The sequence below is a fragment of the Alistipes sp. AF48-12 genome (genome assembly GCF_003477565.1).
In the GTDB taxonomy this organism is placed as follows: Bacteria; Bacteroidota; Bacteroidia; order Bacteroidales; family Rikenellaceae; genus Alistipes_A; species Alistipes_A hominis.
On record NZ_QUDJ01000008.1, the window covers coordinates 57,672 to 147,299 of the forward strand.

59 protein-coding genes, 1 tRNA gene and 10 pseudogenes (1 of these 70 cut by a window edge) are annotated in these 89,628 nt (G+C 55.2%); 35 read left to right on the forward strand and 35 right to left on the reverse strand.

The annotated features are described in order from the left end of the window. The 9 genes from DW082_RS06570 to DW082_RS06605 form a co-directional block, all read left to right on the forward strand. Window positions 1-566 carry the final stretch of a hypothetical protein gene (locus DW082_RS06570; RefSeq protein ID WP_118457904.1) on the forward strand. The gene continues 1,168 nt to the left of window position 1, outside the view, so the window shows 566 of its 1,734 coding nt (coding positions 1,169-1,734); its start codon lies beyond the left edge, outside the window; the stop codon is at window positions 564-566. 60 nt (window positions 567-626) lie between these two features. After that, the gene (locus DW082_RS06575; protein ID WP_147386981.1) at window positions 627-1,307 is read left to right on the forward strand and encodes a hypothetical protein; all 681 of its coding nucleotides are present in this window, start codon (window positions 627-629) and stop codon (window positions 1,305-1,307) included. Further along, on the forward strand, window positions 1,229-2,215 hold the full coding sequence (locus DW082_RS06580; protein WP_147386982.1) for an arabinan endo-1,5-alpha-L-arabinosidase: 987 nt from the start codon (window positions 1,229-1,231) through the stop codon (window positions 2,213-2,215). The genes DW082_RS06575 and DW082_RS06580 overlap by 79 nt, the downstream gene beginning before the upstream one ends. 108 nt (window positions 2,216-2,323) lie before the next feature. Next, the gene (locus tag DW082_RS06585; RefSeq protein ID WP_118457907.1) at window positions 2,324-4,228 is read left to right on the forward strand and encodes a BACON domain-containing protein; all 1,905 of its coding nucleotides are present in this window, start codon (window positions 2,324-2,326) and stop codon (window positions 4,226-4,228) included. Between the two features lie 192 nt (window positions 4,229-4,420). Next, window positions 4,421-6,436 carry a BACON domain-containing protein gene (locus tag DW082_RS06590; RefSeq protein ID WP_118457908.1) on the forward strand — a complete coding sequence of 672 codons (2,016 nt, stop codon included), beginning with the start codon at window positions 4,421-4,423 and terminating at the stop codon, window positions 6,434-6,436. Window positions 6,437-6,561: 125 nt separating this feature from the next. Further along, window positions 6,562-6,633, forward strand: a tRNA-Glu gene (locus DW082_RS06595). Between the two features lie 280 nt (window positions 6,634-6,913). Further along, entirely contained in the window at window positions 6,914-8,086 is a 1,173-nt protein-coding gene (locus DW082_RS06600) for a 6-bladed beta-propeller (RefSeq protein ID WP_118457909.1), read from the forward strand. Window positions 8,087-8,133: 47 nt separating this feature from the next. Then, window positions 8,134-8,448 carry an NVEALA domain-containing protein gene (locus DW082_RS14295; protein WP_147386983.1) on the forward strand — a complete coding sequence of 105 codons (315 nt, stop codon included), beginning with the start codon at window positions 8,134-8,136 and terminating at the stop codon, window positions 8,446-8,448. A 29-nt stretch (window positions 8,449-8,477) separates the two neighbouring features. After that, window positions 8,478-9,149: a hypothetical protein gene (locus DW082_RS06605; protein WP_147386984.1), complete on the forward strand. Its 672-nt coding sequence runs from the start codon at window positions 8,478-8,480 to the stop codon at window positions 9,147-9,149. Window positions 9,150-9,195: 46 nt separating this feature from the next. Here DW082_RS06605 and DW082_RS06610 read toward each other — a convergent pair whose 3' ends face one another. Together DW082_RS06610 and DW082_RS06615 are read right to left on the reverse strand one after the other, a co-directional pair. Continuing rightward, window positions 9,196-9,774, reverse strand: coding sequence for an RNA polymerase sigma factor (locus tag DW082_RS06610; RefSeq protein WP_055203143.1), 579 nt, complete (start codon window positions 9,772-9,774; stop codon window positions 9,196-9,198). Next, window positions 9,765-10,943, reverse strand: a complete 1,179-nt coding sequence (locus DW082_RS06615; RefSeq protein ID WP_118457912.1) for a glycosyltransferase — start codon at window positions 10,941-10,943, stop codon at window positions 9,765-9,767. The genes DW082_RS06610 and DW082_RS06615 overlap by 10 nt, the downstream gene beginning before the upstream one ends. 26 nt (window positions 10,944-10,969) lie before the next feature. On the opposite strand from DW082_RS06615, the gene DW082_RS14500 reads away from it, so the two are divergent. From DW082_RS14500 to DW082_RS06625, 3 genes and pseudogenes are all read left to right on the forward strand, one after another. Further along, the gene (locus DW082_RS14500; RefSeq protein WP_182424112.1) at window positions 10,970-11,134 is read left to right on the forward strand and encodes a hypothetical protein; all 165 of its coding nucleotides are present in this window, start codon (window positions 10,970-10,972) and stop codon (window positions 11,132-11,134) included. Further along, window positions 11,124-12,253: pseudogene (gene tgt, locus DW082_RS06620) on the forward strand (tRNA guanosine(34) transglycosylase Tgt). Before DW082_RS14500 ends, tgt begins: the two are co-directional and overlap by 11 nt. 90 nt (window positions 12,254-12,343) lie before the next feature. Next, complete coding sequence (locus tag DW082_RS06625) at window positions 12,344-13,438, forward strand: LptF/LptG family permease (protein WP_055203148.1); 1,095 nt, start codon at window positions 12,344-12,346, stop codon at window positions 13,436-13,438. Window positions 13,439-13,527: 89 nt separating this feature from the next. Here the strand turns inward: DW082_RS06625 and aroB are convergent, their stop codons facing one another. Continuing rightward, window positions 13,528-14,571: a 3-dehydroquinate synthase gene (aroB, locus tag DW082_RS06630; protein ID WP_055203149.1), complete on the reverse strand. Its 1,044-nt coding sequence runs from the start codon at window positions 14,569-14,571 to the stop codon at window positions 13,528-13,530. 115 nt (window positions 14,572-14,686) lie between these two features. Between aroB and typA the strand changes: the two genes are divergently transcribed. Next, window positions 14,687-16,486: a translational GTPase TypA gene (gene typA / locus DW082_RS06635; protein ID WP_101573542.1), complete on the forward strand. Its 1,800-nt coding sequence runs from the start codon at window positions 14,687-14,689 to the stop codon at window positions 16,484-16,486. A 66-nt stretch (window positions 16,487-16,552) separates the two neighbouring features. On the opposite strand, the gene DW082_RS06640 is transcribed toward typA, so the two are convergent. Then, window positions 16,553-17,461: an EamA family transporter gene (locus tag DW082_RS06640; protein WP_118457914.1), complete on the reverse strand. Its 909-nt coding sequence runs from the start codon at window positions 17,459-17,461 to the stop codon at window positions 16,553-16,555. Window positions 17,462-17,795: 334 nt separating this feature from the next. Here DW082_RS06640 and DW082_RS06645 point away from each other — a divergent pair. Then, window positions 17,796-18,781 (forward strand): annotated as a pseudogene (locus DW082_RS06645) (aldose epimerase family protein). Window positions 18,782-18,932: 151 nt separating this feature from the next. Here DW082_RS06645 and DW082_RS06650 read toward each other — a convergent pair. The 4 genes from DW082_RS06650 to DW082_RS06665 all read right to left on the reverse strand — a co-directional run bounded on the left by DW082_RS06650 (window position 18,933) and on the right by DW082_RS06665 (window position 21,544). Further along, entirely contained in the window at window positions 18,933-19,202 is a 270-nt protein-coding gene (locus DW082_RS06650; RefSeq protein ID WP_055203156.1) for a type B 50S ribosomal protein L31, read from the reverse strand. A 178-nt stretch (window positions 19,203-19,380) separates the two neighbouring features. Further along, window positions 19,381-19,944, reverse strand: a complete 564-nt coding sequence (locus tag DW082_RS06655) for a hypothetical protein (protein WP_259335541.1) — start codon at window positions 19,942-19,944, stop codon at window positions 19,381-19,383. Between the two features lie 367 nt (window positions 19,945-20,311). Further along, window positions 20,312-20,758 carry a hypothetical protein gene (locus DW082_RS06660; protein ID WP_055203593.1) on the reverse strand — a complete coding sequence of 149 codons (447 nt, stop codon included), beginning with the start codon at window positions 20,756-20,758 and terminating at the stop codon, window positions 20,312-20,314. A gap of 189 nt (window positions 20,759-20,947) precedes the next feature. Continuing rightward, entirely contained in the window at window positions 20,948-21,544 is a 597-nt protein-coding gene (locus tag DW082_RS06665) for a DNA-3-methyladenine glycosylase I (protein ID WP_101573548.1), read from the reverse strand. Window positions 21,545-22,272: 728 nt separating this feature from the next. On the opposite strand from DW082_RS06665, the gene DW082_RS06670 reads away from it, so the two are divergent. Both DW082_RS06670 and DW082_RS06675 read left to right on the forward strand, forming a co-directional pair. Next, window positions 22,273-23,505, forward strand: coding sequence for a YeiH family protein (locus DW082_RS06670; RefSeq protein ID WP_118457916.1), 1,233 nt, complete (start codon window positions 22,273-22,275; stop codon window positions 23,503-23,505). A 239-nt stretch (window positions 23,506-23,744) separates the two neighbouring features. Beyond that, on the forward strand, window positions 23,745-26,180 hold the full coding sequence (locus tag DW082_RS06675; protein WP_118457918.1) for a sugar-binding domain-containing protein: 2,436 nt from the start codon (window positions 23,745-23,747) through the stop codon (window positions 26,178-26,180). A 401-nt stretch (window positions 26,181-26,581) separates the two neighbouring features. On the opposite strand, the gene DW082_RS06680 is transcribed toward DW082_RS06675, so the two are convergent. The 9 genes and pseudogenes from DW082_RS06680 to DW082_RS06720 form a co-directional block, all read right to left on the reverse strand. Next, the gene (locus tag DW082_RS06680; RefSeq protein WP_228385731.1) at window positions 26,582-28,168 is read right to left on the reverse strand and encodes a tetratricopeptide repeat protein; all 1,587 of its coding nucleotides are present in this window, start codon (window positions 28,166-28,168) and stop codon (window positions 26,582-26,584) included. A gap of 264 nt (window positions 28,169-28,432) precedes the next feature. Continuing rightward, window positions 28,433-30,560: pseudogene (gene pnp / locus DW082_RS06685) on the reverse strand (polyribonucleotide nucleotidyltransferase). Between the two features lie 132 nt (window positions 30,561-30,692). After that, the gene (gene rpsO, locus DW082_RS06690) at window positions 30,693-30,965 is read right to left on the reverse strand and encodes a 30S ribosomal protein S15 (protein ID WP_055203075.1); all 273 of its coding nucleotides are present in this window, start codon (window positions 30,963-30,965) and stop codon (window positions 30,693-30,695) included. 174 nt (window positions 30,966-31,139) lie between these two features. After that, window positions 31,140-32,573: a nodulation protein NfeD gene (locus DW082_RS06695; protein WP_259335543.1), complete on the reverse strand. Its 1,434-nt coding sequence runs from the start codon at window positions 32,571-32,573 to the stop codon at window positions 31,140-31,142. Window positions 32,574-32,610: 37 nt separating this feature from the next. Then, on the reverse strand, window positions 32,611-33,561 hold the full coding sequence (locus tag DW082_RS06700; RefSeq protein WP_055203071.1) for a CorA family divalent cation transporter: 951 nt from the start codon (window positions 33,559-33,561) through the stop codon (window positions 32,611-32,613). 69 nt (window positions 33,562-33,630) lie between these two features. After that, window positions 33,631-34,401, reverse strand: coding sequence for a menaquinone biosynthetic enzyme MqnA/MqnD family protein (locus tag DW082_RS06705; RefSeq protein WP_118457920.1), 771 nt, complete (start codon window positions 34,399-34,401; stop codon window positions 33,631-33,633). A 206-nt stretch (window positions 34,402-34,607) separates the two neighbouring features. Beyond that, entirely contained in the window at window positions 34,608-35,609 is a 1,002-nt protein-coding gene (locus DW082_RS06710) for a class II fructose-bisphosphate aldolase (protein WP_055203068.1), read from the reverse strand. 218 nt (window positions 35,610-35,827) lie between these two features. Next, window positions 35,828-37,171, reverse strand: a complete 1,344-nt coding sequence (locus tag DW082_RS06715) for a glucose-6-phosphate isomerase (protein ID WP_101573560.1) — start codon at window positions 37,169-37,171, stop codon at window positions 35,828-35,830. Between the two features lie 32 nt (window positions 37,172-37,203). After that, the gene (locus DW082_RS06720; RefSeq protein ID WP_055203583.1) at window positions 37,204-38,211 is read right to left on the reverse strand and encodes an NAD(P)H-dependent glycerol-3-phosphate dehydrogenase; all 1,008 of its coding nucleotides are present in this window, start codon (window positions 38,209-38,211) and stop codon (window positions 37,204-37,206) included. Between the two features lie 277 nt (window positions 38,212-38,488). Between DW082_RS06720 and purH the strand changes: the two are divergent. The 7 genes and pseudogenes from purH to DW082_RS06755 all read left to right on the forward strand — a co-directional run bounded on the left by purH (window position 38,489) and on the right by DW082_RS06755 (window position 48,330). Further along, window positions 38,489-40,008 (forward strand): annotated as a pseudogene (gene purH, locus DW082_RS06725) (bifunctional phosphoribosylaminoimidazolecarboxamide formyltransferase/IMP cyclohydrolase). A gap of 31 nt (window positions 40,009-40,039) precedes the next feature. Next, window positions 40,040-41,059, forward strand: coding sequence for a rod shape-determining protein (locus DW082_RS06730; RefSeq protein WP_055203064.1), 1,020 nt, complete (start codon window positions 40,040-40,042; stop codon window positions 41,057-41,059). Window positions 41,060-41,086: 27 nt separating this feature from the next. Then, window positions 41,087-41,949, forward strand: a pseudogene (gene mreC / locus DW082_RS06735) (rod shape-determining protein MreC). Window positions 41,950-41,983: 34 nt separating this feature from the next. Beyond that, a complete protein-coding gene (locus tag DW082_RS06740; RefSeq protein ID WP_055203060.1) occupies window positions 41,984-42,499 on the forward strand; it encodes a hypothetical protein in 516 nt (171 codons plus the stop codon). 4 nt (window positions 42,500-42,503) lie between these two features. Further along, window positions 42,504-44,327, forward strand: a complete 1,824-nt coding sequence (mrdA, locus tag DW082_RS06745) for a penicillin-binding protein 2 (protein ID WP_055203058.1) — start codon at window positions 42,504-42,506, stop codon at window positions 44,325-44,327. Beyond that, window positions 44,305-45,738 (forward strand): rod shape-determining protein RodA, encoded by a 1,434-nt coding sequence (rodA, locus tag DW082_RS06750; protein WP_118457921.1) that lies wholly within the window; start codon window positions 44,305-44,307, stop codon window positions 45,736-45,738. Before mrdA ends, rodA begins: the two co-directional genes overlap by 23 nt. A 19-nt stretch (window positions 45,739-45,757) precedes the next feature. Continuing rightward, window positions 45,758-48,330, forward strand: a pseudogene (locus DW082_RS06755) (calcium-translocating P-type ATPase, PMCA-type). Between the two features lie 21 nt (window positions 48,331-48,351). Here the strand turns inward: DW082_RS06755 and DW082_RS14505 are convergent. Further along, entirely contained in the window at window positions 48,352-48,531 is a 180-nt protein-coding gene (locus DW082_RS14505; protein ID WP_220452647.1) for a hypothetical protein, read from the reverse strand. Window positions 48,532-48,742: 211 nt separating this feature from the next. On the opposite strand from DW082_RS14505, the gene DW082_RS06765 reads away from it, so the two are divergent. The 4 genes and pseudogenes from DW082_RS06765 (at window position 48,743) to DW082_RS15010 (ending at window position 55,508) form a co-directional block, all read left to right on the forward strand. Further along, window positions 48,743-49,990, forward strand: a complete 1,248-nt coding sequence (locus tag DW082_RS06765) for a BT_3928 family protein (RefSeq protein WP_118457925.1) — start codon at window positions 48,743-48,745, stop codon at window positions 49,988-49,990. A gap of 126 nt (window positions 49,991-50,116) precedes the next feature. After that, complete coding sequence (locus DW082_RS06770; RefSeq protein ID WP_259335544.1) at window positions 50,117-51,157, forward strand: efflux RND transporter periplasmic adaptor subunit; 1,041 nt, start codon at window positions 50,117-50,119, stop codon at window positions 51,155-51,157. Between the two features lie 7 nt (window positions 51,158-51,164). Further along, a pseudogene (locus tag DW082_RS06775) lies at window positions 51,165-54,200 on the forward strand (efflux RND transporter permease subunit); the annotation flags it as partial. 30 nt (window positions 54,201-54,230) lie between these two features. Beyond that, window positions 54,231-55,508 (forward strand): TolC family protein, encoded by a 1,278-nt coding sequence (locus tag DW082_RS15010; RefSeq protein WP_101573575.1) that lies wholly within the window; start codon window positions 54,231-54,233, stop codon window positions 55,506-55,508. An 81-nt stretch (window positions 55,509-55,589) separates the two neighbouring features. On the opposite strand, the gene DW082_RS15455 is transcribed toward DW082_RS15010, so the two are convergent. From DW082_RS15455 to DW082_RS06790, 4 genes and pseudogenes are all read right to left on the reverse strand, one after another. Beyond that, complete coding sequence (locus DW082_RS15455) at window positions 55,590-55,901, reverse strand: ABC transporter C-terminal domain-containing protein (protein WP_373419261.1); 312 nt, start codon at window positions 55,899-55,901, stop codon at window positions 55,590-55,592. Further along, window positions 55,895-57,476 (reverse strand): annotated as a pseudogene (locus DW082_RS06780) (ABC-F family ATP-binding cassette domain-containing protein); the annotation flags it as partial. The pseudogene DW082_RS06780 and the gene DW082_RS15455, both read right to left, overlap by 7 nt. Before the next feature lie 163 nt (window positions 57,477-57,639). Then, window positions 57,640-58,341 (reverse strand): OmpA family protein, encoded by a 702-nt coding sequence (locus DW082_RS06785; RefSeq protein WP_101573577.1) that lies wholly within the window; start codon window positions 58,339-58,341, stop codon window positions 57,640-57,642. A gap of 24 nt (window positions 58,342-58,365) precedes the next feature. Continuing rightward, complete coding sequence (locus DW082_RS06790) at window positions 58,366-59,631, reverse strand: adenylosuccinate synthase (RefSeq protein ID WP_055203044.1); 1,266 nt, start codon at window positions 59,629-59,631, stop codon at window positions 58,366-58,368. Window positions 59,632-59,946: 315 nt separating this feature from the next. On the opposite strand from DW082_RS06790, the gene DW082_RS06795 reads away from it, so the two are divergent. The 3 genes from DW082_RS06795 (at window position 59,947) to DW082_RS06805 (ending at window position 64,346) form a co-directional block, all read left to right on the forward strand. Continuing rightward, window positions 59,947-61,947 carry a tetratricopeptide repeat protein gene (locus DW082_RS06795; RefSeq protein ID WP_101573672.1) on the forward strand — a complete coding sequence of 667 codons (2,001 nt, stop codon included), beginning with the start codon at window positions 59,947-59,949 and terminating at the stop codon, window positions 61,945-61,947. A 75-nt stretch (window positions 61,948-62,022) separates the two neighbouring features. Next, on the forward strand, window positions 62,023-63,453 hold the full coding sequence (locus tag DW082_RS06800; protein WP_118457929.1) for a nitrate/nitrite transporter: 1,431 nt from the start codon (window positions 62,023-62,025) through the stop codon (window positions 63,451-63,453). Further along, the gene (locus tag DW082_RS06805) at window positions 63,450-64,346 is read left to right on the forward strand and encodes a ComEC/Rec2 family competence protein (protein WP_118457931.1); all 897 of its coding nucleotides are present in this window, start codon (window positions 63,450-63,452) and stop codon (window positions 64,344-64,346) included. The genes DW082_RS06800 and DW082_RS06805 overlap by 4 nt, the downstream gene beginning before the upstream one ends. Before the next feature lie 160 nt (window positions 64,347-64,506). On the opposite strand, the gene DW082_RS06810 is transcribed toward DW082_RS06805, so the two are convergent. After that, entirely contained in the window at window positions 64,507-66,861 is a 2,355-nt protein-coding gene (locus tag DW082_RS06810; RefSeq protein WP_257937112.1) for an SLBB domain-containing protein, read from the reverse strand. A gap of 73 nt (window positions 66,862-66,934) precedes the next feature. Further along, complete coding sequence (locus DW082_RS06815; RefSeq protein WP_101573582.1) at window positions 66,935-68,038, reverse strand: MraY family glycosyltransferase; 1,104 nt, start codon at window positions 68,036-68,038, stop codon at window positions 66,935-66,937. A 208-nt stretch (window positions 68,039-68,246) separates the two neighbouring features. On the opposite strand from DW082_RS06815, the gene DW082_RS06820 reads away from it, so the two are divergent. Then, entirely contained in the window at window positions 68,247-69,560 is a 1,314-nt protein-coding gene (locus tag DW082_RS06820; protein ID WP_118457933.1) for a UDP-glucose/GDP-mannose dehydrogenase family protein, read from the forward strand. A gap of 92 nt (window positions 69,561-69,652) precedes the next feature. On the opposite strand, the gene DW082_RS06825 is transcribed toward DW082_RS06820, so the two are convergent. Both DW082_RS06825 and DW082_RS06830 read right to left on the reverse strand, forming a co-directional pair. Next, complete coding sequence (locus DW082_RS06825) at window positions 69,653-70,285, reverse strand: outer membrane beta-barrel protein (RefSeq protein WP_101573587.1); 633 nt, start codon at window positions 70,283-70,285, stop codon at window positions 69,653-69,655. 43 nt (window positions 70,286-70,328) lie between these two features. Beyond that, window positions 70,329-70,976: a DUF4136 domain-containing protein gene (locus DW082_RS06830; protein WP_101573589.1), complete on the reverse strand. Its 648-nt coding sequence runs from the start codon at window positions 70,974-70,976 to the stop codon at window positions 70,329-70,331. 306 nt (window positions 70,977-71,282) lie between these two features. On the opposite strand from DW082_RS06830, the gene DW082_RS06835 reads away from it, so the two are divergent. After that, window positions 71,283-72,782, forward strand: a complete 1,500-nt coding sequence (locus tag DW082_RS06835; protein WP_118457935.1) for a potassium/proton antiporter — start codon at window positions 71,283-71,285, stop codon at window positions 72,780-72,782. Between the two features lie 11 nt (window positions 72,783-72,793). Here DW082_RS06835 and DW082_RS06840 read toward each other — a convergent pair whose 3' ends face one another. The 9 genes and pseudogenes from DW082_RS06840 to hemW all read right to left on the reverse strand — a co-directional run bounded on the left by DW082_RS06840 (window position 72,794) and on the right by hemW (window position 86,454). Next, window positions 72,794-73,276 carry a dihydrofolate reductase gene (locus DW082_RS06840; RefSeq protein WP_055203025.1) on the reverse strand — a complete coding sequence of 161 codons (483 nt, stop codon included), beginning with the start codon at window positions 73,274-73,276 and terminating at the stop codon, window positions 72,794-72,796. After that, entirely contained in the window at window positions 73,273-74,067 is a 795-nt protein-coding gene (locus tag DW082_RS06845; RefSeq protein WP_055203022.1) for a thymidylate synthase, read from the reverse strand. The genes DW082_RS06840 and DW082_RS06845 overlap by 4 nt, the downstream gene beginning before the upstream one ends. Before the next feature lie 4 nt (window positions 74,068-74,071). Further along, a complete protein-coding gene (locus DW082_RS06850; protein ID WP_101573593.1) occupies window positions 74,072-74,818 on the reverse strand; it encodes a UDP-2,3-diacylglucosamine diphosphatase in 747 nt (248 codons plus the stop codon). Next, window positions 74,818-75,975: a TlpA disulfide reductase family protein gene (locus DW082_RS06855; protein ID WP_118457937.1), complete on the reverse strand. Its 1,158-nt coding sequence runs from the start codon at window positions 75,973-75,975 to the stop codon at window positions 74,818-74,820. Before DW082_RS06855 ends, DW082_RS06850 begins: the two co-directional genes overlap by 1 nt. 194 nt (window positions 75,976-76,169) lie before the next feature. Further along, entirely contained in the window at window positions 76,170-77,387 is a 1,218-nt protein-coding gene (locus DW082_RS06860; RefSeq protein ID WP_055203018.1) for a glycoside hydrolase family 57 protein, read from the reverse strand. Between the two features lie 25 nt (window positions 77,388-77,412). Then, a pseudogene (locus DW082_RS06865) lies at window positions 77,413-78,701 on the reverse strand (glycosyltransferase family 4 protein). A gap of 190 nt (window positions 78,702-78,891) precedes the next feature. Beyond that, window positions 78,892-80,825: pseudogene (locus DW082_RS06870) on the reverse strand (amylo-alpha-1,6-glucosidase). Window positions 80,826-80,984: 159 nt separating this feature from the next. Then, the gene (gene glgP / locus DW082_RS06875) at window positions 80,985-85,247 is read right to left on the reverse strand and encodes an alpha-glucan family phosphorylase (RefSeq protein ID WP_118457949.1); all 4,263 of its coding nucleotides are present in this window, start codon (window positions 85,245-85,247) and stop codon (window positions 80,985-80,987) included. A 79-nt stretch (window positions 85,248-85,326) separates the two neighbouring features. Continuing rightward, a complete protein-coding gene (gene hemW / locus DW082_RS06880) occupies window positions 85,327-86,454 on the reverse strand; it encodes a radical SAM family heme chaperone HemW (protein WP_118457951.1) in 1,128 nt (375 codons plus the stop codon). An 87-nt stretch (window positions 86,455-86,541) separates the two neighbouring features. Between hemW and DW082_RS06885 the strand changes: the two genes are divergently transcribed. The 3 genes from DW082_RS06885 to DW082_RS06895 all read left to right on the forward strand — a co-directional run bounded on the left by DW082_RS06885 (window position 86,542) and on the right by DW082_RS06895 (window position 89,574). After that, window positions 86,542-86,958: a VanZ family protein gene (locus tag DW082_RS06885; RefSeq protein ID WP_182424113.1), complete on the forward strand. Its 417-nt coding sequence runs from the start codon at window positions 86,542-86,544 to the stop codon at window positions 86,956-86,958. 159 nt (window positions 86,959-87,117) lie between these two features. Then, window positions 87,118-88,725, forward strand: coding sequence for a phosphoenolpyruvate carboxykinase (ATP) (gene pckA, locus DW082_RS06890; RefSeq protein ID WP_101573597.1), 1,608 nt, complete (start codon window positions 87,118-87,120; stop codon window positions 88,723-88,725). Window positions 88,726-88,866: 141 nt separating this feature from the next. After that, the gene (locus DW082_RS06895; RefSeq protein WP_118457939.1) at window positions 88,867-89,574 is read left to right on the forward strand and encodes a hypothetical protein; all 708 of its coding nucleotides are present in this window, start codon (window positions 88,867-88,869) and stop codon (window positions 89,572-89,574) included. Window positions 89,575-89,628: the final 54 nt, after the last annotated feature.

Here is an 89,628-nt window from a genome sequence, read left to right on the forward strand (position 1 = left end):
CATGGCGTTTCCGGTTGTTGACCGAGAATCCGGCCGGGATCGAAGTGTACCATCGCTGGGACATCGCCCATATCGAAGGGGCCGTAGCTCCTTCTCCGAGTTGGAAATCGACGCGCCGGAGTTTGTTTATGACCACCGAGAGCGAATCGCTCGACCCGTGGTTCTTCGAAGATATCGAACTGCGCTGTGCGACGAGTTCCGAAAAATTGCTGGCGGCGGCCGATCTTTACCGGAAAGCGCAACAGCAGGTGAACGACGAACCTTACGCCGCTTATTTGGCGGAAAATGTAAAGGATATCGAAGTGCTCGAACAGATGATTACTGCTATCCGGTGCTACTGCCGCGAAGCGAATCTGGCTCACCTGATGCGCAAGCATGTCGTCGAAGGGAATCCTATTCCGCAGGCTTTGATTGATCGTTTCGAGGCGATTATGCAGGTGGATATCGCCAATCAGGCGAAAGGGTTCGCCGAAAACCGGTCGGGCAATACGCCGGCCGCGGAAATGCTCGAACTTTTCCGGAAAGACCCGGCCGGATGGGTTACGGCTAACTTACATTACCGATAACGAAAACGAAAACGAATACTAAAAATTACAAATTTAAATGTTCATTAATCAGTTTTAATTATGAAAAAGTTAACTTACATTGCACAGTTGTCGGCGGTTGCGCTGCTGCTGGTACAGATGAGTAGCTGTGATAGTATGCCCGATCCGAGTCCGATCTCGGATAAGTATGCCCGTCCGGAAGAGGTGGTCGAAACGGGGATACCTGTCGTTACCGATGGCGGGGCGGTAATCTACTCTCCTACGAACGACAATTTCCGTTATGCGGCTTCGATGATCGCAAATTCGGACGGTACGATGAGCGCATGGTATTCCACTCCAGGGGGACTGAACGGAAGCATGCCGGCGCGTACGAAACTGAATGGCAGCGGCGACGGCGGCGGCGCTAAAGGTTGGCATGGCGAAGGGGGCAACGGAGCGATTTACTATATGTTCGATCAGTCGTTTTACGGTTGGGCGGTACACTGCCCGAACTGGGACAATCCGAATTCGTCGATGCGTTTCTCTCTTTACAACTGGGATACGAATTACCAGACGACCCTGGCCGGTACGCCGATCGCAACCTACGAATTCGTGCATTACGACCAGGCCGGCGAAGCCGGTTGCTGGAACTCAACGCCGATAACGGAGGTTATACCGAAGCGACCGGAAATCTTAAATTCCCGATGGGAGCTTATCTGCTGTATATGGAGAGAACCGAAGGTACTCCGGGCGCCTGGGGCGGAGCCACGGCTAATGGCATGATCTGCTGGGTGAACGGAAGCGAAACGTCCGGTGTTCAGGGGCATGAAAACTCTGTTCAGTATACGGCTCCCGGCGACGTCGGATATTCGTCTCAGATTCGTTATTACAGCGCACCTACCGCTTCGATCAATGCCGTATGGTCTGAAGACGAAGTGATTGCGGTAGCTCCGACCAAGGATAAAGCGGATAAATACTATGCCAAGGATCCGTCGGTCGTGAAAGTCGGGAATTACTATTACATGGCCTATACCGGATCGACTACGTTGGACGAAGGTCTGGATAACAACGTGTTTGTTGCCCGGAGTGCGACGATCAACGGAAAAAACTGGGAAAAATGGAACGGTTCGTCATGGGGAGGAGATCCTGCGCCTGCGGTCGATGCCGAGCTTTCGGCAACCGAAACGTTCTTCGGAGCCGGAGAACCGAGCCTGGTCGTGAAGGGAGATCAGATCTATCTGTACTACACGTACAGCGACAATGAACAGGGAATTTACAACGTTCGGCTGATGACGGCTGCCGCCAGCGATCCGAACTGGCCGGCATCCATGACCGATCAGGGCGAAGTGATCGACCGCACGGCTTTCAAAGGTCTGAACGTTGATGGTTGCAGCGTAAGATATATCGAAGATCAGGATTGTTTTCAAGCCGTACACGGCGTGAATATCGCGGATGTGAACAGTTATTCGGTCGTATGGGTTTCGAAAGACGGCGTCTCCGGATGGGAACAGAAAGGCCTGCTTTCGAACAACATTCGCGTACGCGCCAAATATGCCCGTTTCATCTGCAACGAGCAGAGCCATATTACGTCGACGACTCCCCGCCTGATGATTTATCAGAACGGCGGACAGTATTCCAAGACGGCATGGCCGACCAGATGGTGCCTTATTCTTTCGTGGAATAAAACCTGACGGTATTATAGCGGGGGGCAATTAATGGAGTGCACCGGTTGCTCCCCGTTTTTCAAAGGAAATTTGAATTTTTAACAAATAACTGTTTTATTATAATACCTAAAAACTATGAGAAAATTGTTCTATTTGATAGCTTGTCTATCACTTACCGGTCTCTTGGGTGCATGCAACGATGACAAGGAGAATGGTGACGGCGGCGAGCTTTCTTTCAAGTTTCCTCTGACTGAGTACGAATCAGCGAAAATCGGAGGGAAGAAAGTAATCGGTTTTTCGACCGTGGGAGATTGGACTGCTGAAGTGAAATACAAAGTGGCTCCTGCAACCGAGGACGACGAATGGCTGGAGATTTCTCCGAAAAGCGGGAATGCGGGCCATTGGTTCCTGACGCTCAACCTTAACGAGAATCCGGATTACGACGACCGCGAAGCCGAGGTAGTTATCACTTCGGGAGGAGAAACCAAAACGTTGAAAGTTACCCAGCTTTCTACGTCGGCGATGTTCTTGCCGCAAACCACTTATAATGTGGGCGAAAGCGGCGGACCGGTGGCTCTTACCGTACAGACGAACCGCCCGTTCAGCGTTGAGGCGGACGACGCTTGCAAGGATTGGATCATTGTGCCGGATTCCAAAGCGGTGATGAAAGATTCGGTCTTTACCGTAACGGTTCTGTCCAATCCTGCGTTGGATGCCCGTACGGGGTATGTGTATGTGACGGAAATCGTTGCCGATGAGAAGGAAGAGACCTTAACTCGCCGGATCGAAATCGTACAGAGAGGCGATTTCGGTTATTTCATCATGCGTGGATCGAGCTCGGATCTGACGGCTCCGAGTGTCGTGCAGACGGGCGAAAATGCATTCAATGCATTCTACCTGTTTAAGCAATACAGCGCTAACAGGGAAGAAATGCATGTGTGGAACGGAGATGCTCAAGGCCCTATTGATTTGTCTGCAAATGGAGAATTCGGGGTACGTTTCGTAGCTGCCGGACCATTTACCGACATGCAGGTGTCTTGTTGTACTTGGTCGCAACAGCATGGAGACGGAGTAATGACCGCTTCTTTGTATGTTTGGGATACGGATTATGCTACTACTGTTAAACGCAACCCCGTGAATCAGAAAAAAGATCTTTCATACGGGGATAATAGTTGGCCTAGTTTGTTGAATGCGGATCAAGGTAATACTTATCCTGCAGGAGAATATCTGGTTGTAATGCAATCGACGAAGCAAAGTTCGGGAGTTTGGTCTGCTTCCGCAGGAGCTAAAGACGGTTTCCAGGGATTCTTGGCAGGCCAAGCCGTATCGTCCAATTGCCCGAAGGTACGCATCTATTATGTCAGCGGCAGTAAGACAGGTGCGGCTTACCGTGAAACTAAGGATGGCGGTGTTACCTGGAGAGATCAGAGTTATGTGTTCTCTTTGAATGAAAGTTGGCTCGAAAAATGTTCTCCGACGGATTTGCGTGTGGTAAAATGTGACGGTTACTATTATGCGGCTTTTGCGGATGGTGGCAACGTTAAGTTAGCACGTACTGCGAATATTAAAGACTCTTGGGCTAAATGGGACGGCTCTGCTTGGGGAGATGGAGATTACGCTTCCGTGGTTGCGAGCGAGGTTCCTGTATCTGTGGTTGAGAATAACGGTCAGATTTATTTGTATACCATGAAGGGGAATAAGTTGGTCGTTCGTACGGCTGCCTCCGGAGACAACTGGCCCGCTGCGTTGAGCGCAAGCGCCGATGCCTGGACATTCGACAGCAATACGGATGTGGACGTGAAGTTTGTCAATGGGCAGTTCACGGCAACCTATGTCAAGAGCAATCAAACCTGTGTACTGCTGTCGGACGACGGTACGACCTTTACCGATGGCGGAGTAGCTTATGCAAGAATGTTCGACGGTAGTAAATCCGCACGCTACGCATCGGGTGTTACCGGCGAGACGCAGTACATGTCTTATGTATGTACTCAGGATGGTACTTTAAGATTATCAGCAATGATTAATCGAAAAGTCATTTAGGTTAGTAGTTTTTTGGCGAAGCCGGATCAAATGATCCGGCTTCGCTTTTTTATTACGGTATTTTACGGTCGGTTCCGGATTTTTCGAAAGGAGCGTCAGGGATGGATCGGAATCGTTTCATCCTGTCGGATTCGGATAATCGAGGTAAAACTCCGAAAATATTTGTTATTTTTGTAATATAAATTTAATAAAATGAAAAAAAATTTAATTGCTTTTTTGATCGTGTTCGTTTCCGTCGCCTGTTGGCAATGCGGCGACAAAGGAGAAGACGATCCTGCGCCGGATCCGAAAATCGAAATTACCGGTTCCCCGGAGGTGAATTTACCGGCGGCCGGAGGGAACGGGGTTATCTCTTTTACCACCAATGTGGCATGGAGCGCGAAAGTAAACGACACGAAAGCTTCCTCCTGGTGCAGTATATCGCCCGAGTCGGGGAAAGCAGGCGATGTGAAAATAACCGTTACGGCAAAAAAAGATTATGAATTGTACGACGACTTTTCAGCGGAAGTCGTCATTACGGCGGGAACCGCGAGCGAGACCGTTACGGTGACGCGCGGACAGAAAGATGCGCTGATTCTGACGCAGGATTTTTATACGGTTCCGTCTGCCGGCGAAACGATCGACGTGGAACTTCAACAGAACGTCGATTACGAAGTGCAGATCCCCGATACCGTTCAATGGATCACCCGGGTCGGATCGAAAGGCCTGTCGACCGACGTGCTGCATCTGAAAGTCGATCCTTTCGACAAGACCGACGCCATTCGGTACGCTTTCGTCCTCGTCAAAGACAAAAACAGCGATCTGAGCGCGAAAATTACCGTAAAGCAAGGAGCGAAATATATTCCCACCATTTCCGACGGATGGGATATTTATAAGGCCGGCACTTACCGTTACGGGCCGTCGATCATGATTCATGACGACGGTTCGATCGATGCGTGGTTTGCCGCATCCGGCGGTCAGTACGGCGATTGGAATTACCTGTTCAATCAGAGCGGAACGCATGAGGCGCAAGGTATTACCGGCAATAATACGGTCGGACAGAAGTTTACCGCAAAGACTCCGTTCTGGAGTATCAGCGTAACCAGCCCGAATTGGAACGGGCAGCCCTGCGGCTTTACTTTTAATTTGTACAAGTGGAACGATGCGAGCATGAGTTACAGCCAGGTCGTTCAACAGACGCCGGTAGCGACTGCGACGTTCAAGGATTACGCGGACGGGGAAAAGATCGGGGTGACCAACGACGATAAGTTTCCGGCCGGGACTTATTTGTGGGAGCTGTCCAAAGGGCTGACCGAGCAATCGGGCGTTTGGCTGGCTACCGGAAGCGTTTCGGGCGTTACCAGTTACAAAAACGGGCAGGTCGTGAGCGGCCGGAACTGGCAGGCGCAGTACAGCGTGGACAAAACGAGCGGTTATAATTTTTGGGATCAGGCTTCTTACCAGCATTCGGACGACGGAGGCAAGACATGGACGAAGGAAGAGATGGTACTGTTGCCGACCGAATTTTCGTCCGATCATTTTTCCGTATGCGATCCGGGAGTTGCACGGTGGGGCGGTTATTACTATATCGGATATACCTCCACCGAAAATGAAGCGATGGTCGAAAACCATGTTTACGTAGCCCGCTCCAAATTCCCGAACGGGCCGTGGGAGAAATGGAACGGTTCCGGCTGGACAACCGGAACGGACGTACAACCGGTAATCCGTTACGACGGCAATCCCGTGAATTTCGGAGCCGGAGAACCGTCGATAGTCGTTCTCGACAATACGGTTTATTTCTATTATTCGTGGGACGACCAGAGCGTTACCACGCGTGTAGCGACTGCGTCGGCCGACGATCCGAACTGGCCCGGTCACCTCGTGTTCCATGGAACGGCGATGGATAAAGGCGCTATCGGCGGGGCGGATCACAGCGATGTAAAATACCGGGAGGATATCGGGAAATTCCAGGCCGTGCATACGGCGGCCCGAATGTCTGCCAATAGTTACATCGTGCTGTGGCAGTCCGACGACGGGATCAAGTTTGAGAAGATCGCCGAAATCAGGGAAGGATTGCAGCCGGGCGCGCATAACTGCGGTTGGAGCGGAGACGAGCAGGGGCACATAAAACTCGGTGTTCAGCAATATATCAGTTATGCCTATACGCTCGATTTTGGTCCGGAGTCATGGGGTAAATGGAATACCCGCTGGGCGAAACTGAACTGGTAAGCCGTAGGAAAGAATCGTATCCGTTTGTCCGGAGACTTCGTTTGGGAGTCTCCGGACTTTTTATGTAAAAATGCATTTCGTTTTTTGCAAAAATATTTTTTTTAGTTATCTTTGCATCGAATAATGCTGTATTCGTCTAACGGTTAGGACGGTAGATTCTCAGTCTACAAATAAGGGTTCGATTCCCTTATACAGTACGAAATTTCTTTCGCCATTCGTTGAAAATAGTCGTTAGGACAATTCCTTTTTATAGTATTTTAGTCTAAAATACTTATTTTTCGTTTATATTATTATATTTGTAAAGCTTGTAGTCGTATAGCTCTGGTTTTTTCGTACTAAGTCGAAGAAAGGTTTGGTACTGATTGTGACTCTGGTAGTTCTACCTGTACTCCGAGTTGGCCTTGCTAATTTGATTATCAGTGGATTAAATGTGATAAACGGAGAAGCGTCTAGTCGCTTCTGTCTTGTATTGTGATTATGAAGAAACTGATCGTAATTGTCTTTTGCTGCTTTTTTCTTTGTTGCCGGGATTCGGCAGACAAGGAAAACGGTACGGCGGAAAATTTGACAACGGTAACGATTGTACCGCAGGAACCTTTTCCGGTCGCCAAATTCATCGAGGATATCCGCGTTTTGCCGTTGGAGTCGGATGGAAAACATCTGATCGGGGCGGTGGATAACTTATTGTTTACGCGGGAGCGGATTGTCGTGTCGGATCAGAGGCTTTCGAAATGCGTTTATATATTCGATTATGACGGAAAAATCAAGGCGGTTATCGACAGGCAGGGCCGTGGGCCGGGAGAGTATATTTCACCGTCTTACACGACCTTGACTCCGGATTCGAGCCGGATAGCCATCTATGATAATTTTGGGAGTAAAGTATTGTTTTTCGATCTGGAAGGCAGATTCCTGGAACATAAAGAGGTAAGTTTCTGGTTTAACAAGTTTGAATATATAGATAAGGATCATGTCGTTTGTACTACTTACGGAGCGGATGATCCGGGGCTTAAAAAAGCGGATATGCAGGGGAATCTTATGATTTTTACCGACGGCGATTTCCGGATCGAGACGGGAGGCCTGCGAAATATGTATGGGGAGCGTCCGAATTTTCCGTTTCTTCCTGAATTGAAGAAGATAAACGGAGACGTTTTTTTAACGCCGGCTTTCAGCGATACGGTTTACAAAGTCGGTACCGGTTCGCTTGAACCGTATTATCACGTGGATATATCGGCCATAGGCGGAGTTACCCATATGGATGCGGGAATAAGTCGGGATGAGTATGAGGATCTGATAGATCATAATAATTTTTTTTCCGGAAGATTTCTGGAGAACGACTCGTTCGCTTTGTTTATATTCACGGAGAACCGGGAGATCAAGGAGCGTATTTTCGACAAACGGACACAAAAAGTATATTCTTTGACGCGGGACGGCAAAGTCAATAATCCGTTTAGGATCAGTTGGTTCGATGTGGATCTGTTGCAGAGTAAAAGTATTTGCGATAACCGGTTTGTCGCTGTCGTACCGGCGTATTATCTGTTAATGGGATATTCGAATTGTGCGGATGACTATCCTCAGTTGGCAGGTTTGAAGGAAGAAAGTAATCCAGTATTGGTGTTTTACAAACTTAAGGATCCGGATAAGACGGACTAATGGTTTTGATTATGTTATATATGATTAAATTTTAAATGATTAAAATTATGAAAAAAAATTATCTTTTATTAGCTGTTACTGCGATTATGATGTCTGTCGGGGCGTATTCGTTGGTCGATACGAAAGAAGCATCTGTTCTTATGTCTTTGAAAGAAGTCGAAGCTTTGGCAGATCAAGAATCGGACGGCGGGGAAGGTCGTTATAGTCCGTATTATATCTCTGTGGATTGTTGTACGAAATGGGAATTCGATTATACGGATTCGCAAGGAGCTAGTCATTATCGTTGTGTCAGCTGGATTCAAAAGACTTCGGTTGTGTGCGTAGCCGGAAATGAGTCTTGTACTGCATATTCTCCTTGTTAGATTGAGCTAAGGTTAAGACAATTCTTTCTTTGGGTACGAAACCGAACATTCGTCAATTTTTTGTTTTGAAAAAAATATATCTTATAGCGGCCGGTTTAGCCGTCGTTTTTCTTATTGTAACGAACCTCATTCTTGTTAAACGCGTTTCGGATGCGGAAACAGCGGTCGAATTGAGGGATTCGATTATTCGGGAGGCAGGTTCACGATCTTCTTCTCTGGAAGTGAAATACCTTAAAAGTTGTTTCAGTGGCTTGCTTTTGAATGAAGACATAAAAGCGTTTAATGCAGAATTGGTAGCGGCGGATCAGAGAAAGTATACGTTGGATCAGGCGCTGGGAAAAGGGCCTGTGCTTATATTGAGATACAGTGAACTGAACTGCGCGGATTGTGTGGTTTTTGCATTACGGAAAATTGCGGAAATTGCGGAAAGATATAAAGTGACTCCTGTCATTATTTCGGAATATTCTGATATGCATTCATTTAAAGATGCAGTTGCCAATTTTGGCAGAGATCGTTTTCTTTTCTACAATGTTGAAAAATTTTCCGATGTCGACCGGAAGGGGGTTCCTTATTATTGCTTATTGATGCCGGATCGTACGGTACATGCTGTCTTCATTCCCGATAAGTTACATCCGCAAATCACGGACTTTTATTTCGAGAACGTTGTGAAACGTTTTTTTAGTAATACGGATAATGATTGAGAGGCCGCGTTAATCAAAATCATGGGGCTTATTGAATCTCCGAAAGTTATTCTTTGTTTTCGGTGATGAATCGGCACAACTGTTCGCGGGCCCGGTGTATCTGGGTTTTGACCGTTCCCATCGGGAGCGAGAGTTTTGCGGCGATCTCTTCGTAAGAGAATTCACGGAAGAAACGGAGTTCGATCAATTCGCGGTAGCGCGGCGACATTTTCGCCAGCAATCCTTCCAACTGAACCTGGCTCTGGTGCGTGATCAGGTGCTCCTCGGGGGTCGGGCCTCCGAGGGAGCCGGATACGCCGATCCCTTCGCCGACATAGTCGATCGACACCGTATCGTCGCGCCGGCGCCGCGTGTAGTCGATGAACGTATTCCGTGCGATCGTATAGACCCATTGGCCGAACGTGAAACGGCTGCTGTAACGCTGCAGATTCAGGTATACTTTGACGAACGTCTCCTGCAGTAGGTCGTTGGTGTCGTCCACGTTACCCCCGGTGCGCTGCATGTAGAGTTGGTAGATCGAGTCGCGGTAACGGTTGAACAGGTGTTCGAAAGCGGTCGAATCCCCGTCCTGCACCCGCCCGATCAGTTCCTGATCGGTGGCAATTATGTAATCTTCTATCGCCATATCGCTTTGTTAGGCCGTATCCGGCGGCTCAACGTCATCAAAAAGCCGCCCAGCGGGGCCCAGAAATCATACAGGATGTAAGTTCCCCCAAATTTTTTTTCGCCGAGCCGCCGTCCGATCCGGCGCATTTTCAGTTCGACGATCAGCAGCCTCAGCAGAGCGGGCAGCAATGGAACCGCGATCCATCGGACAGGCAGCAACGCCGCCGCTGCCGCCGTTGTCGCGAAAAACAGGAACCGACTGGAGAGTTCGTTGCGGACTGCCCTTCGGGCCTTTGCCGGATAGTAACGAAAAGCGTGCCCGAAATATTTGCTGACGCCGTACCACCAGCCGAGGCCTCCGTACTGGATCTGGCGTACGGTCGCATTCGGATTCATCACGACGCTGACGTTGTCCGTGCGGACGATTTTCTGGATAAACAGGTCGTCGACGCCGATATTCATATTCAAGTGGTTGAACCCCCTGCTGTCGAAATAGAGGCTTTTCGTGTAACCGATGTTGTGCTCGGTGCCGCGGAAGGTTTTCCCCCGCGTCGCGGCGGACAGGTAGCGCACCGAGGTCATCAGGCGACTGCAACGCATCCACCGGTTGGCCATGCCCTTTTTGGGTTCGATGCCGCAGTAACCGATGACCACGTCCCCGCAAATAAATCCTTTGGCCATCAGCGACAGCCATTTCTCGGAAACGGGGTAACTGTCCTGCGTCGTGAATACCAGGTGCTCGTAACGCGCCGCTTTGATCCCGACCGTCAGGGCCAGCTTGATGCTGTGCTCGTGATGGCTCTGCTGCCGGATGCAGGTTACGTGCAGGTTCGGCACGACAAGGCTTTTTTCCCGCAGGATCTCCCCGATCTCGTCGTCGTAGCTGCAATCGACCAGGACGACTTCGAATTCGTCGTATTGCTGTCCCAGCAACAATGGCAAGGTATGCTCGATGAAGTAGAAGGAGTTGCCGCGTACCACGACCACGACCGAAACCGGCGGCGAGGGAATGTCCTGACGGATGCCCCGGTTGTTGCGGAACCGCGGCAGCCGGCCGTAGCGCCCCAGGTAGTAATGCAGTTGGATGAAGAAAAAAACGAGCGCGGCCCCTATCAGTCCCACGACCCAGTAAGGATGGACGATACCCTTTGCCGTCAGGTCGTTATACAGGAGATCCAAGTATTCCACGATGCGATCGGTTTAAACGTATTTCGTTGATTTTGTTCTGGTTGCCAGAACGTCGTTTGTCGGACGGTTTTCACTCGGCGGTCGTCGCCGGCCCGGAAAACGGTTTACAAATGTACGGGATTTTGGGGGAATACCCAAACGGTTTCCCGATCCGCGAAAAAATATTTACCTTTGCCCTTCATGAATTTTGAACTCGTACATACCGATCCGCACAGTGCGGCGCGCGCGGGGTGATCACGACCGGTCACGGGACGATCGAAACGCCGATTTTTATGCCCGTAGGAACGGTCGGAAGCGTCAAGGGCGTTTTCCACCGCGACTTGCAGCAGGAGGTGGGCGCGCAGATCATTTTGGGGAATACCTATCACCTGTACCTGCGGCCGGGCACCGAAATCCTCGAACGGGCCGGCGGCCTGCACCGTTTCTGCGGGTGGGAACGGCCGATACTGACCGATAGCGGCGGTTTTCAGGTTTTTTCGCTGGCCGAGTGCCGCAAAATCACCGAGGAAGGGTGCCGTTTCAGTTCGCACATCGACGGGTCGAAACACCTGTTTACGCCGGAGAGCGTGATGGACGTGCAACGGAGTATCGGGGCCGATATCATGATGGCGTTCGATGAATGTCCTCCCGGGGACGCTCCGTACGATTATGCGGCCAAATCGCTGAATCTGACCTGCCGGTGGCTCGAACGTTGTTTCGAGCGGTATGCCGCGACGCGGCCGAAGTACGGTTACCGCCAGTCGCTTTTTCCGATCGTGCAGGGATGTACCTATCCGGATCTGCGGACGCGTTCCGCCGAATTCGTGCAGCAGTTCGACGCCGACGGGTATGCGATCGGGGGACTGGCCGTCGGCGAGCCTGCGCCGGTAATGTACGAAATGATCGAACTGGTGAACGGAATCCTGCCGATCGACCGGCCGCGTTACCTGATGGGAGTCGGAACGCCGGTAAACCTGCTCGAAGCGATCGAGCGCGGCGTGGATATGTTCGATTGCGTGATGCCGACGCGCAACGGACGCAACGGGATGCTGTTTACCAGCGAGGGGATCATCAATATCCGCAACCAGAAGTGGCGCGACGATTTTTCGCCGATCGATCCGGCGGGCAACTGCTTCGCCGATACGGCGTACACGAAGGCTTACCTGCGCCACCTGACCGTCGCCGGCGAAATGCTGGCCGCGCAGATCGCGAGCCTGCACAACCTCGCCTTCTACCTGTGGCTGGTGAACGAAGCGCGCCGGCGCATCCTCGACGGAACTTTTTCGGCGTGGAAACCCGGAATGGTCGTTAAACTGTCGCAGCGATTGTAAATTTAGGCGGGAACCGGCCCCGAAATACCGGATTTTCGTTAACTTTGACCGCAGTTTGAAACGCATAGCAACAGCGCACGAATCACGAATATGAAATTCCCCGGAATCAAAATCATAGACCGTTACATCATCCGCAAGTTCCTGGGGACCTATTTTTTCGCCATTGCGCTGATCATCGTCGTGGTCGTGATCTTCGACGCGGCCGAAAAGATCGACGACTTCATCGAACTGAAGGCCCCGCTGTCGAAAATCGTCCTTCAGTATTATCTGAATTTCATACCGTTCTTTATCAATCAGTTCAGTGGGCTGTTCACGTTTATCGCGGTTATTTTCTTCACGTCGAAATTGGCTTATCAGACCGAGATCATCGCGATCTTGTCGGCCGGGATCAGTTTCCGGCGGCTGATGTGGCCTTATATCCTCAGCGCCGGGGCGATCACGCTGCTGAGCCTGGTGCTGAACCTGGTGGTGATTCCCGCGGCGAACGGCGAGCGACTGAAGTTCGAATTGAACTACATCAAGAATATCAAGGGGGCGAAGTACGATCCGCATATTTACCGGCAGATCGAGCCGGGCACGTTCGCTTATATCCGAGACTATACCGAGCAGACCCGGACTGCGGCGTTCTTCGTGCTCGAAACTTACGAGAACGGGACGATCGTATCTTCGCTCGAGGCTGCGAATGCGAAGTTCGATCCCGAAACGGGACGTTGGAGCGCTCCGAAAAGCGTCTACCGGAAATTTGAGGACGACAAGGAGATTTTTAATAACACGCAGGCGCTCGATACGCTTATAAACCTGAATACAAGCGAACTGGGGCGTGTGGAAGAACTGGTCAAGACAATGGATATCGTAACGCTCGGCCATTTTATCCAGCAGCAAAGGGCCAAGGGGTCGGATATGATCGCCCGCTTCGAGGTGGAACGGCACAACCGGTTCGCCTTTCCGGCCTCGACATTTATCCTGACGATCATCGGCGTGTCGCTGTCGTCGCGCAAAGTGCGCGGAGGAACCGGGCTTCACATCGGCATCGGCATCGTGCTGGCGTTCTCGTTCATCTTGTTCAGCAAGTTCGGCGAAGAGTTTGCTAAGGGCGGATTGCTGCCGCCCGGAATCGCCGTCTGGATCCCGAACATCATCTATTCGTTCATCGCATTCTACCTTTACAAGAAGGCTCCGAAATAGCGGACTATCCCGAACGGGGGTATTGAGAAACGAAAGCCTCCGGCACGTATCTGTGCCGGAGGCTTTCGTTTCGGGACTTTTCGTCGATATTATTCGGCCGCCGGATCCGGCAGCCGGTCGATCTCGTCGAACGTGAACCGGCGGATTTCGCAGTCGCCGATGCCGCGCAGTAAAACGAAGCTGACCGAGTCGGCCTCTTTTTTCTTGTCGTGCTTCAACGCTTTGACGAGCCGTTTGAAGTCGATCTCCGTACGAATCGGCAGGCCCATCCGTTCGAATACCCGCCGCACGCGGTCGGCTTCGTCCTGCGTCGCGGTTCCCAAGTGGGCCGACAAGCGGGCGATCATGACCGTGCCGATCGCGACCGCTTCGCCGTGCAGGAATTCGTTGCCGCACTTTTCGATGGCGTGGGCAAACGTATGTCCGAGGTTCAGCTTGCGTCGTTCACCGCTTTCGCGTTCGTCGCGTTCGACGACGTCGGCTTTGACGCGGATGGCCCGCGTGATGGCTTCGTTCAGCAGCGATTGGTCGTTGCGGAATGCGTCGATCGGATGGTTTTCGAACAGTTCGAACAGGCCCCGGTCGGCGATCAGGCCCGCTTTGATGATCTCGGCCAGCCCGGCCCGGAACTCGCGGTCGGGCAGCGTTTGCAGCATCGACAGGTCGCACAGTACGAAATCGGGCTGATTGAACGTGCCGACCATATTTTTGTATCCTTCGTAGTTGACTCCGTTTTTGCCCCCGACGCTGGCGTCCACCTGGGCCAGCAGCGTCGTAGCGACGAATCCGAACCGTAGTCCGCGCATGTAGGTCGACGCGACGAACCCGGTGATATCGGTAACGATGCCGCCGCCGATGCCGACGATGAACGTCGTCCGGTCGGCTCCCCGTTCGAGCAATTCGGCGTAGAGTTTGTTGACCGTCGTCATGGTCTTAATCGTTTCCCCCAGGCCGATCAGACAATAGTCGTACCGGTTGATGATCTCCTTGTAACGGCGGTGTACATTCCCGTCGGTGATGATAATAACCCGTTTGCCTTCGGGCAGGTAATTGTCGAGCGAGTTGATCACGTCGCCTACGACCACCTGCGAAGGCTTCCCTTCCCTGCGTTTAACCTCGATCACTTGTTTCATGTTCTGTGGATTTGTCCTGCGCCGCCCCGGCGTTTTCCGCCTGCGGCATATCTCGGAATTATAATACAAAGATAAATTTTATTTCGTACCTTTGCTCCCGACAAAAATCCATTCTATGCAAAATTTACGCAATATTGCGATTATTGCCCACGTCGACCACGGCAAAACCACGCTCGTCGATAAAATGATCCTGCAGGGCAACCTTTTCCGTGACAATGAAAAAACCGGCGAACTGATCCTCGATAATAACGACCTCGAACGCGAGCGGGGGATTACGATCCTGTCGAAGAACGTGTCGGTGAATTATAAGGGAATAAAAATCAACATTATCGATACCCCGGGCCACTCGGATTTCGGCGGCGAGGTGGAGCGGGTGCTGAACATGGCCGACGGCGTGCTGCTGCTGGTGGACGCTTTCGAAGGGACGATGCCGCAGACGCGCTTCGTGTTGCAGAAGGCGCTGTCGCTCGGTAAAAAGCCGATCGTCGTGGTTAATAAGGTGGACAAGCCGAACTGCCGTCCCGAAGAGGTGTACGAGCAGGTGTTCGACCTGATGTTCACGCTGAACGCGACCGAAGATCAGCTCGATTTCGTGACGATCTACGGTAGTGCGAAACAGGGTTGGATGTCGCACGTATGGAAAGAACGCACCGGGGACATCACCCCGTTGCTCGATGCGATTATCGACAACATTCCGGCGCCGCAGCAAAAGGAGGGTACGCCGCAGTTACTGATCACGTCGCTGGAGTATTCGCCTTACGTCGGCCGGATCGCCGTCGGCAAGTTGACGCGCGGGACGCTGAAGTCGGGGATGCCGATCACGCTGGCCAAACGCGACGGTAAAACGATGGTCAAGACCCGAATCAAGGATCTGATGGTATTCGACGGATTGAGCAAAACCAAAGTCGAGCGGGTCGAATGCGGCGAGATTTGCGCGCTGGTCGGCATCGAAGGGTTCGAGATCGGCGATACGATCTGCGATTTCGAAAATCCGGAGCCGCTGGAACCGATCGCAATCGACGAACCGACGATGAGCATGTTGTTTACGATCAACGACTCGCCGTTCTTCGGCAAGGAGGGAAAATACGTGACGTCGCGCCACATCAAGGAGCGTCTCGACCGCGAACTCGAAAAGAACCTGGCGTTGCGCGTGGTGCCGGGCGCTTCGTCCGATAGTTTTATCGTGTACGGGCGCGGCGTGCTGCACCTGTCGGTGCTGATCGAAACGATGCGCCGCGAAGGATACGAATTGCAGGTCGGTCAGCCGAAAGTGATTATCAAGGAGATCGACGGGAAAAAGTGCGAACCGGTCGAAGAACTGACGATCGACATTCCGGAAGCGTATTCGGGCAAGGCGATCGAGCTGGTAACCAAACGCAAAGGGACGCTGCTCGACATGACTTCGATTTACGACCGCCAGCGGATCGTATTCGAAATTCCGTCGCGCGGAATCATCGGGCTGCGCAGCAACCTGCTGACCGCTACGGCCGGCGAAGCCGTCATGTCGCATCGGCTGAAAGGGTTCGAACCGTATAAAGGGGATATGGAGATGCGCCAAAACGGTTCGCTGATCGCGATGGAGACCGGTACGGCTTATGCCTATGCGATCAACAAGCTACAGGATCGCGGCACGTTTTTCGTATCGCCGCAGGACGAGATTTACGCCGGACAGGTAGTGGGCGAAAGCACGCGTCAGGAAGATATCGTAATCAACCTGACCAAGTCGAAAAAACTGACCAATATGCGCGCCAGCGGTTCGGACGACAAGGTGTCGATCGCGCCGCCGGTGATCTTCTCGCTGGAGGAAGCGCTCGAATACATCAAAGAAGACGAATATGTCGAAGTGACGCCGAAGTCGATCCGGCTGCGCAAGATTGTCCTGAACGAGACCGAACGCAAACGTCAGGCGAAATAAACGGTCGAAAACAAGATAACGAAAAGGCGGATCGACGATCCGCCTTTTCGTATTTTCGGGAAAGGTTTATCCGAAATAGAGCAGCATGGTGCCAGCCAGTACGACGGCGAGAATCGCCGCTTTCACCTTGATCTGCCGTTCGTGGAACAGGATCGCTCCGACGACGAACGTGAATACGACGCCCGACCGGCGGATCGGCGAGAGTACCGACAGCAGCGCCTCGGGATCGCTCAACGCATAGAAGTACAAAAAATCCGATACGGTCAGCAGGAATCCGGTCAGAAAGATCGTCCACCGCCACTGCAACGGCGTGGTTTGTTTTCGTTTCGGATACCACATCAGCAGCACGATCACGATCATCATCAGCGACTGGTAGTAACAGGTGTAGGCCTGTATGGCCAGCCGGTCGTAACGGACGATCAGGAATTTGTCCCACAGCGCACTCGCCGCGCCCAGCAACGTCGAGGCGATCAGGAAATAGACCCACAGCATTTTTCGGCGCGGCGGTTCGCGGTCGTCCCGGCCGTCGCGTTTGTCGAGGTTCGACAAAACGACCAGCGCCGTCAGCACGACGATCACGCCGGCCCACTGGCTGAAATTGAGCCGCTCGCCGAAAATCAGGATCGCCCCGAGTACGACGAAAACCGGGCGGCTCGCCTTGACCGACGACGAGATCGTCAGCGGCAGGTGCTTGGTCGCAAAGAAACCGAATATCCACGATCCGAGTACGATTGCCGCTTTCAGCAGAATCCCCCAGTGCGCGTCGGCGGATACGGGGGGAATGTAGAAGGCGGTGTCCAACAGCGTATCCGGTGAGAAAACGCTCACCAATTGCAACGGCAGGAACAGGGCGGCGCTCAGCAGAATGCTGAGCGCCAGCACCGGAATAACGGCGTTGTCTTTCAGCGCGCTTTTCTTCGCCACCTCGTCGAGACCGAGAAAAAGCGATGAAAAAAATGCCAGTGTCAGCCACATAACCGTTTCGTTTGAATTTTTATGCGGCAAAGATAGCTATTCCGTTCGAAAACGGGTGCGAAACGGAGATTCGGGATATAAAAGCTTTCGGCGCGAATTGCTTTTTTCCAGGTTTTTTTACCTTTGTATAAAGGTTTTCGGATCGAAGGAATCATAAAATATAGGAATTATGAAAAAAATCCAGTTCTTGTTTATCGCGACGTTCGGTGCTTTTTTTGCCTGCACAAGCGGGCAGCATACCGGGACGGCTCCGGCGCTGGTTCAGGTTTCGGCATTCGATACGGTGTTGGACGGCTCGGACGTGTCGCTCTACACGCTGCGAAACGACAGCGGCATGGTCGTCCAGGTCACCAATTACGGCGCGCGCGTGGTATCGTTGTGGGTGCCCGATGCGAAAGGGGATTTCCAGGACGTCGTCTGGGGATACGAGTCGATCCACGACTACCTGGACTCTCCCGACCGGTTTTGCGGCCCGGTGGTCGGCCGTTACGGCAACCGGATCGGTAAGGGACGGTTTACCCTGGATGGGAAATCGTACCAGTTGACGCTGAACGATGGGGAGAACCACCTGCACGGCGGCGCCGACGGTTTCTGGAACAAGGTATGGATCGCGCGGCCGTTCGAGAACGAACAGGGGGAACAGGCCGTCGAAATGAGCTACCGGTCTCCCGACGGCGAAGAGGGGTATCCGGGTAATCTGTCGATTGCCGTCACTTATACGTTGCAGAAAAACAATGCCTTGAAGATCGAATACCAGGCAATGACCGATGCGCCGACGATCCTCAACCCGACGAGTCACAACTATTTCAATCTGCATGGAAACACGGCTTCCAGTACCGATTCGCATGTGCTGACGATCCATGCCGACCGGTTTACGCCGACCGATGCGGGATTGATCCCGACCGGTGCGCTCGATTCGGTAGCCGGGACTCCGCTCGATTTCCGGGTGGCGCAGCCGATTGGCAGCCGAATCGACGCCGATTTCGAACCGATGAAACTGGCCCGCGGATACGATCACAACTGGGTGCTGAACAAACAAGGGAACGAGATGAGCGTGGCTGCCGAAGTGTACGAACCCGCGACGGGGATCGTGATGAAGGTCGAAACCGATCAGCCGGCCTGCAGTTTTACAGCGGGAATTTTATGGACGGGACGGAGATCGGCAAGCGAGGCGACCGGCACAATTTCCGCACGGGGATAGCTCTTGAGACCCAGAATTTTCCCGATGCGCCGAATCACGAGAATTTTCCGTCCGCCGTGTTGCGCCCGGGCGAGACTTATACGCAGACCTGCGTCTATGCTTTCAGCGTGAGGAAATAGATCCGCCGACGGATTACGAAGCCGTTCCGGAATCGTCCGGAACGGCTTTTTTGTTCTTCGGGGGCGCGGAACTTCGGGAACGCGAATCGCGCCAAAAGAAAACGGGCGCTTCGAAAAGTGCCCGTTTCGGTTGTTGAGATCAAAGCGCCTGCTATTTGTTGGCGGCTTTTTTATCGTAATGTTTTTGATAGCGGCTCATAAACTTATCGACGCGTCCTGCGGTGTCAACCAACTTCATCTTACCGGTGTAGAACGGGTGCGACGTGTTGGAAATTTCCATCTTATACACGGGATAGGTTTCGCCATTCACTTCGATGGTTTCTTTTGTCTGAACGGCGGACCTGCACAAAAACACATGATCATTCGACATATCCTTGAATGCCACCAAACGATAATTCTCAGGATGAATCCCCTTTTTCATGATGTTTTTTGTTTAAAAATAGTTAAAAATCAGTAAATTTCTACGATTGAGGATGCAAAGTTAGTAAATCAATCCGGTTTTCCAAAACAATGCATCCGTTTTTCCGCGAAAAACCGACCGCCGTTCCCGAAACCGCTTCCGAAGACGGCGCATTCGAAAGCATCGCCGTTGCGATCAACTACTTATAGCTGATGACCAGTACTTTGGAATACTCCCAGAATTTGCTTTTGTCCTTGATGACCAGCGATTCGAACACGCCGCTGTCGTTCATCACGAATTCGTACGACCCGGCCGGATGCGAACTGACGAGCGTCGCTTTCTTGTGTCCGATTTTCACGTCGTCGAAATTCCGGATATCGACCTGGGTGAAGCTGTCGAGGCTTCTGTTTTCGTTGATTTTCAGCGTTCTGCCGATGAATCCGCTCTTGTAGACGATCTCTTTCGAGAGCAGTTCCTTTTCCGATCCCACGATGTAATATCCGGTATTCAGGATGTTGTTCTGGGTTTTTACCTCCCCTTCGAGCGAGGTCTTTTCGGCGGTCAGTCCGCTGACCTGCGTATTGAGTCCCGAAACCTGCTCGGTCAGTTCGGCGACCTGGACGTGCATGTTTTCGAGATTTTGTTTCAGAATTTTGATTTCCTGGTCTTTCGATTCGATCTGGGCGTTCAGTTGCGCGATCAGCTTCTCGAAACTGCCGATTTTGACGTTCGCTTTTTTAAGCTGGTCGGCCGACTGTTGCAACCGGGCGATCGTCTGCCGGTTGGCGATCAGCAGTTGGTTGATCGCTTCGATGTCCTCGTTGATCTGCGTGGTGGTTCCTTCGGGATTTCGCCTTTGTCGATATTTTCGTTGATGATGTTTTCCCGGGATTTGATTGCGTTCAGATTCTCGGTAACGGTGCTCAGCGACGAGAAACTTCGTTGAGCACGGAATCTTTTTGGGCGACGGCTACGGCCAGCGAATCGTTTTGGCTGGTCAGTCGCTCGGTTTTTGTCCGCCCGTGCAGGACGCGAGCAGCAACAGCGCGAAGAGATATAAAATTTTTTTCATTACCCTGATGGATTAAGGTTTATTGGTTTTGATGTCGTATCCGGGCGTTACGGCCCGATCAGAAGGTGACTTTGATGCCCAACCCGAAATCGGCGGCGTGGAATCCGGTTTTTCCGATCACGTTCAGGTTCGGTTTATAATCCAAAGAGAATGCCAGAGGAATCGAAGCGACTTTGTATTCGAGTCCGACGATCCCGTTGATCCCGAACGTGAATTTGCCTTCGTGATGGTCCCACGACCCGATGTTGACGCCGGCGCCGTAATAGAAGTTGAATCCGCTGGCGATTACCGGCACGTTCCGTTCGTAGAGGGCGTACACGTTGAATCCCTGTGCGAAGTCGAGCATGCCTTCGATCGAGTTGACCGGGTCGAAATTGTGCCGTACGGTGATGCCGGAGGCGGTTACGCCGCCGCGGACGCCGATTGCCCAGTTATAGTTCTGGGCGCTGAGCCCCGTGACGGCGGTCAGCGACAAGATCGTTAGCAGAACAGCTATCTTTTTCATAAAACACAGATGAACGGTTAGTACCGGCAAAATTAATAATTTTAGTCATATAATCTCCCGGAAGGGATAAAAAGGAGGTCGCGAGGGACGGGATCGTGCGGATTGCTTCCGTCTTCCGCTTCCGGGAGGAGCATGGAGACCCGGGAAATCCGCGCGCCCTGTTTCCCGCCCGGCTTGTTTTTCATGCGGTTATACGGTTACGTGCCGAAATTTCGGATCTTTTCGGCAAATGCAGTCCTCCAGGTGATCGTTGATAAACCCCGAAGCCTGCAAGTGGGCGTAACAAATCGTAGTCCCGAAGAATTTGAATCCTCGTTTTTTCATGTCCTTGCTCATGGCGTCGGATTCGGGAGAAGATGCCGGAATCTCGCTCAACGACCGGAAGGTGTTGACAATCGGTTTTCTGTCGGGGAAGAACGACAGGGTGTATTCGTAAAAACTGCCGAACTCCTTTTGTATGGCGAGCAGCAGCCTTGCATTGGTGATCGCCGCTTTGATTTTCAGACGGTTTCTCACAATGCCGTCGAATCGCATCAGCCGTTCGACGTCTTCATCGGTCATTTGCGCCACCCGCTCGGCATCGAAATCGCAAAAGGCTTTGCGATACCCCTCGCGCTTCCTGAGAATAGTTATCCAGCTCAATCCGGCTTGGGCGCTCTCCAGCACGAGAAACTCGAACAGCGTCTTGTCGTCGGTCACCAATTTTCCCCACTCCCGATCATGGTATTTCACATACAGCTCGTCGGTTCCGCACCAGCCGCAGCGTCCGTTTATGATGTCTTGCATAATCACAATGTTTGAATACGGCGAAGATAGCGGATTCGCAGCGTCGTGCCAAATTTCAACGGACGATTCTGTTAATTTACAAACAACGAATTTTCCTCCCGATCGCCCGGCTTCGGAGGGTGATCGTCCCCCTGCAAAACCCGGTTCCGAGACGCTTCCGGCCTTTTGAGTCATCCGATATACACTCGTTGCCAGCGTTCCGATATCGGGTGTCGCAAGACCGTTTCCGTTTTTATTTGCCGTTTCGTATACTTAAGTAATAGAGTTATGAATCTTTTGGAATTATTGCCGTCGAATCGGCTGGATTCCATTGTAGGGCAGGTATTTGACAGTTAGACCCGCCGGGAATATGTGGTGCAAATACGGCATTTTTTACGGTTTACCGATACGCACGGACTGAGAGGAAGCCGCGATACATATACTGTCTGGCGGGTAACTGGAACACCAACCCGCGAAGCAAGCAAAGTATTCGTCCGATCTGAAAACAAGTCGGACGTTTTTATAGAAACATGATGAGAAGACAGGCGAAAATCCATCACAGTATCGGCTTTCCAAAGATTGCGTGCGGCACACGCTCCGTCCGCGACCGGTCGGAACGTTTCGGCCGGAATCCGGCGTCACGCACACCCGCCCGTGCGCAAAACCGCGCAATACGGAATAAGTATTTGCACCTATTGAACTTACCGGCGCATCGGCGTATCTTTGCCCGGAATCGCAAACCGAACTTTATGAAACGAAATTTCTGGGGTAGTTTTCGCAACGAAGACTGGATGGCAACGATCATGGGCCTGTTGCTGGTGGTCGCCGTAATAACAGTGCCCGGCTGGATTCCCGCATTTCCCAAAACATTGTCTACCGCCGGTTCCTGGCTATCGGTCGCCGGCATGTTCTTAATCGCAGCCCTGTTTTCCGCGCTCGGTATCAAACTGATGGGCGACCGGCTGCGGGGTTTCATCCCCTCTTTCGCCGCCATATTCGTCCTCTCGGCCCTTTGTCAATACGTTTCGATGCTTCCGTCCATCAAAACGGCGGGACTCGAATCCGTCTTTTTCTCGGTGATTCTAGGACTACTGATCCGCAATACCGTCGGATTACCCAAATGGCTTTCCCCGGCCGTCAGAAGCGAATACTACATTAAAATCGGCCTGATCCTGCTCGGCACGTCCGTTCTGTTCGGAGAAATTCTGAAAGCCGGAGCTTTAGGTATGCTCCAGGCCGTCGTCGTCGTCTTTACCGTCTGGTATTTCACTTTCTGGCTCGCCAGAAAGCTAAAACTGGACAGCGAAATGGGCATTATGCTGGCGAGCGCCGTATCGATCTGCGGCGTATCGGCGGCGATAGCGACCTGCGGAGCCATCAAAGGCGACAGCAAAAAGCTGTCTTTCGTGGTTTCCATCGTCCTGGTCGTGGCCATCCCGATGATGTACCTGATGCCGCTTCTGGCAAAATGGATGGGACTTACGCCGGAAGTGGCGGGAGCATGGCTCGGGGGTACCATCGACACGACGGGAGCCGTAGTCGCCGCCGGCAAATTCCTGGGAGAAACGGCCGAGATGTACAGCGTCATCATCAAATCGTCCCAAAACGTACTGCTGGGAATCGCCGCATTCGCCATCTCGATCTACTGGTCGCTGCGCGGAACCAATCGCACCGAACGCCCCACCGCGAAAGTGATCTGGGATCGGTTTCCCAAGTTTGTCGTGGGTTTCGTAATCGCTTCGCTGGTCTTCAGTTTCTGTATGCCGCTGCAGGAGGCCAAAGCGCTCGGGGGATTGGCCAAAGGACTGCGCGAGGTCATGTTCTCGCTGGCTTTCGTGTGCATCGGGCTTGAGACCGATTTCCGGTTCATCTTCAAAAAAGAAAACAAAAGCAACATCGCCACCTTCTTCGTCGCCCAGGGATTCAATATCGTGGTCACGCTGGTAATGGCTTACCTGCTGTTCGGGTTGTGGGCCGGCTGATCGCCGACACAACGATTATGCTGCAACCCTTTGTAACGACGGTTCTCCAGAATCATTCGGTGAACCGTCGGTTTCGTACGATTCATTTTGTGCCGTGTCAGACCCGACGGGCGCGATCCGTCCAGCCGTAAAATTTCGGCGCGATCCTCCTTTTGCAAATCCCGGTGAAGCATCGGCTTTGGTAATTTATCTTCGAATCGTTAACTTGCATCGATTTTAAACAACCCAAAACCGACACGATGAAACGAATTTACCGATCGATCCTGCTGCTGGCCGCCGCGCTGCCTGCGGCGTTTCCCGCAGAAGCCCGTGAAATCATCGATATCAACCGCAACTGGCGTTTTACGCTGGACGACGACCGGACGTACGGCGAACCGGCCTTCGACGACAGCGGTTGGCAACGGCTCGACCTGCCGCACGACTGGAGCATCGCAGGCGCTTACGACAAACGGAATCCGAGCGGACCGCAAGGCGGCTTCATGCCGTGCGGAACCGGCTGGTACAGGCATTCCTTCGAAGCCCCCGCCGGTTCCGAAGGAAACCGCGTTTTCGTCCGTTTCGACGGCGTCTACATGAAATCCCAGGTATGGATCAACGGCCGCATGGTCGGCGAATACCCGAACGGGTACAATTCGTTCGAATACGACATCACCCCTTTCGTCCGCCGCGATACGCTGAACGTGCTCGCCGTCCGCGTCGACAATTCGTTGCAACCCGGGTCGCGCTGGTACACCGGATCGGGCATCTACCGGAACGTTCACCTGATCGTCACGTCGCAGATGCACTTTACCGACGGAGGCGTTTTCATCACGACTCCGGAAGTTTCGGCGGAACGGGCCCGAATCGAAATCAACTACCACGTCATCAACCACAACTACCCTGAGACGCGGTTTACCTGGACCGACAATAAGTCGCTGTACGTCTGGCTGCGCGACGGCAACGCCGACGCCGCGCCGAAAACCGACGCCAACAACCGGGTGCAGAAGGAATGCACGCTCACTTCGATCCTTTACGACGCAGACGGCCAGGAAATAAAACGGGTCTCGACCAAACATCGGATCGGGGATTACAGCGAAGCCGATCTAAGGCAACAAATCGAAATCGACCGCCCGCATCTGTGGTCGGACCAGACCCCTTACCTTTATAAACTGGTCGGTACGATCTCCTACGACGGCCGCGAGGCCGACCGGGTAAGCTATCCGGTCGGAGTGCGTACGATTCGTTTTTCGCCCGAACGGGGTATGGAAGTCAACGGCCGGCAGGTCAAACTACAGGGGGTATGCTTGCACCAGAACGTAGGTTGTTTCGGCAGCGCCGTACCGCTCGGGGTATGGCAGGAAAGACTCGAAACGCTGAAAGCGATGGGCTGTAATGCTGTTCGGCTCAGCCATTACCCGTTCGCGCCCGAATTCTACGATCTGTGCGACTCGCTCGGTTTTTACGTGTCGAACGAAATTTTCGACGAATGGAACCGCGGGCAGGAATGGGGCTATTCGGAAAGTTCGTACGGAAAAATGCCCTATACCTACCACCTCTATTTCGATCAGTGGGGCGAAACCGACCTGCGCAGAATGATCCGCCGCGACCGGAACCACCCGTGCGTCGCGCTGTACGTGCTCGGCAACGAAATTCCGAACCAGCGCATCCAGGGAATCGAAATCGCACAAAAGCTGAAAGCCATCACCCGTGAGGAAGACCCCACGCGGCCGGTAACCGCCGCCTGCGACTTCTTCGTCGGAGCCAATATTTACGGCTTTATGGATCAGTTCGACATCGCGGGTTACAACTACATCGACCGCATCCATCCGGACAGCCTGTACGCCGCCGAACACGCCCGTTACCCGAACCGCATCCTGCTCGGCACGGAGACTTATCATAAAACCCGCAACCACGTATCGATACGCGACAACGCCGGCGCGATCGGCGAATTCGTCTGGGTGGGCTACGACTACCTCGGCGAAATCGTGTGGCCGGATTACCGCGGCTGGGACGAAGGAATGCTCGATATCGCCGGCTTCCCGAAACCGGAATACTACCTGCGCAAAAGCTACTGGTCGGACGAACCCGTCGTCCATATCGGCGTCCGCCAGGGCCCCGACCGCGATTTCGATTGGAGTCCGCGCAACGTAGCCGACCACTGGAACTGGCAGGGGCGGGATCAGGACACCCTGGAAGTTTACGCCTACTCGAACTGCGACGAAGTCGAGCTCCGAATCGGCCGGCGCAGCCTGGGCCGGAAGCCGGTCGGGCGGAACGACTATTACGCTCTGTGGAATGTCCCCTTCAAAGCCGGCACGATTTCGGCAACCGGTTACAGGCAAGGGAAAAAGGTTGCCGAACACCGGCTCCTCACGGCCGGGAAGCCATATGCGGTCGAAGTATCGCGCATTTTTCGCTACGACGACGTTATCCGAGTAGAACTCTGCGTCGTCGACAAGGAAGGAATCCGTATCCCCGATTCCGAGGCGGAGATTACCCCTGGAAACATCCCGTCCGAACGCCTGCTCGGATTCGATAACGGCAATCAATACGACCCGCAGGGCCTCAAATACGCGTCCGCAGAACGGGGACGCTGCTCGGGCGGACGCATGGTCGTCTACTTAAAACCGGATTCCGCCGCCGTGAAAGCGACCTTCGATTCCCCGGGACTGATTTCAGCCGAAGCCGAGATCTAAATCTGCCGGACGAACATTCTCCCGGCAAATGTTCTTTCGAGTAAAAGAGAAGGCTGCGATTGCAAATCGCAGCCTTCTCTTCGAAACGTCTTTCCGAAACATTGCCCATATACAGATCCGTCCGAAAACACACGACGCTTCTCCGCACCGTCGTCGCAAACCGCCCGTTTGCTCTCGCCGGAACGGAAACCGGATCGTCGGAATACCCCCGACAAGCCCCAAACGACGCTTAACCGAGACCATACGCAAAACCATCCGCATCCCCCGCCAGATCCATCGGCACGCCCCTCTCGGAACTTCTTCGTCCCTTTATTCCCGGATACTCACATAGACATTCACGGATAAAAAACGAAGGCCTCCCCGACAGCGGGGAGGCCTCGTTTTTTATCCGTAAGTTTCTCTTACAAAGCGAGGAACTCGGTCGTTCCGAACAGTTTCGAGAACTCGACGTCCTTGGTAGCCTGAGCCTTCATAGCGGGATCTTTGGCGATAGCGCTCTTCAGGTTGGCAACAGCGGAAGAAGAGTTACCTTCGCGCATAGCGATAACTGCTTTCAGGTAGTCGGCTTCAGCCGATTTTTCGTTCGACAGCAGCGATTTTGCTTTCGACAGGTTGCCGTTGAGAACTTCAGCGACTGCGAGGTTGTAACCGCTCAGCGCTTTGGCAGCCTCGGCATAGTTTCCTTCTGCCAGGTTAACCAGACCCATGTTGGCTTTCGAATCGGCCGTATTCAGAGCAGCGAAATATTTCTGAGCCGCAGCAGCGTCACCGCTCATCAGGGCTACGACGCCCAGGTTGTTGGTGATAGCGGCATCTTTGCTCATACCTGCAGCCTTTTCGAACAGGGCTTTAGCCTGAGAAACTTTACCGGCACGCGCATAAACCACACCTGCGTTGTTGTAACCGCGAACGCTGTTGTATTTGGTAGCGGCAGCCTGGTAAGCTTTCAGTTGGGCAGCGGCATCGTCGGTCAACGTAGCGGCATACAGCATCTCTTCTTCGCTCAGTACGTCGATGTTCGAAGCGGCAGCTTCTTTGATCTCGGCATCGGTGCGGCCTTCGATATCCACATCGGCGATCAGCTTCGTACGACGCAACTGCGGCAGGATTTCCTTAGCCAGCACATCGAATACGGAAGTCATGTTCTTGATCTCTTCGTCGCGTTTCACCGGATTGTCGTACATGGCCAGAACCTGCAGAATCAGGTCTTTGTCTTTGATGTCCGAAGCAGAAACCAGTTCTTTGAAACCTTCCCAGTCTTCACCGTAAGCGGCGATATCGTATTTCGGGTTTACGCTTTCGAGCGTTTTGCTGATGGCTTTCTGACCGCTTTCGCTACGAGCCTTCGACAGTTCGTCGTTGAACTTAACCGGGCCGTCGGGAGAAGCGTAACCTTTTGCATATACGTTACCCAGCGTAGCGCGATCCTTGTCCGAGTACTCTTTTACGAAAGCTTCGAACATCTTCACCTGATCCTTGGTCAACTCGCCCGGACGAACGTTCGATTTGTTGATCAGGTACATGATTTCGGCATTCTGAGAAATGGTGGTCACTCTCTTGAAGTTGTCGGGCATGATCGACAGGTAAGCGGCATTGTCAGCCAGAGCCTGGATGGTGCTTACGCCTTCGGCAACCGGGATGGCTGCAAACGGAGTAAATTCCTTGCGTTTTTTGCAGCCTTTTGAGCACTTCGACTCGATACGCAGTTCGAGGGTCGAAAGTTTAGCGCGTTCGTCGTACGGGAACGACACGGCCTGCGTATAGGAACCGCCGGTCTTGTAAGGAATAACGGTGTAGTTATCCTTTACTTTTTCACCCTGGATGAATTTGGGAGTACCTACCAACTCTCCGCCTTCGAATACCAGAACCGGAGTAACCTTCAGTACGGCTTTCTTGTTGAAGTACTTAGCAGGGAAATCAACACGTACGTCCGTAACGACGTTGCTACCCTTCAGGGTCAGCACGGCAGGCGTTGCAGACACACTCACTCTGTCCACTTTTTTCAACATCTTGTTGTAGCAATTACAGCTGGCTAGCAGTATTGCTAAAGAAGCGAGCATGAAACTTTTTACTAAACTTTTCATAATCAGTGCTTTAAAAATTAATTAATTGTTTATCTCTGGTTTTAATCTATTAATCCTCAACGCCATAGTTGATATCCGCAAAAATAAGAATATATTTTAAATAACAATTAAAAAATCGACTTATTTTTGAACCCGATACCTCCCCTGGGTAGGATATCAGTCATCAAACTATTGTTTATCAGACTTTAAAAGAGCTTTTTTCGAAAGTTTCAGCTTGCCATTTTTAGGATCAACACCGATCAGTTTGACTTCGATCATATCGCCCTCCTTCAGGCCGGTTTCTTCCATCGTTTCGAAACGTTTGTTGGCGATTTCGGAGATGTGCAGCAGACCGTCTTTGCCCGGCATGATCTCCACAAATGCGCCGAAAGCGACGATCGAACGAATCTTTCCCCGGTAAATTTCGCCGACTTCCGGAATCGCCACGATCCCTTTGATACGGGCCATAGCCGCTTCGAGAGCCTCCTTGTTTTCGCCGAAAATGTCCACGTATCCCTTTTCGTCCTTTTCGGTGATCGTAATCGTCGTGCCGGTCGTCTTCTGAATCTCCTGAATCACTTTGCCTCCCGGGCCGATCACCGCACCGATAAATTCCTGCGGGATCACGATCTGCTCGATCCGCGGAACGAACGGTTTGAGTTCGGCGCGCGGTTCGGATATCGTTTCAGTATCTTGCCAAGAATGTGCATACGGCCCTGTTTGGCCTGTTCGAGCGCATTGGCCAGCACTTCGTACGAAAGACCGTCCACCTTGATGTCCATCTGAGTAGCGGTAATACCGTCTTTGGTACCGGTCACCTTGAAGTCCATGTCGCCGAGGTGGTCTTCATCGCCCAAGATATCGGACAGCACGGCGTATTTTCCGGTTTTGGCGTCGGTAATCAGCCCATGGCGATCCCGGAAACCGGTTTCTTGATCTTCACCCCGGCATCCATCAGCGCCAGCGTTCCGGCACACACGGTAGCCATCGAGGACGAACCGTTGGATTCCAGAATATCGGATACGACGCGAACGGCGTACGGATTCTCTTCGCCCACCGGTACCATCGGCTTCAGCGCGCGCCATGCCAGGTTGCCATGGCCGATCTCGCGACGCGACAGGCCGCGTGCGGGACGCGCTTCGCCGGTCGAGAACGGCGGGAAGTTATAATGCAGCACGAACTGTTCGGTGCCTTTCACGAGCACGTCGTCGATCTGCTTCTCATCGAGTTTCGTCCCGAGCGTTACAGTCGTCAGCGACTGGGTTTCGCCGCGCGTGAAAACAGCCGAACCGTGCGCCGCGGGCAGGTAATCCACCTCGCACCAGATCGGACGGATCTCGGTGGTCTTACGGCCGTCCAGACGTATCCCCTCGTCGAGAATCATGTTGCGCATCGCTTTTTTCAGCACGTCATCGTGGAAATAACGCTTGATCAATGCGCCTTTTTCCGCCAGGAATTCTTCGCTGAATTGCGCTTCGAATTCGGCTTCCAGCGCATCGAATTTCTCCGAACGCTCGTGTTTCGCAGTCATCGACTTCGCGATCTCGTAAGCTTTGTCGTACGTGGCGGCGATCACCTGTTGGCGCAATTCCTCGTCGTTGCTTTCGTGGCAGTAGGTGCGTTTCACGTCCTTACCCAACTCTTTTGAAAGTTCGATCTGCGCGGCACAGTGCTTTTTGATCTCTTCATGAGCGAATTTGATGGCGTCGAGCATGACCGCTTCGGACACCTCTTTCATCTCGCCTTCGACCATCAGGATGTTGTCGATCGTAGCGCCCACCATGATGTCCAGATCGGCGTCGGCGTTCTGCGAGAACGTCGGATTGATCACGAACTCCCCGTTGATCCGCGACACGCGCACCTCGGAAATCGGGCCGCCGAACGGAACGTCCGAAACGGCCAGCGCAGCCGACGCGGCCAGCCCGGCCAGCGCATCGGGCATGATATCTTTATCGGCGGAAATCAAGTTGACGGTAACGAATACTTCCGCATGGAAATCGGAAGGGAACAGCGGCCGCAGCGCGCGGTCGATCAAACGCGATACGAGAATTTCGTAATCCGACGCACGGCCTTCCCGTTTCAGGAACCCGCCGGGGAAACGACCGCAGGATGCGTATTTTTCCTTGTATTCGACCGACAGCGGCATAAAATCGCAGTCGTCCTTAGCCTCTTTGGCTGCCGTCACCGTGGCGAGCAACATGGTGTTGCCCTGTTTGACAACAACCGAACCGTCGGCTTGTTTTGCTAATTTTCCGGTTTCGATGATTATCTCGCGACCTCCGCTCAATGAAATCACCTTTTGTGTTGCATTATACATGTTTTTATCCTTCTAAGTGTCTATGAAAAACTAAATTCAACGGGCAATCCGCACTCTCCGAAAAAGAACCGTTTTAATGAGAATAAAGCTGCCCTACGAGAGGGCAGCCTATTCCGTCGGTAACCCGGAAAATTACTTCCTGAGTTCCAGAGCTTTTACTACGGCTCTATATCTTTCAATATCAACCTTTTTCAAATAATCAAGAAGCTGACGGCGTTTTCCGACCAGACGCAGCAGCGAGCGCTGCGTACCGAAGTCTTTCTTGTTTTTTTTGAGGTGCTCGGTGAGGTGGTTGATACGGTAAGAAAATAACGCTACCTGGCTCTCGGGAGAACCGGTGTCGGTATTAGACTTTCCGTAGGTTGCAAAAAGCTCCTGCTTTTTGTCTGCATTTAAATAACCCATTGTTTTGAATTTAAAAGGTTTGTATTCCGCCTTGGCTACCCTCCTTCCTCAAAAGAGAGTCTTCTCAAAGCGACTGCAAATCTAACGTTTTTTTACGAAGCAACCAACTAATAATCAAAGAAAGATCGCATTTTTTACAGAAAATCCGTTTTCGGCGACCGAGGGAAGATCGTTTCAGGATTCCGAAGGGTCTGAAAAGTCCTGTTTGCAATAGAGTTGCCCGTTCCCGACGCGTACGACCCGCACTTTTTCGCCCCGTCCGATAAAAAGTCCGTTTTCGGCGACCGCATCGTAATAAATCCCGTCGAGCACGATCTTTCCGGACGGACGCAGAACGGCGGTGACCGTCCCGGTGCGGCCGACCAGGCCGTCCTGCGGCAACCGGTGGCCGACATAACCCTGTTCGGGAGTCAGGTCGGTCGTCAGCACGATCCGGCTGCGCAACCGCGAATCGCCCGTCAAAAAGCGGCGGCCGAAATAAAGCGCGGCGACGAATGCCGCGACGGAACCGACGATAACGACCAGAAACGGCCGGACGATCCGCCCGGCGGACAGTTCTCCGGAAAAGACGTGCCGCAAAACATCGTTGTCAATCGCGGCGAACGCAAGCCCCGTCACAACCGCCACGATCCCGGCGATCCCCGCAATGCCGAACCCCGGCAGCACGAAAATCTCGACGGCGATCAGCAGCAGCCCGACGACAAAAAGGATCGGTTCCCAATTCTGCACCATCCCCTCGAGGTAAAGCGGCGAAAAATAAAGCACGGCTCCGAGCACGGCGGCAACCAGCGGGAAACCCACTCCGGGGGTCTGCAACTCGAAGTAGATCCCGCCGACGATCAGCATGATGAAAATTCCCTGCGCGAACGGGTTCATCAACCAGCCGAGCACGCGGTCGAGTGTCGTCGGATTGTATTCATGAAGCGTATAATCGACGACTCCGGCATTCGACAGCACCTCGGCGACCGAAACGGCCTTGCCTTCGCTGTAATGCCGGGCGAGGGCCTCGTCGGCCGTCAGCGTCAGGACGCCGACCGTCGTACTGTCCCCGGCGGTCGTCCCGACCATCGCTTCGGCGATCGCCGGATCGCGCCGCCAGCGCCAGACGGTATCCGTTCCGTCTACCCGCTCCACGACCTTGCCGTGGGCTTCGGCCGTCGACCGCATTGTCGCGCGCATGAAACTCTGGTACTTGTCCGGCATCGGCCGCCCCTGCTGATCGACCACCGACGCGGCGCCGATATTGCCGCCCGGACGAATGTAAATGCGATCGGCCGCCAGCGCGATCAACGCGCCGGCCGAAGCGGCCTGGTTGTCGATCCACACCCATACCGGAATCCGGGAATTGAGCAGCATCGTGCGGATCGAATCGGCCGCCGCGACGACTCCGCCGTACGTATTCATTTGGATAACCACCAGGTCGGCTCCCATCTCGTCCGCCTGCGCGAGGCATTTCCCGGTCAGCCGTTCGACCGACGGCATGATGTCTTCGCGGATCGGGAAGGTATAGACCAACTTCCGCCCCGTAGAATCGGCCGCGCGCCCGGAAAACGTCCCGAGCAACAGCGCCAAAACGATCCCGACGTATTTCATCCGGTTTGTTCTCATAGGCATGAAGACTGTAAAGTTCATATTTCGGACACTCCTAAAGCCATTTCTTCCACCGGAAAAACAGGTACGTAAGCGCAGACACGAGCACCATCAGCCCCAGCGCGAACTCATAGCCGTACTGCCAGCGCAACTCCTGGATGCTCTCGAAATTCATTCCGTAGATGCTGGCGATCATCGTCGGAGGCATGAAAAACAGCGCGGCGACGGTAAAGATCTTGGTCACGTTACTCTGTTCGATATTAATCAGACCGAGCGCGGTATCCTGCATGTAGTCGAGCCGTTCGGAACTGAAATCGGCATGATTGATCAGCGAATTGACGTCCTTGATCATCAGTTGCAGCTTCGGATAGATGTCGTTCGGGAAACGTTCGCTGCGCAGGATGCCCGACAGGATACGCTGCCGGTCGAAGATGTTTTCGCGGATCAACATCGTATTCTCCTGCATGTGGCTGATCTGCTTGAGGGTTTCCTTGTCGATATGTTCGCTGAGGTTCATGTTTTTGCTCAGCGTGGCGATGTTTTTGGCCAGGGCTTCGACCAGGTCGGCATCGAAATCGATCCGCACCTCGAGGATCGAGATCAGCAGGTGGTAGCCGGTCGAGTAGGCCCGGTAGTTCATCTGCAGCCGTTTCGCGCTTTCGGTAAACGTCCTGAATTCGCTGGTGCGCACCGACACCAACACGCCTTCGGTAATGATGAACGAAACGGGCTCGATACTGAACGCCTCGGGATTCGGAATGAAAAAGTTCGAATTGCAGATGATCGCATTCTCGGTTTCCGAATATTTGGACGAACTCTCGATCTCCTCGACCTGCTGACGCGTCTGTAGGTTGATCTCCAAAAAGTTCTCCACGGCTTTCTGCTCTTTGATCGTCGGAGAAAGCAGGTCGATCCACAAAATATCGTCGTAACCGAGATCGTCGAAAAGCCTGACGTCCGCGTTGCGAACGATTTTGTTATATTGCTTCAGGTAAATAGTAATCATTGTTCTTGAGCTTTAGAGGGTGAATAGTCGGGTCGCTTCCGTCCCTCCGGGGGCGCGTCAACCGGAAGTTCAACCGGGATTGATCGGAGGGTCGATCTTCCTGCCCTCCTGCCAGTAAAGCGCCGTCGCACGGCGCTTCTGCTCATCAAAAACAAAATCGATATTCCGCGTCAGGTAATCGTAAGCATAACTTCTGTCGCCGTAACCGTAACAAGCGATCGCTTCGGGAATGTGCCGGACGCCGTAATCGAGCGCCTCGGCGAGCCGTTCGACGGTCCGGTCGTCCACGCCGGAACGCGCCACCCACGCCGCGAAAGCGAAAGGAAGCCCCGTCATTTCACGCCATGCGTCGGCCAGATCGTAACGATACCGGAACTTTTCCTCATGGTCGAACACCTTGTCGCCGATGATCAGATACCCCGTCCGCGGCTGCGGAGCGTTCAGTGCAGAGAAATCTTTCAGTTCTTTCCATTCGGGACGGATCCCCCACAACTTCGACGCGAGGATGCGCACCAATCTCACCGAAGTCAGCGAATGGCTGTCGAGATAAATCGTATCGAGCCGATCCAGCGGAGAATCAGCCGCCAACACCACCGTGCGAACCGAACGGCTCGCACCGATGCAGAACGGCGTAACGATGCGGATATCGGGAATCGACGGGACGGCCGCTACGGGAATCAGCGCGATTTCCGCGCCGCCGTCGCGCAACAGGGAAGCGCATCCCCGGGGCGGGGAGAGCAAAAGATCGGCATACAGGTCAATTCCCGCATGCTCGATACCATATATAAAAGGTATGGTATTGAGGTAAGATACCGCAACTATTCGGTTCCGCATCATCATCCATACAGCTTCAAAATTCGTTGAACAATATCCGCACCGCCTTCAAACGGATGCGGGTCAGGCTGTTGGCAGAGTGCTTTCTCGGTGACAAACCACTTTCCCGTGACGCGAAGGTAACCAAAAAACGGCAATGTACAAGGCGCGGCGACAAAAAAAAGAGACGCCGTCCGCAATGGACGCGTCTCGGGGTCGAAACGGACGGACGGTTAGCATTGAACTTTGCCGGCCGATCCCAGTACATTAATCAGTTTGTGTTCGTACAATTTTTTCAGGCTTTCGCGGGCCGGGCCCAGGTATTTGCGCGGGTCAAACTCGGCCGGCTTGGTAGCCAGCACTTCACGAACGGCAGCGGTCATCGCCAGACGGCCGTCGGAGTCGATGTTGATCTTGCAAACGGCGCTTTCGGCAGCCTTGCGGAGCTGTTCTTCGGGAATACCGATCGCATCTTTCAGCGCGCCGCCGTATTTGTTGATAACGGCGACCAGATCCTGCGGAACCGACGAAGATCCGTGCAACACGATCGGGAAGCCAGGAATGCGCTTTTCGATCTCCTGAAGAATATCGAAACGCAACGGGGGCGGAACCAGAACGCCGTTGGCGTCGCGGGTGCACTGCTCCGGCGTAAATTTATTGGCGCCGTGCGACGTTCCGATCGAGATAGCCAGCGAATCGACGCCGGTACGCGATACGAAATCGACTACCTGGTCGGGTTCGGTGTAGGTGTGGTGTTCGGCCTTCACGTCGTCCTCGATACCGGCCAGTACGCCGAGCTCGCCTTCGACGGTCACGTCGAACTGGTGCGCATAGTCGACCACTTTTTTGGTCAGCGCGATATTCTCTTCGTAGGGCAGGTGCGAACCGTCGATCATCACCGACGAGAAACCCATGTCGATGCACGACTTGCAGAGTTCGAACGAATCGCCGTGGTCGAGGTGCAGCACGATCTGCGGATGAGCGCAACCCAGTTCCTTGGCATATTCCACCGCACCCTGAGCCATATAACGAAGCAGGGTCTGATTGGCATACTTACGGGCACCGCTCGACACCTGCAGGATCACCGGCGATTTCGTTTCGACGGTAGCCTGAATAATGGCCTGCATCTGCTCCATGTTGTTGAAGTTGAATGCAGCGATGGCGTATTTGCCCTCGATGGCCTTTTTAAACATCTCTCTCGTGTTCACAAGACCCAAATCTTTGTAATTTACCATGACAACTTATTTTTAGGTTAACAAATTCGGAAATTCTCCGTTTACGGCGGCCGCCTCGCAACGTCGTTGCGCCGACCGTCCGTCCGGCGCAATCGCATCCGGACGCTTTCCCGGTCGATTCCGTCCGATCCGGGTTTCAAATTTAATCATTTTCCGGCGCAATCCGACGAGTTTCGTAAAAAAATTTAAAATTCCCGTTCGCCGAATCCGCAGCGGACTTACAACCGGGCACGCAGCAATTTGCCCTCGTCCTCGTAACCCGGCTTGCCGAGCAGCGCGAACATATTCTTCTTGTACGCCTCCACGCCCGGCTGATCGAACGGATTGACGCCCAACGTATAACCGCTGATACCGCATGATTTTTCGAAGAAGTAGAGCAGGGCGCCGAGGTAGTACTCGTTCAACTCGGGAATTTCGATCCGGATATTCGGCACGCCGCCGTCCACGTGGGCCAGCATCGTCCCCATCTCGGCCATCAGATTCACTTCGCCGATCCGTTTGCCGGCCAGGTAGTTCAGTCCGTCCAGGTTATCCGGATCGGAATCGATCTTCAGACTGTGCCGCGGCTTTTCGACGCTGATAACCGTCTCTATCAGCGTGCGTTCGCCCTGTTGGATATACTGTCCCATCGAGTGCAGGTCGGCGGTCAGCGTCACGCTGGCCGGGAAGATACCTTTGCCTTCTTTCCCTTCGCTCTCCCCGTAAAGCTGCTTCCACCATTCGGACACGTACTGGAGCCTCGGATCGTAGCTGGCCAGTATCTCGATCTTATACCCCTTTTTGTACAACGCGTTCCGCGCAGCCGCATACTGAACGGCCGGATTTTCGTCGAACGGAACGTCGGCAGCCGTCATTTTCGCCATATCCTGCGCGCCGCGCACCAATTCGCCGATGTTGATTCCGGCAACGGCCAGCGGCAGCAAGCCGACCGGCGTCAGCACCGAATAGCGTCCGCCGATGTCGTCCGGAATCACGAACGTAGCGTAGCCCTCCTGCGTGGCCAGCGTCCGCAGTGCGCCGCGTTTGGCATCGGTCACGGCAACGATCCGTTTGGCGGCTTCCGCTTTGCCATAACGGGTCTCGATCTCCTCTTTGACGATCCGGAAAGCAACGGCCGGCTCGGTCGTCGTCCCGGACTTGGAGATCACGATGGCAGCCAGCTTGTACGGCTTCGTAGCGGCCAGCAGCTCATACAGATAGTCCTCGCTGAGATTCTGCCCGGCGAACAGCACGATCGGCTTATCCTGTTTCTTGTGCAGCAGTTGGAACGGATCGCTCATGGCTTCCAGCACGGCTTTCGCCCCGAGGTAAGAGCCCCCGATCCCGATCACCACGATCACTTCGGCCAGCGAAGCCAGCGATTTCGCGCAATCGTTAACGGCGTCCAGTTGGGCGGGGGTAATCTGCTCGGGCAGGTCCACCCACCCCAGAAAATCGTTCCCGTCGCCGCTGCCGTCGGACAACATGCGGTTCGACACTTCGACCCGTTCTTTTATCAATTCGAGATCCACGGGTTCGAGAATCCCGTAGATTTTGTCGATAGAAACTTTAATAATACTCATGATAATTATGTTTTGATGGATTTTACATGCCTTTACAGCAGCCGTCCGGTCAACCGGCCGACCGAGACCGACGGCGAAGCGCCGTCATAGAGAACGTCGTACACCATCCGCGCAATCGGCATATCCACGCCGCGCTGCCGGTTGATTTTCATAATGCATTCGGCCGCGTAATACCCTTCGGCCACCATGCTCATCTCCATCTGCGCCGAATGCACCGAATAGCCCTTGCCGATCATCAGTCCGAACCGACGGTTGCGACTGAACTGCGAATAGGAAGTAACCAACAGGTCGCCCAGATAAGCCGATGCGAACGTATTCCGGTTGCTGGGATAAGTCTGCGACATGAAACGCGACATCTCCATCGCCCCGTTCGAAATCAGCACGGCCAGAAAATTATCCCCGTAACCGAGGCCGACCGCGATCCCGACCGCAATCGCATAAATATTTTTCAGCACGGAAGCATATTCTATGCCGTATATGTCGGTCGAATGACCGACGTTTATATAATCGGTCCGAATTTTATCGCCCAGGATGCGCGAGTTTTCGAGCGTCTTGCAAACGACCGTCAGGTAGGAGAGCCGTTCGAGCGCCACCTCTTCGGCATGGCACGGGCCGGACACGATCCCGATCTGATCGAACGGAACGTCGTACCGGCGGTTGACGTACTCGGCCACCGTGATCAGATCGTCGGGAACGATGCCTTTGATCGCAGAGACGATGAATTTATCGCCGAGCGGTTCGGTCAGGGGTTCGAGCGTCGTTTTCAGGTAAACGGACGGAGCTGCCAGCACGACGATCTCCGCATCGCGCGCCACCTCGTCGAGACTGTCCGACAGGTGCAGGCTCCCCGGATCGAAACGGACGTCCCGCAGGTAGCGCGGGTTGGTCCCGTGCTTACGCACATGCTCCAGGACATCCCGGTTGCGGATGTACCAGCCGACGTTCCGTTCGTTTTCGAGAAGTATCTTGACCAGAGCCGTAGCCCAACTGCCGTGACCGACCACCGCACACCGCGCGTTCCGATCGATGTTGTACGCCATGATTTTATTCGCTTTCAAACCACAAATTTACAAATTATTTAAAATTTTCGCTATTCCGGAGCCGTTTTATCCGGAAACAGCCGCATAAATCGCACCCGGAACCGCAACGCCACCGCCCGGCGACCAAAAACTTCATTTTACGGACCGTCCGCCGCACCGGCAAAACGGCCGGAAACAAAAAAAAGAGACACAATCCATTTTTTGAAGTATAAACTCAAGCTGTAAACTCTTTTTTTGTATCTTTGTACGATTGATAAATACTAAACCATACAAGACGGTGAAAAAGATAAAAGGAGCACTTATTTCGGTCTACTACAAAGACGGCCTGGAACAGATTGTCAGAAAATTAGCGGAGGACGGCGTAACGATCTATTCGACCGGCGGAACCCTTTCGTTCATCGAGGGACTCGGTCTGAAAGCCGTGTCGGTCGAGAGCCTGACGGGGTATCCGTCGATCCTCGGCGGACGCGTGAAAACGCTCCATCCGAAAGTTTTCGGAGGGATCCTCTCCCGCCGCGACAATCCGCAGGACGCCGAACAGACCGCTCAATACGAGATCCCGGAAATCGACGCGGTGATCGTCGACCTCTATCCCTTCGAACAAACCGTCGCTTCGGGGGCCGAAGAGCAGGCCGTGATCGAAAAAATCGACATCGGGGGCATCTCGCTGATCCGCGCCGCAGCGAAAAACTTCAAGGACGTGGTGATCGTACCGTCGGTCGACCAATACGCCGAATTCTACGAAATCATTACCGCCCAACAATGCGCTACGACGCTCGAACAGCGCCGTCGTTTCGCAGCCTATGCGTTCGACGTCAGCTCGCACTACGATTCGGCCATCTTCAACTATTTCAACCGCCAAGAACAGATCGGCTCGTTCAAGCTGAGTTTCAACGGCGGAACGCCGCTGCGCTACGGGGAGAATCCCCACCAGTCGGCCGTCTTCTACGGCGACCTCGAACGACTGTTCGACAAACTGCACGGCAAGGACATCTCGTACAACAACATGCTCGACATCGACGCGGCGATCAACCTGATCGAAGAGTTCGACGAACCGACCTCGTAATCATGAAACACAACAACGCCTGCGGCGTGGCGACGCGCCCGACGCTGTCCGAAGCGTGGAAAGACGCGCTGGCCGGCGACCCGGTTTCGGCTTTCGGCGGCGTGCTGATCTGTAACCGCGAAGTGGATGCGACGACCGCCGAAGAGATCAACAAGCTTTTCTTCGAAGTGATCCTGGCGCCCTCGTACACCGACGAGGCGCTCGCCGTCCTGGAATGCAAGAAAAACCGCATCATTCTGCGGCTGAAAGATACGACGCGCTGTCCGAAACAGTTCCGTTCGCTGCTGAACGGCGTAGCGGTGCAGGATCGCGACCTGAAAGTCGGAGGCGTAGACGGCGAACCGCGCTACGCGACCGAGAAACAGGCCGCGCCCGAACAGCTCAAAGACTTGATCTTCGCGAACAAGATCGTAAAACATTCCAAGAGCAACGCGATCGTACTGGCCAAGGCCGGTATGCTGATCGCCAGCGGCATCGGCCAAACCTCGCGCGTGGATGCGCTGAAACAGGCCATCGCGAAAGCCAAAAGTTTCGGGTTCGACCTGACGGGGGCCGTGATGGCGTCGGATGCGTTCTTCCCGTTCGGCGACTGCGTCGAAATCGCCCACAAGGAGGGCATCGACGCCGTGATTCAGCCGGGCGGCTCGGTACGCGACCAGGAGAGCATCGACTACTGCAACGCGAACGGCATGGCAATGTTGTTCACCGGTCTCAGACATTTCAAGCACTAACAAACCCTCTCACTATAAAGACCTAACGATTATGGGCTTATTTTCATTGACACAGGAGTTGGCCATCGACCTCGGCACGGCCAACACGATCATAATCAGCAACGGGAAAATCGTCGTGGACGAGCCGTCGATCGTGGCGCTCGACCAGCATACCGGCAAGGCGATGGCGATCGGCAAAAAAGCGCGCCAGATGCACGGCAAAACCCATCAGAATATCAAGACGGTACGCCCGTTGAAAGACGGCGTGATCGCCGATTTCAACGCCGCGGAGATTATGCTGCGCGGTCTGATCAAAATGGTCAAGAGCAACGGACGGCTGTTCAGTCCGTCGCTGAAAATGGTGATCTGCATCCCGTCCGGCTCGACCAACGTGGAGATCCGGGCCGTGCGCGATTCGGCCGAACACGCCGGCGGCCGCGAAGTGTATATGATCTACGAACCGATGGCCGCCGCGCTCGGCGCCGGACTCGACGTCGAAGCCCCCGAAGGCAACATGGTAGTCGACATCGGAGGCGGTACGACCGAAATCGCTTGCATCTCGCTCGGAGGAATCGTCTGCAGCGAGAGTATCAACGTTGCCGGAGACGTCTTTACAGAAGACATACAGACCTATATCCGTCAGCAGCACAACATGCGCATCGGCGAGCGGACGGCCGAGGACATCAAGATCGCCGTCGGAGCCGCGCTGTCGGAATTGGAGGAAGAGCCTGAAGACTTCGAAGTGACGGGGCCGAACATCCTGACGTCGTTGCCGTCGGTACTGAGCGTCTCGTACAGCGAAATGGCCTACGCGCTCGAAAAATCGCTCGTCAAAATCGACGCGGCAATTATGAAGGTACTCGAAATGGTTCCGCCCGAATTGTATGCCGACATCGCCCGAAACGGGATTTACCTCGCCGGCGGCGGAGCGTTGCTCAAAGGGCTCGACCGGAGGCTGTCCGAGAAAACCAATATCCCGTTCCACATCGCCGAAGACCCGCTGCGCGCCGTAGCGCGGGGCACGGGCATTGCGCTGAAGAACATCGGACGTTTTTCGTTCTTGATGCGATAACCCTTTAACACGAACCGCCGCAAGAGAATGATCAAGTTTTTCCTGTTCATCAAGAAGATCCATTTCGTATTGATCTTCATCATTCTCGAAGCGTTTGCGATACACTATTACGCAAACAGCACCAGCTACACGAAAGCGAAGCTGATTACCGCCTCCAACTATGTTGTAGGCGGTATCTATTCGCAGATATCGGGACTGAACAGCTACCTGCACCTGAAAAAGGAGAATGCAGCGCTGACTGCCCGGGTAGCGCTGCTGGAAAACGAACTCGACGGTTTGCGGCGCGACGGCAGCGATCCGGCCGTACCGCCGGACTCGCTGCTTTTCACCGAAGATTCTGTCGCCGGCCGACGGCAGTTCGCTTACTTCCCGGCTCGGGTCATCAACAACTCGATCATCCGGCAGGAGAACTACATCACGCTGAACCGCGGCGTCGAAGACGGCTTGCAGCCCGATATGGCGGTCGTGGCCGACAGGGGCATCGCGGGTTACGTAATGAACTGTTCGGATCATTTCGCCGTGTGTATGTCGGTGCTGAACCGCGGCTTCAAAACGAGCGGAAAGATCAAAGGAACCGACTATTTCGGATCGGTTTCGTGGGACGGCGCGAGTTACGAATACGTCATGCTGACCGAAATCGCAAAATACGCGCAGATCCATGTCGCGACACGATCGTGACGACCTCGCACTCGTCACGGTTTCCGCCGGGGCTCATGATCGGCACGGTGGCGGACTTCGAACTGAACAACGCGACCTATTACGACGTCCGGGTAAAACTGCATACCGACATCGCCGCACTGAACAACGTAGTGGTGATCAAATACCTGGACGCCGAAGAGCGCGAAACGCTGGAAAACGACGTTTCGATGACTTCGGCCGCTGTGCAATAGAGCGGCCAAACACACTGCAAACGACGAAGAAACGATGTACAGAACGCTGGAATATACGATCCTATTCGTGGTAATGGCCCTGTTGCAGGTTTTCCTGTTCAGCCGGATCGGGGTCAGCGTCTACATTCATCCGCTGGCCTACGTCGCCTTTATCATCCTGCTGCCGATGGAGATCGCGCCGCTGCTGTTGCTGACGCTCGGACTGTTGATGGGCGTCACGATGGACGTTTTCATGGGAACGGCCGGAATCAACACGATCGCCACGCTGTTCGTCGCATTCTGCCGCCCGACGCTGCTGAACCTGCTGGCCGGCAAAGACGAGGTGAAGGACGGCGGAATTCCGAACGTCAACCGGCTCGGGATCAAAAAATTCATCAAATACGCCTCCTTCATGGTGCTGCTGCACAGCACGGTATTCTTTATTTTCGAAACGCTGTCGCTGCACTTCTTCTACCTTACGCTGCTGCGGATCCTCCTGAGTTCGGCGGTTACGCTGCTGCTGGTGTATTTCTGCCAACGCCTGTTCTCGGTCAACCGTCAAAAACCGTAACGCCGTGGATACCCCCCGCCGAATCAAAACCTTACAGGGAGTCGTCATCGTCATCGCGGCGATCGTCCTGCTGCGGTTGTTCTATATCCAGGTGCTCGACGGCAGCTACAAGACGAATGCAGACAACAACGTCCTGCGCTACATGGTGCAGTACCCGCCCCGGGGCGAAGTTTACGACCGAAACGGACGCTTCCTGGTACAGAGCAAAGAGGCTTACGACCTGATGGCGACCCCGCGCGAAGTGCGGCCGTTCGACACCGCGCTGATGAGCCGCATCCTGGGCGTACCGGTCGAACAGATCCGCAAGGAGCTGATCAAAGCGTCCAATTTCTCGCGCCGTAGGGCGTCGGTCATCGTCAAACAGTTGCCCAAAGAGACCAAACTGCGCCTCGAAGAGCACCAATTCCCCGGATTCTTCACCGTTTACCGCACCGTCCGGTCGTACCCGACTAAAATGGCGGGCAACCTGCTGGGATACGTCGGCGAAGTGGACGACCGGATCCTGGAACGCGACCCGTACTACCGCAGCGGCGACTACATCGGGCGCAGCGGCATCGAACAGGCCTACGAAGAAGTGCTGCGCGGAGAGAAAGGAGTGAAAATCGAAATGGTGGACGTGCACGGTATCCCGAAAGGCTCCTATGCGAACGGTATTTACGACACGCTGCCGTCTCCGGGCGTGGCGATCACCTGTACGATCGACGCGCGGCTGCAAGCGCTGGCCGAAGAGTTGATGGAAGGCAAAGTGGGCAGCGTCGTCGCGATCGAGCCGGAAACGGGCGAAATCCTCGTGATGGCCAACAGTCCGACCTACGACCCGGACGAACTGGTGGGCCGCGATCGCGGCAACAACTACATGAAACTGCTCAATGACCCGCGGCGGCCGCTTTACAACCGCGCGGTCATGTCGTTCTACCCCCCCGGTTCAACGTTCAAAGTGATCCAGGGACTCATTGGAATGCAGGAGGGCGTGCTGTCGCCGTCGCAAACCTATCCCTGTCACGGAGGATACCCGTACGGGCGCGGCGTCAAATGCCACGCGCACGGATCGCCGCTCGACCTGGAGGCAGCCATCGCGAACTCCTGCAACGCCTACTTCTGCTACGTTTTCCGGAATATCATCGAAAACAAAAAATACAAAAACATCGAGGAAGGTTTCGGCGTGTGGGCGGACTATGTTCGCAGTTTCGGGTACGGCCGCAAACTCGGAACGGACTTTACCGGCGAACTGAACGGGAACGTCCCCTCCTCCGAATTTTACGACAAGGCCTACCGGGGCCGATGGAACGGACTCACCGTGATCTCGCTGTCGATCGGGCAGGGCGAGCTGGGCTGCACCCCGTTGCAGATGGCCAACATGGTGGCTACGGTCGCCAACCGGGGCCATTACCGCACTCCGCACGTGGTCAAGCGGATACACGACCGCGACTCGATCGACGCGCGGTTCTACGTCAACCACACCACCCGGGTGGACGCCCGCTGGTTCGAACCGATCGTCGAAGGGATGTACCAAGCGGTCAACGGCGGCGGAACGGGCCGGATCGCGATGGTGCCGGGCCTGGATATCTGCGGCAAGACCGGTACGGCTCAGAATCCGCACGGGGCCGACAACAGCACATTCTTTTGCTTCGCCCCGCGAAACAACCCGAAGATAGCCGTCTCGGTCTACATCGAAAACGGGGGATTCGGCGCCACCGTCGCAGCCCCGATCGCCAGCCTGCTGACCGAGCTTTACCTCACCGATACGATCCAGCGCGCGCCGCTGGTGGAATACGTCAAAAACAAACAGATCGCCTACCCGTATTATGAGAGACAACAGCGAAAATAGACTCGCCGTGGGCGGCGTGGACTGGGTGGCGGTGCTGGCATACGTTCTGCTGGTGCTGATGGGCTGGCTGAATATTTACGCCGCCGTCTACGACGACGCGCATGCCAGCATCTTCGACGTCGGCCAGCGTTACGGGATGCAACTGGTCTGGATCGGGGCGTCGGCATTCATCGCGGTGTCGATCTTGCTGATCGACGACAAGTATTACCACGTGCTGGCCTACCCGCTGTATTGGATCATGATCCTGGTACTGGTCGGCGTGCTGCTATTCGGCAAGGAGGTCAACGGCGCGAAAGCGTGGATCATGCTGGGCCCGGTGGCGATCCAGCCGACCGAGTTCGCGAAATTCACCACCGCGCTGGCGCTGGCCCGTTACATGAGTTCCTACACGTTCGACATCCGCAAGCCGGGCGATCTACTGCGCGCGGGCATGATCGTCGGACTGCCGGTGCTGATCGTAATCCTGCAGAACGACACCGGTTCGGCCCTCGTATACGGCTCGTTCCTGTTCATGTTTTACCGCGAAGGGTTCAACGGCTGGGTCTACGTGGCGCTGATCATGATTATCTCGCTGTTCGTCTTTTCGTTCCTGCTCGAACCGGTCACGCTGCTGATCGTGCTGATCCTCGTCTGCGCGATCGGCGAAGGGGTGTCGAACGGCAACTGGAAAAGCAAAGTCACCTACCTGGCCGGACTGGCGCTCGGCTCGATCCTGCTCTACCTGCTGTTCAACGCCGTCCTGCGGATCGGCATGAGCTGGCACACGGCCATTTTGATCGCCGCCGTGCTGTCGGTCGGAGCCGTGGTCGCCTACGCTTACCGGTACAAAATACACAATATACTGACGTTCATCTTGCTCTTCTTCGGATCGCTCGGATTCACCTACACGATCGATTACGCTTTCCAGCACCTACAGATACACCAACAAAAGCGAATCCTCGATCTGCTGGGCCTGGAATCCGACCTGAAAGGCTGGGGCTACAACGTAAACCAGTCGAAAATCGCGATCGGATCGGGCGGTTTCAGCGGCAAAGGCTTTCTCGAAGGGACGCAAACGAAATTCAATTTCGTCCCCGAACAAAGTACCGACTTCATCTTCTGCACGGTCGGCGAAGAGTGGGGATTCCTGGGCAGCGCCGTCATCGTCGTCCTGTTCACCGTCCTGATCCTGCGGATCATCCGGATGGGCGAGCGTCAGATGGAACCCTTCGGCCGGATCTATTGCTACTGCGTGGCGTCGATCTTTCTGTTCCACGTAGCGATCAATATCGGCATGACGATTGGTATCATGCCGGTAATCGGCATTCCGTTGCCGTTTTTCAGCTATGGCGGCTCGTCGCTGATCGCCTTCACGATCCTGCTCTTCGTAGCGATCAAGCTGGACGCATCCAAACACGAACTGTTAACATAACCCTAATCAGCCATACACCATGTCGAATTCCCTGAAAGGACTCACGCAGGACGAAGTAATCCGAAGCCGCGAACAATACGGCGCCAACCTGCTCACCCCGCCGAAACGCAAATCGCTGTGGCGCCTGTTCATCGAAAAATTCAACGATCCGGTCATCCGCATCCTGCTGGTGGCGGCCGTGCTGTCGCTCGGGATCGGTTTCATACATAATGAATTCGCCGAAGCGATCGGCATTTTCTGCGCGATCTTCCTGGCTACCGGCGTCGCATTCTGGTTCGAATACGACGCGATGAAGAAATTCGACGTGCTGAACAGCACCAACGACGACACGCCGGTGAAAGCCGTCCGCGACGGAGCCGTCGCCGAGATCCCGAAAAAAGAGGTCGTGGTCGGCGACATCGTCCTGCTCGAAAGCGGCGAAGAGGTGCCTGCCGACGGAATTCTGCAGGAAGCCGTGTCGCTGAAGATCAACGAATCGACGCTGACCGGGGAACCGCAGATCGGCAAAACGACCGACCCGGCCCATTTCGACAAAGAATCGACTTATCCGTCCGACCACGTCATGCGCGGAACGACCGTGGTCGAAGGCCATGGCGTCATGCAAGTGACCGCCGTAGGGGACGCCACCGAATTCGGCAAAGTCGCCGAACAAGCCACCGTCGAGAGCAATGAAGAGACCCCGCTGAACCTGCAACTGCAACGCCTGTCGAAGCTGATCGGACGCGTCGGCATCTCGCTGGCGATCGTCACGTTCGCAGCGCTGATCGTCAAAGGTATGCTGACGGGCGACTTGTTGACGGCCGACTGGCTGACCGTCGCAACCGAAGTGTTGCAATACTTCATGGTAGCCGTCACGCTGATCGTCGTGGCCGTGCCGGAAGGATTGCCGATGAGCGTCACGCTGTCGCTCGCGGTCAACATGCGGCGGATGCTCCGTACGAATAACCTCGTCCGGAAAATGCACGCCAGCGAAACGATGGGAGCGATCACGGTGATCTGCACCGACAAGACCGGCACGCTGACCCGCAATGAAATGCGCGTTTACGAAACCAAATTCTCCGAGGACGGGATCGACCCGCTGATCCGCGAAGGAATCGCCGCGAACTCGACCGCCTTCCTGGACGCGAACGGCAAAGTGATCGGCAACCCGACCGAAGGGGCATTGCTGCTGTGGCTCAAAGACCGGAGCGCCGACTACGCCGCGCTGCGCGACGCCGCGGAGACGGTCGATCAAATGACCTTCACCACCGAACGCAAATTCATGGCGACACTGGTCGACTCGGCTTCCGGCAAACGCATTCTCTACATAAAAGGCGCTCCCGAAATCATCCTGGCCAAGTGCGCCGGTTTCGGGGCGAAAGCCGAAGTGGAAAAGCAACTGTCCGCCTACCAGAACATGGCGATGCGGACGCTCGGATTCGCTTACGCCGTATGCGACGGCGTGGATACCTGCGACGAAGCGCTCGAACGCTGCCCGCTGCATTTCATCGGGATCGCCGCCATCTCCGACCCGGTACGCGACGACGTGCCGGCCGCTGTGGCAGAGTGCTTGTCCGCAGGTATCGACGTGAAAATCGTTACCGGCGACACCCCGGCGACGGCCAAAGAGATCGGTCGACAGATCGGCCTGTGGACGGCGGAAGACACCGACCGCAACCACATCTCCGGCTCCGAATTCGCCGCGCTGAGCGACGAGGAACTGCTCGAACGGTACAGTCGTTGAAGATCATGTCGCGCGCGCGGCCGCTGGACAAACAGCGGCTCGTAAGACTGCTGCAACAAAAAGGGGAAGTGGTGGCCGTCACCGGCGATGGCACGAACGACGCGCCGGCGCTGAATTTCGCGCAGGTCGGACTGTCGATGGGTACCGGAACCTCCGTAGCCAAAGAAGCCAGCGACATCACGCTGCTCGACGACTCGTTCAGCAGCATCGCCACGGCCGTGATGTGGGGCCGCTCGCTGTACCGCAACATCCAGCGGTTCGTACTGTTCCAACTGACGATCAACTTCGTGGCGATCATCATCGTACTGTTCGGCTCGATTTTCGGCAGCGAATTGCCGCTGACCGTCACGCAAATGCTGTGGGTCAACCTGATCATGGACACTTTCGCGGCGCTGGCGCTCGCTTCGCTGCCGCCGAGCCGCAGCGTGATGCGCGAAAAACCGCGCAAAAACAGCGACTTCATCATTTCGCGCCCGATGATGCGCTCGATCGTCGGCGTCGGACTGCTTTTCGTCGCCGTACTGCTCGGCATACTGTACTACTTCGGATCGGCAATCACGATCTACGAGCTCTCCGCATTCTTCACGGTATTCGTCATGCTGCAATTCTGGAACATGTTCAACGCGAAGGGATTCGGCACAACCACCCCGATCTGGAAAGCGGTCGGGGGCTGCGCCCCGTTTTTCGGCGTGCTGCTGCTAATCTTGGCCGGTCAATTCATCATCGTAACCTGGGGCGGAAACGTCTTCCGCACGGTCCCGCTCTCCGGCTGCGACTGGCTGACTATCATCGGAGCCACTTCGCTGGTGATGTGGGGCGGCGAGTTGACCCGCGCGCTGAGTTCCCGCCGCAGGCACACAACGAAATAGACCGGGACGCAGAAGGGCAAGCTATCCGACCCCGGCGCACCCGGGAAACAGGCGTGCGAACCACGATTTTCCGGAAGCGATCCGCACCCCATTGCGGTAACAGGCGCCCGCTTCTTCTGCCGGATAATATCCTTCGAACAGGTCGACGATCAGATCGGCTTCGAACAACGTTTCGAAGCCCAATTCAATGGTTTTTTGCACATTGTGGTGCGAACCGACCACGTCGACGATCCACTGCGCGTCGGCAGAAGCGAACGACCCTTTTCAATATCCGATCCACCCTGTTTTCCATACGCTTCCGTTTAGTCCGGCCGGCAATTCCGGCCCTTTCCGCAAAATTAGGAAAAAGGGTATAAAATTGCATATCACCGTTAAAAAACATACATTTGTCAACTAACCAATCACAAACGCCATGAAAAAACATACTTTCCTGACCGGACTGCTGCGATGGATCGTTGCAGGAGTATTTATTTTTTCGGGGTTTGTCAAAGCCGTCGATCCTTGGGGCACGGCCATCAAGTTCGGAGAATATTTCAACGCCTTCGGAATGGGTTGGCTGTCCGGAGCCGAATACGCCTTTTCGATCCTGCTGTCCGCCTCGGAAATGCTGCTGGGATTCTGCCTGCTGTTCCGTATCCGGGAAAAGAGCGTCACGACACTGTTGACGATCCTGCTCGGATTCTTCACGCTGCTGACTTTCGTGCTCGCCCTGTGGAACCCGGTGGCCGACTGCGGCTGTTTCGGCGACTTCGTCAAACTGACCAACTGGCAGACCTTTTTCAAAAACGTAATCCTGCTGCTGTTTACCGTCGTCCTGTGGCGCACGGCTTGGAAACAGCCTTTCAGACAGCACAACCGTTACGCCTCGACAGTCGAATGGAGCATGATCTTTTTCTTCGGGCTGCTGTCGTCTGGGATCGGATTGTACAGCCTGCGCCACCTGCCTCCGATCGACTTTTTGCCGTTCCGCATCGGCGTGAACATTCCGTCGCAGTTGGAAGGTTACGGCAACGATACGCAGACAACGCTGATCTATAAAGACCGCACGACCGGACAGCAACGCGAATTCGACCTTGCCGATACGACCTGGTACGACACGCTGCGCTGGGAATACGTCGACACCCGGATCGTAGAAAACAACCGCAAGCGGCGAAGCGAAATCCAGGACTTTTCCGTTTTCAACGCCGACGAGAATTATGCGCCGACGCTGCTGGCTTCGACCCGCGAAGTTTTCCTGATCGCGCTGAACCCGATCGACCGGCCGTTGTCTTCGATATGCAGCCGGCAAATCGAACAAACCGTGCGCTATGCCGTGAAATACAACTACCCGGTCGTATGCGTCACCGCCTCGGCGTTACCCGAAGACGGGAAAATAACTTTCGGCGACAGTCGTATCCCGGTTTACAACATGGACGGCACGACGCTGAAAATGCTGATCCGCGCCCGGGCGGGACTCGTACTGCTGAAAGAGGGGACGATCCTCGGCAAATGGAACTGCCGCGACATCCCGAATTTCGAACGGGATTACGACGGCCGGACGCCGCTCGAAACGGTCACCGAACGGCGCGACCGCAACAACCGCATCTGGCCGCTGGGCCTCCTTGCAGCCGCCTTGGCGTTCATTTACGTCGCCTATACGTCACGACGCGTCAAAGAATAATTTTTTTCGAAAGTCGATCCGGAATGTCCGCGGCCCGAAAACCGCGGACATTCTTTTCATAACCGTCCGCCGCCGGACGGCATGGCATGATTTTAGCTGAAGGTCAGCCATATCAGACTATCGCTTATGAATGCCAAACTCATTTTCACCGCCGGCATCCTGGTGTCGCTGCAAAGCTGCGGCCATTCCGGGACACAACCCGCGCAACAAGAGATCCGCCCGGTAAAAGTATACGCCACCCAACCGCTCGGCTCGGTCGACAAGGACTTCGCCAGCATGTCCGTAGCCGACGATATTTCGAACCTGGCTTTCCGGATCTCGGGACAGATCCTAAAGATGAACGTCATCACCGGCCAGAGCGTCAAAAAAGGGGATGTAATCGCCGAGATCAACCCGCGCGAGTATTCGCTGCAAATGGAGGCCGACAAAGCCACCTACCTGACCGCCCGGTCGCAAATGGAGCGAAACAAACGGCTGCTCGAGAAGCAGGCGATCTCCCGCCAGGACTACGAAATGGCCGACGCCGCCTACGTCCGTGCGAAATCCGCTTACGAGAATTCTCAAACGACCCTCGCGGATACCCGACTGCGCGCGCCGTTCGCAGGGGCCGTCGAAAAGAAGTACGTAGACAACTACCAGCAGGTGATGGCCGGCGAACCGGTCGTGCGGCTGGTAAACCCGATCACCGAGAGCGTCATGTTCACGATGCCGGAGAGCGGATTGCAGACATTGAAGATCCCCGGCATCCGGTTCTCGGTAAAATTCGACAATTACCCGGGCGTCACGTTCGGCGCGCGGCTGAAAGAATACGTGCAGACCTCGACGCAGGCGACCGGCATCTCCGTCACGTTGACGCTCGAGGGAGAGAACCTGAAAAAATACGACATCGCTCCCGGCATGTCGTGCATGATCAACCTGCGGGTGAACAATCCCGACCGCCCCGGCCTGACGGCCGTACCGCTGACCGCCGTATTCGAACGCAACGACAGCAACTACGTCTGGACGATAGACCGCGAACGCCGCACCCGGCTGAACCGGGTCGAACTCGGCGAGCCGATCGGCAGCGACATGATCGCCGTCGAGAGCGGATTGCTGCCCGGCGACACGGTCGTCACGGCGGGCATCTACCGGATCAATCCGAACGAAACGGTAAAAATCATCAAATAACCGTACCATGAATCTACCCCGCTACTCGCTCGACAACCGCAAGGTTATCTTTTTTTTCCTGGCCATACTGCTCGTCGGCGGCATTGTCGCTTTCACGCAACTGGGCAAAAAGGAGGACTCGCCATTCGTCATTAAAAGCGCGGCGATCGTCACCCGCTATCCCGGAGCGACGCCCGAAGAGGTCGAACAATTGATCACCGAACCGATCGAACGCGAAATCCAGTCGATGCGCCGCGTCTACAAGATCACGTCCGAGTCGTGGTACGGCATGTCGAAAATCATGATCGAACTGCAACCCTCGACGCCGGCCGGCGAGATGCCGCAGATGTGGGACGAACTGCGCCGCAAAATCATGAACGTGCAGCCCGCGCTGCCCGACGGGGCGTCGAACATCTCGGTCAGCGACGATTTCGGCGACGTCTTCGGCATCTATTACGGACTCTCGGCCGACGAAGGATTTACCTACGAAGAGATGCGCGACTGGGCGCAGCGAATCAAGACCGAACTGGTGACGGTGCCCGGCGTGCAGAAAGTCACGCTGTTCGGCGAACAGAACGGGGTGGTGAACGTCTACCTCAGCATGTCGGCCCTCGGCAACCTGTTCATCACGCCCGACGAAGTGATCCGCATCCTCAGCGGGCAGAACACGCTGGTCGGCAGCGGCGAAAAAATGGCCGGCCAGATGCAGATCAAGATCATCGAAACGGGAACTTATAAGAACCTCGACGACATCCGCAACCAGATTCTGACCTCGACCCAGGGTCTTCAGGTGCGCCTGGGCGACATCGCCCGGATCGAAGCGGGCTATGCCGAACCGCCAGGCACACTGATGCGCGTCAACGGCCGGCGGGCCATCGGGATCGGCGTTTCGACCGACCCGGAAAAAGACGTCGTCAAAACCGGCGCGCTGATCGAACGGAAACTGGCCGAGCTGAACCCGCAGATACCGATCGGCATCACGCTACAGACGCTCTATCCGGAAAACCAGATCGCTCGGGAAGCCAACAATACCTTCATCGTCAACCTGATCGAATCGATTTCGATCGTAATCGTACTAATCATGCTGATCATGGGTCTGCGCGCCGGCATATTGATCGGCAGTTCGCTGATCTTCGCCATCGGCGGCACGCTGCTGATCATGCAGTTTCTCGGCGTCGGCCTGAACCGTACTTCGCTGGCCGGATTCATCATCGCGATGGGAATGCTGGTCGATAACGCGATCGTCGTAACCGACAACGCGCAAAACGCGATCCTGCGCGGCGCGCGACGACGGCAGGCGCTGATCGACGGAGCCACCGGACCGCAATGGGGCCTGCTCGGAGCCACGTTCATTGCGATCTGCTCGTTCCTGCCGCTGTACCTGGCCCCGTCGGCGGTCGCCGAGATCGTCAAACCGCTGTTCGTCGTCGTAGCCATTTCGCTGTTGCTGAGCTGGATGCTCGCGCTGAGCCAAACCCCGCTATTCGGCAGCTACATTCTGAAAGAACAAACGCAGGCGGCTCCGCGAGACCCTTACGACCGGAAATTCTACCGCCTGTTCGACCAGTTGCTCGAACGGCTGATCCGCCGGCGCTGGTGGGTCGCGGGGATCATGGTCGCGCTGTTCGCCGGGTCGCTGCTGGTCATGGGAGCCATGCCGCAAAATTTTTTCCCGAACCTCGACAAGCCCTATTTTCGGGCCGACTGTTTCCTGCCCGACGGCTACAATATCCGGGATATGGAACGGAACATAATGCGGCTCGAAGAGTGGTTGTTACGGCAACCGTCCGTTAAGAACGTCTCGGCGACGATGGGCAGTTCTCCTCCGCGGTACTACCTGGCCAGCACTTCGTTCGGCCCGAAACCCAATTTCGGCAACCTGCTGGTGGAATTGACCGCGAAAGACTCGACGGCGGCGGTGGAGGAGCGTTTCAACGCCTATGCCCGCGCCAATTTCCCCGACCTGCTGGTACGCTCGTCGCTGTTCAAACTGTCGCCTGCGGTCGAAGCGGCCATCGAAATCGGATTCATCGGTCCCGACATCGACACGCTCGCCGCGCTGACCGAACAGACCGAAAGGTTGATGCGCGAGATCCCGGAAGTCACCGACATCCGCAGCAGTTGGGGCAACCCGATCCCGGTCTGGGAACCCGTTTATTCGCAGGAAAAAGGGCCCCGGCTCGGCATCACGCGACTCGCGGCAGCCCAGCAGATGACCATCGCCACCTCGGGCTACCAACTCGGCGAGTACCGTCATAAGGATCAGTTCATGCCGATTCTGCTGGTCGACGACGACCGGGCCGATTTCAACCTGAATAACCTGCGATCGGTGCCGATCTACTCGCCGAAAGGCAATGTCTATCCGCTCGAGCAGGTCGTCGACCGTTTTGATTTCGGATTCCGTTACGGCACGATCAAGCGCTACAACCGCGAACGGGTGATGATGGCCCAGTGCGACCCGGTACGCGGAGCCAATACGAAAGCGGCTTTCGGCAAGGTGCTCGAACAAGTGCGGTCGCGGATCGCGCTGCCCGAAGGCTACGACCTGAAGATCTTCGGCGAAGAACAGGGACAACAGGAGTCGAACGCCGCGCTGGCCGCCAACATGCCGCTCACGTTCATACTGATATTCATCACGCTGCTGCTGCTGTTCCGTACCTACAAAAAACCGGTCGTCATCGTGCTGATGGTGCCGATGATTTTCATTGGCGTCGTCGTCGGCCTGTTGGCTACCGGCAAACAGTTCGACTTTTTCGCGATGCTCGGCCTGTTGGGACTCGTCGGCATGAACATCAAGAACGCCATCGTACTGGTCGACCAGATCGGCGCCGAAACGGCAGTCGGCAAAAGCCCCTACGACGCCGTTCTGTCGGCGACCCGATCGAGAATCATCCCGGTCATGATGGCCTCCGGCACCACGATTCTCGGTATGCTGCCGCTGCTGTTCGATTCGATGTTCGGCGGCATGGCCGCCACGATCATGGGCGGACTGCTGGTTGCTTCGCTGCTGACTATTCTGGTACTGCCCGTCGCTTACTGCCTGTTTTTCGGAATCCGTAAACCGGCGCCTGCAAACCCTAAAACAAACCCCGCAATGCGTACGAAATTCATATACCTATTACTGATCGCAGCCGTATCCGGCTCCGCCGCCGCCCAGGACACGCTCTCGCTCGACGACTACCGACTTCGCGTCCTGCAATACAGCTACACGCTGAAACAGGCCGCCGAGCAGACCCGCGCCGCAGAGGCCGCCGTCCGGGGCAGCTACACCGGTTTCCTGCCTCAACTCAGCGCCGACGGCGACTTTTCGATCAACTTCCGAAAACGTTTTCAGAGCGACCGGCTGCTGAAACCCTATTCGTTTTCGTTGCAGCCGGCTCTGGTACAGCAAATTTACGTCGGAGGAAGCGTCCGCGATAGTTACCGACAGGCGCAGGTGAATCAAGATCTGTTCCGGTTGCAGGAACAGCAATCGGAGCTGGACGTCGCCTACCTGGCCGAATACAACTACTGGAATCTGGCTTCGAACAAAGCGCTGCTGGACATCACGACCCGCTACGAAGCGATCGTCCGCGAAATGTTCAACGTAGTGCAGACGCGTTTCGACGACGGCTACGTAGCCCGCAACGACCTGCTGATGATTCAGACCCGATTGCAGGAAGCTGAATTCAGCCGTATACAGATCGAAAACGCCTACCGTATTTCGCTGCACAATTTCAACATCCTGATGGGAGAAAAACCCGACGCGCCCCGCCATGCGGCCGACTCGATCACGCAATCCGTTCCGCCGTTGCAGGAGATAGCCCCGGAAGAGGCCGTCCCGTCGCACCCGTCCTACCTGATCGCCGGCAAACAAATCGACCTACAACGGTACAACGTCAGACTGGCGGCTTCGCGGTTCAACCCGCAGCTCTCGGCCGGCGTGCAGGGCATTTGGAACACCCCGTCGCCGAACTATCACGGACAGACCCGGATCGACGGGCTGGCATTCCTACGGCTGAACATCCCGATTTTCCACTGGAACGAACGGCGTCACACGGTCCATGCGGCCGAAGCGACGCTCCGCTCGTCGCAGTATGCGCAGGCCGCCGTCGCGGACAACCTTTCGGTAGCGATCTCGAACGCATGGACAAACATCACCGAAGCGAATTTGCAGATCGCGACCGCCCGCTCAAACCTCGACGTCGCACGCGAGAACCTGTCGCTGAACACGTTCAGCTACAACGAGGGGGTACTGACCATCCTCGACGTCATATCCGCGCAACTTTCGTGGTTACAAGCTTATACGAACGCCGTAACGGCCCATTTCAACGAAAAGGTCGCCATTTCGGCCTATAAGAAAGCGATCGGCCGCTACGATTTTTCCAGATAATCCGCACGACCGTCGCCACCGCACGACCGCGGCTTACGGTGCGATTTCCAGAAACAAAGCGGCCATCCGTTTACGCCTTCTCTACCCCGCGATCTCGCTCAATTCGAGCCACCGCATACTTTTTTCGTCAATCAGGGCGATCACCTCGCCGATCCGCACCGATTTGGCGGTAAGCTCCCCGACAGATAGGCTACCGCTGCCGAGCAGTCGCTCCAGCTCGGCCTTTTCCTGCTCCAACTGCGGAATCTCCTGTTCGAGCCGTTCCATCTCTCGGTTTTCCTGATACGTCCGCTTGCGTTTGCCGGACGGCGCGGACGACTGTTTCGGCATTTGCTTTTCCTGTATCTTCTTGTTCTCCCGCGATCCGGCCGCCCGTTCTTCGGACTCTTTCAGCCGTTTCCACTCAAGGTAATCGCTGTAATTCCCCGGAAAATCTTTGATCTGCCCGCCGCCCTGGAAAACCAGCAGGTGATCGGCTACTTTGTCCATGAAATAACGGTCGTGCGAAATTACGATCAAACAACCGCCGTAACCCTGCAAGAACTCTTCGAGCACTTGCAGCGTCATAATATCCAGGTCGTTGGTCGGCTCGTCAAGCACCAGAAAATTCGGATTGCGCATCAGCACCGTGCAGAGGTACAGCCGTCGCCGTTCGCCGCCGCTGAGTTTTTCGACATAATCGTACTGCGTCTGCGCCGTGAACAGGAAATACTGCAAAAATTGCGACGCGCTCAACCGGCGCCCTTCGCCCAGCTCGATATGTTCAGCTATTTCGGTCACCACGTCGATCACCTTCGCGCCATCGTCGAACGACAGCCCGTCCTGCGAATAGTAGCCGAAACGGACCGTCTCGCCGATATCGATCGTCCCGGCATCCGGCTGCACCAGCCCCATCAGCATCTTGATAAAGGTCGATTTTCCGGTGCCGTTGTCGCCGACGATACCCATTTTTTCGTAACGGGCGAAACGGTAGTCGAATCCGTCGAGAATCACCTTGTCGCCGAAACGTTTGGAAAGCCCCCGCACCTCGAAGATCTTTTTCCCGATGTAAGCCGCTTTGACGTCCAGCCGCACATCTCCGCTCTCGCGGCGCTTGCGCAGCCGTTCCTCGAGTTCGCCGAACGACTCGACCCGCGAACGCGCTTTCGTCCCGCGCGCTTGCGGCTGCCGGCGAATCCACTCCAACTCGGTACGGTACAGATTGTTATCGCGCTCGCGTTGCGCATCGGCCGCATCGAGCCGCTGCTGCCGCTTTTCGAGATAAAGGCTGTAATTGCCGTGATACACGTACGCCTGCCGGTCGTCGATCTCAACGATGTCCGAGCAGACCCGGTCGAGGAAATAACGGTCGTGAGTCACCATCAGCAAGCTCAGTCGGGTATGAGCCAGATATTCTTCGAGCCATTCGGTCATCTCAAGGTCGAGGTGGTTCGTCGGTTCGTCGAGGATCAGCAGGTCGGGTTCGGCGATCAGCGCATTGGCCAGAGCGACCCGCTTGACCTGACCGCCGGACAACTGTCCGGTCGGCTGATCAAAATCCTTAATTTTCAACTGCGTGAGGATCTGCTTGACCCGCGATTCGTAGTTCCAGGCATCCTGCGCGTCCATTTCGGCCATCGCCCGGTGCAAAACGTCTTCGTCTGCCGACGCCACCGCCTGTTCGTAGGCGGCAACGGCGCGCAACGCGGGCGAATCGGCCAGGAAACAGGCGTCCAGCACGGTCGTTCCTTCGGGAAACGCGGGATTTTGTTCCAGATAAGCCACTTTCAGATCCCGGCGGAACGTGATCCGCCCCGCCTCGTAATCCTCGCGCCCGGCAATGATGTTGAGCAGAGTCGTTTTGCCCGTCCCGTTCTTCGCAATCAGTCCGATACGCTGACCTTCGCCGACTCCCAGCGACAAATTTTCGAAAAGCACCCGGTCGCCGAACGATTTGACGAGCCCCTCCACCTGAAGATAACTGACCATAAACTCCCTTTTTTCGTACAAAGATAAAAAGTTACGGCCGATTCATCCGGTTTTTCATAGTCAGGTCCGGAAAAATGCAACGGAAAAGAAAACCGGAGAGAAACCGTCGCAAAAAAATCCACCCGTTTCGGAGTGGATTTTAAATCGAACGTTTCCGGCAGAACTACTTCGCAACTTCCTGCTGAGCCTGCTGGATCATGTTATCGTTGGCCGTAATCAGGATCTCCACGCGGCGGTTCTGCGCACGCCCTTCCTCGGTCGAATTGTCGGCGATCGGCGCATCGTAAGCCAGTCCGCGCGTAGTAATCCGGTTCGGATCGATCTTCTGACCTATCAAATAGTTAGATACGGCCTGCGCACGTTCCTCGGACAATTTCTGATTGATCTCGCGGCTGCCCGTATTGTCCGTATGACCGTAGATCGCCACGTCCGTCTCGGGAGATTGGGCCAGCGAAGAAGCGAATTTCTTCAGCGCCGAACGCGAAGCGTCGCCCAGTTCGCTCTTTCCGGTGGCAAACAAGATCTTGTCGTCGAATGTCACCTTGATGGCGGGCACGTTGTTTTCGTCGGTCACGGTTTCGACCTTCGCGCCCTCGATTTTTTCGAGTTCGGCTTTCTGCTTGTCCATCCGCTTACCGATCAACGCGCCGACTCCCGCGCCGACTCCCGCGCCGACCAGCGTACCGATCGCGGCGCCCTTACCGCCTCCGGCCAACGCGCCGATCCCGGCGCCGGCAACGGCTCCTCCGCCGCCGCCGATCGTAGCGCCTTTACCCGTAGAACTCATGTTCTGAAAAGCCGCGCAACCGGTCATCAGCAATGCCGCCGACAACATGGCGGCCATCGAAAATTTTCCTGTTCTCATATCCGTCGCAATTTACTCCGATACTTATCGGATAATAGTCTCCTCACGGTCGGGTCCCACCGATACGATCTTCACCGGCACGCCCGTCTCTTTTTCGATAAATTCGATATATTCCTTCAGCCGGGTGGGAAACTGATCGTAGTTCCGTATCCCGTTGATGTTGCAGTTCCATCCTTCGAACTCCTTGTAGACCGGAACGATCTCCCCGTTGACCTCATACGGGAATTCGGTCGTCTCCTTCCCGTCCACCTTATAGGCTACGGCGACTTTCAGTTTTTCGAAATCGTTCAGCACGTCCGACTTCATCATGATCAGCGCGGTCACCCCGTTCATCATCACCGAATAACGCAGCGCCACCATGTCGAGCCATCCGCAGCGGCGCGGACGCCCGGTGGTAGCACCAAATTCCATGCCGATCCGGCGCATCTTCTCGCCGTCCTCGTCGAACAGCTCGGTCGGGAACGGACCGCTGCCGACCCGCGTGCAGTATGCCTTGAAAATCCCGTACACATTGCCGATCCGCGACGGAGCCACCCCGAGACCGGTGCAAACCCCAGCGCAAAGCGTATTGGAAGAGGTCACGAAAGGATAAGTGCCGAAATCGATATCCAACATCGACCCCTGAGCCCCTTCGGCCAGAATCGCCTTGCCCTCGTCGAGCAACCCGTTGATTACGTGCTCGCCCTCGATAAAACGGAAGCGCTTCAGATTTTCGATCCCTTCGAGCCACTCCTTCTCGTAATCGGTGATATCGAACTGGAAATCGTATTGCCGCAGCAATTCCAGATGTTTCGCTTTCAGTCGCTGGTAACGCTCTTCGAACGCGGGAGAGAGAATATCCCCTACGCGCAACCCGTTGCGTCCGGTTTTGTCCATGTAGGTCGGGCCGATTCCTTTCAGCGTCGAACCGATCTTGGTCTTGCCTTTGGAAGCTTCGGAAGCCGCGTCGATGATCCGGTGGGTCGGCAGGATCAGGTGCGCCTTTTTGGCGATCAGCAGCTTGCTCTGTACGTCGACGCCGTCGGCCTCCAACGTGGCGATCTCGTCGGACAGGATCACCGGGTCGATCACGACGCCGTTGCCGATGATATTGATCGATCCGTCGCGGAAAATCCCGGAAGGAATCGTGTGGAGCACGTATTTTTTGCCTTCGAAATGAAGGGAATGTCCGGCGTTCGGCCCACCCTGGAAACGGGCGATCACCTGATAGTCGGGGGTTAGTACGTCCACCACCTTTCCTTTACCTTCGTCACCCCATTGCAAACCTAAAACAACATCTATTTTTTTCATTGGTACGGTTAGAATAATTTCACAACGCAAAATTGCTTTCAAAGGTACGTAACTTTTTCATAACATAAAAGACGTCCGCAAAATTTAAGCGCTATTTTCGCGCCCGGCAAGAACGCTGGAACGAAGGGCGGTACCGCCCCGGAAACAAAAGCGCGTCAAAAGCGAAATCGGCGAACGCCCGTCCCGCAGCACGGAGCCGCGACGGTTCGATTGCGGACGATACTACTTTCGCCCGTCCGTCCGTTAATTTAACCGGAAAACACTCGGGGGTTTTCGGTAAAATAATTAACTTAGCACCTTAAAACGGGAATGCGAATGCGAAAAATACTGCTGATTCTGTTGTTGCTGGCAGCCGTCGGGCCGCACCGGGAAACAAAAGCGCAACTCAACAAGGCCTACTTTTTCTACGTGGGACAGAACTTCCTGATCGACAGCAAGTATCAGGATGCGATCGAGGTGCTCAATATCCTGTTGCGGGTCGACTCGACCGCCACCGAGGGTTATTTCCTGCGCGGCATCGCCAAATACAACCTCGACGACCTGCTGGGCGCCGAACAGGATTTCACGCTCGCCATCCGCCAGAATCCGGTTTTTACGACCGCCTACCAGTACCGCGCCATCACCCGTTCGCGGCTGGGCAATTACGACGACGCCCTGAAAGATTTCCAGGAAGCCATCGACCTGCGCCCCGACCGTCCCGGCCCCTATTACAGCCGCGGAGTCACCTTCCTGCTGAGCCAACAGTTCGAAAAAGCCATCGCGGATTTCACGACTTTCATCCGCTATGACAACAAGGTCTCGGACGCCTACCTGAACCGCGGCACCAGCTACCTGTACATGAAGGACACCACGCGCGCCCTGGAAGACTACAACCAGGGCATCCGCACCAACTACTACGACCCGAACGGTTACAACCGTCGCGGCTCGCTGTATCTGAGTCAGAAAAAATACGACCTTGCGAAACAGGATTTCGACCGGGCGATCGGCTACGACTCGACTTTTATCCCGGCTTATTTCAACCGGGCGCTGGTCTACTCGAACACCCGGCGGCCGGTCGACGCCATCGAAGATTTCAGCCGGGTGATCGAACTCGACTCGACCAGCGCGCTGACCTATTTCAACCGGGCGATCTTGCGTACGCAGATCGGGGACTACAACAAGGCGCTGGAAGACTACGACCGGGTGGCGCTGTACTCTCCGAACAACGTGCTCGTCTACTATAACCGGGCCGGCCTGTACGCCCAACTGGGCGATTACGACGCGGCCATCCGCGACTATTCGCGCGCCATCGAGCTCTATCCGGACTTCGCCAACGCCTACCTGAATCGCTCGTCGCTACGTTACGCGACCAAAGACCTGAAAGGTTCGCGCAGCGATAAGGAAACCGCCGACCGGAAAATCGCCGAATACCGCTCGAAGCTGAACGACAGCACCTTCTCGATCTACGCCGACACGAGTCGCCAGTTCAACCAACTGCTATCGTTCGAAAATAATTTCACCGACGAAGAATACCAGCAGGTCAATGCCAAAAGCGCCGACATCGCGCTATTGCCGCTGTTCAAATTCTCGTTGGCACAACCCGACAGCACCCGGAACGCCGAGATTCCGCAGCAGTTCCAGCCCTATTACTCGGAAGAAGCCGAGCGTTTCAAAAAGCAGATCGGCCTGCCGCTGTTGAAATGGGTGAACCGCGACAGCGACGTTCCGCCCGATTCGCTGATCGCGTTCGATGCGGCGAACGGCGATTCGATCCGGACGGGAAGCGACTCATGGCAGATCTATTTCAAACGGGGACTCTCGCAATCGCTGATCAAGCAGTACACCAGCGCCATTTCGAACTATACGGCGGCGATCGACCGCAACCCGTCCAACCCGTTCCTGTACCTGAACCGCAGCACGACGCAAAGCGAGATGATCGACTTCGTCTCGTCGATCGACAACAGCTTCCAGCGGATCGCCATCGAAAGCGACCCGGCCAACCGCCTCAAGACTCAATCGACCCGTACGTACAATTACGACGAGGCGATCGGCGACCTGAACAAGGCGATCAAGCTGTTACCCGATTTCGCCTACTCGTATTACAATCGCGCCAACCTGTACTGTCTGTCGGGACAAATGTCCGAGGCGTTGGAGGATTACACGCGGGCCATCGAGCTGAACCCACAGTTCGGAGAGGCGTACTACAACCGGGGACTGATCCAGATCTACCTGAAAGACACCCACAAAGGATGTCTCGACATGAGCAAGGCCGGGGAACTGGGTATCCAGCAAGCTTATAAAGTATTGAAAATATACGGGCAGCCGGGCAATAAATAGCCCGGCTACGACGACACCGGCAGCGAACGCGCCGCTTCCGGGTCGACGGAAAAAGACTAACAGCAAACCGATCCGATGAAAGAGATCATACGGAAAAAAATGGCCGCGTCGCCCGTCCTGCGCTGGACGGTACTGGGACTGGTATCGTTCACGATGCTGACCGGCTACGTCATCGCCGACGTCATGGCGCCGCTGAAAACCCTGCTCGAACAGCAGCTCGGATGGGACAGCTCCGACTACGGGCTGTTCACGAGCGGTTACGGCTGGCTCAACATCTTCCTGCTGATGCTGATTTTCGGCGGTATGATCCTCGACAAAAAAGGCGTCCGTTACGCCGGCGTCCTGTCGGTCGGGCTGATGATCGGGGGCACCCTGCTGAAATACTGGGCAATCACTGCCGACCTCGGCGGAGCGGTCTCGTCGTTTTCGATCGGAGGGCATTCGCTTTTCTCGGTCAAATCGCAGGTGCTGTACGCGACGCTCGGATTCGCCGTTTTCGGCGTCGGCGTCGAAATGATCGGCATTACGGCCAATAAAGCGGTCGTCAAATGGTTCCGCGGACGGTCGCTCGCGCTGGCCCTCGGCATCAACGTAGCGGCGGGACGGATCGGAACCGCGATCGCGGTGTTCGGGTCGCTGCCGCTGGCTCGGATGACGGGCAATCCGGGCGCTCCGCTCGCCGTATGTCTGTTGCTGCTTTGCATCGGTCTGCTGAGCTTCCTGGTTTTCTGCGTGCTGGACCGGCGGGAAGACCGGGAAACGGAAACGCTCCCCGGCACGGAAAAAGAGGAAGAATTCAAACTGTCCGACATCGTCAAAATAGCGAAAATCAAAGCTTTCTGGTACATTACGATCCTTTGCGTGCTGTTTTATTCGGCCGTTTTCCCGTTCCTGAAATACGCCACCGAACTGATGATCCAGAAATTCCACGTATCGCCCGGATTCGCAGGCGCGATACCGGCCCTGCTGCCGTTCGGAAACATCTTGCTCACCCCGTTGTTCGGCAGTATTTACGACCGACGGGGACACGGGGCTACGATCATGCTGATCGGCTCGGCGCTGCTGGTCTGCGTATACACTCTGTTCGCAATCCCGGCGCTCACGGCAAACTGGATGGCCGTCGTGCTGGTACTGGTACTCGGAGCCGCCCTTTCGCTGGTGCCGTCGGCCATGTGGCCTTCGGTGACGAAAATCGTCCCGTACCGGATGCTGGGCACCTCCTATTCGATGATTTTCTGGATACAGAACTGGGGCCTGGCCTTCGTCCCGCTGTTGATCGGCGTCGTGCTCAAGAACCATTGCATCGCCGGCACCGTCGTGATCGACGGCGTGGTATCCACGCGCTACGACTACACGCTGCCGATGCTGATTTTCGCCGGATTCGGGGCACTGTCGATCGTCTTCGCGCTCCTGCTGCGCCGTGAAGACGCCCGCAAAGGATACGGACTTGAAAAACCGAACGACGAATTGCAAACGAACTCAACCACTAAAACTCAAATACCATGAAAAGAAGAGATTTTTTACGCGTCACACTGGTCGGAGGCGCCGCAGCGGCGGTAGCGCCGCTCGATTTATGGGGAAAAGGAACCGGCAAATCGGGTTTTACCCTCTGGCAACTTCCTTCTCAGGTAGACACGATCGGAAATTCGTTCGTTTTTCTGACGGACAAAGGGCGCGTCGTCGTCATGGACGGCGGAATGAACGACGAAACGCTTTTCCTGCGGGGATTCATCGCCGCACTCGGCAACGAAGTGGAAGCATGGTTCACGTCGCATCCGCACAACGACCACGTCGGCGCGCTGACCAAGATCCTGCAAAAACCCGACGGCATGAAAATCAATAAGGTATACCACTCCCGTTTCTCCGACTCGCTGCTCGCCTGCGAGGCCCCCTATCAACAATATGCGCTGGACTATTACGAAGCGCTGGACAAATCGGGCATCGAGGTGGCGAACCAGACCGAACCGGGGCTGACCGGACAGATCGACGGCCTGAATTTCAAGATCCTGGGAGTGACCAACGAAGAGTTCCGCACGAACCCCTATAACAATTCCAGCATGATCATCCGCGTGTGGGACAAAGCCAAATCGCTCGTATTCCTCGGCGATGCCGGCGTCGAGTGCGGCAACAAAGCGCTGAACGGCCCCTACCGCAAAGACCTCGACTGCGACTACCTGCAAATGGCCCATCACGGGCAGCAGGGTTGCGACGAAAACTTCTACAAAACGATCAATTTCAAAGCCTGCCTCTGGCCCACGCCGACTTGGGTATGGAACAACGACCAGGGGAAAGGTTTCAACACCGGCCCGCTGAAAACGATCGACACCCGCCGCTGGATGGATGAAAAGGGAATCAAAGAGCACCACGTCAGCTGTCTGGGACTGTTCAAACTCGGGTAACCGAACCCAAAAACGGCATTTTTTAAAGTCCCCGGAATCTTATCCTTCAGATTCCGGGGATTTGCCGTCCGGCCAATCCCGGAACCGAAACAACACCAATCAAAAAAGGGAACCGGAATTTTCTAATTCCGGTTCCTTTTCTGAATTTATATCGCAACTTTTACTTGCTCAGGTTGATGATCGAAGCGACCATCGCCGCCAGAGACGCCGTCGAGGACATCATTCCCATCACGTTAGCCAGCCCGTTCCCCTTGCGCTCCTGTTTCATCGGAACGATCACTTGACAGCCGGGCTCCACTTTCGGATAACGCTTGCAGAGGAATCCGCCGCGGGTAGCCGCCACTTTGCCGTTCATGTAGACGACGAAAGGACGCCTGCGCGCCTCCTGCTTGTAACCGCCGGCCTGATAAATATAATCCTTCACTTTCGACCGGTCGTACACGACGGTATTCTGGTACAACACGGCTCCCGACACGCGCACCGTACTATTGAATTTCGGAATAAAGATGCGGTCGCCGTCCTGCAGGATGATATCGTCGTTAGAACCCGGATTCTTAACGGCCGCCATTACGTCGATCCCCACCGGATAATAATCGGGAATCTCGACGGACTGCGTCGATACGGAATCCTTCCCCTTGTTCGTATTGGCAATCGCCATCACGGCTGCGACTTTGGCGCGGTCGTCGGCAGTCAGCCGCCGCTGCACGCTCGCCCCGACGACATAAGCTTCCGGCGTAAAACCACCCGCTTTCTTGATGATATCGGACAGCCGTTCCCCGGCCGAAGCGAGCACATACTCGCCGCCGAAAAGTATTTCGCCGGTAATCGCCACGCTTTGCTGCTCGGAATACCCCGGAGACCGGCGGATATAGATCTCGTCGAACGGCTCGATCAGAAACCGGCTGTCTTCCGGCGCGATCTTCAAATCTTCCGATATCTCGAAAGAATAATTTTCCGCGATTTTAGGCGAATAGGAAGTCGATTGGGGATCCTTGATCCGGCGGGCCACCTCGATCTTGGCCAGCGAGGCCGATTCCCGCAAACCGCCGCAGATCAGGACGACGTCTTCCACGGTCATCCCCTTGCGGAAAGTAAACGTATGCGGGTTGTTGACCTCTCCCTTCACCGTAACCGTATATTCTTCCCGCAAATCGTAGATATTCGGAATGTAAACCCGATCCAGGTTTTGCAGCGCGATGTCCGTCTGTCCGCCGACGATCTCCCGAACGTCGAACGGGATCACCGTATAATTGTTCGCCATATCCACCCGGGTGATCTGTCCCCGCGAGGCGAACTCGCTGCCCTTCAACCCTTCGGCTTTTGCGATCAACTGCGACAATGTCGCGATTTTTTCGGAAAATTCGTACTCGCCCGGACGCCATACGGCTCCTTCGATCGCAACCATGTTCGCATACATCGGCAGCACCTTCCCGATGCTCACGCTATCGCCGTCCAACAGCTCGAACGTCCCGAAATCGGCTTTATCCACCGTCAGAATGGTCAGCATCCGGCCGCTCTTGCGGTGCACCGTCACGTTGTCGCTGTAAGCATCCCCGGTAAAACCACCCCCGAAATCGATCAGCCGGGCCAGCGTCTCGCCGTCTTTCATGTCGTAAATACGCTCCCGCTTGATCTTTCCCCCGATCGTCACGTGGTTGTCATAAGGCGGCACGATGATCATATCGTTGTCTTCCAGCCGGATATTCGTCTCGTATTTCCCGTTGATCAGGTAGTCGTACACATCCAGATCGGCGATTTGCTTGCTGTTCCGGAAAACCTGAATATGCCGGAGCGACCCGATCCCGTTGACCCCGCCGGCCGAATAGATCGCATTGAACAGCGTCGCCAGCGAAGGCAGCGTATAAGTCCCCGGAGTAACGACCTCCCCGGAAATATTGACCTTGATGCTGCGAATCTGCCCCAGCGACACCTTCACCTGTCCGTTCATGATCTCGTGAATCCGGGATTCGACCCTTTTTTGGGCTTCGGCAACCGTCAATCCGGCCAAATTGATCGGGCCGACCCCCTGGATGCTGATACTGCCTTCCGGGGAAATTTTCTCCTGTACGCGCGATTCCGCCTCGCCCCAGACTTCGATGATCACCTCGTCGCCGGGCCCCAGCACGTAACTGGGCGGAGTAGCCATGTTGTAACTCGGCGCGAAAGTCAGGTTCTTCGTCGAAAATATCTCCTGTCCGAAAACGGTATTCCGGGTGAGGGAATCGACCGAACGGCGCTGAACGGCAGTCTTATCCTCCGATGCCTGCCGCTGATCGGCGGAAGCTTCCCGTCGCACTTCGTTCCCGCCCGTGTCCGCGGACGTATCCGCTCGGGAAGATTGAGAAGAAGAGGGAGAAGTCGCATGCATCGCCGCATTGATCTGGGCGTCCGAAGCTCCCATCGCTTTCGCCTGCTGCACCATTCCCGGCGTAACGACCACCTGGCCCGACGCGCCCGTTAGCATCAACAAGGCCCCTATGAGTAAAGCATAACCTGATTTACGTGTCGAATTCATATGAAATATTATAATTTTATCAAAAAAACGGTTCGGATTAGTAAAACGCAACTGCCCTGATTCTATTATCCGCTCACTTCCCGGTCGGATTTGTTTTGCGATTGCCCAGTATGTCCAGCAAGCGAATCAACAAAATGCCCAGCACGATATCGATCGCAAAGAGCAAATTGATATTCAAATCTTTCAACAAGATGTTCAACAAAATAAAACCGGCCTGCAAAGCGATAATCACCATCGCGCTGCGGAAATGAGTCAGCCCGATCCGCAGCATTTTATGATGAATATGTCTCTTGTCGGGGTAAAACGGGGAGAGCCCCGCCTTGATCCGCACGCAAAAAACGCGAAGCGTATCGAAGGCCGGGATAAACACCATCCCCAGGAATACGGCCGGAGCCGACCGTATGTGAAACATATCGGTATTGATATTCATGTTGTAGAATTCCAACCCGAAAAAAGCGATCAGGTAGCCCAGCGTCAGCGACCCGGTATCCCCCATGAATATTTTCATCCGCTTTCCCGACACGTTGTAAAAGAAAAAGACGCTCACCACGCCGGCGATCCCCATCGTCATCATGCCGTAAACATACAGTTCGTTCCAGCAGAACCATCCGCCCAGCGTCCCCAGGGCGAGCAGGGCAAGCCCCGAACAAAGGCCGTCGATCCCGTCGATCAGGTTATACGCATTGACCAGCAAAACCACCACCAACACCGTCAGGATACAGCCCGCCCATACCGGGATCTGATACAGTCCGAAAAGACCGCCCAAGTTCTCGATTCCTATCCCGCCGAAAATCAGCAGAATAGCCACCGCGATCTGCATCACGAACTTGCTTTTGTACGACACGCCCGACAGATCGTCCGACAGTCCGGTGAAAAAAATGAACGTGGACCCCGCTATCAGGAACATGATCTCGCGGAAAACATCCGTTTCCAGCGCGGTCGCCGTGATATCGTAACCCAGATAGTACCGCAGTCCCATCATCAGCGAAACCGAGAACAGGAAAGCCGGGAAGAAAGCGACGCCGCCCAAACGGGGAATATTCGTATGATGGAGCTTACGTTCGGAAAACTCATCGAAAAGCTTCTTTTTTTTAGCGATCAGGATGATTTTCGGAATCGTCAAACGTCCGACCAGAGCCGAAATCAGAAACGTAGCTATGACAAACAATTTCAACATTGCGTATTCAGTAGAAACAAAGCCTTGCAAAAATACGAATTATGTTTGACATTCTGCCGGTCTGCATTCCATTTTTATTCGTTTCGGCCGAAAACGTCATTTTTCAACGATAAAACCCTGTTTTTATAAAATAAAACGTTATTTTCACCGCTTGTATTGAGCCGGAGCAGGAATACGGGGAACCCTGCTTTTCAAAAACTGTAAATCAATGAGAATTGCGATTGTCGGCAGCGGGTACGTCGGATTGGTATCGGGCACCTGCTTCGCGGAAATGGGGATCAAAGTCACCTGCATAGATACGAATCCGGAGAAGATCGAACGCCTGCAAAACGGAAAGGTTCCGATCTACGAACCGGAACTGGACACGCTGATCCAAAAAAACATGCGGGCGGGACGCCTGTCGTTCGGAACCGATTTGGGCGCGGTCGTCAACAGCGTCGACGTCGTCTTCATCGCGGTCGGCACGCCGCCGGACGAAGACGGGGGGGCGGATCTGAGCCATGTGCTCGACGTCGCGAAAACGTTCGGGGCGAGCGTTTCGAAGTATACGCTGCTGGTCACCAAAAGCACGGTACCGGTAGGCACCGCCGCGAAGGTCAGGGAAACGGTCGAACGGGAACTGGCGGCACGCGGGATCGAAGTCCCGTTCGACGTGGCTTCCAATCCGGAATTTCTGAAAGAGGGAAATGCCATCAAAGATTTCATGAGTCCCGACCGCGTGATCGTAGGAATCGACAGCGAACGGGCCCGCAAACTGATGACCCGGCTCTACCGGCCTTTCCTGCTGAACAACTTCCGTGTGATCTTCATGGACATCCCGTCCGCAGAAATGACCAAATACGCGGCCAACTGCATGTTGGCTACGCGGATCAGCTTCATCAACGACATCGCCAACCTGTGCGAACTGGTCGGAGCCGACATCCACATGGTTCGCAAAGGGATCGGCAGCGATCCGCGAATCGGCAGCAAATTCCTCTATCCGGGCTGCGGTTATGGGGGGTCCTGCTTCCCGAAAGACGTCAAGGCGCTGATTCATACGGCAGAACAGCGCGGATACCGGATGCAGGTGCTCCACGCGGTCGAAAGCGTCAACCAGCAGCAGAAACGCGTGCTGTTCGACAAGTTGATGCGTTATTTCGGCGGCGATCTGACCGGCAAGCGGATCGCGATGTGGGGCGTCGCCTTCAAACCGCAGACGGACGACATCCGCGAAGCTCCGTCGCTGGTGCTGATCGACCTGATCCTCCGGGCCGGCGGCCGGATCACCGTATACGACCCGGTAGCGATGGACGAATGCCGCCGCGTCGTCGGAGACAAAGTCGCCTATGCGAAGGACATGTACGAAGCGGTCGTCGATGCGGACGCCCTGCTTCTGGTCACCGAATGGAAAGAATTCCGGATACCGTCCTGGCCGGTCATCGAACGGACGATGCGCTGTCCGGCGCTGTTCGACGGCCGCAACATTTACGACAAACACGAATTCGACGGCACGTCGATCGTCTACCACTACATCGGGGGCTGATCCGAGGCGGCCCCGTTTCCCGGCTGCAGTTCCGGACAAAAAAACGGCGGAGTCTGTTCAAGACTCCGCCGGATTCATATTTTTGACGGTCGTCAGAATCCCACGCCGATCCGGAAACCGAAATTATTCAACTGGTCGGTCTTGTATTTCAACACCGTCCCGCTGTTGGTCGCATAGCTATAATAAAGAGCGAAGTGAAACCCGAAGCCGGATGCCCCGAACGGGCGAACGTTCAGACCGATTTCCGGCGACATATAGAATCCCCACGTCTTTTCATAGGCTTCCAATATGTAGAAGTTGGAAGAAATGCGCGCGTAATTGGCGCCGAGTTTCAGGGCTACGTAAGGTTCCAGCACGTTCGTCTGCAAGAAACGATAACGTCCGGTGGCGCCGAACGGCAACTGGAAGACCGAATGCTGCTGGTCGGTAGTCACCGTCGAAGTCTCGCCGACCGGAAAAGTCTGCCTCGGAATGTACTCGTTGTTGGTATGGTAAGCGATGAACGCACCCACGCCGAAATTATTCGGGAAATAATAACCGCCCTCGAAGTTCATTCCCCAGCCGCTCGATTTATCGGCGAAGCTGGCTCCGAGCGGCACGTTGTACTGCCAGTCGATATTCAGATAGATGTTGTCGTTGCCCTGAGCACGACCGACGGACGGCAGCAACAACGCCGCAACGGCAACCGCTGCCCATCCCGTTAATTTGCTTTTTATGTTTTTCATGATATTCTGCTGTTTTTAAATTCTACATGGGTTGAAACGGAACTTATTCCCCGACTGCGGCACTTCTGACCAGATAGGGGGACTGCACGAACGACTGATTGATAGCCCTTACGGTCAGTTCCATGTTGAACGCGTCCGATCCGCTCAGCAATCCGCTCAGGAAGCTGTTCCAGACGACGGTCAGTTTTCGGTCGGCGCTGGGCGACGTACTCAGGTCGACCATCTCGGTCAGCAGCGAACCGACGCTGTAACTGTACACGACCGGATAAGGGTAATACCAGTATCCCCAATCGCCCCAGTAGCCGGGAAGCCAATAACCGGGATATTCGTTCCACCAATAAGGATTGCGGTAATCCACGAAATAGGCGACGCTCTGCACGTAGCTGATCTGCAAACCGACGTCGGCTTCCGATTTATCGTCCGTACGGACATAACCGCAGGCCTGCATGTTATCCTCATAGGCTTTCAGGATATCGGCGGCCTTGCTGCCCGTCCAGTATTCCGGATCTTTCGTATCGCCGATCACCATCACACTGTCGGGCATATAATAACGGGTGAAACGGTTGAAATCCGCCTTGCCGTCGTAATTGGTAAACACCAGAAAATCACTGCTCAGATCTCCCAGATCCGGATCCTCCCGACAAGAGGTCAGTGCAAAAACGGCAATCAAAACGTAAATTAATTTTTTCATACTCTTTGCTATTTAATAAGGTTTTCGAATTCTATAAATACTACAACCGAATCTATTTCAAAATCCGTTCCACACTACTTTCGCCCCGTCTGCCGAAACCGCGCCGACCGGCGGCAAATCTCCTCCCAAACTTCCTGCTTTTGCGCCCGAACGCGACGTTTTTTCATTCCCGAAACCGCTCCCCGATAAATCTTTATTTTGTTCCGAAAAGACTTTCTTAAGGCATAAATCTTGCGATGCACGACAAAAATTCGTATCTTTGAGCAGATGAGACGTTTTCTGTAATTATTCTAACTTTCGAGAAAGATGGTGCTGGATGCCGGGAATATCCTGTTGGTGGGAGCGGTTTTATTGTTTGTGAGTATTGTCGCGGGAAAAGCCGGTTACAAGTTCGGCGTGCCGATGTTGCTACTTTTTCTCGGCGTGGGGATGGCATTCGGCAGCGACGGCGTAGGCATCCAGTTCAACAGCCCGACGATCGCCCAGTTCATCGGAATGATCGCACTGAGCGTCATTCTGTTTTCCGGGGGCATGGACACCAAGTTCAAAGAGATCCGCCCGGTTCTCGGACAGGGAATCATCCTCGCTACGTTGGGCGTCATGCTGACCACCGCCATCACCGGAGGAGCCATCTACCTGATTACGGATTACCTTTTCCCAAGTTTTTCGCTGACGCTTTACGAATCGCTGCTGCTGGCCGCCGTAATGTCGTCGACCGATTCGGCCTCGGTATTCTCGATATTGCGATCGAAAGGACTGAAACTCAAAGAGAACATGCGTCCGCTGCTGGAATTCGAAAGCGGCAGCAACGACCCGATGGCCAACATCCTGACGATCCTGTTCATCCAGATCATCCAGGTCGGCGAAATGAGTTTCGGCGAGTCGGTTTCGATCCTGCTGTTGCAGATCTCGATCGGGGCCGTCGCCGGATACGTGCTCGGACGCGTCTCGTTGCTGCTGATCAACCGGCTGAACATCGACAACCGCTCCTTTTACCCCGTGTTGCTGCTGGCCTGCGTCTTCTTTATCTTTTCGTTCACGAATCTGATTCAGGGCAACGGCTATTTGGCCGTTTACATCGCCGGGCTGGTCGTCGGCAACAACAAAATGCCGCATCATCGCAGCACAGCGACCTTTTTCGACGTCATCGCCTGGCTGTCGCAGTTGGTCATGTTCCTCACGCTCGGACTGCTCGTCAATCCGAAAGAACTGATCCCGGTAATGGCGATCGGGCTGCTGATCTCGGTCGTAATGATCTTCCTGGCCCGCCCGGCGACCGTATTCTTATGCCTGCTTCCGTTCCGCAAAATGAGTACCCGCGCCAAATCCTACGTGTCGTGGGTCGGTCTGCGCGGCGCCGTACCGATCATTTTCGCCACTTATCCGCTCACGGCGGGTATCGAAAACGCATCGCTGATCTTCAACATCGTATTCTTCATCACGATCGTCTCGCTGGTCGTACAGGGCACGACGGTGAACTTCATGGCTAAAAAACTGAAACTGACGGACGACACGGCTCCCAAAAGCCGGAAATTCAACTTCGAAGAATTGCCGGCGGAGATCAAATCCACCCTGTCCGAAATCGACGTGACCGCCGACATGCTGGTCAAAGGCGACCGGCTGATGGACCTGCCGCTGCCGGAAGACGAACTGGTCGTGACCGTCAAGCGCGACGACACCTTCTTTATTCCGAACGGCCGCAGCAAGCTTTATCTGAACGACAAGCTGATGATCATTTCGCACAGCAAAAAAAATCCGGACACGGAAGTCCCGGATTCCAATACTCCGTCCGAACCGGCATCCTGAATGCCGGAAACCTAACGGCGGACGTAATCCAAAAAAACGAAAGGATGTTCGAACTTTTCGCCGCGTTCGCGACGTTCCTCGCGTACCGGCGTCCAATCGGCCGGATTCCACGCCGGGAAAAGGGTATCGCCTTCGTAATCGGCCTCCACCCGCGTCAGGTAAAAGCGGTCGGCCAGCGGCAACGCCTGGGCATAAATCTGCGCGCCGCCGATCACGAAAATCTCTTCGGACGGATCGAAACGCCGGATCGCATCCTCCAACGAACCGGCGACGACGCACCCTTCGGCGCGGTAACCGGTCTGCCGGGTCACCACGACGTTGATCCGGTTCGGCAGCGGACGCCCGAGCGATTCGAAAGTCTTGCGTCCCATAATCACCGGATGCCCGGTAGTAATCGCCTTGAACCGGCGTAAATCTTCCGAAATATGCCAGATCAGCCGGTTGCGATCCCCGATCACCCCGTTGCGCGCTACGGCCACGATAATCGAGATCATACGGCGATCGGCGCTTTAATAGACGGCCAGGGATCGTAGCCTTCGAGCGAAAAATCCTCGTAGCGGAAGTCGAAGACCGATTTGACGTCGGGGTTGATCTTCATCACCGGCAACGGTCGCGGCGTGCGCGCCAGTTGCAGGTCGACCTGTTCGGTATGATTCAGGTAGATGTGCGCATCGCCGAGCGTATGCACGAACTCGCCGGGCCGCAGGCCGGTCGCCTGCGCGATCATCATCGTCAACAGCGCATACGAAGCGATATTGAACGGCACGCCGAGAAAAACGTCCGCGCTGCGCTGGTAAAGCTGACAGGAGAGTTTGCCGTCCGCCACGTAGAACTGGAACAGCGCATGGCACGGCGGCAGCGCCATCCTATCGATCTCGGCCACGTTCCACGCGCTGACGATCAGCCGGCGCGAGTCCGGATTGCTGCGGATCTGGTCGACCACCTGCGCGATCTGGTCGATATGGCTGCCGTCCGGCGCGGGCCAACTGCGCCACTGGTATCCGTAAATAGGTCCGAGGTCGCCGTTGGCATCGGCCCATTCGTCCCAAATCGTCACGTTGTTGTCGTGCAGATAGCGGATGTTGGTATCGCCGCGCAGGAACCACAGCAGCTCATGAATAATCGAACGCAAGTGCAGCTTTTTGGTCGTCAGCGCCGGAAACCCCGCTCCGAGGTCGAAACGCATCTGATAGCCGAACGTGCTGATCGTACCGGTACCCGTGCGGTCGCCTTTCACGGTGCCGCAGGTCTTGATATGGCGGAGCAGGTCGAGATATTGTTGCATGTCGTTATGATGTTGTCGGATAGCTGTTCAGCGTAAATCCGTTTTGATCCAGTTTGCCGTAAGTGGGGCGGTCGATCCACTCGCCGAGGAATGCGATCCGGCTGCCGCCCGCGAGCGGAACGATCTCCGCGCAATGAATATGCCCGCAAACGAACAGGTCGATCCCCGGATGTTCTTTCAGGAAATCGGAGGCGAAACGCACGATCGGCTCTTCTGCGCCGCGGAACGCATGCCGGATCGGTTTCGCCTTACGGTTCGAACCGCTCCACCAGTGGCCGAAACGCATCGCCGCATTCGGATGGACGAATGTCGAGAAAACCCACTGGATCGCCCGGCTGCGAAACACCCGGCTCAGCAGCCGTCCCCCGCGCCCCCGCTTGCCGAACACATCGCCGTGTCCGATGAAAACCCGTTTCCCGGCCAACGCGAGAATTTCGTAATCGGCTCGGTGCAGTACCACCCCGCACTCGGTCTGCAAGTAGTCGAACGCCCAGAGGTCGTGGTTACCGGGAAAAAAATGGACGGCGACCCCTCGGTCGGTCAGTTCCGACAGTTTTCCCAGCAGCCGCGTGAACCCTTTCGGCACGACGCGCCGATACTCGTACCAGAAATCGAAAACATCGCCCACCAGAAAAATCGCCTCGGCATCCGCAGACACTTCGTCGAGCCAGCGGACGAACAACCGCTCGCGCGTGGCGTGCGTCTGCCCCACCTTGAGGCCCAAATGGATATCCGATGCGAAATAGTACATTACCTGACCAGTTCGGCGACTTTATTTTTCAGTTGATCCCCGAAAAGGTTACGAGCCACGATCGCACCGTCGGAACTGATCAGCACGTTCGACGGCACGGCCTGGACGTTATAGCTCATGGCCGCGATACCGCCCGTGCCGCGCGGATCGAACACGTTGATCCACGGGAGCTTCTGATCCTGCACCACCGTCACCCAGTCGGCTTTCTCGTCGTCCAGCGATACCTGATAGATGGCCAGTCCTCGGTCTTTATAAGTTTTATACAGCTCCCTCATTTCGGCGTTTTGCACCGGATAGCGGGAATCTCGGGTCGACCAGAAACTGACGAGGATTGTTTTTCCGTCCAGCGAAGACAACTTCTGATCCTTGCCGTACACATCCTGCAAGTCGATTTCCGGATAATTCAGCGCGTTCCCCGACTGGTTCTGTATCCGGTCGGCCAGTTCGAGCACCTTTTTCCGCTCTTCGATCTCTTTTTGAAGCACCTTCACGCGCGAAGCATCGGGATAGCGCACCGACGACGAATCCGCGACGATCCGGTAATAGATCAGATCGGTTTTTTCATTGAACAGCCACGGGTCGTCCGGCAACCGTTGGTACAGCGCATAAACGGCAGCCATCGACGAAGGATGGGCCATAATGAAAGCGATGTGCTCGCGCTTGATCCGGTAATACTCCGCCAGGTACTGATCCAGCAGGTTTTTCCGCCGCTTTTCGGTATCCGCCACCACGGGCGTATTCCGGTAAATCTTCGACAGCGAATCGAGCGTCGCGACGCCGTTGCCGTACTGCGTATTGAACTGCTTGAGCAACTGCGACTCCTCGGAGCCTTCGACCGTGTAGTTCCGGGCCAGGTCGCACAGCGAGTTGACCTCGATCCGGTCTCCGGGCGTCACGATCAGCGGAATCGCACTGCCGTCGCAAAGCAGGTTGTAAAATACGGGGCCTTTCTCGGGCAGCTTCACCCGAAAACGGAAATCGCCCCCTTGGTCGATAACGGTCGAATCCACGATCCGGCGTCCCTGCGTCGTAACCATTTCCAGCAACACGGTATCGTGAGACAGTCCCGGGAAAGAGCCCTGGACACGCGCTTTGCGATCCTGTCCGCAAGATGCGATCAACACGGTCAGGGTAATGACCGAAAGAATCTTTTTCATACAGTTTCTTCTCGTATTATCAATACGGTCGTCACGGCCGGGCCGAAGCACGAAACCCGTGACTTTTTTAAAGTTACAAAAATAGATTAATTTTCTCACAATATAAAACGATTTTCCCGGCATTTATAGTATCTCCGAAACAAAGCGGGCCGGTTCGAAACCCGGCCCGCTTTGCAGAACAGCGTTCCCGCCCGTCAGGCGGGAACCGATTCCTGCATCGTTTCCTTATATTTCCGGTCGACCTCGATCTCGAAATCGCTCAGCACGTTCATGTAATTGATGAACGCTTCGTAAGGCGACTCGTACGGGTTGAAATAGCTGTGAACGTCGCCGTCCGAGAACCATTTCGTCGCCATGTAATAAAAATGATCCGACACTTGCATGAAATTCCACGCATGGTAAAAATCGGGATGATTGATCGCCCGGATCTTATCTTTCAACGCATAAAGTTTTTTGAACGCTTCGTTCTGGAGTTCGTTGCCGAGCCAGGCCGTGATGTCCCGCTCCTCGTCGGCCCACGAAATCGGGTAGGGAGCGTGCAAGATAGCCACCGGCTGGAACTTTTTGGATACCTCGGTCGGCGTGGCGAACTTCAGCGACCCGGTCGCCAGCGCCGCATTCGGCAGGTGTTTCATGAATTCAAAGATCCCGCTGTCGGCCTTCTGATGCTCCCCGAACGTCTCGTAGTCCATAAACAGGTTGATCACCTCGCCCGGAAGTTCCGGATTGTTCAGCCAGCTCACGTATTTCTCGGCCGTCAGCGGCCACTGCGACCATCCCCGGTCGGAAAAACGGAACGCGATATCGTCGCTCAGCTTGAAATTCCGCAGCAGCAGGTGCAGCTTCTGGTCGATCGCATTGGCATAGACGTAATTCGGACTTTTCCATCCCAGAACGTGCTTGGCGCCTTCGGCCAACATCGTGCGGAACCCCATCGAAGCGACCACTTCGCCGATATGATCCGAATAGATCAGTTCGGTATTGCGAAAAGCCGTGGGCTTTACGCCGAATTCCTTCTCCATCAACGCACAGTGCTGCTTCACCTGAGCCACGAATTCGTCCCGGTCGGCCAGCGCCGCCAGCGAATGCGAATACGTTTCGGCCAAGAACTCGACGCAGCCCGTACGCGCCAACGCCTGGAAGCTGTCCAGCACTTCGGGCGCATACATCCTGAACTGTTCGACCGCGATCCCGGAAATCGAAAAACTGACTTTGAACTTTTTGCCGTTTTTGCGGATCAGTCCGGCTAACAGCTCGTTCATCGGCAGGTAGCATTCCCGCGCCACTTTCTGCATGATCGCACGATTGGCGTAATCGTCCAGGTACTCGTGGTCCTTACCCATATTGAAAAAACGGTACTTTTTCAGTCTCATCGGCTGATGTACCTGAAAATAGATGCAGATTGTTTTCATAACCTCGTATTTTATAGTCCGTCCCTTATCCGACCAAACTGCGGTAAACATCGAGCACTTCGCCGGCCGCGTTGTCCCATTTCAGATTAATCACTTCGCTTTTCCCCTTTTCGGCCGACATCGCCGCCAGCGACGGATATTTCAACAGGCCGTAAATCGCGTCCGCCATCGCGTCCACATCCCAATAATCGACCTTGATCGCGTAATCGAGCACTTCGGCCACTCCCGACTGTTTCGAAATGATCACCGGGACGTTCGACTTCATCGCTTCCAGCGGCGAAATTCCGAACGGTTCCGACACCGACGGCATCACATACACATCGCTCATACCGAACATCTTTTGCACTTCGTCCCCGCGCAGAAACCCGGTAAAATGGAACCGGTCGGCAATCCCCAGCTTGGCGACGCGCCGGATCACATGGACCAACATATCGCCGCTGCCCGCCATGACGAAACGGACGTTCGGCAACCGTTTGAGCACTTTGGCCGCCGCCTCGACGAAATAGTCGGGACCTTTCTGGTAGGTGATCCTCCCGAGAAACGTCACAATCTTATCCTCCACGTTCCGTTCGCTCTCCCCGGAATCCCGCTTGTCGAAACGCACCGCATTGTGCACGGTCACGACTTTGTCCGCCGGAATCCCGTATTTCTCGATCACGATGTTGCGCGTCAGGTTGCTCACGGCGATCACGCGGTCGGCGGCTTCCATACCGGCCCGTTCGATGTTATAGACCGACTGGTTGACATGCTCGCCGCTACGATCGAACTCGGTCGCGTGCATGTGTACCACCAGCGGCTTGCCGGACACCCGTTTGGCGGCGATCCCCGCATAGTAGGTCAGCCAGTCGTGCGCATGGATCACATCGAACTCCCCGGCCCTATCCCGAGCGATCTGCGCGGCGACCATCGCATAGCGCGCCACTTCCTCCATCAGGTTCGGCCCGTATTTTCCGGAAAAGCATAGCGCTCTTTCCATACGTCGTGTCGCCCGGGCAACTCCCCGGTTTCGCGGAACTGCCTCGAATAATCGTCGAACTCCTCGGGAGACACATAGGGCACCATATTGGAATCCACATGGATAAACGTCAGCTTCTCCCAAATTTCTTTCTCCCGCGTATCGTCCGCGGACACTTCCACGTCGCTCGCGTTGACGACCCGTACGAAACGGCCGTCCTCGTCCCCGTAAGCCTTCGGCACCACGAAGATCACTCCGACGTCGTGCTTGGCCAGTCCCCGGGTCAATCCGTAGCATGCAGTTCCCAGTCCTCCCGCGATATGCGGCGGAAATTCCCATCCGAACATCAATACTCTCATCTGCTTTATGGTTTTTATTATTTTATATCAATTCAATTCGTTTTCCTCTTTTCCACACCGACCCATAAACAGCGGAGCTTTTTCTGAAATTTTCCGGAAAATCCGGTTTGCCGGCCTCAACCGTTCCTTCAAAAAACAATTCCCTTGCAAACAACCTGCCGTCCGGTTTCCGCACCCCCTTTTTCCGGCTTTATTTTTTAGATTTACACTCCTGTATCATCTGGTCGATCCGCAAAACGGCGCCTACGCTCCACGCCTGCGAAACGGAACCCCTCGGACAGTGCGGAGGATCTCCGTCGTAAATCTCATTGATCGAAGCGATTCCGCTGACACTGATATCTTCTTCGAAATTCTTCAGAATATCCTCCGCTTCGTTCAGGAACTTCTTCCCGTGCATATCGAAGCCGGCCTTCACATAGTGCTCCAGCAACCAGGGCCATACGGTTCCCTGATGGTATGCGCGGTCGCGGGTCGGCTGATCTCCGCCGTAGTGCCCTTTGTAAAGGGGATTGCGCGGCGAAAGCGTCCGCAGCCCCTTGGGCGTCAACAGATGACGATGCACTTTGTCGATCACGTCGAGCTTCATCGCGTCGCTGAGCATACCGTACGGCAGCGAGCAGGCGATGATCTGGTTCGGCCGGATAAATCGGTTCTGCCCCTGTTCGTCCACATAATCCGCCAGGAACGACTCTTCCGGATACCAGAAAAGCCCGACGAACGACTCCTTGATCCGTTCGGGCATCCGCTCCCAACGGCTCACGAAATCGGTATCCTTATTTTTCCGCGCCAGTTCAAGCGTATAACAAATCGCATTGTACCACAATGCGTTGATCTCTACTTGATAGCCCTCGCGTCCCGTCACCGGGCGGCCGTCCACGACGGCGTCCATCCAGGTCATCGCATAATTCGGATGCGCGGCCCATACCAGTCCGTTCTCGCGCACCTGCACCCACTCGCCTCCGCGCATATACGACTCCAGGATCTCTTTCATCGGCTTGCCGTAGGCCTTCCACAGCTTACGTCCGCCGCCGATATGCTTTTCGAGGCATTGCAACGTCCAGAAAAACCACAACGGAGCGTCCACCGAATTGTAGGCGCTGCCCATATTCGGAAACATGCCGTCCTTCATCTCGCGCACCATCGTGTCGATCACCTCGCAACACGACTCGACGCCGCCCTGGGTCAGCGTGATGCCCGGCAGCGCGATGAACGTATCGCGTCCCCACCGGCCGAACCACGGATATCCGGCCACCACTTCGGTCTTATCGCCGTGACGCACGATGAATTGCCTGGCCGAATGCCGCAGACACGACAAGAAATCGATCTTGTTCGACCGACGCGCCAACTCTTCCATGAAATCCTTTTCGAGCGTCGCCGGATCGACCTCCTCGGTCGAACACGAGAAAATAACGCTCTGCCCCTTGACGATATCCGTTTCGAAATAACCGGTCGTCAACAGGTCCTCGTGCCCCGGATAACCGCGATCGATCTCCTCGGCATATTCGAAGTTATAATACCAATCCGGCGCAGCGACGAATTCGCATGGAACGTTCATCTGCATATGCAACCACGGGAATCCCTCGTAGAGCCGGTTCCGCACGCCGCCGGGAATCGGGTAGCTGCGACCGTCCGCGAACAGGTTGGCCTTACTCAGCCCGTGCCGGTCGCGGAACGCCAGGAAGGGCCGCAGCCTCAACTGCGTATCCGAGCGGGCGTCCAGCAACGTATAACGGATCAGCAACTGCGTCCGCGAATGAATCCACAGCAACTCTTTTTTCAGCACGACCCCGCCCACGCGGTACGTAATCGCCGGCGTCGGCGTATAGGTAAAATCGGTAATATACTTATGCCCCCGGGGTTCGTACACGCCGGGAAAACGGTGGATCGCCAGGTTGAACGTCTGATCGTGCTGAACGACCGTTTCATCCACCGACGACAGCAGCACGTAATTATTCTCGTCGTCATCGTCTTTCGGGCACACCATCAGCCCGTGGTATTTCCGCGTATTGCAGCATACGATCGTCGTACTCATATACCCTCCCGCGCGTTGGTACTGAGCATCTCGCGCTGAAGCGAATACTCCAGATTCCCCAACTCGTTTTTGTCGAAATGCAAAACTGCCATATCCTCCATTTATTTTCTATATCTACGCGTAAATTTAAGAAAAAATTGCGCGAAATCCAATAAAAATTTGCGGCGCCGAAAAGCCTTTCCGACAGCGAGGGAGCGCTCTTCGCCGACACGCTCCTCATCGAACGCGTCGTTCGGACATCAGGCTGATTATCAACCCCATTTCACCAGAGCGAAATCCATCCGGTGCGGCAGTTTCGCGTTCTTCGGGAACACGCGGATCGCCATATCGAACGAACCGGTCGCCTCGGGGGTGGACTGGATCGAATAATAGGCCTGAGTACCCTCCTCGCGCACGAAATTCAGTTCGCGTTTGGCGACCACCCGCACGTTGCCGTCGATGATCTGGTCGGAAAGAATCATTTCCACGCCGATGTCCTCCGGAGCGAGCCCGTCGATGTCCACGATTACCTCGATGTCGTAACTATGCCCGATCAAGATGGCCTCTTTGCCCATGTCGAGCCGCTTTACGCTGATCACATGCACCTTGTCCCACCGGCTGCTGACCCGCCGTTTCCAGGCCGCGATCTCGCGCGCCTGCGTATAGTCGTGGGCTACCATCTGCTGGTTCCGGTCGTACAGCTTATGGTAAAAACGCTCCTCGTAGTCGGTCAGCATCCGATTGGTCGTAAAGTTGGCCGCAATGTCCGCCACGCAGATCTTGACCGATTCGATCCAGTCGTTCGGAATATTCTCCTCGTCGCGGCGGTAGTATTTCGGCACGATCTCCTCTTCGATCGTATTGTAGATCAATTCGGCGTCCATTTCGTCCTGGAAACCCTGGTCGTCGAACGTCCGTTCCATCGGCAGCATCCATCCGCCGCCTTTGCGATATCCCTCGACCCACCAGCCGTCCAACACGCTGAACTGCATCACGCCGTTCATGACGGCCTTTTCGCCGCTGGTGCCGGACGCTTCCAGCGGACGGGTCGGCGTATTGAGCCATACGTCGACGCCCTGCACCATCCGGCGGGCCAGCTCCATATCGTAATTCTGCAGGAAGATGATCTTCCCGGTAAACTGCGGCATCGCGGCCACTTCGACGATCCGTTTGATCAGGTCCTGGCCGGGTTTGTCGTTCGGATGCGCCTTGCCGGCGAAAATGAACTGCACGGGACACGTCGGATTGTTGACGATGTTGTTCAGCCGGTCGAGGTTCGTAAAGAGAAGGTGCGCGCGTTTGTACGTGGCGAAGCGGCGTGCGAAACCGATCGTCAGCACGTCGGGCTTCAGCGCCTCCTGGATCCGGATCATCTGCCGCGGCGAGTCGAACCGGAACTGCTTCGGATCGCTGACGCGTTTTTTGATATGGTCGATCAGCTTGTTTTTCAGCACGAGACGGGCGTCCCACAACTCCCGGTTACTGATATTATGCACTTTCTGCCATGCCGAGATCTTGTAATCCTTTTCGAGGAACCCGTCCCCGAAAAACCGGGCGTACAGCCGGCGCAGGTTCGCGGCGCACCAGGTCGGGAAATGCACTCCGTTGGTCACGTAGCCGATATGCAGCTCGTCCTTGAAGTACCCCGGCCACATGCCGCCGAGGATCTCCTTGCTGACCTCGCCGTGCAGCCAGCTCACCCCGTTGACCTCCTGCGAAAGGTTGCAGGCCAAAAAACTCATCGAGAACTTTTCGTTCGGATCGTTCGGATTCGTCTTGCCGAGGTTGATGAATTGCTCCCACGTGATCTCCAGCCGGTCGGGGTAGTGGGACATGTACTGCCGGATCATCGATTCGGGGAAAGCGTCGTGTCCGGCCGGAACCGGCGTATGCGTCGTGAACAACGACGACGAACGCACCACCTCCAGGGCTTCGCTGAACGACAGCTTTTTATTGTGGATCAGGTTGCGGATCCGTTCGATCCCGGTGAAAGCCGCATGGCCTTCGTTGCAATGGTACACATCCTGCCGAATGCCCAGCGCCCGCAACGCCCGGATACCGCCGATGCCGAGCAGCATCTCCTGCTTGAGCCGGTTTTCCCAGTCGCCGCCGTACAGGTGGAACGTAATCGAACGGTCCTCCTCCTGGTTCAGGTCGTGATCGGTATCGAGCAGATACAGCTCGGTGCGCCCCACGTCGCAGCGCCAGATGCGCGCCGTAATGTCCCGTCCCGGGAAAGCGATCCGGATATCCATCCAGTTCCCCTCCTCGTCGCGCACCGGCGTGATCGGCAGCTTCAGGAAATTCTGGGCCTCGTAGCTGGCTTCCTGAGCGCCGGAAGCCGACAACCGCTGCGTGAAATAACCGTAACGGTACAGCAATCCGACCGCCACCATCGGCACGTTCTTGTCGCTGGCTTCTTTCAGGTAATCTCCGGCCAGAATCCCGAGTCCGCCCGAATAGATTTTCAGCGAACTGTGCAGTCCGTACTCCATGCTGAAATAGGCGATCTTCGGCCCTTCGGCATCGGCTTTCTGCCGCATATAATCCTCGAACTGCGCGTACACCGCATCCATCTTGCCGAGGAATATTTCGTCTTTTTCAAGCGCCAGAATCCGCGAATAGGTCAGCTTGTCGAGAAAGTCGATCGGATTCTTTTCGCATTTGACCCACAGCACGTTGTCGATGTATTCGAACAGCTCGTAAGCGCTCATCGTCCACGACCACCACAGGTTTTTCGAAAGTTCTTCCAACGGACGCAGTCGTTCGGGCAGCTTGCGTTCGACCATCAGACGCGTCCACGACGGGGTATTGCTAACCAACTGTTGTTTGACGAAGTTGATCTGCTCGGTATGCGCGCCGCCCCCGTCGTATGCGGCGCGGTTGTTCCGCGTCGTCGCCCGGTCGTTGGCCTTCCGGTACGCCTCGTAATAAAATTCGATCAGGTTTTTCCACAGCGCGATCTTCGATATCTCAAGGGCCGACACCCGGTACGAATCGTATTGCTGCCGATCCATCGCGCAATAATTTTTCAGCGCGTCCGAGATGGCCGCAACTACTTCCGAATCGTTCGTATCGTTGCGCGCGATCACGTCGACGCCCTTGTGTTCTTTCAGTTTGCCGTCGACCCACAGGCCGAACCCGGTCAGCGACGTAGTGATCGTCGGCACCGAGAAAGCGATGCTTTCCAGCGGAGTATACCCCCACGGCTCGTAATAGGACGGGAATACCGTCACGTCCATGCCGCACAGCAATTCGTAGTAGTGTTTGTTGAAAATCCCGTCGTCTCCGTTCAGATACGAAGGCACGAACACCAACTGTACCGGACACGCCGGGTCCATCAGGCGGGAATTTTTGATCCGGCCGATGATCGGGTCCCACTCCGGAGCCGAAAGATAATGCGTCGTATTGCGCAGCACGTTCGGATCGATCGGGTTGTTCGGATCGTTCAGGTGCGCCTGCAAGTCTTTGCGCGGCCCGTTGTTTCCGGCCGGCACGGTCACGTAGGCCAGCACCGGACGTTGCAACGAATCGTCTTCGGAGAGCTTCAACAGCGAATCGACGAACACGTCCAGTCCCTTGTTCTTGAACTCGTAACGCCCGCTGGTTCCGACGATCAGCGGTTCGCGGTCGTATTTGACGCCGAGACAGGCTTCGGCGACTTCGATCATCGCCTTGCGCGCCGAAGCGCGTTTCTCGAGCAACTCGGCCTCTTCCCAGACAATGTCGTCCTCGAAGCCGTTCGGCGTAACGACGTCGACCTCTTTGCCGAGCAGATAGCGGCACTCGCGCGCCGTCAGGTCGCTGACCGTCGCGAAACAGTCGAAATTGGCGGCCGACGTCTTTTCCAGCGAATGTTTGGCAACCACGTTGAACCGCCGCGCCAGTTCGTCGGCGTTCAACCGCGTCATATCGCCGTACAGCGGCAGTCCGTTGCCGGCGATACAACGCCCCATGACCGTCGCATGGGTGGTAAATACCGTGGCGACGTAAGGGGAATGTTTCTGTAGGTACAATCCGCCGCTGGCCGTCATCCATTCGTGGAAATGAGCCACCACCCGGTCGGTCGCCGAACAGAAATAATTCACGTAGCTCTCGATCACCTTGCCGGCCGCCGCACCGAACAGCACGGGCTCGATATAATCCCACTGCCCGCTGATCGAATCGACCCGGTAACTCTCCCACAGGAATTTCAACACATCGTCCTTGCTCGAGAAAAACTGGCTGAAATCGACCAGGATCGTCAACGGCTTCCCTTTGACTTTCCACCGGCCGGTCTTGACCCGTATGTTATGATTGGCGAACAGCACTTGTTTCCACTCCTTGAGCAGCGCCGGGTCCTCCTCGAATTCGAGGTTGACATCCTCGCGGTGCACGTCGGGTCCGATCAGGATGTAATGGTCTCCCAGCTGTTTCGAAATTGTCAACGCTTTGGTTGCGATCACGGTATGGATGCCGCCGACCTTGTTGCACACCTCCCAACTCACCTCGAACAGATAGTCGGGCATCTTCTTAACTTCTTCGTTGTTTGACATTTTCATCTATTTTTAGATATACTTGATTTTCAATTTAACGTTCCTAACAAAGATACGTTTTGTTTCCGGAATCCCGGCGTCATTCCACATAAAAAAGATCGGATATCACCGTATCCGAAATCAGATAGTGTTCAAACGGAATGCGATACGCGGAGCCCGTGCGTACCAGCGTCCCTTCGGCCAGAAATTTAACGGCCAGCCGCGTGAAATATTGCAATTTCCGTGCCCCGAATCGGCGTTCCAGCACGTCGGCGTCGAGCCCCGACGCCGTCCTCAGCGACGTCATCACGAACTCGTTGTAGGCGGCATGTTCCGACAGCGTTTCGCTTTCGAAATGCTCCTGCCGCGGTTCGCGCTCCAAGTAGAGCCGCACGTCCGCCGCATTCCACTGCCGGAGCGCCCCGTCGAACGAATGCGCCGACGGCCCGACGCCGAGGTAACGGGTGCCGTTCCAGTAATTGCCGTTGTGCTGCGATCGGAATCCCGTCCGGGCGAAATTCGAAATCTCGTAATGTTCGAACCCGGCTCCGGTCAGCATCTCGTGCAACAAGCGGTACTGCGCTACGCTCCGTTCCGGATCGATTTCGCGCAACGCGCCGCGGCGCAGGCGTTTGCCGAAAACGGTTCCCGGCTCGACCGAAAGGTGATAGGCCGAAATATGCTGTACGCCGAGCCGGATCGCCTGTCCGAGGTTTTGTTCCCACTCCGCGAGGCTCATCTGCGGGATGCCGTAAATCAGGTCCACCGTCAGGTTTTCGAAGCCGGCCCGCTGCGCCTCCCCGACGGCCCGCACGGCCGATGCCGCATCGTGGCGCCGGTGCATCCACCGCAAATCGCGGTCGATGAACGACTGAATTCCGATGCTGAGCCGATTCACGCCCTCGACTCGCAGCGCGGTCAGCCAATCCGCCGTCAGGTCGTCCGGATTGGCTTCGACGGTTACCTCCTGCAGCCCGGATACGTCGTAAACGTCCCGAATACGGCCGATCAACGCCCCCAGTTCCGACGGCGTGCAGAGCGACGGCGTGCCGCCGCCGACGTAAACCGTCCGCACCGGTTCGCCCTGCAGAAAACCGGCACGACAGGCCAACTCGTCCGCAACGGCAGCGAGCACGGCCTCTTTTTTGGCAAGCAACGTGCAGGAATAAAAATCGCAGTAATGGCATTTACTTTTGCAAAACGGGATATGAATGTAAATGCCGGCCATAAAATCTGGGGTATTAAAACGATCCGTACGGTTATTATGCATACCTTTGCGGGCGGTTTCCGCACGGATTCCGATGATTACAAAAATATGGAAAAAAAGAGACATATAAAGGTCGCCGGGGTCCTTTTTTTCGTCTGGACGGCGGTAATTCTCTACGGGTCGCTGAGTCCGGGCGACGATTTGCCCCCGATGGGATGGTTGGCCCGGATCCCCCATTTCGACAAGATCGTCCACTTCTGTTTCTATCTCGGACAGGTGCTTCTGTTGCTGCTGTGGCTGCAACCGTCGCGCGGAAACCGGATCTGGATCGCCTTGTGCGCCATTATTTTTTCCGGAACCATCGAACTGCTGCAAGGGGAGTACTTCGACCGGAGCGCCGACTGGCTGGACTTCGCGGCCAATTCGGCCGGAGCGCTGACGGGGATTCCGCTCGCCCGGCTGGCCGAACGACTGATTTTTAAAAAAGATTCCGGGAACGAAACGCCCCCGAACAACGACAATTAACTGCTTAACAGAAATTTATCGGAGCGAACCGATAATAATTTTTTTTAATATTTTAATTGTTATTTTGGTAACAATACGTATCTTTGCCGCTGATTACCGGATAAAACCGGACTGAACGATACTTCCGAAAGAGGAGCATTAACTAAATAAATTAAAATTATGTCAAAGATTGATTTGAGCAAGTACGGGATCACGGGCGTTACCGAGATCGTACACAATCCCTCTTACGATCAACTGTTCGCAGAGGAGACCAAACCGGGTCTGCAAGGTTTCGAAAAAGGACAGGTAACCGATATGGGAGCCGTAAACGTGATGACCGGCGTTTACACCGGCCGCTCTCCGAAAGATAAATTTTTCGTGAAAGACGCCGTAACCGAGAACACGATCTGGTGGACTTCCGACGAATACAAGAACGACAACAAGCCGATCAGTGAAAAGAGCTGGAAAGTGCTGAAAGACATCGCCACCGACGAGCTTTCGAAAAAACGCCTGTTCGTCGTCGACACGTTCTGCGGAGCCAACGAAAACAGCCGCCTGAAGATCCGCTTCATCATGGAAGTGGCCTGGCAAGCTCATTTCGTGACCAATATGTTCATTCGCCCGACCGCCGAAGAGTTGGCCGACTACGGCGAACCCGACTTCGTCGTACTGAACGCGTCGAAAGCCAAAGTGGAAAACTACAAGGAACTGGGGCTGAACTCCGAAACGGCGGTCGTATTCAACCTGACCGAAAAGATGCAGGTCATCATCAACACCTGGTACGGCGGCGAAATGAAAAAAGGCATGTTCTCTTACATGAACTACCTGCTGCCGCTCAAAGGCATGGCTTCGATGCACTGCTCGGCCAACACCGACCTGAAGGGCGGCAACACCGCAATCTTCTTCGGGCTGTCCGGCACCGGCAAAACCACCCTTTCGACCGACCCGAAACGTCTGCTGATCGGCGACGACGAGCACGGCTGGGACAACGACGGCGTCTTCAACTTCGAGGGCGGCTGCTACGCGAAAGTGATCAACCTCGACAAGGATAGCGAACCGGACATCTGGAACGCCATCAAGCGCGACGCGCTGCTCGAAAACGTAACGGTGCGTGCGGACGGTTCGATCGATTTCGCCGACAAATCGGTAACCGAAAACACCCGCGTTTCGTATCCGATCTACCACATCGAGAACATCGTTAAACCGGTTTCGAAAGGCCCGGCTGCCGAAAAGGTGATCTTCCTGTCGGCCGACGCTTTCGGCGTGCTGCCTCCGGTTTCGATCCTGACCCCGGAACAGACCAAATACTACTTCCTGTCCGGCTTCACCGCCAAACTGGCCGGAACCGAACGCGGCATCACCGAACCGACTCCGACCTTCTCGGCCTGCTTCGGCGCAGCCTTCCTGTCGCTGCATCCGACCAAATACGGGGAGGAACTGGTGAAAAAAATGCAGGCTTCCGGCGCAAAGGCCTATCTGGTTAACACCGGATGGAACGGAACCGGCAAGCGTATTTCGATCAAGGACACCCGCGGAATCATCGACGCGATCCTCGACGGTTCGATAGACAAGGCTCCGACCAAAAAGATGCCGTACTTCGACTTCGAAATTCCGACCGCGCTGCCGGGCGTAGACCCGAAGATCCTCGATCCGCGCGACACCTATGCGGAAGCCGCGCAGTGGGATGCCAAAGCCAAAGACCTGGCCGAACGTTTCATCAAGAACTTCAAGAAATTCGAAGGCAACGAAGCCGGCAAGAAACTGGTTGCCGCCGGCCCGAAACTTTAAGACGAGAATCCTTTATAACCGAAAAAATCCCGGCGCAAAAACGCCGGGATTTTTTTCTTCGGCCCGCATCCGATCTCCGCGCCAAAATCATTACCCTTAGTCGTTAGACAAACCTGCATCCGGCCCCGAAACCGCCGGAACATGAAACGAACCCAACCGATGAATCTGTTTGAAACCGAAACGTGGAGAGCGTTTTTCCCGAACTTTATCGCCGTAGTGGCCAGTATCGTCCTGACTTTCGGGACGGACAGGGCCATCCAGGAGTACAACCACCGTCAGGACATCCGGGAAGTCATCGCGGTGCTGAAAGCGGATGCACGCGAATCGTTCGAGTATTACCGGGAAACCGCCGACAACTGCCGCCGCATCTGCGCTTCCACCGACCGCATCGTACGGGCCGGCGACCGCTACGACACGTTGCCGCCCGAAATGCTCGGAAAATTCCTGACGCTGTTGCTCGAAAAAAACGTATTCACCTCCACGTCGGCCTCGGAAGACATCCTGAAACAATCGGGGACGATGCAGTACATGGAGCCCGAACTGCTGTCGGTCATCGACGATATCCGGCTGGCCGAGAATTCGATCAACGACACCATTGCGGGATGCGTATCGGATATGGAAACGATACGCACGGGCCTGTACATGGATTCCCGCCGCTTTCCCGAAGCGCTCCGGGATACGCTCCCGTCGGGAGAAGGGACCGTGGCGGCCGTAAGGTTCGTGATGGAGTATCCGCCTTGCCACAACTACACGGTCAAAAATCCGTTCGGCGACCTGGCCCGGTCGATCGAAAAGAGTTGCGCCGACCTGGAAGATGCGCTGAACCGGATCACGGAGGCAGGATACTGACGATCGCGCGGCGCATCCCGCCATCGGGACAAAAATTTAAGGGACGGTTTTTCG

What these genes read in the sequence shown, in the direction of transcription:
- DW082_RS06575 (WP_147386981.1), top strand. Translation starts at nt 627, where the DNA reads ATGAAAAAGTTAACTTACATTGCACAGTTGTCGGCGGTTGCGCTGCTG.
- DW082_RS06580 (WP_147386982.1), top strand. Translation starts at nt 1,229, where the DNA reads ATGGGAGCTTATCTGCTGTATATGGAGAGAACCGAAGGTACTCCGGGC.
- DW082_RS06585 (WP_118457907.1), top strand. Translation starts at nt 2,324, where the DNA reads ATGAGAAAATTGTTCTATTTGATAGCTTGTCTATCACTTACCGGTCTC.
- DW082_RS06590 (WP_118457908.1), top strand. Translation starts at nt 4,421, where the DNA reads ATGAAAAAAAATTTAATTGCTTTTTTGATCGTGTTCGTTTCCGTCGCC.
- DW082_RS06600 (WP_118457909.1), top strand. Translation starts at nt 6,914, where the DNA reads ATGAAGAAACTGATCGTAATTGTCTTTTGCTGCTTTTTTCTTTGTTGC.
- DW082_RS14295 (WP_147386983.1), top strand. Translation starts at nt 8,134, where the DNA reads ATGAAAAAAAATTATCTTTTATTAGCTGTTACTGCGATTATGATGTCT.
- DW082_RS06610 (WP_055203143.1), bottom strand. Translation starts at nt 9,774, where the DNA reads ATGGCGATAGAAGATTACATAATTGCCACCGATCAGGAACTGATCGGG.
- DW082_RS06625 (WP_055203148.1), top strand. Translation starts at nt 12,344, where the DNA reads ATGAAATTCCCCGGAATCAAAATCATAGACCGTTACATCATCCGCAAG.
- aroB (WP_055203149.1), bottom strand. Translation starts at nt 14,571, where the DNA reads ATGAAACAAGTGATCGAGGTTAAACGCAGGGAAGGGAAGCCTTCGCAG.
- typA (WP_101573542.1), top strand. Translation starts at nt 14,687, where the DNA reads ATGCAAAATTTACGCAATATTGCGATTATTGCCCACGTCGACCACGGC.
- DW082_RS06640 (WP_118457914.1), bottom strand. Translation starts at nt 17,461, where the DNA reads ATGTGGCTGACACTGGCATTTTTTTCATCGCTTTTTCTCGGTCTCGAC.
- DW082_RS06650 (WP_055203156.1), bottom strand. Translation starts at nt 19,202, where the DNA reads ATGAAAAAGGGGATTCATCCTGAGAATTATCGTTTGGTGGCATTCAAG.
- DW082_RS06660 (WP_055203593.1), bottom strand. Translation starts at nt 20,758, where the DNA reads ATGAAAAAGATAGCTGTTCTGCTAACGATCTTGTCGCTGACCGCCGTC.
- DW082_RS06665 (WP_101573548.1), bottom strand. Translation starts at nt 21,544, where the DNA reads ATGCAAGACATCATAAACGGACGCTGCGGCTGGTGCGGAACCGACGAG.
- DW082_RS06670 (WP_118457916.1), top strand. Translation starts at nt 22,273, where the DNA reads ATGAAACGAAATTTCTGGGGTAGTTTTCGCAACGAAGACTGGATGGCA.
- DW082_RS06675 (WP_118457918.1), top strand. Translation starts at nt 23,745, where the DNA reads ATGAAACGAATTTACCGATCGATCCTGCTGCTGGCCGCCGCGCTGCCT.
- rpsO (WP_055203075.1), bottom strand. Translation starts at nt 30,965, where the DNA reads ATGGGTTATTTAAATGCAGACAAAAAGCAGGAGCTTTTTGCAACCTAC.
- DW082_RS06695 (WP_259335543.1), bottom strand. Translation starts at nt 32,573, where the DNA reads ATGAGAACAAACCGGATGAAATACGTCGGGATCGTTTTGGCGCTGTTG.
- DW082_RS06700 (WP_055203071.1), bottom strand. Translation starts at nt 33,561, where the DNA reads ATGATTACTATTTACCTGAAGCAATATAACAAAATCGTTCGCAACGCG.
- DW082_RS06705 (WP_118457920.1), bottom strand. Translation starts at nt 34,401, where the DNA reads ATGATGATGCGGAACCGAATAGTTGCGGTATCTTACCTCAATACCATA.
- DW082_RS06710 (WP_055203068.1), bottom strand. Translation starts at nt 35,609, where the DNA reads ATGGTAAATTACAAAGATTTGGGTCTTGTGAACACGAGAGAGATGTTT.
- DW082_RS06715 (WP_101573560.1), bottom strand. Translation starts at nt 37,171, where the DNA reads ATGAGTATTATTAAAGTTTCTATCGACAAAATCTACGGGATTCTCGAA.
- DW082_RS06720 (WP_055203583.1), bottom strand. Translation starts at nt 38,211, where the DNA reads ATGGCGTACAACATCGATCGGAACGCGCGGTGTGCGGTGGTCGGTCAC.
- DW082_RS06730 (WP_055203064.1), top strand. Translation starts at nt 40,040, where the DNA reads ATGGGCTTATTTTCATTGACACAGGAGTTGGCCATCGACCTCGGCACG.
- DW082_RS06740 (WP_055203060.1), top strand. Translation starts at nt 41,984, where the DNA reads ATGTACAGAACGCTGGAATATACGATCCTATTCGTGGTAATGGCCCTG.
- rodA (WP_118457921.1), top strand. Translation starts at nt 44,305, where the DNA reads ATGAGAGACAACAGCGAAAATAGACTCGCCGTGGGCGGCGTGGACTGG.
- DW082_RS06765 (WP_118457925.1), top strand. Translation starts at nt 48,743, where the DNA reads ATGAAAAAACATACTTTCCTGACCGGACTGCTGCGATGGATCGTTGCA.
- DW082_RS06770 (WP_259335544.1), top strand. Translation starts at nt 50,117, where the DNA reads ATGAATGCCAAACTCATTTTCACCGCCGGCATCCTGGTGTCGCTGCAA.
- DW082_RS15010 (WP_101573575.1), top strand. Translation starts at nt 54,231, where the DNA reads ATGCGTACGAAATTCATATACCTATTACTGATCGCAGCCGTATCCGGC.
- DW082_RS06785 (WP_101573577.1), bottom strand. Translation starts at nt 58,341, where the DNA reads ATGAGAACAGGAAAATTTTCGATGGCCGCCATGTTGTCGGCGGCATTG.
- DW082_RS06790 (WP_055203044.1), bottom strand. Translation starts at nt 59,631, where the DNA reads ATGAAAAAAATAGATGTTGTTTTAGGTTTGCAATGGGGTGACGAAGGT.
- DW082_RS06795 (WP_101573672.1), top strand. Translation starts at nt 59,947, where the DNA reads ATGCGAAAAATACTGCTGATTCTGTTGTTGCTGGCAGCCGTCGGGCCG.
- DW082_RS06800 (WP_118457929.1), top strand. Translation starts at nt 62,023, where the DNA reads ATGAAAGAGATCATACGGAAAAAAATGGCCGCGTCGCCCGTCCTGCGC.
- DW082_RS06805 (WP_118457931.1), top strand. Translation starts at nt 63,450, where the DNA reads ATGAAAAGAAGAGATTTTTTACGCGTCACACTGGTCGGAGGCGCCGCA.
- DW082_RS06810 (WP_257937112.1), bottom strand. Translation starts at nt 66,861, where the DNA reads ATGAATTCGACACGTAAATCAGGTTATGCTTTACTCATAGGGGCCTTG.
- DW082_RS06815 (WP_101573582.1), bottom strand. Translation starts at nt 68,038, where the DNA reads ATGTTGAAATTGTTTGTCATAGCTACGTTTCTGATTTCGGCTCTGGTC.
- DW082_RS06820 (WP_118457933.1), top strand. Translation starts at nt 68,247, where the DNA reads ATGAGAATTGCGATTGTCGGCAGCGGGTACGTCGGATTGGTATCGGGC.
- DW082_RS06825 (WP_101573587.1), bottom strand. Translation starts at nt 70,285, where the DNA reads ATGAAAAACATAAAAAGCAAATTAACGGGATGGGCAGCGGTTGCCGTT.
- DW082_RS06830 (WP_101573589.1), bottom strand. Translation starts at nt 70,976, where the DNA reads ATGAAAAAATTAATTTACGTTTTGATTGCCGTTTTTGCACTGACCTCT.
- DW082_RS06835 (WP_118457935.1), top strand. Translation starts at nt 71,283, where the DNA reads ATGGTGCTGGATGCCGGGAATATCCTGTTGGTGGGAGCGGTTTTATTG.
- DW082_RS06840 (WP_055203025.1), bottom strand. Translation starts at nt 73,276, where the DNA reads ATGATCTCGATTATCGTGGCCGTAGCGCGCAACGGGGTGATCGGGGAT.
- DW082_RS06845 (WP_055203022.1), bottom strand. Translation starts at nt 74,067, where the DNA reads ATGCAACAATATCTCGACCTGCTCCGCCATATCAAGACCTGCGGCACC.
- DW082_RS06850 (WP_101573593.1), bottom strand. Translation starts at nt 74,818, where the DNA reads ATGTACTATTTCGCATCGGATATCCATTTGGGCCTCAAGGTGGGGCAG.
- DW082_RS06855 (WP_118457937.1), bottom strand. Translation starts at nt 75,975, where the DNA reads ATGAAAAAGATTCTTTCGGTCATTACCCTGACCGTGTTGATCGCATCT.
- DW082_RS06860 (WP_055203018.1), bottom strand. Translation starts at nt 77,387, where the DNA reads ATGAAAACAATCTGCATCTATTTTCAGGTACATCAGCCGATGAGACTG.
- glgP (WP_118457949.1), bottom strand. Translation starts at nt 85,247, where the DNA reads ATGTCAAACAACGAAGAAGTTAAGAAGATGCCCGACTATCTGTTCGAG.
- hemW (WP_118457951.1), bottom strand. Translation starts at nt 86,454, where the DNA reads ATGGCCGGCATTTACATTCATATCCCGTTTTGCAAAAGTAAATGCCAT.
- DW082_RS06885 (WP_182424113.1), top strand. Translation starts at nt 86,542, where the DNA reads ATGGAAAAAAAGAGACATATAAAGGTCGCCGGGGTCCTTTTTTTCGTC.
- pckA (WP_101573597.1), top strand. Translation starts at nt 87,118, where the DNA reads ATGTCAAAGATTGATTTGAGCAAGTACGGGATCACGGGCGTTACCGAG.
- DW082_RS06895 (WP_118457939.1), top strand. Translation starts at nt 88,867, where the DNA reads ATGAAACGAACCCAACCGATGAATCTGTTTGAAACCGAAACGTGGAGA.